The organism is Pseudomonas sp. MDT1-17 (assembly GCF_054898105.1).
Genome location: NZ_JBUBVM010000001.1, coordinates 403,160 through 518,502, shown reverse-complemented (window position 1 = coordinate 518,502; position 115,343 = coordinate 403,160). Strand labels below are relative to the sequence as shown.

96 protein-coding genes, 2 tRNA genes, 4 rRNA genes and 2 pseudogenes (2 of these 104 running past the window's edge) are annotated in these 115,343 nt (G+C 58.5%); 56 read left to right on the top strand and 48 right to left on the bottom strand.

What is annotated here, in order from left to right:
• A protein-coding gene (locus tag ACYZTX_RS02230; RefSeq protein WP_462032767.1) for a TolC family outer membrane protein crosses the window boundary here: on the bottom strand, nucleotides 1-364 show its 5' portion. Its footprint begins 989 nt before the window's first position; 364 of the gene's 1,353 nt are visible here — the first part of the coding sequence; its start codon is at nucleotides 362-364; its stop codon lies beyond the left edge, outside the window.
• Between the two features lie 359 nt (nucleotides 365-723).
• Between ACYZTX_RS02230 and ACYZTX_RS02225 the strand changes: the two genes are divergently transcribed.
• Nucleotides 724-13,659: a retention module-containing protein gene (locus ACYZTX_RS02225; RefSeq protein ID WP_462032766.1), complete on the top strand. Its 12,936-nt coding sequence runs from the start codon at nucleotides 724-726 to the stop codon at nucleotides 13,657-13,659.
• Nucleotides 13,660-13,807: 148 nt separating this feature from the next.
• Nucleotides 13,808-14,146 (top strand): tryptophan synthase subunit beta, encoded by a 339-nt coding sequence (locus tag ACYZTX_RS02220; protein WP_462032765.1) that lies wholly within the window; start codon nucleotides 13,808-13,810, stop codon nucleotides 14,144-14,146.
• Between the two features lie 131 nt (nucleotides 14,147-14,277).
• Here ACYZTX_RS02220 and lapD read toward each other — a convergent pair whose 3' ends face one another.
• Entirely contained in the window at nucleotides 14,278-16,224 is a 1,947-nt protein-coding gene (gene lapD / locus ACYZTX_RS02215; RefSeq protein WP_462032764.1) for a cyclic di-GMP receptor LapD, read from the bottom strand.
• A 14-nt stretch (nucleotides 16,225-16,238) separates the two neighbouring features.
• A complete protein-coding gene (lapG, locus tag ACYZTX_RS02210) occupies nucleotides 16,239-16,931 on the bottom strand; it encodes a cysteine protease LapG (RefSeq protein ID WP_462032763.1) in 693 nt (230 codons plus the stop codon).
• Between the two features lie 234 nt (nucleotides 16,932-17,165).
• Here lapG and ACYZTX_RS02205 point away from each other — a divergent pair, with 234 nt between their 5' ends.
• The 5 genes from ACYZTX_RS02205 to ACYZTX_RS02185 all read left to right on the top strand — a co-directional run bounded on the left by ACYZTX_RS02205 (nucleotide 17,166) and on the right by ACYZTX_RS02185 (nucleotide 24,188).
• Nucleotides 17,166-17,876: a GntR family transcriptional regulator gene (locus tag ACYZTX_RS02205; RefSeq protein WP_462032762.1), complete on the top strand. Its 711-nt coding sequence runs from the start codon at nucleotides 17,166-17,168 to the stop codon at nucleotides 17,874-17,876.
• Nucleotides 17,877-18,556: 680 nt separating this feature from the next.
• Nucleotides 18,557-19,333, top strand: coding sequence for a DUF3050 domain-containing protein (locus ACYZTX_RS02200; RefSeq protein WP_462032761.1), 777 nt, complete (start codon nucleotides 18,557-18,559; stop codon nucleotides 19,331-19,333).
• Nucleotides 19,330-20,259, top strand: a complete 930-nt coding sequence (locus tag ACYZTX_RS02195; RefSeq protein ID WP_462032760.1) for a diiron oxygenase — start codon at nucleotides 19,330-19,332, stop codon at nucleotides 20,257-20,259. The genes ACYZTX_RS02200 and ACYZTX_RS02195 overlap by 4 nt, the downstream gene beginning before the upstream one ends.
• A 13-nt stretch (nucleotides 20,260-20,272) precedes the next feature.
• Nucleotides 20,273-23,689, top strand: coding sequence for an amino acid adenylation domain-containing protein (locus ACYZTX_RS02190; RefSeq protein WP_462032759.1), 3,417 nt, complete (start codon nucleotides 20,273-20,275; stop codon nucleotides 23,687-23,689).
• Between the two features lie 31 nt (nucleotides 23,690-23,720).
• Nucleotides 23,721-24,188, top strand: a complete 468-nt coding sequence (locus tag ACYZTX_RS02185; protein ID WP_462032758.1) for an SRPBCC family protein — start codon at nucleotides 23,721-23,723, stop codon at nucleotides 24,186-24,188.
• Between the two features lie 56 nt (nucleotides 24,189-24,244).
• Here the strand turns inward: ACYZTX_RS02185 and ACYZTX_RS02180 are convergent, their stop codons facing one another.
• Entirely contained in the window at nucleotides 24,245-26,125 is a 1,881-nt protein-coding gene (locus tag ACYZTX_RS02180) for a methyl-accepting chemotaxis protein (protein WP_462032757.1), read from the bottom strand.
• 353 nt (nucleotides 26,126-26,478) lie between these two features.
• Here ACYZTX_RS02180 and ACYZTX_RS02175 point away from each other — a divergent pair.
• Nucleotides 26,479-26,772, top strand: a pseudogene (locus tag ACYZTX_RS02175) (hypothetical protein); the annotation flags it as partial.
• 437 nt (nucleotides 26,773-27,209) lie between these two features.
• On the opposite strand, the gene rrf (ACYZTX_RS02170) reads toward ACYZTX_RS02175, so the two are convergent.
• The 8 genes from rrf (ACYZTX_RS02170) to ACYZTX_RS02135 all read right to left on the bottom strand — a co-directional run bounded on the left by rrf (ACYZTX_RS02170) (nucleotide 27,210) and on the right by ACYZTX_RS02135 (nucleotide 35,708).
• A 5S ribosomal RNA gene (gene rrf, locus ACYZTX_RS02170) occupies nucleotides 27,210-27,325 on the bottom strand.
• Between the two features lie 107 nt (nucleotides 27,326-27,432).
• Nucleotides 27,433-27,548 (bottom strand): 5S ribosomal RNA (rrf, locus tag ACYZTX_RS02165).
• Nucleotides 27,549-27,703: 155 nt separating this feature from the next.
• Nucleotides 27,704-30,595: ribosomal RNA gene (locus ACYZTX_RS02160) — 23S ribosomal RNA — on the bottom strand.
• A gap of 251 nt (nucleotides 30,596-30,846) precedes the next feature.
• Nucleotides 30,847-30,922 (bottom strand) — tRNA-Ala (locus ACYZTX_RS02155).
• A 30-nt stretch (nucleotides 30,923-30,952) separates the two neighbouring features.
• Nucleotides 30,953-31,029 (bottom strand) — tRNA-Ile (locus ACYZTX_RS02150).
• 83 nt (nucleotides 31,030-31,112) lie between these two features.
• A 16S ribosomal RNA gene (locus tag ACYZTX_RS02145) occupies nucleotides 31,113-32,651 on the bottom strand.
• Together the 16S, 23S and 5S rRNA genes with 2 tRNA genes alongside form the textbook arrangement of a ribosomal RNA operon.
• 641 nt (nucleotides 32,652-33,292) lie before the next feature.
• A complete protein-coding gene (locus tag ACYZTX_RS02140) occupies nucleotides 33,293-34,513 on the bottom strand; it encodes a CaiB/BaiF CoA transferase family protein (RefSeq protein ID WP_462032756.1) in 1,221 nt (406 codons plus the stop codon).
• 13 nt (nucleotides 34,514-34,526) lie between these two features.
• On the bottom strand, nucleotides 34,527-35,708 hold the full coding sequence (locus ACYZTX_RS02135) for an acyl-CoA dehydrogenase (RefSeq protein WP_461975913.1): 1,182 nt from the start codon (nucleotides 35,706-35,708) through the stop codon (nucleotides 34,527-34,529).
• Between the two features lie 157 nt (nucleotides 35,709-35,865).
• Between ACYZTX_RS02135 and ACYZTX_RS02130 the strand changes: the two genes are divergently transcribed.
• The 11 genes from ACYZTX_RS02130 (at nucleotide 35,866) to ACYZTX_RS02080 (ending at nucleotide 45,968) form a co-directional block, all read left to right on the top strand.
• Entirely contained in the window at nucleotides 35,866-36,765 is a 900-nt protein-coding gene (locus ACYZTX_RS02130) for a LysR family transcriptional regulator (protein WP_461979919.1), read from the top strand.
• Nucleotides 36,766-37,200: 435 nt separating this feature from the next.
• Nucleotides 37,201-38,322, top strand: a complete 1,122-nt coding sequence (locus ACYZTX_RS02125) for a Re/Si-specific NAD(P)(+) transhydrogenase subunit alpha (protein ID WP_462032755.1) — start codon at nucleotides 37,201-37,203, stop codon at nucleotides 38,320-38,322.
• 15 nt (nucleotides 38,323-38,337) lie between these two features.
• Nucleotides 38,338-38,661 carry an NAD(P) transhydrogenase subunit alpha part 2 gene (locus ACYZTX_RS02120; protein WP_003187010.1) on the top strand — a complete coding sequence of 108 codons (324 nt, stop codon included), beginning with the start codon at nucleotides 38,338-38,340 and terminating at the stop codon, nucleotides 38,659-38,661.
• Nucleotides 38,662-40,098 carry an NAD(P)(+) transhydrogenase (Re/Si-specific) subunit beta gene (locus ACYZTX_RS02115; protein ID WP_462032754.1) on the top strand — a complete coding sequence of 479 codons (1,437 nt, stop codon included), beginning with the start codon at nucleotides 38,662-38,664 and terminating at the stop codon, nucleotides 40,096-40,098. It abuts the gene before it with no gap.
• A gap of 181 nt (nucleotides 40,099-40,279) precedes the next feature.
• Complete coding sequence (locus tag ACYZTX_RS02110) at nucleotides 40,280-41,773, top strand: acetyl-CoA hydrolase/transferase family protein (protein WP_462032753.1); 1,494 nt, start codon at nucleotides 40,280-40,282, stop codon at nucleotides 41,771-41,773.
• Between the two features lie 319 nt (nucleotides 41,774-42,092).
• Nucleotides 42,093-42,308 carry a DUF1127 domain-containing protein gene (locus ACYZTX_RS02105; protein ID WP_008154465.1) on the top strand — a complete coding sequence of 72 codons (216 nt, stop codon included), beginning with the start codon at nucleotides 42,093-42,095 and terminating at the stop codon, nucleotides 42,306-42,308.
• Between the two features lie 257 nt (nucleotides 42,309-42,565).
• On the top strand, nucleotides 42,566-42,775 hold the full coding sequence (locus ACYZTX_RS02100) for a DUF1127 domain-containing protein (RefSeq protein WP_462032752.1): 210 nt from the start codon (nucleotides 42,566-42,568) through the stop codon (nucleotides 42,773-42,775).
• 144 nt (nucleotides 42,776-42,919) lie between these two features.
• A complete protein-coding gene (locus ACYZTX_RS02095) occupies nucleotides 42,920-43,237 on the top strand; it encodes a DUF2388 domain-containing protein (RefSeq protein ID WP_461967622.1) in 318 nt (105 codons plus the stop codon).
• 107 nt (nucleotides 43,238-43,344) lie between these two features.
• Complete coding sequence (locus ACYZTX_RS02090) at nucleotides 43,345-43,662, top strand: DUF2388 domain-containing protein (protein ID WP_462032751.1); 318 nt, start codon at nucleotides 43,345-43,347, stop codon at nucleotides 43,660-43,662.
• Nucleotides 43,663-43,689: 27 nt separating this feature from the next.
• Complete coding sequence (locus tag ACYZTX_RS02085; protein WP_282383081.1) at nucleotides 43,690-44,010, top strand: DUF2388 domain-containing protein; 321 nt, start codon at nucleotides 43,690-43,692, stop codon at nucleotides 44,008-44,010.
• Nucleotides 44,007-45,968: a DUF7844 domain-containing protein gene (locus ACYZTX_RS02080; protein WP_462032750.1), complete on the top strand. Its 1,962-nt coding sequence runs from the start codon at nucleotides 44,007-44,009 to the stop codon at nucleotides 45,966-45,968. The genes ACYZTX_RS02085 and ACYZTX_RS02080 overlap by 4 nt, the downstream gene beginning before the upstream one ends.
• A gap of 152 nt (nucleotides 45,969-46,120) precedes the next feature.
• On the opposite strand, the gene trpA is transcribed toward ACYZTX_RS02080, so the two are convergent.
• Both trpA and trpB read right to left on the bottom strand, forming a co-directional pair.
• Nucleotides 46,121-46,933 (bottom strand): tryptophan synthase subunit alpha, encoded by an 813-nt coding sequence (gene trpA / locus ACYZTX_RS02075; RefSeq protein ID WP_462032749.1) that lies wholly within the window; start codon nucleotides 46,931-46,933, stop codon nucleotides 46,121-46,123.
• Nucleotides 46,933-48,168 (bottom strand): tryptophan synthase subunit beta, encoded by a 1,236-nt coding sequence (trpB, locus tag ACYZTX_RS02070; RefSeq protein ID WP_462032748.1) that lies wholly within the window; start codon nucleotides 48,166-48,168, stop codon nucleotides 46,933-46,935. Before trpB ends, trpA begins: the two co-directional genes overlap by 1 nt.
• 112 nt (nucleotides 48,169-48,280) lie before the next feature.
• On the opposite strand from trpB, the gene ACYZTX_RS02065 reads away from it, so the two are divergent.
• Nucleotides 48,281-49,174, top strand: a complete 894-nt coding sequence (locus tag ACYZTX_RS02065) for a LysR family transcriptional regulator (protein ID WP_462032747.1) — start codon at nucleotides 48,281-48,283, stop codon at nucleotides 49,172-49,174.
• On the opposite strand, the gene ACYZTX_RS02060 is transcribed toward ACYZTX_RS02065, so the two are convergent.
• Nucleotides 49,171-49,497 carry an ElaB/YgaM/YqjD family protein gene (locus tag ACYZTX_RS02060; protein ID WP_054047930.1) on the bottom strand — a complete coding sequence of 109 codons (327 nt, stop codon included), beginning with the start codon at nucleotides 49,495-49,497 and terminating at the stop codon, nucleotides 49,171-49,173. The genes ACYZTX_RS02065 and ACYZTX_RS02060 overlap by 4 nt on opposite strands.
• Nucleotides 49,498-49,652: 155 nt before the next feature.
• On the opposite strand from ACYZTX_RS02060, the gene ACYZTX_RS02055 reads away from it, so the two are divergent.
• Nucleotides 49,653-49,868, top strand: coding sequence for a dodecin (locus tag ACYZTX_RS02055; RefSeq protein ID WP_282383060.1), 216 nt, complete (start codon nucleotides 49,653-49,655; stop codon nucleotides 49,866-49,868).
• A 122-nt stretch (nucleotides 49,869-49,990) separates the two neighbouring features.
• Entirely contained in the window at nucleotides 49,991-50,215 is a 225-nt protein-coding gene (locus tag ACYZTX_RS02050) for a DUF1161 domain-containing protein (protein WP_449644381.1), read from the top strand.
• A 64-nt stretch (nucleotides 50,216-50,279) separates the two neighbouring features.
• Here the strand turns inward: ACYZTX_RS02050 and ACYZTX_RS02045 are convergent, their stop codons facing one another.
• Nucleotides 50,280-51,281: an LLM class flavin-dependent oxidoreductase gene (locus tag ACYZTX_RS02045; RefSeq protein ID WP_462032746.1), complete on the bottom strand. Its 1,002-nt coding sequence runs from the start codon at nucleotides 51,279-51,281 to the stop codon at nucleotides 50,280-50,282.
• 243 nt (nucleotides 51,282-51,524) lie between these two features.
• Between ACYZTX_RS02045 and ACYZTX_RS02040 the strand changes: the two genes are divergently transcribed.
• The gene (locus ACYZTX_RS02040) at nucleotides 51,525-51,956 is read left to right on the top strand and encodes an OsmC family protein (protein ID WP_462032745.1); all 432 of its coding nucleotides are present in this window, start codon (nucleotides 51,525-51,527) and stop codon (nucleotides 51,954-51,956) included.
• Between the two features lie 157 nt (nucleotides 51,957-52,113).
• Entirely contained in the window at nucleotides 52,114-52,347 is a 234-nt protein-coding gene (locus tag ACYZTX_RS02035) for a DUF1161 domain-containing protein (RefSeq protein ID WP_462032744.1), read from the top strand.
• Between the two features lie 6 nt (nucleotides 52,348-52,353).
• Here the strand turns inward: ACYZTX_RS02035 and ACYZTX_RS02030 are convergent, their stop codons facing one another.
• Together ACYZTX_RS02030 and ACYZTX_RS02025 are read right to left on the bottom strand one after the other, a co-directional pair.
• Complete coding sequence (locus ACYZTX_RS02030; protein WP_462032743.1) at nucleotides 52,354-52,776, bottom strand: PA0061/PA0062 family lipoprotein; 423 nt, start codon at nucleotides 52,774-52,776, stop codon at nucleotides 52,354-52,356.
• Between the two features lie 40 nt (nucleotides 52,777-52,816).
• The gene (locus tag ACYZTX_RS02025; protein WP_462032742.1) at nucleotides 52,817-53,239 is read right to left on the bottom strand and encodes a PA0061/PA0062 family lipoprotein; all 423 of its coding nucleotides are present in this window, start codon (nucleotides 53,237-53,239) and stop codon (nucleotides 52,817-52,819) included.
• Nucleotides 53,240-53,298: 59 nt separating this feature from the next.
• Between ACYZTX_RS02025 and ACYZTX_RS02020 the strand changes: the two genes are divergently transcribed.
• On the top strand, nucleotides 53,299-54,375 hold the full coding sequence (locus ACYZTX_RS02020) for an aminopeptidase (protein ID WP_462032741.1): 1,077 nt from the start codon (nucleotides 53,299-53,301) through the stop codon (nucleotides 54,373-54,375).
• Between the two features lie 139 nt (nucleotides 54,376-54,514).
• Here ACYZTX_RS02020 and ACYZTX_RS02015 read toward each other — a convergent pair whose 3' ends face one another.
• Nucleotides 54,515-55,165 (bottom strand): HAD family hydrolase, encoded by a 651-nt coding sequence (locus tag ACYZTX_RS02015; protein WP_462032740.1) that lies wholly within the window; start codon nucleotides 55,163-55,165, stop codon nucleotides 54,515-54,517.
• Nucleotides 55,166-55,191: 26 nt separating this feature from the next.
• Entirely contained in the window at nucleotides 55,192-55,737 is a 546-nt protein-coding gene (locus ACYZTX_RS02010) for a gamma carbonic anhydrase family protein (protein WP_462032739.1), read from the bottom strand.
• A gap of 76 nt (nucleotides 55,738-55,813) precedes the next feature.
• Here ACYZTX_RS02010 and prlC point away from each other — a divergent pair, with 76 nt between their 5' ends.
• The 4 genes from prlC (at nucleotide 55,814) to ACYZTX_RS01990 (ending at nucleotide 59,001) form a co-directional block, all read left to right on the top strand.
• Complete coding sequence (gene prlC / locus ACYZTX_RS02005) at nucleotides 55,814-57,889, top strand: oligopeptidase A (protein WP_462032738.1); 2,076 nt, start codon at nucleotides 55,814-55,816, stop codon at nucleotides 57,887-57,889.
• Complete coding sequence (locus tag ACYZTX_RS02000) at nucleotides 57,886-58,173, top strand: YheV family putative zinc ribbon protein (RefSeq protein WP_008152496.1); 288 nt, start codon at nucleotides 57,886-57,888, stop codon at nucleotides 58,171-58,173. Before prlC ends, ACYZTX_RS02000 begins: the two co-directional genes overlap by 4 nt.
• 114 nt (nucleotides 58,174-58,287) lie before the next feature.
• On the top strand, nucleotides 58,288-58,677 hold the full coding sequence (locus tag ACYZTX_RS01995) for a hypothetical protein (RefSeq protein WP_462032737.1): 390 nt from the start codon (nucleotides 58,288-58,290) through the stop codon (nucleotides 58,675-58,677).
• A gap of 84 nt (nucleotides 58,678-58,761) precedes the next feature.
• A complete protein-coding gene (locus tag ACYZTX_RS01990) occupies nucleotides 58,762-59,001 on the top strand; it encodes a M3 family metallopeptidase (protein WP_462032736.1) in 240 nt (79 codons plus the stop codon).
• 9 nt (nucleotides 59,002-59,010) lie between these two features.
• On the opposite strand, the gene ACYZTX_RS01985 is transcribed toward ACYZTX_RS01990, so the two are convergent.
• The gene (locus tag ACYZTX_RS01985) at nucleotides 59,011-59,658 is read right to left on the bottom strand and encodes a phosphatase domain-containing protein (protein ID WP_462032735.1); all 648 of its coding nucleotides are present in this window, start codon (nucleotides 59,656-59,658) and stop codon (nucleotides 59,011-59,013) included.
• 238 nt (nucleotides 59,659-59,896) lie between these two features.
• Nucleotides 59,897-60,202, bottom strand: a complete 306-nt coding sequence (locus ACYZTX_RS01980) for a hypothetical protein (protein ID WP_462032734.1) — start codon at nucleotides 60,200-60,202, stop codon at nucleotides 59,897-59,899.
• A 290-nt stretch (nucleotides 60,203-60,492) separates the two neighbouring features.
• On the opposite strand from ACYZTX_RS01980, the gene ACYZTX_RS01975 reads away from it, so the two are divergent.
• From ACYZTX_RS01975 to ACYZTX_RS01965, 3 genes are all read left to right on the top strand, one after another.
• Complete coding sequence (locus ACYZTX_RS01975) at nucleotides 60,493-61,551, top strand: PA0069 family radical SAM protein (protein ID WP_462032733.1); 1,059 nt, start codon at nucleotides 60,493-60,495, stop codon at nucleotides 61,549-61,551.
• A 243-nt stretch (nucleotides 61,552-61,794) separates the two neighbouring features.
• Nucleotides 61,795-62,526: a carbonic anhydrase gene (locus ACYZTX_RS01970; protein WP_462032732.1), complete on the top strand. Its 732-nt coding sequence runs from the start codon at nucleotides 61,795-61,797 to the stop codon at nucleotides 62,524-62,526.
• 82 nt (nucleotides 62,527-62,608) lie between these two features.
• The gene (locus tag ACYZTX_RS01965) at nucleotides 62,609-64,135 is read left to right on the top strand and encodes a SulP family inorganic anion transporter (protein WP_462032731.1); all 1,527 of its coding nucleotides are present in this window, start codon (nucleotides 62,609-62,611) and stop codon (nucleotides 64,133-64,135) included.
• Nucleotides 64,136-64,260: 125 nt separating this feature from the next.
• Here ACYZTX_RS01965 and ACYZTX_RS01960 read toward each other — a convergent pair whose 3' ends face one another.
• Nucleotides 64,261-64,911 carry a hypothetical protein gene (locus ACYZTX_RS01960; protein WP_462032730.1) on the bottom strand — a complete coding sequence of 217 codons (651 nt, stop codon included), beginning with the start codon at nucleotides 64,909-64,911 and terminating at the stop codon, nucleotides 64,261-64,263.
• A gap of 371 nt (nucleotides 64,912-65,282) precedes the next feature.
• Here ACYZTX_RS01960 and coxB point away from each other — a divergent pair, with 371 nt between their 5' ends.
• The 4 genes from coxB to ACYZTX_RS01940 all read left to right on the top strand — a co-directional run bounded on the left by coxB (nucleotide 65,283) and on the right by ACYZTX_RS01940 (nucleotide 69,571).
• Entirely contained in the window at nucleotides 65,283-66,410 is a 1,128-nt protein-coding gene (gene coxB, locus ACYZTX_RS01955) for a cytochrome c oxidase subunit II (RefSeq protein ID WP_462032729.1), read from the top strand.
• Nucleotides 66,411-66,492: 82 nt separating this feature from the next.
• Nucleotides 66,493-68,079, top strand: coding sequence for a cytochrome c oxidase subunit I (ctaD, locus tag ACYZTX_RS01950; protein WP_462032728.1), 1,587 nt, complete (start codon nucleotides 66,493-66,495; stop codon nucleotides 68,077-68,079).
• A gap of 27 nt (nucleotides 68,080-68,106) precedes the next feature.
• Nucleotides 68,107-68,658 carry a cytochrome c oxidase assembly protein gene (locus tag ACYZTX_RS01945; RefSeq protein WP_462032727.1) on the top strand — a complete coding sequence of 184 codons (552 nt, stop codon included), beginning with the start codon at nucleotides 68,107-68,109 and terminating at the stop codon, nucleotides 68,656-68,658.
• 25 nt (nucleotides 68,659-68,683) lie between these two features.
• On the top strand, nucleotides 68,684-69,571 hold the full coding sequence (locus ACYZTX_RS01940; RefSeq protein WP_462032726.1) for a cytochrome c oxidase subunit 3: 888 nt from the start codon (nucleotides 68,684-68,686) through the stop codon (nucleotides 69,569-69,571).
• Nucleotides 69,572-69,575: 4 nt separating this feature from the next.
• On the opposite strand, the gene ACYZTX_RS01935 is transcribed toward ACYZTX_RS01940, so the two are convergent.
• The gene (locus ACYZTX_RS01935; RefSeq protein ID WP_094469789.1) at nucleotides 69,576-69,779 is read right to left on the bottom strand and encodes a twin transmembrane helix small protein; all 204 of its coding nucleotides are present in this window, start codon (nucleotides 69,777-69,779) and stop codon (nucleotides 69,576-69,578) included.
• A 70-nt stretch (nucleotides 69,780-69,849) separates the two neighbouring features.
• Here ACYZTX_RS01935 and ACYZTX_RS01930 point away from each other — a divergent pair, with 70 nt between their 5' ends.
• From ACYZTX_RS01930 to ACYZTX_RS01910, 5 genes are read left to right on the top strand one after another with little or no spacing between them, the layout of a single operon-like run.
• Nucleotides 69,850-70,590, top strand: a complete 741-nt coding sequence (locus ACYZTX_RS01930; protein WP_462032725.1) for an SURF1 family protein — start codon at nucleotides 69,850-69,852, stop codon at nucleotides 70,588-70,590.
• Nucleotides 70,556-71,149 carry a hypothetical protein gene (locus tag ACYZTX_RS01925; protein ID WP_462032724.1) on the top strand — a complete coding sequence of 198 codons (594 nt, stop codon included), beginning with the start codon at nucleotides 70,556-70,558 and terminating at the stop codon, nucleotides 71,147-71,149. Before ACYZTX_RS01930 ends, ACYZTX_RS01925 begins: the two co-directional genes overlap by 35 nt.
• Nucleotides 71,150-71,159: 10 nt before the next feature.
• Nucleotides 71,160-72,239, top strand: a complete 1,080-nt coding sequence (locus tag ACYZTX_RS01920; RefSeq protein ID WP_462032723.1) for a COX15/CtaA family protein — start codon at nucleotides 71,160-71,162, stop codon at nucleotides 72,237-72,239.
• Nucleotides 72,227-73,126, top strand: a complete 900-nt coding sequence (gene cyoE, locus ACYZTX_RS01915; protein WP_109627098.1) for a heme o synthase — start codon at nucleotides 72,227-72,229, stop codon at nucleotides 73,124-73,126. The genes ACYZTX_RS01920 and cyoE overlap by 13 nt, the downstream gene beginning before the upstream one ends.
• Complete coding sequence (locus tag ACYZTX_RS01910) at nucleotides 73,123-73,758, top strand: SCO family protein (protein WP_462032722.1); 636 nt, start codon at nucleotides 73,123-73,125, stop codon at nucleotides 73,756-73,758. Before cyoE ends, ACYZTX_RS01910 begins: the two co-directional genes overlap by 4 nt.
• 176 nt (nucleotides 73,759-73,934) lie before the next feature.
• On the opposite strand, the gene ACYZTX_RS01905 is transcribed toward ACYZTX_RS01910, so the two are convergent.
• From ACYZTX_RS01905 to ACYZTX_RS01895, 3 genes are all read right to left on the bottom strand, one after another.
• Nucleotides 73,935-74,705: a MetQ/NlpA family ABC transporter substrate-binding protein gene (locus ACYZTX_RS01905; RefSeq protein WP_462032721.1), complete on the bottom strand. Its 771-nt coding sequence runs from the start codon at nucleotides 74,703-74,705 to the stop codon at nucleotides 73,935-73,937.
• 62 nt (nucleotides 74,706-74,767) lie between these two features.
• A complete protein-coding gene (locus ACYZTX_RS01900) occupies nucleotides 74,768-75,442 on the bottom strand; it encodes a methionine ABC transporter permease (protein ID WP_462032720.1) in 675 nt (224 codons plus the stop codon).
• Nucleotides 75,442-76,449 carry a methionine ABC transporter ATP-binding protein gene (locus ACYZTX_RS01895; protein WP_462032719.1) on the bottom strand — a complete coding sequence of 336 codons (1,008 nt, stop codon included), beginning with the start codon at nucleotides 76,447-76,449 and terminating at the stop codon, nucleotides 75,442-75,444. Before ACYZTX_RS01895 ends, ACYZTX_RS01900 begins: the two co-directional genes overlap by 1 nt.
• Before the next feature lie 214 nt (nucleotides 76,450-76,663).
• On the opposite strand from ACYZTX_RS01895, the gene katE reads away from it, so the two are divergent.
• On the top strand, nucleotides 76,664-78,853 hold the full coding sequence (katE, locus tag ACYZTX_RS01890; protein ID WP_462032718.1) for a catalase HPII: 2,190 nt from the start codon (nucleotides 76,664-76,666) through the stop codon (nucleotides 78,851-78,853).
• A gap of 133 nt (nucleotides 78,854-78,986) precedes the next feature.
• Here the strand turns inward: katE and ACYZTX_RS01885 are convergent, their stop codons facing one another.
• The 4 genes from ACYZTX_RS01885 to zur are packed head-to-tail and all read right to left on the bottom strand — an operon-like array spanning nucleotide 78,987 to nucleotide 81,789.
• Nucleotides 78,987-79,703: a PA5502 family lipoprotein gene (locus ACYZTX_RS01885; RefSeq protein WP_462032717.1), complete on the bottom strand. Its 717-nt coding sequence runs from the start codon at nucleotides 79,701-79,703 to the stop codon at nucleotides 78,987-78,989.
• Nucleotides 79,704-79,740: 37 nt separating this feature from the next.
• Nucleotides 79,741-80,529: a zinc ABC transporter permease subunit ZnuB gene (gene znuB, locus ACYZTX_RS01880; RefSeq protein ID WP_056738429.1), complete on the bottom strand. Its 789-nt coding sequence runs from the start codon at nucleotides 80,527-80,529 to the stop codon at nucleotides 79,741-79,743.
• A complete protein-coding gene (znuC, locus tag ACYZTX_RS01875; RefSeq protein ID WP_462032715.1) occupies nucleotides 80,522-81,307 on the bottom strand; it encodes a zinc ABC transporter ATP-binding protein ZnuC in 786 nt (261 codons plus the stop codon). Before znuC ends, znuB begins: the two co-directional genes overlap by 8 nt.
• Nucleotides 81,307-81,789: a zinc uptake transcriptional repressor Zur gene (gene zur / locus ACYZTX_RS01870; protein WP_462032714.1), complete on the bottom strand. Its 483-nt coding sequence runs from the start codon at nucleotides 81,787-81,789 to the stop codon at nucleotides 81,307-81,309. The genes znuC and zur overlap by 1 nt, the downstream gene beginning before the upstream one ends.
• Before the next feature lie 66 nt (nucleotides 81,790-81,855).
• On the opposite strand from zur, the gene ACYZTX_RS01865 reads away from it, so the two are divergent.
• Nucleotides 81,856-82,776, top strand: a complete 921-nt coding sequence (locus ACYZTX_RS01865) for a zinc ABC transporter substrate-binding protein (RefSeq protein ID WP_462032713.1) — start codon at nucleotides 81,856-81,858, stop codon at nucleotides 82,774-82,776.
• 90 nt (nucleotides 82,777-82,866) lie between these two features.
• Here the strand turns inward: ACYZTX_RS01865 and ACYZTX_RS01860 are convergent, their stop codons facing one another.
• The gene (locus tag ACYZTX_RS01860; protein ID WP_462032712.1) at nucleotides 82,867-83,817 is read right to left on the bottom strand and encodes a homoserine kinase; all 951 of its coding nucleotides are present in this window, start codon (nucleotides 83,815-83,817) and stop codon (nucleotides 82,867-82,869) included.
• A gap of 56 nt (nucleotides 83,818-83,873) precedes the next feature.
• The gene (locus ACYZTX_RS01855; protein ID WP_461961903.1) at nucleotides 83,874-84,164 is read right to left on the bottom strand and encodes a DUF2782 domain-containing protein; all 291 of its coding nucleotides are present in this window, start codon (nucleotides 84,162-84,164) and stop codon (nucleotides 83,874-83,876) included.
• A gap of 74 nt (nucleotides 84,165-84,238) precedes the next feature.
• On the opposite strand from ACYZTX_RS01855, the gene polA reads away from it, so the two are divergent.
• Nucleotides 84,239-87,010, top strand: a complete 2,772-nt coding sequence (gene polA / locus ACYZTX_RS01850; RefSeq protein ID WP_462032711.1) for a DNA polymerase I — start codon at nucleotides 84,239-84,241, stop codon at nucleotides 87,008-87,010.
• Between the two features lie 302 nt (nucleotides 87,011-87,312).
• Here the strand turns inward: polA and yihA are convergent, their stop codons facing one another.
• Nucleotides 87,313-87,954, bottom strand: a complete 642-nt coding sequence (yihA, locus tag ACYZTX_RS01845; protein ID WP_046044882.1) for a ribosome biogenesis GTP-binding protein YihA/YsxC — start codon at nucleotides 87,952-87,954, stop codon at nucleotides 87,313-87,315.
• A gap of 191 nt (nucleotides 87,955-88,145) precedes the next feature.
• Here yihA and ACYZTX_RS01840 point away from each other — a divergent pair, with 191 nt between their 5' ends.
• The 7 genes from ACYZTX_RS01840 to ACYZTX_RS01810 all read left to right on the top strand — a co-directional run bounded on the left by ACYZTX_RS01840 (nucleotide 88,146) and on the right by ACYZTX_RS01810 (nucleotide 95,477).
• Nucleotides 88,146-88,436 (top strand): c-type cytochrome, encoded by a 291-nt coding sequence (locus ACYZTX_RS01840; RefSeq protein WP_462032710.1) that lies wholly within the window; start codon nucleotides 88,146-88,148, stop codon nucleotides 88,434-88,436.
• Nucleotides 88,437-88,482: 46 nt separating this feature from the next.
• The gene (locus ACYZTX_RS01835; protein ID WP_462032709.1) at nucleotides 88,483-89,094 is read left to right on the top strand and encodes a c-type cytochrome; all 612 of its coding nucleotides are present in this window, start codon (nucleotides 88,483-88,485) and stop codon (nucleotides 89,092-89,094) included.
• A gap of 200 nt (nucleotides 89,095-89,294) precedes the next feature.
• Nucleotides 89,295-89,936, top strand: coding sequence for a thiol:disulfide interchange protein DsbA/DsbL (locus ACYZTX_RS01830; RefSeq protein WP_462032708.1), 642 nt, complete (start codon nucleotides 89,295-89,297; stop codon nucleotides 89,934-89,936).
• Between the two features lie 14 nt (nucleotides 89,937-89,950).
• The gene (locus ACYZTX_RS01825) at nucleotides 89,951-90,829 is read left to right on the top strand and encodes an endonuclease/exonuclease/phosphatase family protein (protein WP_462032707.1); all 879 of its coding nucleotides are present in this window, start codon (nucleotides 89,951-89,953) and stop codon (nucleotides 90,827-90,829) included.
• Complete coding sequence (locus ACYZTX_RS01820; protein ID WP_462032706.1) at nucleotides 90,826-92,910, top strand: diguanylate cyclase; 2,085 nt, start codon at nucleotides 90,826-90,828, stop codon at nucleotides 92,908-92,910. Before ACYZTX_RS01825 ends, ACYZTX_RS01820 begins: the two co-directional genes overlap by 4 nt.
• A gap of 102 nt (nucleotides 92,911-93,012) precedes the next feature.
• Nucleotides 93,013-93,792, top strand: a complete 780-nt coding sequence (locus tag ACYZTX_RS01815) for an N-acetylmuramoyl-L-alanine amidase (protein ID WP_462032705.1) — start codon at nucleotides 93,013-93,015, stop codon at nucleotides 93,790-93,792.
• A gap of 74 nt (nucleotides 93,793-93,866) precedes the next feature.
• The gene (locus ACYZTX_RS01810) at nucleotides 93,867-95,477 is read left to right on the top strand and encodes an EAL domain-containing protein (protein ID WP_462032704.1); all 1,611 of its coding nucleotides are present in this window, start codon (nucleotides 93,867-93,869) and stop codon (nucleotides 95,475-95,477) included.
• Nucleotides 95,478-95,489: 12 nt separating this feature from the next.
• Here ACYZTX_RS01810 and ACYZTX_RS01805 read toward each other — a convergent pair whose 3' ends face one another.
• Together ACYZTX_RS01805 and algB are read right to left on the bottom strand one after the other, a co-directional pair.
• Nucleotides 95,490-97,280: a KinB sensor domain-containing domain gene (locus tag ACYZTX_RS01805; protein WP_462032703.1), complete on the bottom strand. Its 1,791-nt coding sequence runs from the start codon at nucleotides 97,278-97,280 to the stop codon at nucleotides 95,490-95,492.
• Between the two features lie 10 nt (nucleotides 97,281-97,290).
• Nucleotides 97,291-98,637 carry a sigma-54-dependent response regulator transcription factor AlgB gene (gene algB, locus ACYZTX_RS01800; RefSeq protein ID WP_462032702.1) on the bottom strand — a complete coding sequence of 449 codons (1,347 nt, stop codon included), beginning with the start codon at nucleotides 98,635-98,637 and terminating at the stop codon, nucleotides 97,291-97,293.
• A gap of 432 nt (nucleotides 98,638-99,069) precedes the next feature.
• Here algB and ACYZTX_RS01795 point away from each other — a divergent pair, with 432 nt between their 5' ends.
• From ACYZTX_RS01795 to ACYZTX_RS01775, 5 genes and pseudogenes are all read left to right on the top strand, one after another.
• Nucleotides 99,070-99,354 carry a hypothetical protein gene (locus tag ACYZTX_RS01795; RefSeq protein WP_462032701.1) on the top strand — a complete coding sequence of 95 codons (285 nt, stop codon included), beginning with the start codon at nucleotides 99,070-99,072 and terminating at the stop codon, nucleotides 99,352-99,354.
• 81 nt (nucleotides 99,355-99,435) lie between these two features.
• Nucleotides 99,436-99,600, top strand: coding sequence for a DUF1328 domain-containing protein (locus ACYZTX_RS01790; RefSeq protein WP_003177151.1), 165 nt, complete (start codon nucleotides 99,436-99,438; stop codon nucleotides 99,598-99,600).
• An 85-nt stretch (nucleotides 99,601-99,685) separates the two neighbouring features.
• Nucleotides 99,686-99,834, top strand: a pseudogene (locus ACYZTX_RS01785) (Ivy family c-type lysozyme inhibitor); the annotation flags it as partial.
• A gap of 708 nt (nucleotides 99,835-100,542) precedes the next feature.
• Entirely contained in the window at nucleotides 100,543-101,874 is a 1,332-nt protein-coding gene (gltP, locus tag ACYZTX_RS01780; RefSeq protein WP_462032699.1) for a glutamate/aspartate:proton symporter GltP, read from the top strand.
• 102 nt (nucleotides 101,875-101,976) lie between these two features.
• Complete coding sequence (locus ACYZTX_RS01775; RefSeq protein WP_462032698.1) at nucleotides 101,977-103,206, top strand: nucleoside recognition domain-containing protein; 1,230 nt, start codon at nucleotides 101,977-101,979, stop codon at nucleotides 103,204-103,206.
• Nucleotides 103,207-103,324: 118 nt separating this feature from the next.
• Here ACYZTX_RS01775 and ACYZTX_RS01770 read toward each other — a convergent pair whose 3' ends face one another.
• The 12 genes from ACYZTX_RS01770 to ACYZTX_RS01715 form a co-directional block, all read right to left on the bottom strand.
• Nucleotides 103,325-103,951 (bottom strand): ABC-type transport auxiliary lipoprotein family protein, encoded by a 627-nt coding sequence (locus tag ACYZTX_RS01770; RefSeq protein WP_462032697.1) that lies wholly within the window; start codon nucleotides 103,949-103,951, stop codon nucleotides 103,325-103,327.
• Nucleotides 103,948-104,886 (bottom strand): MlaD family protein, encoded by a 939-nt coding sequence (locus tag ACYZTX_RS01765; protein ID WP_462032696.1) that lies wholly within the window; start codon nucleotides 104,884-104,886, stop codon nucleotides 103,948-103,950. The genes ACYZTX_RS01770 and ACYZTX_RS01765 overlap by 4 nt, the downstream gene beginning before the upstream one ends.
• A 1-nt stretch (nucleotide 104,887) precedes the next feature.
• Nucleotides 104,888-105,691 (bottom strand): ABC transporter ATP-binding protein, encoded by an 804-nt coding sequence (locus ACYZTX_RS01760; protein WP_462032695.1) that lies wholly within the window; start codon nucleotides 105,689-105,691, stop codon nucleotides 104,888-104,890.
• A complete protein-coding gene (locus tag ACYZTX_RS01755) occupies nucleotides 105,688-106,836 on the bottom strand; it encodes an ABC transporter permease (protein WP_462032694.1) in 1,149 nt (382 codons plus the stop codon). The genes ACYZTX_RS01760 and ACYZTX_RS01755 overlap by 4 nt, the downstream gene beginning before the upstream one ends.
• A 55-nt stretch (nucleotides 106,837-106,891) precedes the next feature.
• The gene (locus tag ACYZTX_RS01750; protein WP_462032693.1) at nucleotides 106,892-107,920 is read right to left on the bottom strand and encodes a DUF5924 family protein; all 1,029 of its coding nucleotides are present in this window, start codon (nucleotides 107,918-107,920) and stop codon (nucleotides 106,892-106,894) included.
• Nucleotides 107,921-108,142: 222 nt separating this feature from the next.
• Entirely contained in the window at nucleotides 108,143-109,531 is a 1,389-nt protein-coding gene (locus tag ACYZTX_RS01745) for a M16 family metallopeptidase (protein WP_462032692.1), read from the bottom strand.
• Between the two features lie 56 nt (nucleotides 109,532-109,587).
• Nucleotides 109,588-111,246, bottom strand: a complete 1,659-nt coding sequence (locus ACYZTX_RS01740) for a Na/Pi cotransporter family protein (RefSeq protein ID WP_462032691.1) — start codon at nucleotides 111,244-111,246, stop codon at nucleotides 109,588-109,590.
• 520 nt (nucleotides 111,247-111,766) lie between these two features.
• Entirely contained in the window at nucleotides 111,767-112,408 is a 642-nt protein-coding gene (locus ACYZTX_RS01735) for a hypothetical protein (protein WP_462032690.1), read from the bottom strand.
• An 8-nt stretch (nucleotides 112,409-112,416) separates the two neighbouring features.
• Nucleotides 112,417-113,577: a DUF2515 family protein gene (locus ACYZTX_RS01730; RefSeq protein ID WP_462032689.1), complete on the bottom strand. Its 1,161-nt coding sequence runs from the start codon at nucleotides 113,575-113,577 to the stop codon at nucleotides 112,417-112,419.
• Nucleotides 113,578-113,595: 18 nt separating this feature from the next.
• Nucleotides 113,596-114,093: a PAAR domain-containing protein gene (locus ACYZTX_RS01725; RefSeq protein ID WP_462032688.1), complete on the bottom strand. Its 498-nt coding sequence runs from the start codon at nucleotides 114,091-114,093 to the stop codon at nucleotides 113,596-113,598.
• Between the two features lie 240 nt (nucleotides 114,094-114,333).
• On the bottom strand, nucleotides 114,334-115,101 hold the full coding sequence (locus ACYZTX_RS01720) for a TerC family protein (RefSeq protein WP_283189530.1): 768 nt from the start codon (nucleotides 115,099-115,101) through the stop codon (nucleotides 114,334-114,336).
• Nucleotides 115,102-115,186: 85 nt separating this feature from the next.
• On the bottom strand, nucleotides 115,187-115,343 hold the end of the coding sequence (locus tag ACYZTX_RS01715) for a CitMHS family transporter (protein ID WP_462032687.1). 1,151 nt of this gene lie beyond the right edge of the window; 157 of the gene's 1,308 nt are visible here — the last part of the coding sequence; the start codon falls outside the window, past its right edge; it ends in the stop codon at nucleotides 115,187-115,189.

Sequence of the window (115,343 nt, the reverse complement as noted above, 5' to 3'; positions counted from 1 at the left end):
AGTTAACGGTGGCTTGTTGACGCCCCACTTCACTCGACGTCGCAAAACCGTCAAACACCATCTGCGACAACCGCACACTCGACTCGCTGCGATTCAGGTTTTCCCAGTGATTGTTGTTGCCGGCAGCACGTGTGGTGACGTTGTCAGTGCCTTCGCGACCATAACCACCCAGCAGATCGACCCGTGGGAGGTATCCACCTTTTGCAGCCTTCAACTGATAATCCGCGGCCAATCGACTGTTAACGCCTGCCTGGATTTCCGGATGGACATCCAGTGCCTGTTGCATGGCCTCCGGAAGGGTCTGCGCCTGAACAAAACTGGCGGCAAGGACGAAAGGTAAAGCCTTGAACAGGTGCAAACGCATTTTTCGAATTTCCCGGAATTGCTTGTCTTGAATCACTGCAGAACGTGCCGCTGCATCGGATGATGACAATCGGAATGACCGTGTGTCGGAAAGTTGAATTTTGGAACTGGTTCACACTCTGCGGAGCGGGTCGGCGCCGAAATATCAATGTGACATTACGGGGGCGAGTGTTTAGGATGGCAGGCACAAGGTCAATAGTTTGGCATAAAGTTTATAACGAAAAGATATAGCCAATTTGTTGACGAATAACCGCGTCAAAGTTGTGCCTCTAATATCTTGAAAGAACATCCAGACTGATCGCGATCAATCGCTTTCAGGTCCATGGACGTCTACTGAATGTGACACCCGGAGAGTCTTCAATGAGCAGTGTTGTGGCCATCGTCAAAAGCATTGTCGGTCAGGTTTTCGCTGTGTCCCCAGAGGGCGTGCGGCGCGTACTCGTTGAAGGCGATCGGTTGTTTGTCGGCGATCAGGTAGACACCGGTGCGGCTGGCGCCGTTACGCTCGAACTGGCTGACGGCCGGACCCTGGACCTGGGCCGCGACACTCAATGGAGCGGCAGCGACCCGGATTCCAGCACCGACCTTGCACAAGCCACTGCACAAGCCGCGCCATCGGTTGAAGAGCTCCAGCAAGCCATCGTCGCAGGTGCCGACCCGACCACCGATCTTGAAGCCACCGCGGCCGGCCCAACGGCTGCCGGCACGGGCGGCGCGGCAGGTGGCGGCCACAGCTTCGTGATGCTGGATGCAACCGCTGGCCGGGTTGATCCGACCATTGGTTTCCCGACTGCGGGCATCGGCACTGCCGCTTTGGCTGCACAGAACACCATCGGCGGCCAGACTGCGGATACCAGCGCCAACGTGCAGCGCGAGTCGACCCTGACCTTGAGCGCCACGCCGACCATCACCGAGGCCGGTGGCGTGCTGGTTTACACCGCGACGCTGAGCCAGGCCCCGCTGACGGACCTGATTATCACGTTATCCAACGGCTCGGTGATCGTGATTCAGGCTGGCCAATTGACCGGTACCGTCAACGTCCCACTCGCGCCGAACGACACTGCCTATAACGACCCGACCCAGATCGACGTGACCGTCACCGGCACCACGGGTGGCAGCGGCATCATCGTCACCCCGCCGACGACCCCGGCCGTGACCCAGGTCACTGACACCGTTGATACCACCACAGTCACCTTGACCGCCGGCGCCAACGTTACCGAAGGCGGCCAGATCACTTACACCGCGACCTTGACCAACCCGGCCCAGACCCCGGTCACCATCACGCTGTCCAACGGCTCGATTATCACCATTGACGCCGGTAACACGACCGGCAGCGTGAACGTGCCGACACCGGCCAACGATGTCTATAACAACGGCAGCACGGTCACCACCACCATTACCGGTGCCACCGGCGGCAACTTTGAAAACCTGGCGCCAAACCCGGCCTCGGCCGTAACCACCATTACCGACTCGCCGGACACCACCACCGTCACGCTGACGGCGGGTTCGACGGTCACCGAAGGCGGCCAGATCACTTACACCGCCACCCTGACCAACCCGGCTCAAACGCCGGTCACTGTCACCCTGTCCAACGGCTCGACCATCACCATCGAAGCCGGTAAAACCACCGGCACCGTGAACGTCGACACCCCGGCCAATGACGTTTATCAGAACGGCAGCACCGTTAGCACCACGATCACTGGCGCCACCGGCGGCAATTTCGAGAATCTGGTGCCGAGCACCACGCCGGCGGTCACCACCATTACCGACTCGGCCGACAACACCGATCTAAGCCTCACCGCCACTGGCACCGTCGTCGAAGGCGGCCAGATCACCTACACCGCGACACTGACTAACCCGGCCGGCACGCCGATGACTGTGACCTTGAGCAATGGCTCGGTCATCACCATCGAAGCGGGCAAGACCACCGGCAGTGTGACCGTCGACACCGCAGCCAATGACGTCTACAACAATGGCAGCACCGTCAGCACCACCATCACCGGAACCACCGGCGGCAATTTCGAACAGCTGACCCCGAGCACCGAGCCGGCGCTGACCACGATCACCGATTCGAAAGACAACACCGGCCTGAGCCTCACCGCCACTGGCACCGTCGTCGAAGGCGGCCAGATCACCTACACCGCGACACTGGCCAACCCGGCCGGCACGCCGATGACTGTGACCTTGAGCAATGGCTCGGTCATCACCATCGAAGCGGGCAAGACCACCGGCAGTGTGACCGTCGACACCGCAGCCAATGACGCCTACAACAATGGCAGCACCGTCAGCACCACCATCACCGGAACCACCGGCGGTAATTTCGAGCAGTTGACCCCGAGCACCGAACCGGCGCTGACCACCATTACCGACTCCAAGGATGAGACCGGCCTGAGCCTGTCGGCGTCCGCCGAAGTGGCCGAGGGCGGTCAGATTGTATACACCGCGACCCTGACCAACCCGGCCGGCACGCCAGTCACCGTGACACTTTCGAACGGTGCGGTCATCACCATTGCTGCCAACGCTACCAGCGGTTCCGTCACCGTCGCGGCGCCGAAAGACGACGTCTACAAAGACGCGGGCAAAGTCGAAGCGACCATCAAGGACGCCAGCGGCGGCAACTTCGAGAACCTGGTCACCAGCACTGCCCCGGCATTGACCGACGTGACTGACACCATCAATACGTCGACAGTCAGTCTGACGGCCAACGGCACTGTGGCCGAAGGCGGCACCGTGGTTTACACCGCGTCCGTCACCGCACCAGTGAGCGGTTCGCCGGTCGTCGTGACCTTGTCCAACGGCCAAACCATCTCCATTCCGGTCGGCGCCAGCAGCGCCAGTGTGAACTTCACCGCGCCGAACGATGCCCTCGCCGGCGGCGGCTCTCTGAGCGTCAAAATCGACGACGCCAAGGGCGGCAATTACGAGAAGCTGGAAGTCGACGGCAAGTCGGCGGATACCTCGGTTTCTGATAAGGCTGACACCACGACGATCAGCCTCAGCGCGACAGAGTCGGTCGCCGAAGGTGGTTCGATTGTTTACACCGCGAACCTGACCCACGCTGCCGGCACGCCAGTGACCGTAACATTGAGCAACGGCGCAGTGATTACCATCGCCGCCAACGCTACCAGCGGCTCCGTCTCCGTCGAGGCGCCGAAAGACGACGTCTATAAAGATGCCGGCAAAGTCGAAGTCACCATCAAGGACGCCACCGGCGGCAACTTTGAAAACCTGGTCAAAGACCCGGCTGCGGCCGTCACCACCGTCACCGACACCCTCGACACCTCGGCGGTCACCCTGACCGCCACCAGCAGCGTGGTCGAAGGCGGCACCTTGGTTTACACCGCCTCTGTCGCCGCACCGGTCACCGGTTCGCCTGTCATCGTGACGCTGGCCAACGGTCAGACCATCACCATTGGCATTGGCAAAAGCAGCGGCACGGTCAATGCCGTGGTCTCCAACGATGTTCTCAGCGGCCACGCGCCGTTGACCAACTCGATCGCCAAAGTCAGCGGCGGCAACTACGAAAACCTGGTCGCCGATAAAACCCCGGTCAGCACCAGCGTGACCGATACCGTCGACACCACCACCCTGTCGCTGAGCGCCACTGGCAACGTCAAAGAAGGTGGCCAGATCACCTACACCGCCACCCTGACCCATGCGGCCGGCACCCCAGTGACCGTGACGTTGAGCAACGGCGCGACCATCACCATCGATGCCGGTAAAACCACCGGCACCGTGAAAGTCGACGCGCCGAAAGACGACGTCTACAAGGACGCCGGCAAACTGGAAGTCACCATCAAGGACGCCGCTGGCGGCAACTTTGAAAACCTGGTCACCAGCCCGACCCCGGCCGTGACCAGCGTCGCCGACACAATCAACACGACGCACCTGACGCTCAGCGCTGAAAAGTCGGTACTCGAAGGCTCGCACATCACCTACACCGCGACCCTCACCAACGCCGCGCAAACGCCAGTGACCGTCAAGCTGAGCAACGGCGAGACCCTCACCATCGGAGCCGGCAAAACCAGCGGCTCGGTCACCATCGCGGCGCCAAGCGATGACGTCTATAAAGACGCCGGCAAGCTCACCGTGACGATGACTGATGCCAGCGGCGGCAACTTTGAAAAACTGAACGTCAGCACGACACCGGTCAGCACCACCGTCAAAGACACAGTCGACACCACGTCCCTGTCCCTGTCGGCCAGCCATACCGTCAGCGAAGGCGGCCAGATCACCTACACCGCCACCCTGAACAACCCGACAGACACGGCCATGACCGTGAAGTTGAGCAATGGCGCAGTGATCAACATCGCCGCCGGCGCCACCACCGGTTCGGTCAACTTCGCCGCACCGGCGAACAGCCCGTACATCGACGGTGGCAAAGTTCAGGCTACGATCGCCAGCCAGAGCGGCGGCAACTTCGAAAAAGTCGTCGTCGATCATGCGCCGGCGGTCACCCCAGTCACCGATTCTGCCGACACAACCGGCCTGAGCCTGAGCGCCACGGGCTCGGTCGCCGAGGGTGGTTCGATCGTCTACACCGCGACCCTGACCAATGCCGCCGGCACAGCGATGACCGTGACGTTGAACAACGGTGCGGTGATCCACATTGCCAAGGGCGCCACCACCGGTTCGGTGAACTTCGCCGCACCCAAGGATGACGTCTACAAAGACGCTGGCAAAGTTGAAGCCAGCATCACCAAGACCACCGGCGGTAACTTCGAAAACCTGGTCACCAACCCGGCAGCTGCGATCACGGAAGTGACTGACACCATCAACACCTCGACGGTGAGTCTGACGGCCAACGGCACGGTGGCCGAGGGCGGCACCGTGGTTTACACCGCTTCGGTCAATGCGCCAGTGACCGGCTCGCCGGTTGTGGTGACCTTGTCCAACGGCCAGACGGTCACCATTCCGGTCGGATCGAGCAGCGCCAGCGTGAACTTCACCGCGCCGAACGATGCACTGGCTGGCGGCGGTTCGCTGAGCGTAAAAATCGACTTCACCACCGGTGGCAACTACGAAAACCTGGTGGCGAATCAAACCCCGGCAGTCACATCGGTGACCGACGTTAAAGACACCACTACTGTTAGCTTGACCGCTACCGGTTCCGTGGCTGAAGGCGGTTCGATTGTCTACTCCGCGACGCTGACTCACGCTGCCGGCACACCGGTCACCGTGAACCTGTCGAACGGCGTAGTGATCACCATTGCGGCGGGCGCGACTGTCGGCTCCGTGACCGTCAAGGCACCTGCCGATGACGTCTACAAAGATGCCGGCAAAGTCGAAGCGACCATCAAGAGCGCCAGCGGCGGCAACTTTGAGAACCTGGTCACCAGCCCGGCAGCGGCGGTCACGGAGGTGACTGACACGATCAATACGTCGACAGTCAGTCTGACGGCCAACGGCACTGTGGCCGAAGGCGGCACCGTGGTTTACACCGCGTCCGTCACCGCCCCAGTGACCGGTTCGCCCGTCGTCGTGACCTTGTCCAACGGCCAGACCATCACCATTCCGATCGGCGCCAGCAGCGCCAGCGTGAACTTCATTGCGCCGAACGACGCCTTGGCTGGCGGCGGTTCCCTGAGCGTCAAAATCAACGACGCCAAGGGTGGCAATTACGAGAAGCTGGACGTCGATGGCAAGTCGGCGAACACCTCAATAACTGACACCGCAGACACCACCACCGTTAGCCTGACCGGCACAGGTTCCGTGGCGGAAGGCGGCCACATCACCTACACCGCGACACTGACCAACGCAGCCGGCACTCCGGTCACTGTGACGCTGAGCAATGGCGCCGTCATCACCATCGAAGCGGGCAAAACCTCTGGGTTTGTGACCGTCGACGCACCGAAAGACGACGTCTACAAAGACGCGGGCAAAGTCGAAGCCACCATCAAGGATGCCAGCGGCGGTAACTTCGAAAACCTGGTGACCAGCCCGGCAGCGGCAGTCACCGCAGTGACTGACACGATCAATACGTCGACGGTCAGCCTGACCGCAACGCCCGCCACTGCCGAAGGCGGCAACGTGGTGTACACCGCTTCTGTGACCTCGACGGTCACCGGCAAGGACGTGGTCGTCACCCTGGCCAACGGTGAAAAAATCACCATCCCGGTCGGTGAAAGCACGGCCTCGATCACCGTTAAAGCCCCGAATGACGCATTGGTTGGCCACGAACCGCTGACCAACGCCATCAAGGGTGTGACCGGCGGCAACTACGAAAACCTGGTCGCCGACAAGACCCCGACCTCCACCGCCATCAGCGACACCCTAGACACCACCAAAGTGACCATGACCGCCAGCGGTCAGGTGCTTGAAGGCGGCAACATCACCTACACCGCCAACCTGACGAATTCGGCCGGCACCGACATGACAGTCAAGTTGAGCAACGGCGAAAGCATCGTGATCAAGGCCGGCGACAAGTCGGGCTCCATTACCGTTCCTGCACCGGCCGATGACGTCTACAAGGACGGTAGCAAAATCACCGTCGGCATCGACAGCACCAGCGGCGGCAACTTCGAAAAGCTCGACGTCAGCAAAACCACTCACACCACCACCGTCAAAGACACCGTCGACACCACCACGCTGAAGCTCAGTGCAGACGTGAGCACCGTCGGCGAAGGTGGTCAGATTACCTACACCGCGACCCTGAACCACCCAGCCGACACGGCGATGACCGTAACCCTGAACAACGGCCTGGTGATCAACATCAAGGCTGGCGAGTCCAGCGGTTCGGCACCGTACACCGTGCCGAATAACGTCTATACCGGCGCAGCGGACGTCAGTACCGCGATCAAGGAAACCACCGGCGGCAACTTCGAAAAACTGGACACCGATCGCTCGGCCGTCGTCACCAAAGTCACCGATACCGCCGACACCACCAGCCTGACCTTGAGCGCTACCGGCTCGGTTCAGGAAGGTGGGCAGATCGTCTACACCGCGACGCTGTCCCATGCCGCCGGCAGCGACATGACCGTGAAGCTGAGCAACGGCGCGACCATCACCATCCTCAAGGATGCAGTGTCCGGCCATGTCAGCGTGGCCGCACCGAAAGACGACGTCTACAAAGACGCCGGCAAAGTCGAAGCGACCATCAAGGACGCCAGCGGCGGCAACTTCGAAAACCTGGTCCCGAGCACTGTCCCGGCAGTGACCGATGTGACTGACACGATCAATACGTCGACAGTCAGCCTGACGGCCAACGGCACTGTGGCCGAGGGCGGCACCGTGGTTTACACCGCATCCGTCACCGCGCCAGTGACCGGCTCGCCGGTCGTTGTGACCTTGTCCAACGGCCAGACCATCACCATTCCGGTTGGCGCGAGCTCCGGCAGCGTGAACTTTGTTGCGCCAAACGACGCCTTGGCTGGCGGTGGTTCACTGAGCGTCAAGATTAATGATGCGAAAGGTGGCAACTTCGAAAAACTGGAAGTCGACGGCAAGTCGGCGAATACCTCGGTTACGGACACGTCCGACACCACGACTGTTAGCCTCAGCGCGACTGAGTCAGTCGCTGAAGGCGGTTCGATTGTTTACACCGTGAACTTGACTCACGCTGCCGGCACGCCTGTGACCGTCACCTTGAGCAACGGCGCGGTAATTACCATCGACGCCGGCAAAACCACCGGCACCGCGACCGTCGATGCGCCGAAGGACGATGCCTACATCGACGCCGGCAAGGTCAGCGCCACGATCACTACGGCGACCGGTGGCAACTTCGAGAACCTGGTACCGAGTACGGCTCCGGCAGTGACCGAGGTCACTGACACCATCGACACGTCGACCGTGACCTTGAAAGCCACCGAGTCGGCCGTTGAAGGCGGCAACGTCACCTACACCGCGACCGTCGGCACGCCGGTAACCGGTTCGCCAGTGACTGTGTCTCTGGTCAACGGCCAAACGATCACCATCGAAGTCGGCAAAACCACGGGCACCGTAACGGCCATCGCACCTAACGACGCCTTGACCGGTCACACTCCGCTGACCAACTCGATCACCAACGTCAGTGGCGGCAACTACGAAAACCTGGTCGCCGACAAAACACCGGTCAGCACTACTGTGATTGACACCACCGACACCACGACTGTTAGCCTCAGCGCCACTGAGTCGGTTGCTGAAGGTGGTTCGATCGTTTACACAGCCACCCTGACCAACGCTGCCGGTACTCCGGTCACCGTGACGTTGAGCAACGGCGAGGTGATCACTATCGCCGCCAACGCTACCAGCGGTTCCGTCACCGTCAAGGCACCTGCCGATGACGTCTACAAAGACGCCGGCAAAGTCGAAGCGACCATCACGGACGCCAGCGGCGGCAACTTCGAAAGCCTGGTCACCAACCCAGCAGCGGCCGTCACGGAAGTGACTGACACGATCAATACCTCGACAGTCAGTCTGACCGCCGACGGCACTGTGGCCGAAGGCGGCACCGTGGTTTACACCGCGTCCGTCACCGCGCCAGTGACTGACTCACCGGTTGTGGTGACCTTGTCCAACGGCCAGACCATCACCATTCCGGTCGGCGCGAGCTCCGGCAGCGTGAACTTTGTTGCGCCGAACGATGCCTTGGCTGGGGGCGGTTCCTTGAGCGTCAAAATCAACGACGCCAAGGGCGGCAACTACGAGAAGCTGGAAGTCGACGGTAAGCCTGCGAATACTTCGGTTACGGACACGGCTGACACCACGACTATCAGCCTCAGTGCGACTGAATCGGTTGCTGAAGGTGGTTCGATTGTTTACACCGCGAACCTGACCCACGCTGCCGGCACGCCAGTGACCGTGACTCTTTCGAACGGCGAGGTGATCACCATCGCCGCCAACGCTACCAGCGGTTCCGTCACCGTCAAGGCACCTGCCGATGACGTCTACAAAGACGCCGGCACCGTGCAGGCGACGATCACCAAAGCCACCGGCGGTACCTTCGAGAACCTGGTCACCAGCAGCACGCCTGCGGTCACCAACGTCACTGACACCATCGACACTTCGACCGTCAAACTCACGGCCACCGGCACCGCAACTGAAGGTGGCACCGTCACCTACACCGCGACGGTCGGCCAGCCAGTGACTGGCTCGCCGGTCACCGTGACTTTGGCCAATGGTCAAAACATCACCATTGATATCGGTAAAACCACCGGCACCGTCACCACCATCGCACCGAACGATGTACTCAATGGTCACACTCCGCTGACCAACTCGATCACCAACGTCAGCGGCGGCAACTACGAAAACCTCGTAGCCGACAAAGCCCCGGTCAGCACTACCGTGACCGACACCGTCGACACTACCAATCTGTCGCTGAGTGCAACCAACTCGGTCGCCGAAGGTGGTTCGATCGTTTACACCGCCACCCTGACCAACGCTGCCGGCACTCCGGTGACCGTGACGTTGAGCAACGGCGAGGTGATCACCATCGCCGCCAACGCTACCAGCGGTTCCGTCACCGTCAAGGCACCTGCCGATAACGTCTACAAAGACGCAGGTAAAGTCGAAGCAACCATTTCCACTGCCACCGGCGGCAACTTTGAGAACCTGGTGCCAAGCACGGCTCCAGCGGTGACCAACGTCACCGACACCTTCGACAAGACCGAAGTCAGCATCACCGGCAGCACCTCGGTAACCGAAGGCCAGACCGCCAGTTACACCGTCAGCCTGACAAACCCGGCGCAGACCGAAGTCACCCTGAAAATCGTCTACAGCGGCACCGCCGCCGACGGTTCGGACTTCACCGGCGTGTACACCGTGAAAATTCCGGCGGGCGGTAGCACTGCGAACTTCAACGTCGCGACCCTGGACGACAGGATCACCGAAGGCACTGAAAACTTCGTGGTCAAGATCGACTCGGCCACCGGTGGCAACTTCGAGAACCTGGCGATCAGCGCTTCCAACGGCAGCGTCAGCACCTCGATCATCGACAACGACGCGCCGCCGGTGCTCGACCTGGATGCCAACAACTCCAGCGGTGCCGCCGGTGCCAACTACAACGTGACTTTCACCGAAGGCACCACCGGCCAAGGCGTATCGATCGGCGACACCGACCTGAAAATCACTGACCCGGACAGCACTCTGCTGACCGGCGCGACGATTGTGCTGACCAACCGTCAGGATGGCGATGCGCTAAACCTGGGCAACAGCGTCAACGGCATCACCATCAATGCCAACAGCACGAATGGCACGGTCACGCTGACCCTGTCCGGCAACGCGACACTTGCCGACTACATGCAGCAGATCAAGAACATCAGCTTCACCAACAGTAGTGAAAACCCGAGCAGCGTGCCGCGGATCATCACCGTGACGGTGACCGATGGCAGCAACTACTCCAACACCGCGACCACTACCGTCAACGTAGTTGGCGTGAACGATGCACCGACCGCCGCACCGGTTAACGTCACCGGGACCGAAGACACCCCGCTGATCCTTGGCTGGTCGACCTTCGGCGTCAGTGATGTCGACAGCGCCGCCGCCAACCTGGGGGTGAAAATCACTCAACTGCCGGGCGAAGGCAAATTGCAGTTCCTGGCCACTGACGGCAAGACCTGGACCGATGTAGCGAACAACCAGACGTTCACCAAGGCTGATATCGACGCTGGCAAGTTGCGCTTCCTGCCGGATGCCAACGAGTCCGGCAGCAACGGCTACAACGCCGGCCTGGGTAACAAACTGGCGGACTACGCACAGATCCAATTCCAGCCAACCGACGGCTCGCTGCTGGGCAACACCGGCACGATCAAAATCGACATCACGCCAGTGGCCGACGCGCCTTCCCTGAGCGTTGCGGACAACAGCGTCAAATCCACCGGGCTGATCAAAGAAGTCTGGACCGGCCTGTCGGGCCTCGGCACCGATGGCAGCGGCGCGTCTTCGGGCACGCTGAAAAGCGTCATCGACGGCGCGGGTAAACCGAACTCCAGTGGCACGGTGGCCAACGTGCAGTCCGACGGCAGCGTCGCGGCTGGCACGGCGTCGAAAACCTCCGGCCTGATCTACCTCGAAGCGGGCAAGACTTACACCTTCAGCGGCACCGGCGATGACAGCCTGTTGGTGACCATCGGCGGCAAGAACGTCGCGGCCATCACGTGGGGCGCGGGCGGCAAGCTGAACGGTTCGTTTATCCCGACCACCAGCGGCTACTACACGCTGGACATTTACCACCACAACCAGAACGGCCCAGGCAGCTATGACGTCAACCTGTCGGTCAACGGCAGTGCCGCGGTCGACCTGAGCAGCGCCGGCGTGCCGCTGTACACCGGCGTGGCGGACCTTGCCGCTTCCGGCGTGACGGTGTCCGATTTGCACGGCACCAGCGGCGAAGGCTACTACGAAGGCTACAAACTCAATGAAGCCGCGGAAGGCACCAGCGTTCACCTGTCTACCATCAAGACGGCCCTGACCGATATCGACGGCTCCGAAAGCCTGAGCGTGAAAATCAGCGGCATTCCGGCAGGTTCGGTGCTCACCGATGGTGCAGGGCACACTTTCACCGCCAGCGCGACGTCCGGCGAAGCCAACGTCACGGGCTGGAACCTCGGCTCCCTGACCGTCACTCCGCCGCCGTACTACAACGGCCAGTTCAACCTGACCGTAACATCGACCTCCACCGAATCGCTCGGCGGTTCGGCGCAAAGCACCGCGACAATCCCGGTCACGGTTTACCCGGCGGTCTACAACGCCGCCACCGCCACGGCGGCTGACGACACCATCAGCGGCACTGACGGCAACGACATCATGGTCGCCGACATCGGCGGGCTGACCGTGGTGCCGGGCACCAACTACAACATTGCGTTCATGGTCGACAGCTCGGGCAGTATGAGCCCGTCGTCGGTCAGCTCAGCCAAGGACTCGCTGACTTCGGTATTCAACACCCTCAAGCAGAGCATGGGCGGCAACTCGGGGACGGTGAACATCTTCTTGGCGGACTTCGATAACCAGGTCAATAAGTCGGTGTCGGTCAACCTGAACGATCCGAATGCCCTGATCCTGCTCAAAGCGGTACTGGATTCGATGGCTTCCGGTGGCGGTACCAACTACGAAGACGTGTTCAAAACCACGGCCAACTGGTTCCAGAGCGCCGATGCGGTCGCCAACAAGGGCGCGACGAACCTCACGTACTTCATCACCGACGGCAAACCGACCTACTACCAGAGCGCTGAGTCGACCAACCCGAATCTGTATGGCAGCGTCAAACTCGACAGCGTCATTACTACCAGCAATTACCAGTTGGGCAAGGCGATTAGCCTGTACCCGGACAACAACCACCAGATCGATATCACCGCTTCGGGCTACGTCACGGTCGGGACCAAGTCCGGTGGTAGCTGGTCGTATAAAGATTTCGGCACACTGCACGCCCAAGGCGATGGTACGTATGAGTTCTCGTCCCGCGATGGCAACGGCAGCACCACCAGCGGGGACGCCATCGACAACTCCACCGACAGCTTCGCGCTGCTGAGCAAGGTGTCGACGGTAGAAGCCATCGGCATAAACAAGGACGTCACCCTTGCCGATCTGAAGCCGTACGACTCGGATAAAACACCGCAAACCAACATCGACCCGAAAGACCTGGCCAACTCGATCATCGGTCACACCGAAGCGACGATGCCAGGCGCGGACACGGTCAATGGCGGCGATGGCAACGACATCCTGTTCGGCGACCTGATGAGCTTCAACGGCGTCGCCGGCGAGGGTTATCAGGCCATGCAGGCGTTTGTCGCCCAGCAAACCGGCGTAGATGTCAGCAAAGTCACCACCAGCAACGTGCATCAGTTCATCACCGAGCACTACTCCGTGTTCGATGTGTCCGGGGCGCATGACGGTAATGACTCGCTGCTGGGCGGTGCCGGCAATGACATTCTCTTCGGCCAGGGTGGCAACGACCTCCTCGACGCCGGCAAGGGCAATGACATCTTGCTCGGTGGCTCGGGTAAGGACTCGCTGATGGGCGGTCAGGGCAACGATATTCTGATCGGCGGTTCGGGCGCCGACACCTTCGTCTGGAAAGCTGGCGACACCGGCAGCGACGTGATCAAGGACTTCAAGGCCAGTGAAGGTGACCGTATCGACTTGCGCGATCTGCTGCAAGGCGAAACCGGCAGCACCATCGACAACTTCCTGAAGATCACCACCGTGGACGGCGTGTCGTCCCTGCAAGTCAGCTCCGCCGGCAAGTTTAACGGCGCCGACGCCGCAGCGGCAGCACCGGATGTGACGATCAAACTGGAAGGCAACAACTGGTCCACCGCCAACATTAACTCGTTGATTGCCGGCAGTGACCCAACCATCAAAATCGATCACAACAACAGCTGATCCCACGAAAAACGGCCGCCCTTATGGGGCGGCCGTCACGTTTGTGCCTTTCTCCACGGTGACGATTTCGTCGCCGCACCGCATACTCGCGCCCAGTTGACCTATGCTGCTGACAGCATGACGCTGGTCCATTTTCGAGGGATGCTCAATGTTCTACGTGCAACGCGATGCGCAAGGCCAGTTAGTGCGCGTGGAAGCCGCGGCCTACGCCGAGGCCACGGAAACGCTGGCGGCCGACCACCATGAAATCCAGTCCTGGTATGCCAACGAAGTGATGGAAACCAGCCTCAAACAGCTCAAGCAGAGCGACCTGGAAATGATCCGGGTACTCGACGACTTGATCCAGGTGTTGACCAGCAAAGGCGTGATCCGCGTCACCGACCTGCCGGCCGCCGCCCAGGCCAAGCTGATGGACCGGAACCAGGCCCGTGAGGCGTTGGGTGGGTTGAGCCAATTGATCGATGATGATGAGACGGGGTTGATCTAAGGCCCCAACCTTCGATGTTGTCGGTACTGACGCCTTCGCGGGCAAGCCCGCTCCCACAGGTTTACGCATTGCCCTTGTGGGAGCGGGCTTGCCCGCGAAGGCGGACTGACTGACGACTCAGCTATAAAGCCTTACTGCCAAGGCTTCGGCTCACCAAACAACTGCCCCTGAACCCCATAAAGCCCCATCTCACGAATCACCATCAACTCCCCTTCCGTCTCGACCCGCTCGGCAATCAACGGCAGATCAATGCTGTGCGCCGCCCGCTGAATCGCCTCGATGAACAATCGCTTGTCACTCTCCTGATCAATCGCCCGGATGTAACTGCCGTCGATCTTCAGGTACGCCAATCCAAGCCGCGCCAGGTTGCCGATCATGCTGAAGCGCCCGCCAAAGCGTTGCAGGCTCAGGGAGAACCCGAGTTCGTGCAGACGTCGCGTCAGTTCCTCCAGCATGGCTTGATCCGGCAGCTGCTCCTCGCCGATTTCCAGGGTCAATCGCTCCCCGAGATTCGAATGCTGACGCAGGATTTCGAAGACTTTGTTCAACGCCTGCGGATCGGCCAACGTCGCTGAGGACAGGTTCAGCGCCAGCGATTCTTCATGACCGGCCATCTGCTCAAGCACCAGCTCCAACATCAACCGGTCCAACCGCGCTGTCCAGCCAAAGCGCTCGAGCCACGGCAGGAAGCGCCCGGCAGGAATGGTCTGGCCCTCGTCGTCGATCAGACGCGACAGCACCTTGTAATGCAGCACCAGTTGCGTGTCCTGGGCGGCTACCACCGACTGGAAATACAGTTCGAAACGCTGCTGATCCAACGCCTGATCCAGCAAGTTGTGCCAGGCGTGATGGTCATCCCCGACGCTGGCCGAGGCGCTGTGATCGAGGCACGCCCAGCTCTGTTCGCCCTGCCCTTCAGCCTGAGCCAACGCCTGATCGCCCAACCCCAACACCGCTTGAGGTGAGTCGCCATGAACAAACGGTGCCAGCCCGATAGAGGCCACTGAGGCTACGTCAGTCGCGCCCGTCGCATGCAGACTCGCCAAGGCACTGTCGAGGTTCTGCGCCAGTTGCAGCGCTTCTTCGCGCACCAGCCCCGGCGCCAGCACGGCGAACTCGCCGCCGCGAATCCGCGTCACGAGGTTCAGGGTTTCCGGGTACTTGGCACACTCGCGGGACAGTTGCTCACCCACCGCAATCAACAACTGGTCGGTGCGTTGACCGCCCAACCGCTGGTTCAATCCGGCCAGGTCCTTGACCCGCAACAACAGCAGATAACCGGAACTCGCCTGCTCCGGATTGCTCACCCGGGCGTTCAACTGCATTTCGAAATAGCGACGGTTAGCCAGGCCTGTCAGGTTGTCCTGATAGGATTCGACGCGCAGTTTTTCACTCCGCATGGCCTGCTCCTGAAACAACGCCTTGAGCTTCTCGACCATCTGATTCATGGCCTGCACCACGCGGCGCAGTTCGGGTGTACGCGGCAGTTCCGGCAGGCTGAGGAATTCGCGGCGAGCGATGGCGTGGGATTGCTTGACCATGTAATCCAGCGGCTTCAGTTGCCGGCGCAACAACAGCGCGCCCAGCACCGCACTCACCGCACCGCAGATCAGCAACCATCCAAGACTGCCGAGCGCGCTCTGCCAGAGTTTGGCCAACGCGAACATCGGATGGCTGACCACCTCAACCCGCGCCGCCTGCTCCCAGCCACGACTGACAAGGGCATCACCACCGGCCGCTTCCAGCCCGATCATTTTGACGAACCAGTCCGGCACATTGTTCACCGCTGGAATGCCGCTGCGCTCGACGATGGTCTGATCCGTCTTGAGATCGACCACGCGGATGCTCGCGTAATAACCGCTATCGAAGATCGAACTGACCAGCAACTCGACCATCGCCGGGTCGTCGATGTTCGGTGTCAGGGACAGTGCCAATGCCGTCGCGGCGTCCTGGGCGTGGGAGCGCAACTGGTTGACGTACTGGGTGCGCGAGCTTTCCAGGCTGACCACGAAGCTTCCGGTGAAGGCGATCACCAGAAACAGACAGATAGCGATCAACAGCTGTTTGAACAAAGACATCTGAGCGTGTGCTCCTAGTTAGTCGTCTCGACCGGGAAACCTTCGGCCTGCATTTTTTTCAGCACATCCTGCCAACGAGACAGGCGTTTGGTGTCACCGACTTTCTTGTTGCCCTTGGCGCCCGGCAACCACAACCCTTCGGCATTAAAAGAGTAGACCGGCAGCAAATCGGTTCGTTGGCTGGCCGGTTTGATCGCGTCGATCAAGCTGTCGAGTACCAGCGGCATGGCTTCGGCGCTTGAGTAGTAGGTCAACACCATGTGCGCCCGATTCAGGCGCAACGCCTTGACGTACGTGATGCGCAGCTTGTCACTGGAAACGCCGAGATGGCGCAGGCTGAAATACTTGGCGATCGCGTAATCTTCGCAATCGCCGGCGCCCTTCCACAGGGCCTCGATGGGCGTTTCCCAATAATCGACCTCGTGCCACAGGTCGATGTCTTCCTCATAGCGCATCTGCTTGTTGAAGAATTGGTTGACCACTTTAAGCTGTTCGAGCTCGTTGACCTGCTTTTGCGTCGCCAATAAGTACTGCCAGGCATCAATACGTTGCTGCCCTTCGCCCAACGGCCCGTACAATGTCTGCGCGCGACGGCTGATCAGCGAAAAATCCCAATCGGCATGCAGCCCGCCCAGCATAACGCCGGCCAGCAGCAGCGCGCAGCACAGCCAGCGCAAAGTCCGAGGGATCGCGAAACGTACCGCCAATGCGAGGCATCCAGGTCAGGCAGGTGGGAAAGCGTTTGATGGTGCAGGTTAGCCCGGTAAAAGACAATGGCACGGTGAGATCACCGGTGGCGCGCTAAGCTTTGTATGGCAGGTGTCATTGAAAACATCGTGGCCACGCCAGGCTGCGACATTGTGTACGTTTGACAAGCTGTCAGGCAGTCACTAGTGTCCTCTTGGATCCAAATTTATTTCAGTCAAACAGGGTGCGTTGTTGTGACACAGAAGCCCAATCCTCTGAACAGCATCAAGGTCAACGGGCCGATACCGGCTCATCTGGCACGCTCGGTGATCGAAGAAACCCTGCGTTCGGCCATTCTCGACGGCCGCATTCCCTGCGGCACCGCCCTGCGTCAGCAAGATTTGGCCGATCTTTTCGGTGTCAGCCGCATGCCGGTGCGCGAAGCCTTGCGCCAGCTCGAAGCCCAGGCGCTGCTTAATGTAGTCGCCCATAAAGGAGCAGTGGTCGCACCGCTGATCCAGGGCGATGCCGTGGAAACCTATGCACTGCGGATCCTGCTGGAATCCGAAGCGCTGCGCCTGTCGATTCCGTTGCTTGAGAAGGAAGACCTCGAACAGGCTGCCCGTCATATCGACGACATGGAAACGGAACACAACTACACCGAGATCGGCCGTCTCAACCGGCTCTTCCACATGTCGCTGTACTGCAAGGCGCCGAACCGGCGGCTGTTGGGGCTGGTGGAAGACGGGTTGAACGAAGAGGAACGCTTCCTGCGCTTCAACCTGGAAGCCATGGGCCTGGGCAAACTGTCCCAGGAAGATCACCGGGCGCTTTTGCGAGCCGTCGAAGACCGGGACGTCGAACGCTCGGTGAAGTTGCTCGAACATCACCTCAACCGAGGCGTCGAGGTCATCACACGGTACCTCAACAGCCCCGAAGCGCTGAACAAAAAAACCTCCCGGTAAAAAACGAAGGCAAGCCTGAGCGAGCAGATCGAACTGCTCGTTTTCGCTTGTCGCGACTGCGCTGCGCCCCTCTCCAACGCCCTGCCCTCGATTTACCCCTCTGAAGATCAATATTTGCCCCGATCAGATGATACGTCGGTGATAGCGGCTGCCTTGAATTACGCTCACTCTTGGCAAGTCAACGAATAATGAACGGGCGACGCATCGCGCGAGCGGAGCAGTCCCCGCACCAAGAACCTACGGAAGGAGTCTTGCCACGGGAAAGGAAGAACCGGCGTTGATCCCAGTCAACTTCCGTCCCCTCAAATCACTTCAACGATTCAGTTAGAAAGTTGCTTCGAGTGAGGCATTCACTCTTCATTTTAATTCTGGGTTACATAAGCCGGAAGGAGCAACTACATCCAAATAAAACTCAAACTAAAAGTTTTATTGGAACGTGTCACGCGCAAGAAAGTTAAACTTTCAAATAGTTAAAAAATAACTTGCCCGGCACTTTATTACTGTATTAGTTTTTTCTCCGCCGCCTTGAATACAGGCGCCAGACCGTCACTTAACGACTTATCGCAATTTACTTATATCAATTCGCTTGAGGCCTCCGCTCGCCAACAGAAACTAAAAAACCAACTATCACTTATTTATCAACCCCCCATGGCATTTCCAGTTCACTTATAGGCTCGCCCATGAAACCGACTAAAGACCGTCTCAACCAGAAGAAAGCAGAACTTAGCGCTCATCCGATCTTTTCCGAAATCAACTCACTGTCGGTATTGCAACGTTTCATGGAAACCCATGTGTTTGCGGTATGGGATTTCATGTCGCTGACCAAACGCCTGCAGCAAGAACTGACCTGCGTTCAGTTGCCCTGGCTGCCACCGCGAGATCCACAGGCAGCGCGCTTGATAAACGAGATCGTGCTGGGTGAAGAGTCCGATGATCGTCCGGCTCACGGTCACTACAGCCATTTCGAGTTGTACCTGGATGCGATGCGCGAAGTCGGTGCCAGCACGGTTGCAGTCGAGCGCTTCGTGACGCTGCAAAAGGAAGGGGTGAGCTATGACGTGGCGCTGCAAAGCGTGGACATCGACCCGGCCGCTGCCCAGTTCGTGCGCCATACCTTGCACACCGCGCTGCATGCGCCTGGTCATAGTGTTGCGGCGGTGTTCCTGCATGGCCGGGAAAGTGTGATTCCGCAGATGTTCCAGCGGATCCTCGATGATTGGGGCATTGGCCTCGATCAAGCGCCGACCTTTCGTTACTACCTTGAGCGCCACATCGAAGTCGACTCCGAAGACCACGGCCCGGCGGCGGAAAGACTTCTCGCCCGTCTGGTCGATGGCGATCCGCAACGCGAAGAAGACGTCTACGCCAGCGCCATCGCTGCTGTGGAAAGCCGCATCGCCTTGTGGGACGGCCTGCGCCTGAGCATGAGCGAACCAGTGCCTGAGGTGATCGCATGAACGCCGCCGACTACCAATCCTTCGCCGATGCCTGGGAAAGCCGCGCGACCATCCGTACCCGCCCCCGGCGCGTGCTGGAGAACGACGACAAGCTTATCTACCCGTTGAGCCGTCAACCGTTGGTGCTGAGCGAAACCTTCCTGCGCGAATGCCCGGAGCAGCGCGACTTTGCACTGGTGCAGACACTCTACAAATTCATCAACGACGTGGTGATCTTCGAAACCGAAATCGTCGACAAGACTGCCCGCAGCATCGCCAAGAATCGCTTCGCTGTGGCCTTCCCGTTCGCCTGCCGCTACGACGCCATGACCGTGGTGGTGGACGAGGATTACCACGCACTCGTGGCAATGGATTTCATGCAACAGACCGTCGCCATGACCGGCATCACACCCATCGAACTGCCGGATGAAATCGAACTCAGCCGAGCCATTCCAGCGGCCGTGGCGCTCGCCCCGGATCACCTGCGCAGCGCCGTGGAATTGATCTGCGTGGCCATCGCCGAGAACACCGTGACCGGCGATGTCGCGGCGTTCGCCAAGGACGACACGGTCAAGCAGTCGATCAAGGGCCTGATGGCCGACCACTTGCTCGACGAAGGTCGCCACTCCGGGTTCTGGGCGCGGCTGGTGCGCATCTACTGGCACACCGCGAGCGAAGACGACCGCCAGAACATCGCGCAGATTTTGCCAGTGTTCATCGGCCATTACCTGACCAACGACATCCAGAAGTCGTTCGACTTTCGGTTGATCGAGTCCTTGACGATCAGCGATGCCGCGCGCCAGGCACTCAAGAGCGAAGTGTCTGGGCTTGCCTTCCCGATCAATCGCCATCACCCGCTGGTCGCCAACATCGTGCGGTTTTTTCGCAGCAGTTCGCTGCTCGATTCGCCGTGCGTGCAAGACGCCCTCAGCGATTACCTGGTTTAACGAGGAGCCCATCATGAGACGTCTCGACATTCTGCTCATTGGACAAAGCCAGGCCCTGACCGACCTGGCGCTGGAACTTGAACAACACGGTCATTCTTTGGTGCGCCTGACTGCCGTCGACAAGCAGCCGTTGGGTAACGCTGATTTGCTGATCGACGACGCCAGCCTGCCTGTTCAAGACGTCGGCGATGCGCCGCGACTGACGCTGCAACTGGGTATCGGTGAGCCTGGAGTTTCTGGCCTGCCGCCGCTGGACTTGCTGTGCACGTACGGTTCGACGCTGTTCACTCGCGTGCCGATCACCGACGAACTTTCGGGTAACGGCCAGGCATTGCGCCTGCGAGCAGTGGAGGAACTGGTCAATCACGTGGCGCTGCTGGTCAGCCGTTACTCTCGCGACGCCGACTATTTTCTGCTGGCCGACGCTGCGGCTCCCGCTCGTTTCGAGCACGTGGAAAACCTGCTTTATTTGGAGAGTCTCGCGTTTTTCCATCGGCTCAATATCACGGCGGCACCCGCGCTGCTGGAGCTCTGCCAAATCCCGCTGATTGAGCGCCTTGAGCAGCGCTTCATCCAGTGTGCCGAACGACCCGCGCTGAACATTGCCGGCACGTCCCTGAGCTATCGGCAATTGCACGCCCACAGCCGCGCGATCCAGCAGCGATTGCTGCCGTTACTCACTCGGCATCAAGGGCCATTGGTGGTCGGGATCTGCCTGCCAAAATGCAGCGCGTTGTATGCGGGGATTCTGGCGATTCTCGGCAGTGGTGCGGTGTATTTGCCGCTGGAGCCGAGCCATCCCCTGCAACGCCAGCAATACATCCTGGAAAACGCCGGGGCCGTGTTGCTACTGCATGACGGTGAGCATCCGCTCGCGGCCCAAATGCCGGGACTCGACATCAGCCGCATCGACATCGATGACGTGGATCTCGATCAACCCTTGATGCGTCAACGACCCGATCTGGACGCGCCATGCATGGCGCTCTACACCTCGGGCACCACCGGCCATCCCAAAGGTGTGTTGCTCAGCCAGGCCAACCTCGCCCATTTCACCGCGTGGTACGCCGACTACGTGCAGCTGACCGAGCAGAGTCGGGTGCTGCAATTTTCGTCATTGAGTTTCGACTCGTCGCTGATCGATATTTTCCCGACCCTGCTCCAGGGTGCCGAACTGATCGTGCCCGGCGACGATCAACGTCGCGACCCGTTGCAACTGGTTGAACTGATCCGCCATCAGCATCTGAGCCACGCCTTTTTGCCGCCGGCGTTGTTGAGCATCCTGCCGCTGGATCAATTGCAATGCCTCGATCACGTGATGACCGGCGGCGATGTCTGCGAACCCTATGTCATCGAGCAGCTCACCCGTCAGGGCAACCTCTACAACCTTTATGGCCCTACCGAAGCGACAGTATTGATTACCGCGCGGCAACTGCGCACCGGCGACAGCAACCGCACCCTCGGCGCGCCAATCGCTAACAGTCAGGTGCTGATTCTCGATGAGGATTTTCAACCGGTGGCCGAACAGACGGTCGGTGAGTTGTACATCGTCGGGCCGGGCGTGTGCCTGGGGTATTTGAACAATCCGCAGCAGACGGCCGAACGTTATCTGAACCTGAGCCTGCCGAATGGCCGAAGCCTGCGCGCCTACCGCACCGGCGACATGGCGAAGTGGACCAGCGACGGCATCGAGCTCTGCGGACGGCGTGACAATCAGGTGAAGATTCGTGGCTTTCGGGTCGAGCCGGAAGAGATCGAACGCTGCTTGCGCGACAGTCAGTTGTACCGCCAGGTCGCGGTGGTCATCGACAGCCATCGACGGATTCTGGCCTTCCTCGCACAGCCTCAGGAAGATCACCCCGGCACCGCTCGCGAAGCGCTGAAAGCCCACTCCATGCAGTTTCTGCCGGACTACATGCAGCCCACCGCCTGGACCGAACTGCCGAGCATGCCGTTCGCCAGCAACGGCAAAGTCGACCGCAAGGCGCTGCTGGCAATGCCCGTGAATGTGTCCGAAAACACCTTGCGGCGCTTGCCCGCCAGTGTCGATGAGGCGCTGTTGTTGGAGATCTGGGCTGAGCTGCTGGAGCTGCCAGCCAGCGATATTTCTACCGACGAAAGTTTCTTCAACCTGGGCGGCCACTCGATCCTGCTGTCGCGCATGCTTTTGCGTTTGCGCGAAGAGTTCGGTCGCAGCATCTCGATCAACCGCTTCATCGAATTGCCGACCATAGCCAAGTTGGCGACCTTGGTGCGCGGCTCCGGCACCGAAGAAGTGCTGAGCGAGCAGGCCATGGCCGATGCCTTCCGTGAGCTGGATATCCAGCCGTTGCCAGTCAACCGCATGGGCGATGTGCACAAGGTGATCGTTACCGGCGCCAATAGCTTTGTCGGCGTGCACATCGTCGAAGCATTGCTCGCCTGGGGCGCCAGCGAAGTCGCCTGCCTGGTGCGCGATGGCGGTGGGCAATCGGCGGCCGAGCGCTTCGCTCACGCGTTGCGGGAAAACCGCCTGGACCACCTGGACCTGAGCCGAGTGCGGGTTTACGCGGCGGACATTACTCGTCCGTTATTGGGACTCGAAGCGGATGTTTACGAGCGACTGGATCGGCAGTTCGGCGCGTTGGTGCACAACGCCGCCAACGTCAATCACGTACTCGATTACGAGTCGCTGGCGCGGGATAACGTCGAGCCGATTTTCGAGTGCCTTCGGTTGTGCGAAGGGCGAAGCAAGAAGATCTTCAATTTTGTCTCCACGCTCTCGGCCTCCAGCACGATTGCCGCCGATGGCCGGGTGCTGGAATTGCCTGCCGCGCAGACCCCACCGATCTACATCAAGAACGGCTACAACTTGTCCAAATGGGTCGGTGAACGGATCCTCGAACGCGCTCGCGAGCGTGGCGTACGGGTCAATCTTTATCGCCCCGGCAACATCAGTTTCAACAGCCTCACGGGTGTCTGCCAGCCTCACAAAAATCGCTTGATGCTGATGCTCAAAGGCTCGATCCAGCTCGGCCAGGTGCCGGAGTTCACGCTGAATTTCGACCTGATGCCGGTGGACTTTCTGGCCCGGTTCATCGCCTTCCATGCCAGCCGTTATTCACCCGAAAAAGCGGTGTTCAACCTGCACAACCCCGAGCCTCTGAGCTGGGACAACTACGTCGCGTCATTTCGTGAAGCCGGCCGGGAGTTTTCCATGGTCAGCGTCTCCGACTGGCAACAGCAATTGGGTCGGGTCGACAGCGACAATGCGTTGTTCGGCGTGCTCGGTTTCTACCTCAACGGTTTCGAGGAAGACATTGGCGACATCTCGATGATCGGCCACGACAACGCCCAGGCCGGCGTCCGGCAGATGGGCGCGCACTACCCGGAAAAATCCCCGGCGCTGCTGCGGCGCGGCTGCGATTACCTGAAAGAAATCAATTTCATCTGATTCAACCCAACCCCAAGAATGGAGCAAGACCATGAGCACTCAGCAACCCGACACCCTGATCAAAAATCCTCAAGGCTGCCACGTGGTGTCCTCGGTGGAAGTGCCGGCCGATGCCAAGAAAGTCTGGGCAGTGGTCGGCAACTTTGCCGGCTTCGATCAATTCATTCCGGCGCTGTCGCACATTGAAATGACCGGCGAAGGCGTGTCGTCCCTGCGCAAGAAGTTCTTTAAGGACGGCAACCTGGTAGTCGAGCAACTCAACTCACGGGATGACCAGGCACTGAATATGACGTGGACCACGATTTACAACACCTTGGGCGTGGCCAACTTGTGGGCGGCAATGAGTGTTGAACCGCTGGATGCGGGTAAGTCGCGGGCGACCTGGACCATCATCGCCGAACCCGCACAGGGCGGTGCCGAGGCGTTGCCGGGTTTCAAGGATTTCGTCCAGGGCTATGCCGATGACTCGATGAACAATGTGCTGAAGCTGTTTGCGTAAGGCATAAGAAAGCCCGCTGCGGATCACTCCACAGCGGGCTCTTTTACATCGTTTGATCAGATTTTGAAGCTGTCGACCAACTGCTTCAACCGGTTCGCCTGCAACGACAACGCATCGCAATCCTTCAACGTTTCATTGAGGTTGGCCACGCTCTGTTGGTTCAGCAGGTTGATCTGGTTAACGTCGACGTTGAGGGTTTCCACGACCGCCGTCTGCTCTTCAGTCGCCGCGGCCACCGACTGGTTCATACCGTCGATTTCGCCGATGCGCTGGGTCACGCTGACCAGACGCAAGCCAGCCTGATTCGCCACTTCAACGCTCTGCTCGCTGGAGGCCTGACTGGCGTTCATGGTGGTCACCGCTTCGCGAGAGCCGATCTGCAGCGAGGTGATCATCTTGTGGATCTCCTCCGCCGATTCCTGGGTACGGTGAGCGAGGTTACGCACCTCGTCCGCCACCACCGCAAAACCACGACCGGCTTCACCGGCACGGGCCGCTTCGATGGCCGCGTTGAGCGCGAGCAAGTTGGTCTGCTGGGAGATGCCTTTGATCACATCCAGAATGTGCCCGATGTTGTCGGTGCTGGCGTTCAGAGTTTCGATCTGAGTGCAGGACAGGCTGATTTTCTGCGACAACTCGGTCATCGCCAGAATGGTTTTCTCCACCACCTGCCGACCGTCATCGGCCTGCTCGCTCGCACCGCTGGCGTGCTGGGAAGCATCGGCGGCATTGCGGGCGATTTCCTGGGTGGCGGCGCCCAACTGGTTGATCGCCGCGGCCACACTGTTCGTGCGGGCGCTTTGCTCGTCCGAGCCGACGATCGAGGCGTTGGACGAGGCCATTACCCGTTGTGACAGGTCGTGAACCTGACGGGTGGCCGACGACACTTCGCAAATCGACGCGTGAATTCGCTCCACGAACTGGTTGAACGAACCTCCCAACTCGCCGAACTCGTCTTTACTTTCCACGGCCAAGCGACGGGTCAGGTCGCCTTCGCCCTGAGCGATGTCCTGCATCGCCCGGCCCATGGTGGTCAGCGGACGCATCAGCACGTTGATCAGCAAGCTCAGCAGCACCGCAATGGCCGTCACGGCGATAAACATTGCGATCAGCGCAGAAGTGCGGAACTGGCTGAGCGGCGCGTAGGCCTTGTCCTTGTCGATCGACAGACCGATGTACCACTCGGCATTCGGCAAACCGCTCACCGGGGTGAACGAGAGGATGCGGTCCTGCTTGTTCAGGGTGACGTCCTGATTGCCCTTCTCGATGCGAACGCCGGCGTTCGGGTAAATGTCCTTCAGGTTTTTCATCACTTGGTCTTTGTCCGGACTGACGATCACCTGACCGTCGGCGCTGACCAGGAACGCGTGGCCGATGCCACCGAAGTCCACCGAGTTGATGATCTTCACCAGTGTTTCCAGACTCAGGTCACCACCGACCACGCCGAGCAGCTCGCCGTTCTTTTTCACCGGCAGGGCGATGGTCACCACCAGGCCACCGACGGCAGCCATGTAAGGCGGAGTCAGCATGGTCTTGTCCCCAGCCACCGCTTGTTTGTACCAGGGACGCTGACGCGGATCGTAACCGTCAGGCATCTTCGCGTCCGGGCGCTGAGTGAACACGCCGTTGGCCTGGCCCACGTAGGTGAACTGGAAGTTCGAGGTGAGGGCCGGTTGATTGACCAGCCCCGGGAGGTCGGCATTGGCGCCTTGGTGTGCAACATTCTGCGCGAGGTTTTCCAACACCAGCACACGGCCGCTAATCCAGTTCTGCACGCTGCTGGCGGTCAGATCGCCAGCTTGCTGGACGCTCGATTCAAGGCTTTCACGGATGGTATTTCGCTGCAGATAGTCGTTGTACAAAGTGAACAACGCAAAAGCCAGCACCACGACGCCGGAGGCGGCCAGCAGGATTTTATGACTGAATTTGAGATTCATTTCATGCGACTTCTTATGCAAAAAGTGGGGATGCGTTACGGAGTGCAACATTCCATGTAACAGCGCAGCCAGTGCTCTGGGGCCGCTCTACGTTGGTGCACGCATGTCTCATCAGTCTGTCGGCACAAACCGCAGAAATCTTAGGCGCTTGTACGAAATGATCGGCATTGCTGTCAGATACCCGCCGAACGGCGTGCTAGAGCGCCTGATCAGCGTTTTTGTAAGGACACCGTTCGTACGGCAGTTGCAAACTCCATAACCCTTGATAACAATGCGACCAATTATCATTTGTGACGTTCGGGCTGTCGCACTCCAGTCCTCACCTGAGTTTGCAGTACAGGCGCTTTACAGTAGCCGGCGCGGTGGATCTGGATTACAACGCGCAGCTGCGGCTGATCAAATTGACTCGCGGCGAGATCATCGTGACGTGCGGCGGGATCGACGAAGGATCTTCGTTCGACCGACCGCTGCGGGTGCAAAGTCGCCACGGCTATCTGACGTGCTCAGCGGACATTGCCGACTTGCGGCTGTCCGGTGTTTTCCGCCTGGAGAATACCGACACGTTGCTGGCCATCCTGCCGCAAACCCTGCCGGTGCAACTGCGTTATCGCACGCGTTGGTGGGTGACACTGGAGCGACAGGCCTGAATTATTTTTGGCGGGTTTTACGGGCAAGTCCGGCTTTGTCAGTAAGCACTTCAATGCTGACTTCAGCGACTTCCTATGGAAACCTACAATGACTGTGTGCGCCACCAAGTAAGACCCTCTTCATTTCGCCGCCGATTCAGGCGCCGTGCGCTACGCCGTACGCGCTGTGCTGTTCTCCACGGCGCTGGGTGTCGAGGCATTGCCGACACTGGGCGTAGCGGCAGAGGGCGGCGAGGTCAGCAGCCATCGCTACACACGGTGAGCTACCAATTCTAAGTTCTCCTCAAAAAATGAAGCCAGCACCTGAATCCAGGGGCTGGCTTTGTCGTTTTTGCGGGATCATTCCACTGATTTAGCTATGGCGTCACTGAGCGTTTAGCGAGCCCATAACGACAAAACCCCTGTCTGCGTTAGCAGACAGGGGTTTCGGAATTCAATCTTGACGATGACCTACTCTCACATGGGGAAACCCCACACTACCATCGGCGATGCATCGTTTCACTGCTGAGTTCGGGATGGGATCAGGTGGTTCCAATGCTCTATGGTCGTCAAGAAATTCTGTGACCAGCCCGTTACTGCGGTAACGTGCCAGAAAAACTGGTGACTTCTACTAAAACAAAACCCCCACCTGCATACGCAGATAGGGGTTTCGGAATTTAATCTTGACGATGACCTACTCTCACATGGGGAAACCCCACACTACCATCGGCGATGCATCGTTTCACTGCTGAGTTCGGGATGGGATCAGGTGGTTCCAATGCTCTATGGTCGTCAAGAAATTCGGTAGCCAGGTCGTGGGCCTTTTCAGGTTCACGCTCCAGCGAATGGGTATGCGATAGATTTGTGTGTTGCCTTGCGAATTTTCGACTGGTGTCGTCTTCACACACCGCAATCTGGCCTCTTTCGAGTTCACAAATTGCTTGGGTGTTATATGGTCAAGCCTCACGGGCAATTAGTATTGGTTAGCTCAACGCCTCACAGCGCTTACACACCCAACCTATCAACGTCGTAGTCTTCGACGGCCCTTCAGGGGACTCAAGGTCCCAGTGAGATCTCATCTTGAGGCTAGTTTCCCGCTTAGATGCTTTCAGCGGTTATCTATTCCGAACATAGCTACCCGGCAATGCCACTGGCGTGACAACCGGAACACCAGAGGTTCGTCCACTCCGGTCCTCTCGTACTAGGAGCAGCCCCTCTCAAATCTCAAACGTCCACGGCAGATAGGGACCGAACTGTCTCACGACGTTCTAAACCCAGCTCGCGTACCACTTTAAATGGCGAACAGCCATACCCTTGGGACCGGCTTCAGCCCCAGGATGTGATGAGCCGACATCGAGGTGCCAAACACCGCCGTCGATATGAACTCTTGGGCGGTATCAGCCTGTTATCCCCGGAGTACCTTTTATCCGTTGAGCGATGGCCCTTCCATACAGAACCACCGGATCACTAAGACCTACTTTCGTACCTGCTCGACGTGTCTGTCTCGCAGTCAAGCGCGCTTTTGCCTTTATACTCTACGACCGATTTCCGACCGGTCTGAGCGCACCTTCGTACTCCTCCGTTACTCTTTAGGAGGAGACCGCCCCAGTCAAACTACCCACCATACACTGTCCTCGATCCGGATAACGGACCTGAGTTAGAACCTCAAAGTTGCCAGGGTGGTATTTCAAGGTTGGCTCCACGCGAACTGGCGTCCACGCTTCAAAGCCTCCCACCTATCCTACACAAGCAAATTCAAAGTCCAGTGCAAAGCTATAGTAAAGGTTCACGGGGTCTTTCCGTCTAGCCGCGGATACACTGCATCTTCACAGCGATTTCAATTTCACTGAGTCTCGGGTGGAGACAGCGCCGCCATCGTTACGCCATTCGTGCAGGTCGGAACTTACCCGACAAGGAATTTCGCTACCTTAGGACCGTTATAGTTACGGCCGCCGTTTACCGGGGCTTCGATCAAGAGCTTCGCGTTAGCTAACCCCATCAATTAACCTTCCGGCACCGGGCAGGCGTCACACCCTATACGTCCACTTTCGTGTTTGCAGAGTGCTGTGTTTTTAATAAACAGTCGCAGCGGCCTGGTATCTTCGACCGGCATGGGCTTACGCAGTAAATGCTTCACCCTCACCGGCGCACCTTCTCCCGAAGTTACGGTGCCATTTTGCCTAGTTCCTTCACCCGAGTTCTCTCAAGCGCCTTGGTATTCTCTACCCAACCACCTGTGTCGGTTTGGGGTACGGTTCCTGGTTACCTGAAGCTTAGAAGCTTTTCTTGGAAGCATGGCATCAACCACTTCGTCACCCAAAGGGTAACTCGTCATCAGCTCTCGGCCTTAGAATCCCGGATTTACCTAAGATTCCAGCCTACCACCTTAAACTTGGACAACCAACGCCAAGCTGGCCTAGCCTTCTCCGTCCCTCCATCGCAATAACCAGAAGTACAGGAATATTAACCTGTTTTCCATCGACTACGCTTTTCAGCCTCGCCTTAGGGACCGACTAACCCTGCGTCGATTAACGTTGCGCAGGAAACCTTGGTCTTTCGGCGTGGGTGTTTTTCACACCCATTGTCGTTACTCATGTCAGCATTCGCACTTCTGATACCTCCAGCAAGCTTCTCAACTCACCTTCACAGGCTTACAGAACGCTCCTCTACCGCATCACCTAAGTGATACCCGTAGCTTCGGTGTATGGTTTGAGCCCCGTTACATCTTCCGCGCAGGCCGACTCGACTAGTGAGCTATTACGCTTTCTTTAAAGGGTGGCTGCTTCTAAGCCAACCTCCTAGCTGTCTAAGCCTTCCCACATCGTTTCCCACTTAACCATAACTTTGGGACCTTAGCTGACGGTCTGGGTTGTTTCCCTTTTCACGACGGACGTTAGCACCCGCCGTGTGTCTCCCATGCTCGGCACTTGTAGGTATTCGGAGTTTGCATCGGTTTGGTAAGTCGGGATGACCCCCTAGCCGAAACAGTGCTCTACCCCCTACAGTGATACATGAGGCGCTACCTAAATAGCTTTCGAGGAGAACCAGCTATCTCCGAGCTTGATTAGCCTTTCACTCCGATCCACAGGTCATCCGCTAACTTTTCAACGGTAGTCGGTTCGGTCCTCCAGTTAGTGTTACCCAACCTTCAACCTGCCCATGGATAGATCGCCCGGTTTCGGGTCTATTCCCAGCGACTAGACGCCCTATTAAGACTCGCTTTCGCTACGCCTCCCCTATTCGGTTAAGCTCGCCACTGAAAATAAGTCGCTGACCCATTATACAAAAGGTACGCAGTCACCCAACAAAGTGGGCTCCCACTGCTTGTACGCATACGGTTTCAGGATCTATTTCACTCCCCTCTCCGGGGTTCTTTTCGCCTTTCCCTCACGGTACTAGTTCACTATCGGTCAGTCAGTAGTATTTAGCCTTGGAGGATGGTCCCCCCATATTCAGACAAAGTTTCTCGTGCTCCGTCCTACTCGATTTCATGACTAAGAGATTTTCGCGTACAGGGCTATCACCCACTATGGCCGTACTTTCCAGAACGTTCCGCTAATCTCAAAGCCACTTAAGGGCTAGTCCCCGTTCGCTCGCCACTACTAAGGGAATCTCGGTTGATTTCTTTTCCTCAGGGTACTTAGATGTTTCAGTTCCCCTGGTTCGCCTCTTAAGCCTATGTATTCAGCTTAAGATAACCATCTTATGATGGCTGGGTTCCCCCATTCAGACATCTCCGGATCAAAGTCTGTTTGCCGACTCCCCGAAGCTTTTCGCAGGCTACCACGTCTTTCATCGCCTCTGACTGCCAAGGCATCCACCGTATGCGCTTCTTCACTTGACCATATAACCCCAAGCAATCTGGTTATACTGTGAAGACGACATTCGCCGAAAATTCGCATTCTTACTCATTAAGAGCAACTCACAAATTTTACCTTAGCCTGATCCGTTACCAGTGAAAGTAACGTCCAGTCTATCTTTCTATCACATACCCAAATTTTTAAAGAACGATCTAGCCAAAGACTAGAAATCAACATTCACCATCATCACAATGGAATGCTCATTTCTAAGCTTTCAACAAACAGAAGCAGTTAGTGGTGGAGCCAAACGGGATCGAACCGTTGACCTCCTGCGTGCAAGGCAGGCGCTCTCCCAGCTGAGCTATGGCCCCGTATTTCTACAGGCGTTTCCCACACAAAATTGGTGGGTCTGGGCAGATTCGAACTGCCGACCTCACCCTTATCAGGGGTGCGCTCTAACCAACTGAGCTACAGACCCAATTTCGGGCTGCTTCTATATCGTCTTCTTCAATGAATCAAGCAATTCGTGTGGGAGCTTATGGAGCAGCTGATGTCGTCGATTAAGGAGGTGATCCAGCCGCAGGTTCCCCTACGGCTACCTTGTTACGACTTCACCCCAGTCATGAATCACACCGTGGTAACCGTCCTCCCGAAGGTTAGACTAGCTACTTCTGGTGCAACCCACTCCCATGGTGTGACGGGCGGTGTGTACAAGGCCCGGGAACGTATTCACCGCGACATTCTGATTCGCGATTACTAGCGATTCCGACTTCACGCAGTCGAGTTGCAGACTGCGATCCGGACTACGATCGGTTTTCTGGGATTAGCTCCACCTCGCGGCTTGGCAACCCTCTGTACCGACCATTGTAGCACGTGTGTAGCCCAGGCCGTAAGGGCCATGATGACTTGACGTCATCCCCACCTTCCTCCGGTTTGTCACCGGCAGTCTCCTTAGAGTGCCCACCATGACGTGCTGGTAACTAAGGACAAGGGTTGCGCTCGTTACGGGACTTAACCCAACATCTCACGACACGAGCTGACGACAGCCATGCAGCACCTGTCTCAATGTTCCCGAAGGCACCAATCCATCTCTGGAAAGTTCATTGGATGTCAAGGCCTGGTAAGGTTCTTCGCGTTGCTTCGAATTAAACCACATGCTCCACCGCTTGTGCGGGCCCCCGTCAATTCATTTGAGTTTTAACCTTGCGGCCGTACTCCCCAGGCGGTCAACTTAATGCGTTAGCTGCGCCACTAAGAGCTCAAGGCTCCCAACGGCTAGTTGACATCGTTTACGGCGTGGACTACCAGGGTATCTAATCCTGTTTGCTCCCCACGCTTTCGCACCTCAGTGTCAGTATCAGTCCAGGTGGTCGCCTTCGCCACTGGTGTTCCTTCCTATATCTACGCATTTCACCGCTACACAGGAAATTCCACCACCCTCTACCATACTCTAGCTCGACAGTTTTGAATGCAGTTCCCAGGTTGAGCCCGGGGATTTCACATCCAACTTAACGAACCACCTACGCGCGCTTTACGCCCAGTAATTCCGATTAACGCTTGCACCCTCTGTATTACCGCGGCTGCTGGCACAGAGTTAGCCGGTGCTTATTCTGTCGGTAACGTCAAAACAGCAAAGTATTAATTTACTGCCCTTCCTCCCAACTTAAAGTGCTTTACAATCCGAAGACCTTCTTCACACACGCGGCATGGCTGGATCAGGCTTTCGCCCATTGTCCAATATTCCCCACTGCTGCCTCCCGTAGGAGTCTGGACCGTGTCTCAGTTCCAGTGTGACTGATCATCCTCTCAGACCAGTTACGGATCGTCGCCTTGGTGAGCCATTACCTCACCAACTAGCTAATCCGACCTAGGCTCATCTGATAGCGCAAGGCCCGAAGGTCCCCTGCTTTCTCCCGTAGGACGTATGCGGTATTAGCGTCCGTTTCCGAGCGTTATCCCCCACTACCAGGCAGATTCCTAGGCATTACTCACCCGTCCGCCGCTCGCCACCAGGTACAAGTACCCGTGCTGCCGCTCGACTTGCATGTGTTAGGCCTGCCGCCAGCGTTCAATCTGAGCCATGATCAAACTCTTCAGTTCAAACATCTTTGGGTTTTTAAGAAACCCTAAACTTGGCTCAGCAATCGTTGGTTACATCTTTGATTTCTCGCGGAGTAACTTGTGATGCTGATAATCTTGTTGACTATCAGTCTGACCCCACAAGCACCCACACGAATTGCTTGATTCAGTTGTTAAAGAGCGGTTGGTTAAGATCTTTCGTCTCAGCCGAGGCGCGCATTCTACAGCAGCCTCTGTTACTGTCAAGCGGTTATTTTAAGAAGTTTTCAAAGTTTCCTCTGCAACTTCAACCACTTGCGCTTCCGATCTCTCGTTAGCGGGAGGCGAATTCTACAGCGTTACTCGCTGCTGTCAACACCTCTTTTACACCGCTTTCGACCGAGAAGATCGAACCGTTAAAAGAGCCACACAACCCTGCTCTCTCAACTCCTTCTGGGCTTCGATCACCTGAAGCAACTCGCTGTCGAAAACTGCGTAACTCATTGTTTACCAAGGAGTTTTCCGTTTCGACTGCGCCGGAAGTGGGGCGAATTATAGACTTCCAGAATCTGCCGTCAACCCTTAATTACACTTTTCTATCAATCACTTGTAGAAAGCTGGAAATCGGCCCATTCCCCTCTATATAGGAGAGCAAAACCACTTCCTCTATATAGAAGGGATTATCAGAGCACCCCAGCCTCTTTGAAAGCCGACACGGCCCCAGCATCCAGACCCAACACTCGCTGCAGAACGTCCAGTGTGTGCTCACCCAATAAAGGAGGCGCATTGCGGTACTCCACAGGCGTGTCGGACAGACGAATCGGACTCGCCACCTGCGGCACCATCCCTGCCAACACATGAGGCAACTCAATCGCCAACCCACGCGCCTTAACCTGAGGATCGGCAAACACCTGCGCCAGATCATTGATCGGGCCACACGGTACGCCTGCCTGCTCAAGCTGCAGCACCCACTCAGCAGTCGTCTTGAACACCGTCGCCTGGCGGATGAGCGGAATCAACACCGCACGATTAGCCACCCGCAGCTTGTTGGTCACAAAGCGTGGATCGTCCGCCCACTGTGGCTGACCAGCCACTTCAGCAAACTTGCGAAACTGCCCGTCATTGCCCACGGTGAGGATGAAGTCTCCATCCGCCGTAGGAAAGTCCTGATAAGGCACGATATTCGGATGAGCATTACCCAGGCGTTTCGGAGCATTACCTGTAGTCAGGTAATTCATTGCCTGGTTAGCCAGACAAGCCACCTGAACATCCAACAGCGCCATATCAATATGCTGACCGCCGCCGTCATGATCCCGATGAGCCAGCGCCGCCAGGATAGCCACCGTCGAGTAGAGACCGGTCAAGATGTCCGTCAGCGCCACGCCGACTTTTACCGGGCCAGCGCCTTCGTCGCCTTCGGGACGCCCAGTCAGGCTCATCAGACCGCCAAGCCCCTGGATCATGAAGTCATAACCCGCGCGCTTGGCGTAAGGGCCCGTCTGGCCAAACCCGGTAATCGAGCAATAGATCAGATCCGGATTGATCGCCTTTAGCGACTCATAGTCCAACCCATAAGCCGCCAGCCCACCCACCTTGAAGTTCTCGATGAGGATGTCCGACTTGGCCGCCAACTCACGCACCAGCCTTTGCCCCTCTGGGCGCGTGAAGTCGATGGTGACCGATTGCTTGTTACGATTGGCCGACAAGTAATAGGCGGCTTCGCTGGTGTTCTCGCCATAGGCGTCTTTAAGGAAGGGAGGCCCCCAGGCGCGCGTGTCATCGCCATTGCCCGGGCGCTCGACCTTGATCACCTCGGCGCCGAGGTCACCAAGAATCTGTCCGGCCCAGGGCCCGGCCAGCACCCGCGATAAATCCAGTACCCGTAGATGCGAAAGCGCGCCCATGGCTGTTCTCCTATTAATAGAACGCCTGGATGCCAGTCTGTGCACGACCGAGGATCAGCGCGTGGACGTCATGCGTACCTTCATAGGTATTCACTACTTCCAGGTTGACCAAATGGCGAGCAACACCAAACTCATCGGAAATACCGTTACCACCCAGCATGTCACGCGCCATGCGAGCAATGTCCAGGGACTTGCCGCAGGAGTTGCGCTTCATCATCGAAGTGATCTCGACAGCCGCAGTACCTTCGTCTTTCATACGACCCAGACGCAGGCAACCTTGCAGCGCCATGGTGATCTCGGTTTGCATGTCGGCCAGCTTCTTCTGGATCAGCTGAGTGGCGGCCAGTGGGCGTCCGAACTGCTGACGATCCAGGGTGTACTGGCGAGCGGTGTGCCAGCAGAACTCGGCAGCACCCAGCGCGCCCCAGGAAATGCCATAACGTGCCGAGTTGAGGCACGTAAAAGGACCTTTCAAACCACGGACATCCGGGAAGATGTTCTCTTCAGGGACAAACACGTTGTCCATGACGATCTCGCCGGTGATGGATGCACGCAGACCAACCTTGCCGTGAATCACAGGAGCACTCAGGCCTTTCCAACCCTTCTCCAGAACGAAGCCACGGATGTCGCCAGCGTCGTCCTTACCCCAGACCACGAACACGTCGGCAATCGGGCTGTTGGTGATCCACATCTTGTTGCCAGTCAGGCTGTAGCCGCCTTCCACTTTGCGTGCACGAGTAATCATCGCGCCCGGGTCGGAACCGTGGTTAGGTTCGGTCAGACCGAAGCAGCCAATCCATTCGCCTGAAGCCAGTTTCGGCAGATACTTCTGTTTCTGGGCTTCGGTACCAAATTCATTGATCGGCACCATGACCAGCGAAGACTGCACACTCATCATCGAGCGATAGCCGGAGTCGACACGCTCGACTTCACGGGCGATCAGGCCGTAGCTGACGTAGTTCAGGCCGCTGCCACCATACTGCTCGGGAATGGTCGCGCCCAGCAGGCCAACCTCACCCATCTCGCGGAAGATCGCCGGGTCGGTCTTTTCATGGCGGAAAGCTTCGAGAACACGCGGCGCGAGCTTCTGCTGGGCGAATTGCTCAGCGGTGTCGCGGATCATGCGTTCTTCTTCGGTGAGCTGTTGATCCAACAGCAGGGGATCGATCCAGTTGAAGCTAGCTTTGCCGCCCATGAGTGTGTCCTCTCGAATCGGGTCAAATAACGTGGACTGATCCTAGGCCGGGTTCGGCGTCACGGCAAACGAGGATTTTGCATACTGTTGTGCTAATTTCTCACTCCGTAACATCGCAAAGTAGCTTTTATGCGATGTATTAGTGAGGTTGACGTACATGCGCAGGAAAATCCCCAGCACAACTGCCCTGATCAGCTTTGAAGCGGCAGCTCGCCACGAAAGCTTTACCAAGGCCGCCCAGGAGCTTTCGCTCACTCAGGGCGCAATTTGCCGACAGATCGCCAGTCTTGAGGAGTTCCTCAGCGTAGAACTGTTCCGACGCTCGCGACGTGGGGTCAAGCTGACGGAGGCCGGCCTTTCCTACAGCCGACGGGTAGCCACTCAACTGGATGCGGTTGAGCGGGACACGTTGTCCGTGATGGGCCAGCAAGGCGCCAACGTGATCGAGCTAGCGGTGGTTCCGACCTTCGGCACTCAATGGCTGCTGCCACGGCTCAAGGACTTCCAGCAAAAGCACCCGGAAGTGACGGTCAACCTTACTAACCGAACACGCCCTTTCCTGTTTGCCGACACCGACTTCGATGCAGCGATCTATTTTGGCGACGCGGACTGGTCGGGTACCGAATCCCACAGGCTGATGGGTGAAAATCCGATGCCCGTGTGCAGCCCTGACTTACTGGGAAAGAAGACTAATCTGACCCCCAGTGAAATCGCCGAATTGCCCCTGCTGCAGCAGACCACCCGCCCTTATGCCTGGCGTCAGTGGTTCAACTCTCAGAACCTAAATATCCCGCGAGACATGACAGGTCCGCGCTACGAGCTATTCTCCATGCTCGCCCAAGCGGCCATGCACGATATGGGAATAGCACTGATTCCACCGTTCCTGATTCAACGCGAACTGGCCGAGAAGCGCTTGGTCATTGCCAACGCCCAGGCGCTTTCAAGCATCAAGGCGTATTACCTGATGATTCCTGAGCGAAAGGTGGAATCGGCCTCTTTAAGGGCATTTCGCGATTGGCTGGTCAATCAGGCACAGAGCTACAGCCTAGAAGGATAAAGGCTCAGCCCAATTAGCTGACCCCGTAGTCAGCAAAATAAAAGCCCTACAGATATAAGTATTTGTCGCATATTCGAAGACTGTACCGGCAGCAGTACAAACGTCCTAAAAGCGCCTGAGTACGTGGCCTTGAGCCTCTATTGGGAAGCGATAGCGACTCATTCATCTGACCGATGCGCAAATTCTTCAATTTTTTACAAAAACCCTTACAAGGCACGTCCTGCAAGGGATTGGACCGGTTAGTTGCGACATTCGGTCACAGGGTGACTTGTAGTTAATTTTCCGTCACCCGTCATAATCCCTTGAAGGGCACTAAGTTCGCCTGCAAAATGCCGCGCCCCGCCCTGATTTGGCGGGATCGTGCTGATCGGCCGCCCCAACTGCACCATCCGAAGTGCTTGGGTTTACTCAATAAGATCACGCAGGAGATTTGACGTGCACATTGGTGTTCCTCTCGAAACCCAGACGGGTGAAACACGGGTTGCTGCAACCCCGGAAACCATCAAGAAGTTGATCGGCCAGGGTCATAAGGTCACTGTGCAAAGCGGCGCCGGCATTAACGCCAGCGTTGTCGACAGTGCTTATGAAGCGGCAGGCGCAATGATTGGCAGCGCCAACGATGTGTTTGGTGCCGAGCTGATTCTCAAGGTGGTCGCCCCCAGCGACAGCGAACTGACGCTGATAAAAAGCGGCACCGTTGTGGTGGGCATGCTCAACCCGTTCAGCAATGAAACCATTGCCAAGCTGGCCGAGTGCGGCATTACCGCGTTTGCGCTGGAAGCCGCGCCGCGCACTTCCCGCGCTCAGAGCCTGGATGTGTTGTCCTCCCAGGCCAACATCGCCGGCTATAAAGCCGTGTTGTTGGCTGCCCACCACTATCCTCGCTTCATGCCGATGTTGATGACCGCTGCGGGTACCGTGAAAGCGGCGCGCGTGCTGATTCTTGGCGCAGGTGTGGCTGGTTTGCAGGCGATCGCTACGGCGAAACGTCTGGGTGCAGTGATCGAAGCGTCTGACGTGCGTCCTGCGGTAAAAGAGCAGATCGAGTCCCTCGGCGCCAAGTTCGTCGACGTACCGTACGAAACCGATGAAGAGCGCGAATGCGCCGTCGGTGTCGGCGGTTACGCTCGACCGATGCCCGCCAGCTGGATGCAACGTCAGGCCCTGGCCGTGCACGAACGCGCCAAGCAGGCTGACATTGTCATCACTACCGCACTGATCCCGGGCCGTAAGGCGCCGACGCTGTTGAGCGCGGAGACCGTGGCGCAGATGAAGCCGGGCTCGGTGGTCATCGACCTCGCGGCAGCCCAGGGTGGTAACTGCCCGCTGACCGTGGCTGACCAGGTCGTCGTCGAGAATGGCGTGACCATTTGCGGCCCGACCAACCTGGCCGGCGCCGTCGCGGCAGACGCTTCGGCACTGTACGCGCGCAACCTGCTGGACTTCCTGAAGCTGGTCTTCAACAAAGAAGGCCAGTTCGAGATCAACCTCGAAGACGACATCGTCGCCGCGTGCCTGATATGCCGCGACGGCCAAGTCATCCGCAAAAACGCCTAAGCAGGGATTCAGACGATGGAAGAGCTTATCTCCCCCGGTATCTACAACCTGATCATCTTCGTGCTGGCGATTTATGTCGGTTATCACGTGGTCTGGAACGTTACACCTGCACTGCACACGCCTTTGATGGCGGTAACCAACGCGATCTCGGCCATCGTAATCGTCGGCGCCATGCTGGCAGCGGCATTGACCGTGACGCCACTGGGCAAAACCATGGGCACCCTGGCGGTGGCCCTGGCGGCAGTGAACGTATTTGGTGGCTTCCTGGTTACCCGCAGGATGCTTGAGATGTTCAAGAAAAAAGCCCCGAAAGCGGTAAAAGAAGAGGCGCCTAAGTAAATGAGCATGAATCTTGTAACGACGCTCTACTTGATCGCGTCGATCTGCTTCATCCAGGCCCTGAAAGGCCTGTCGCACCCGACCACGTCGCGGCGCGGCAATGTGTACGGCATGCTCGGCATGGCGTTGGCGATCCTCACCACCGTCGGTCTCATCTATAAGCTCGGCGCTGAGCTCGCAACTGCCGGCATCGGTTACGTCATCGTCGGTCTGTTGGTCGGCGGCACCGCCGGCTCGATTATGGCCAAGCGTGTTGAAATGACCAAGATGCCGGAACTGGTCGCCTTCATGCACAGCATGATCGGTATGGCCGCGGTGTTCATTGCGATCGCTGCTGTCGTGGAGCCGCAATCGCTGGGCATCGTCAAGCAACTGGGTGATGCGATTCCTGCCGGTAACCGCCTTGAGCTGTTCCTCGGTGCCGCTATCGGTGCAATCACGTTCTCCGGTTCAGTGATCGCGTTCGGTAAGCTGTCGGGCAAGTACAAGTTCCGTCTGTTCCAGGGCGCACCGGTACAGTTCGGTGGCCAGCACAAGCTGAACCTGGCGCTGGGTCTGGCAACTCTGGCGCTCGGTATCACCTTCATGCTGACCGGCAACCTCAGTGCTTTCGCGCTGATGCTGGCTCTGGCTTTCGTGCTGGGTGTGCTGATCATCATCCCGATCGGCGGCGCGGACATGCCGGTGGTTGTCTCGATGCTCAACAGCTACTCCGGCTGGGCAGCGGCGGGTATCGGCTTCTCGCTGAACAACTCGATGCTGATCATTGCCGGTTCGCTGGTGGGCTCGTCCGGTGCGATCCTCTCGTACATCATGTGCAAGGCGATGAACCGCTCCTTCTTTAATGTGCTGCTCGGTGGTTTCGGTAACACCGCGGACGCGGCCGGTCCTGCTGGCTCGACAGAAGCCCGCCCGGTGAAATCCGGTTCGGCTGACGATGCGACCTTCCTGCTGACCAACGCCGACACCGTGATCATCGTTCCGGGTTATGGCCTGGCGGTGGCACGCGCCCAACACTCACTGATGGAACTGGCGGAGAAGCTGACTCACCGGGGAGTCACCGTGAAGTTTGCGATCCACCCGGTCGCCGGTCGGATGCCAGGGCACATGAACGTCCTGCTGGCCGAAGCTGAAGTGCCTTACGAGCAAGTGTTCGAGATGGATGACATCAACTCCGAGTTCGGCCAGGCCGACGTGGTGCTTGTGCTCGGCGCCAACGACGTGGTCAACCCGGCGGCGAAGAACGATCCGAAATCGCCGATTGCCGGCATGCCGATCCTCGAGGCTTATAAAGCCAAGACCGTGATCGTCAACAAGCGCTCGATGGCCAGCGGCTATGCCGGTCTGGACAACGAACTGTTCTACCTGGACAAAACCATGATGGTCTTCGGCGACGCCAAGAAAGTTATCGAAGACATGGTCAAAGCCATCGACTAAAACCTGCGGAAGCAGTAATACCCAAAACCCTGGCCTTTAGTAGGCTGGGGTTTTTTATTGCCTGCCAAAACCCGATCAAAGGCTCTAAATCAAGGGTCCGCATTCGACCATGGTAGCGGGACGGATTTTTTTCAAATCACTAGACTGCACACCTTGCTTCCGTTACCCGAGATAACAATCCATGTACCGTGACCGTATTCGCTTACCTTCGTTGTTGGATAAGGTGATGAGCGCCGCCGACGCCGCCGCTCTGATTGAGGACGGCATGACCGTCGGCATGAGTGGTTTCACCCGCGCCGGGGAAGCCAAAGCCGTGCCCCACGCACTGGCCGAACGCGCCAAAATCACCCCGCTGAAAATCACGTTGATGACCGGCGCCAGCCTGGGCAACGACCTCGATAAACAGCTCACCGAAGCCGGCGTATTGTCACGACGCATGCCCTTCCAGGTCGACAGCACTCTGCGCAAGGCCATTAACGCCGGCGAAGTGATGTTCATTGACCAGCACCTCTCGGAAACCGTCGAGCAGTTGCGCAATCAGCAGCTCAAACTGCCGGACATCGCGGTGATTGAGGCCGTTGCGATTACCGAGCAGGGCCATATCGTACCGACCACTTCGGTGGGTAACTCGGCCAGCTTCGCGATTTTCGCCAAACAGGTGATCGTCGAGATCAACCTGGCGCACAACCCGAATCTCGAAGGTCTGCACGACATCTATATCCCGACCTATCGGCCGACCCGTACACCGATTCCGCTGGTCAAAGTTGATGATCACATTGGCAGCACGGCCATCCCGATCCCGCCGGAAAAGATCGTCGCGATCGTGATCACCAATCAGGCTGACTCGCCGTCCACTGTAACGCCACCAGACGTCGACACTCAGTCCATTGCCGACCACCTGATCGACTTCTTCAAACAGGAAGTGGCTGCCGGGCGCATGACCAACAAGCTCGGCCCGCTGCAAGCCGGGATTGGCAACATCGCCAACTCAGTGATGTGTGGCCTGATCGACTCGCCCTTCGAAGACCTGACGATGTACTCCGAAGTGCTTCAGGACTCGACGTTCGATTTGATTGACGCCGGCAAGCTGAGTTTTGCTTCGGGCAGCTCGATCACCTTGTCGAGCCGTCGCAATACCGATGTTTTCGGCAACCTTGAACACTACAAGGACAAACTGGTCTTGCGCCCGCAAGAAATTTCCAACCACCCGGAAGTGGTCCGCCGGCTCGGAATCATCGGCATCAACACAGCGCTTGAATTCGACCTGTATGGCAACGTCAACTCCACCCACATCTGCGGCACGCGGATGATGAACGGCATTGGCGGTTCGGGCGACTTTGCGCGCAACGCGCATTTGGCGATCTTCGTGACCAAGTCGATCGCCAAGGGCGGCGCGATTTCCAGCGTGGTGCCGATGGTCAGCCACGTCGATCACACCGAGCATGACGTCGACATCCTTGTCACGGAGATCGGTCTGGCGGACTTGCGTGGCCTGGCGCCGCGAGAGCGCGCTCGAGTCATCATCGATAACTGCGTGCACCCGGACTATCGCCAAGCCCTGGATGACTACTTCACAGCGGCTTGTGCACTCGGCGGACACACGCCGCATATTCTGCGTGATGCCTTGAGCTGGCACATAAAGCTTGAAGAAACCGGGCGAATGCTGTCGGTGTAATTGATACAGATGGCCGCTGACGCAAACACAGTTTCGTCAGCCTGCTGTTGCCAAGCTGAAATGCGTTTAAAACTGTACTGCTGTACCGGTCTTTTCCTACGGTACTTACCGACCTTTTTCAGTAAAACCATCAATAATGCACCACATCGGTGCAGACAAGTACAGTTGCCTCAATTTAGACCAGTACACCACCTATTAACAGTTAACTGGTCCCTCACAATACAGGTGAACTGTATCTACAGAGACTGGCCAAACGAGAGGATCATTGGCATCAGTTAAACCACTACCTAATCCCGCCACAAGCGGAAGGATGTCAACCATGGAACGTACACTCAGTTCCGAGCTGTTTTTCGAAGACAACGCTGTAAAAACCCAGGCTTCCACGCCTCTTCGCGTTCTCGCCAACCTGATGTTGTGGCAGCGCCGCATCTCCAGCCGCCATCAACTGGCTCGTCTGGATTCGCGTCTGCTGGCTGATGCCGGGATTAGCGAAGCACAACGCTACGAAGAGCTGAGCAAGCCGTTCTGGCGCTAAGTTAGCGTCGCTGGCTCTGACCCACCGGGTCCACCGCCAGCATCCAAATTGAAAAAATAAAGCCCGTCGTGGGAAACCACGACGGGCTTTGTCGTTTGCGAGCATCAGTACGGGTCATACAGTGGAGACAACTCTTAACAGGTACAGTTTTATTATTTTACAAACTGCGCCAGTACAATTTAAGCGTGGTGTGTCTGTTGCGGTAGGCAGGAAGGGATCACCCTGAAATCCCGATTTGCCAGCAAAAGGACCGCGCGATGAATCACTTACTGGATGTTTCCGTTTCCACGCCTCAATCAACACCTCGCCCCCATTGGTTTCGTAGATTACTGAGGAGCTTCGCCAACAGCCTGGAAAGGGCCCGAACCCGGCGTTTACTGGGCCAACTCGATGACCGGCAGCTCTCAGACCTGTGCATCAGCCACGCGGATCGACTCAATGAATTGGATAAACCATTCTGGCGCTAGCTCCCTGCTTGAGCAGACGGGACTGTTCGAACCGATACTCACAGGCCTAATATCAAGATAGAACGTGGCGAACGCTGCATGACTGGCGTCTGACTCAACAGACACTGCGCCACCTCTCAATCGGTTTTCCAAAGGAGTATCACCATGTCCCGACTTCGTCTGCTCAGCGCTGCAGCCCTGCTTGCCGTGGCTGCCAATTCCCACGCCACCAGCTTTATCGTGACCACCGATTCCGTCGTCGGCGCGCTCAAGGCCACGTCCGATGCGACCTCCGATGTCACTTCTTCCTTTCGCGATGACAAAATCGTGCGCGCCGCCCGTGACGACGCCGCCAGCTTCGTTGCCAGCGAAGGCGCCATTCGTGGTGTGAAACTGGAAAGCGCTCTCGACCATATTCGCCACCAGGCACCTCAGATGAACGCGACGGATGCACAACTGGCGCAAGCGATACTGACTATCTAAGCGGCATCACTGACGTGGGACACGCCCGCCGTGTCCCAATGTTTCGGCGCTGGCTCTAGACCGGGCATTGCGCTAGCCTTGCGACTCGCCTTCAGCTATCGAGTCTCATGCGTTTTCTTTCACATCTATTGATCATTCCGGTTTTTGTGGCAGCCTTTTGGATGGGCTCGGTCCATGCCTTTGACGCCTTTAACCTGTCTACACAAGGCATTGTGGCTACCGGCTACGCCACAAGCATGGTGACCTCCGCCCCCTTCGACCGTAAGCTCCTCCTCGCGGCACACGATGACGCTGCGGCGTTCATCGCCAGCGACGGCCGACTGCGAGGAGCACAACTGGAGTCCGCCCTGATTTATCTGCACCGGACCCAGCCAAAACTTCATGCCAGCGACCTTGAACTGGCGCAGGCAATTCTCGTCCAATAGTTATCCTTGTTCTTACGGAGTCGTTCCATGCGTAACCCTCTGATTGCTGCCGCCCTTGGCCTGCTGTTATCGACCGGTGTGGCCCAGGCACACACCCTGGTCGCCACCAGTAACATCATCATCAACGCCACCCAACGCACGCTTGATTTCACTTCCGATACCACGACGTCCATCCGTGACTCGAAGATCGTTCGTGAAGCCCACGACGATGCAGCCAGTTTCGTCGCCAGCGATGGCGACATTCGTGGCGCGCACCTGGAGGCGGCCTTCAACACGCTGCGCACCCGCGTGCCGGAAGCGCGAGACGCCAGTGACCAGGTTCTCGCCGAAGCCATCCTCGCACTGTGAGGTCGCCAGGCGCCTGGCAGTTGGCCGGGGTCATGTTGCTGCTCGTCAACACGGCCCAAGCTGACTTGCAATTAAGGCTCAAGACCGACGGGCTCAGCCCCGCTCAACAGCAGGCCAGTCAGGCGTTGCTCGATGAAGCTATGCAGGCCCTGCCGCCGCGGTTCATCGAGCAGCTCGACCGACGCATCGACGTCGGCTGGACCGATGACATGCCGAGCAACGCTTTCGGCCAGGCGTCGCTGGTGTCCGAGCTGGATCTGAACCGCAACCTGCTTGCCAGCCTCACTGACGGTAGCGCCGCGACCAAGAAGACCTATCGCCCCCATGGCACCGTGCGCCGCGAAATGCTTGCCACCGTGTTGCACGAACTCACCCACATCTATGACCGCTCGCGCCTGTGGCCAGACGCAGAGCGCACGCTGATTCAGCGCTGCACCCGGCGCAACAGCAGCTCGGGACTGGTGGGTATGCCGGATCAATGCCGCGGCCAATCAGCACGCCGTTTTACCCTCAGCGACGACCCGCGCCTGCTCGACCTCGCCGGCTGGCCGCAGTACGTTGGCCGTCGCGGCGAGCGCGAACAACATAACCGGCAAATTGCCCGCAGCCCGGACATTTACGAAACGAGCAGCCCCAAGGAATTTGTCGCGGTCAACATAGAGTATTTCCTCCTGGACCCGAGCTACGCCTGCCGTCGCCCTGCGCTTTACCGCTACTACAAAGACCATTTCGGCTGGGCGCCCGCCGCTAAAGACGCGTGTGGCAAAACCTTCTCCTTCCTCAATGCCGGCAATGATTTTGCCAAAACGCCCCTGGGCCAGGTCGATCCGGAACGGGTTTACGCCGTCGACTATCTGCTGGCTGAAGCCAACCAGAACTGGGCCAGCCGCTGGGGCCACAGCATGTTGCGGTTGGTGATCTGTGCACCCGGCCGGCCACGTGGTCCGGATTGCCGGCTCGATCTGGATCAGCATCTGGTGTTGTCCTACCGCGCCTTCGTCGGTGATGTACAGCTATCGAGTTGGGACGGACTGGTGGGCAAATACCCGTCGCGCCTGTTTGTCCTGCCGCTGGCCCAAGTGATCGACGAATACACCAAGACTGAATTGCGCAGCCTGGCCTCGGTGCCGCTGAACCTGTCGCGCAACGAGATCGAAGACGTGGTGGAACACGCCGCCGAGATGCACTGGAGTTACGACGGCAACTACTTCTTCCTGTCCAATAACTGCGCGGTAGAGGGCCTGAAGTTACTGCGTAGCAGTACTAACAATACAAAACTGGTCGGGTTGGACAGCATCATGCCCAACGGTTTGCTGGAAGTACTCAAGGGCCGCGGGCTGGCGGACACCAGCGTGCTGGACGATCCCCGTGAAGCGCTGCGTCTGGGCTATCGTTTCGACTCCTTCCGTGATCGTTATCAAGCGATGTTCGAAGTGCTGAAGAAACACTTGCCGATCAAGCAGGAAAAGGTCGAAGACTGGCTCTCATTGAAAGCTGAAGAGCGTCGACAATGGATCGACCAAGCCGATTTGCGCACCAGCGCAGCATTACTGTTGTTGGAGCAGGCCGCCTTCCGCCAACAATTGGTGCTGGCCCAGGACGAAGTTAAGCAGCGCTATCTGGGCGCTCGGGAATTGAAAAACGGCGGCATGGACAAAGCCAACGCGACCTTGCAGCAAATTCTTGCCAACAGCGGGTTCCTCAGCCGTCCGGCGGAGCTGCTTGGCACCGGGGGTTATGGATTGCCGCAGCCGAGTGAGTGGCAGCGTCTGGAGTCGGAAAGCAGCCTGCGGCAGAAGCAGCTTCAGGCGCTGACAGGCGATCTGGACAAAGAGGTGAGAGCGCTGCTCGAACCGAGCCGTGCGGCCGAGATGGCCGCCAATGAAGCCAACCTGAAGCAGGTCGGCGAGCATTTGAGGAAGTTGCACAAGGCGTCGGGCGGGTTGGAGTTGCCGTAAACAACAGGCTTCGCGGCTGATCCGCGAAGCCTTCAGCGCCTACAGGCTATTCAACAGCAAAAAGGGCTTCAGAACGTAGTCCTGAAGCCCTCGGTCTTGCTGTTTAGTCTGTGCCGCGAGGCTCTAATTCCTCTGTATCAGGAACCTTACCTTCAGCTGACGCGGGCTTTACGCACGCCATCGGCCAGCGCCGCGCAAAGACTCAACACGCCATCGACAGCCTGGTCCGGCGTCGAGGCATTGGCGATGTGATCGATCAACGCCGAACCCACCACCACACCGTCCGCGAGGCGAGCGATGGACGCCGCTTGCTCCGGTGTGCGAATGCCGAAACCGATGCTGATCGGCAGATCGGTGTGGCGACGCAGACGGGCAACCGCTTCTTCAACATGCTCCAGCGTTGCCGCGCCCGCACCGGTCACACCCGCCACCGACACGTAGTAGACGAAGCCGGAACTGCCGTTCAAAACGGTCGGCAGGCGTACATCATCGGTCGTCGGAGTGGTCAGACGGATGAAATCCAGACCTGCTGCCTGGGCCGGATCGCATAGCTCGCCGTTATGCTCGGGCGGCAGGTCGACCACGATCAGGCCGTCAACACCAGCCTCTTTGGCGTCGGCAATGAAACGCGGCACGCCGTACATGTGGATCGGGTTGAAGTAACCCATCAGCACCAGCGGCGTCTCGCTATTGCCTTCACGGAACTCGCGAACCATTTGCAGGGTTTTCGCCAGGTTCTGTTTGGCGCCAAGGGCGCGGATGTTGGCCAACTGGATTGCCGGGCCGTCGGCCATTGGATCGGTGAAGGGCATACCCAATTCGATCACGTCGGCACCGGCGCCAGGCAACCCTTTGAGGATCGCCAGAGAGGTGTCATAGCTCGGGTCGCCAGCGGTAACGAAGGTCACCAGGGCGGCACGATTCTGTTCCTTGAGTTGGGCAAAACGCGTTTGCAGGCGGCTCATCAGTGTTTCTCCTGCTTGGACTGCTCTTGTTGAGAGTTTTCCATGTGGTGCATCACGGTTTGCATGTCTTTGTCGCCACGGCCGGACAGGTTGACCACCATCAGGTGATCTTTCGGTAAGTTCGGTGCGCGTTTGAACACTTCGGCCAGGGCATGGGCGCTTTCCAGTGCAGGAATAATCCCTTCCAGGCGGCAGCATTTGTGGAACGCGTCGAGGGCTTCGTCGTCGGTTACCGAGGTGTACTGAACGCGGCCGATGTCGTGCAACCAGGCGTGTTCCGGTCCGATACCCGGGTAGTCGAGGCCGGCGGAGATTGAATGAGCGTCGATGATCTGGCCATCGTCGTCCTGCAGCAAGAAGGTCCGGTTACCGTGCAGCACGCCCGGTACGCCGCCGTTCAGGCTGGCCGCGTGCTTACCGGTTTCGATGCCATAACCGGCGGCTTCGACGCCAATGATCTCGACGCTCTGGTCATCAAGAAACGGGTGAAACAGGCCCATGGCGTTGGAACCACCACCGATGCACGCCACCAGGCTGTCCGGCAGACGACCTTCCTGGGCTTGCAGTTGAGTACGGGTTTCCTTGCCGATCACGGCCTGGAAGTCGCGAACCATCGCCGGGTAAGGATGCGGACCGGCCACAGTGCCAATCAGGTAGAAGGTGCTGTCGACGTTGGTCACCCAGTCACGCAGGGCTTCGTTCATCGCATCTTTCAGGGTGCCGGTACCGGCCACCACCGGGATCACTTCGGCGCCCAGCAGCTTCATGCGAAATACGTTGGCTTGCTGACGTTCGATGTCCGTGGTGCCCATGTAGATCACGCAATCAAGACCAAAACGTGCAGCCACGGTGGCAGTCGCCACGCCATGCATGCCAGCGCCGGTCTCGGCGATGATGCGCTTCTTGCCCATGCGCCGCGCCAGCAGGATCTGGCCGATGCAGTTGTTGATCTTGTGCGCGCCGGTGTGATTCAGCTCTTCGCGCTTGAGGTAAATCTTTGCTCCGCCGCAGAACTCTGTCAGACGTTCGGCAAAGTACAGTGGGCTTGGACGACCCACATAGTCGCGCTGGAAGTAGGCCAATTCCTCTTTGAATGCGGGATCTTCCTTGGCCGCTTCATATTCGCGGGCCAAGTCGAGGATCAACGGCATCAGGGTTTCAGCGACGTAACGGCCGCCGAACGCGCCAAACAGGCCGTTGGCGTCGGGGCCGTTGCGCAGATTAGTCTGGGTCATGGGTCGCTCCAGTTGAATGCGTGAGATGACAATGGGTTTAACTCTACCCCTGATGTTTTGAGCTGAAAACCGATAAGATCGCCGCAACCTGTCAGGAAAACTCACAAATAAAATGAGCCATGACCTTCCTCCGCTGAACGCCCTTCGAGCCTTCGAAGCGACTGCCCGCCTGAACAGCGTCAGCAAGGCCGCCGAACAGCTGCACGTCACCCATGGCGCGGTCAGCCGTCAGCTCAAGGTGCTGGAAGAACACCTCGGCGTGAGCCTGTTCATCAAGGACGGGCGCGGCCTGAAACTCACAGATGCCGGAATTCGTTTGCGCGATGCCAGCGCTGAGGCGTTCGAGCGCTTGCGGACTGTGTGTGCTGAGCTGACCCATAGCACCGCCGATGCACCGTTCGTACTGGGTTGCTCAGGCAGCTTGCTGGCACGCTGGTTTATTCCCAGGTTGGGACGGTTGAATACCGACCTGCCGGACTTGCGCCTGCACCTGTCGGCTGGCGAGGGTGATCTCGATCCACGCCGTCCTGGACTGGACGCCTTGCTGGTGTTTGCCGAGCCGCCATGGCCAGCGGACATGCAGGTGTATGAGTTGGCGAGCGAACGCATCGGCCCGGTCATGAGCCCTAGGTTCGCGGGCTATGAACGCCTGCAAGACGCACCCCCCACAGCGCTGCTGGACGAGCCATTACTGCACACCACCTCTCGCCCACAGGCCTGGCCGAGTTGGGCACAACAAAGCGGCCTCGACGCCAAGGCGTTGAAGTATGGTCAGGGTTTCGAGCACTTGTATTATTTGCTGGAGGCCGCAGTGGCCGGGCTGGGTGTGGCGATTGCCCCTGAACCGCTGGTGACCGAGGACTTGAAGGCCGGTCGCCTGGTGGCGCCATGGGGCTTCAGTGAAACCCCGGCACAACTGGCGTTGTGGCTACCCAAGCGCGCCGCGGACGGGCGCGCTCGGCAACTGGCGCTGTGGCTCAAAAACGAGCTGCACCAGACGGATTAGTCACCGCGTTTGCACAACAGATAAGCCGCGAGCAGACCCAATGCACCGACGGCGACACCCGCTGTAGTCCAAGGGTGTTCCTGGGCGTAGTCCCGCGTGGCAATCCCGGTTTCACGGGTTTTGACTTTGACTTCTTCGTACGCATCGCTGAGCAGATGGCGCGAATGCTTCAGCGCGTTCTCGGCGTTGCTTTTCAGCGCTTTAAGGGTTTTACGCGACTCGTCCGAGGCGTCGTCTTTCAAATTTTCCAAAGATTTCAGCAGACTCTCGATCTCGGCTTCCATGCTTTGCAATGAGGCTTTACGTAAAGAGGTGTTGGCCATGGTGGCTCTCCTGCATTGATTGAGTTGCGTGTGTTGGTTGGGACTTCAGGGGTTCGAGAAAGTGCAGTAAATCTGAACTTCTGCGCCGGACCGGCCGACAGAAGTAATACGAAAAATCACTGCTAGGCTGTATTTCACACCCTGAGGAGAACGCCATGACTGATCATCACACCTACAAGAAAGTCGAACTGGTTGGCTCGTCCACCAGCAGCATTGAAGACGCCATCAACAATGCGCTGGCCGAAGCCAATAAAAGCATCAAGCACCTGGAGTGGTTTGAAGTGACCGAAACCCGCGGGCACATCAAGGACGGCAAGGCTGCACACTTCCAGGTGACGCTCAAAGTCGGGTTCCGGATTGCCACTAGCTGAGTTTGAGCTAATCTTCGGAAATTGCGCGCTGGCCGAGCGCCATAGGGAATGGCAAAGCGCTACATATGTACATCCGGCTGATCGCTGGGTGCCCCTATTGATCCGACCAGGGAATGCGATCGATGAAGTATTTTATTTTGGCGGTAGGTTTGTTGAGTCTTGCAGGAACAGCCTTTGCTCACGGCAAGCCATGCGAAGAGCTGAAAGCCGATATCGCCGCGAAGCTGGATGCCAAAGGTATTTCCAATTATTCACTGGAAATCGTAGATAAAGGCACTGCTGCTGACGGGAAAGTCGTCGGCACCTGTGAAAAAGGCACCAAGCAAATCGTCTACAAGCAGGGCTGACCTCCCTCGAAAATGAAAAAGCCGACGCAATGACGTCGGCTTTTTTGCGCTCGTTTTTTGAATGTCAGCCCTTCATGACCTGCGCCAGCAGCTCATAGGAGTGCACACGATCGGCATGTTCGTACAGGTCGCAGGTGAAAATCAGCTCGTCTGCCTGGGTCTGCTCGATCAGCACTTCCAGTTTGGCGCGGATTTTCTGCGGGCTGCCAACCATCGCCAAGCCAAGAAAATCACCGACGGCTTCTTTTTCATGAGGCAGCCACAGGCCGTCCATGGTTTTTACCGGCGGACGTTGCACTAGGCTCTGACCACGCATCAAGGCGAGAATCCGCTGGTAGACCGAAGTCGCCAGATAATCTGCCTGCTCGTCGGTGTCAGCAGCCACCAACGGAACACCGAGCATCACGTAGGGCTTATCCAGCACCGCTGAAGGCTTGAAGTGATTGCGGTAGACGCGAATGGCCTCATGCATGAAGCGCGGTGCGAAATGTGAGGCAAAGGCGTAGGGCAAACCGCGCTCGCCAGCCAGTTGTGCACTGAACAGGCTGGAGCCCAGCAGCCAGACCGGGACATGGGTGCCGGTACCCGGCATTGCGATGATCCGCTGGTCCGGGGTGCGCGGACCGAGATAGCGCATCAGTTCGGCCACGTCTTCGGGGAACTCGTCGGCGCTGCCGGAGCGTTCACGGCGCAGCGCGCGAGCGGTCATCTGATCAGAACCGGGTGCGCGCCCCAGCCCCAGATCTATCCGCCCCGGATAAAGGCTTTCGAGGGTGCCGAACTGCTCGGCGATCACCAGTGGCGCGTGGTTGGGCAGCATCACGCCACCGGAACCGACACGAATAGTCGAAGTGCCGCCGGCCAGGTAGCCCAGCAGTACCGAGGTTGCGGAACTGGCAATGCCGTCCATGTTGTGGTGTTCGGCAACCCAGAATCGGTTGTAGCCGAGCTTCTCGACGTGCTGCGCCAGGTCCAGGGAATTGCGCAGCGACTGGGCCGCGCTGCCGTTTTCGCGCACGGGTACCAGATCGAGGGTCGAGAACTTGATATCGGACAGTTGTTTCATAAGCCTGCTTCTCCAATTGAGGACGCAGGTTTTTTCTTACAAACGAAAACCTGCCGAATCTATAAGCGTGTTTCATGCAATGAGGGCATATACCCGAGTTTCAATAGCCAAGGCAAAATTTCCTACGAAAACGGTAGGACTTATGAGATCAGGTGAACTTTGCACCACCGTCTATCCTCAGAACCCTAGCAACCGAAAACCACGAAGGCGTGACGCTTCACGCCGGATCTTGAGGAGGCAGACATGGCTATCACAAAGAAAGCATCGGCTCATTGGGAAGGTGACCTGAAAACCGGCATCGGCTCGATTTCCACGGAAACCGGTGTACTCAGAGAAGCACCCTACGGCTTCAAGGCGCGTTTCGAAGGCGGCAAGGGCACCAATCCGGAAGAACTGATCGGCGCGGCGCACGCGGGCTGCTTCTCCATGGCGTTTTCGATGATTCTCGGTGATGCCGGCCTAAAGGCTGACAGCATCGACACCAATGCCGAAGTCACCCTGGATCAAGTAGACAATGGTTTTGCGATCACTGCGGTGAAATTGATCCTCAAGGCGAAAATCCCCGGGGCGACTCAGGCGCAGTTTGAAGAACTGAGCAATAAAGCCAAAGAGGGCTGCCCGGTTTCCAAAGTGCTGAATGCGAAAATCAGTCTGGATGCAACGCTGGTCAGCTGATTAACGGGTTGTCGCACTCCCCGATAAAGATCGCAGCCTCGGCGGGCTGCGTTCTTTTTTTGCCCTGAAACAAAACCTGGCTGGCGAGATTGTGGTCGAATAAATGACAGCAGCTAAAGCGCATTACCGTGCGCGCTGCCTCAAAGGAGCTTCAACCATGAAACGTTTTGCCCTGGCGGTTATCTGCTGCACGCTGGCCACATCGGCCCTCGCAGCACCGAAACCCTGCGAAGAACTCAAGGCCGAGATCGAGGCCAAGATCCAGGCTCAAGGGGTTACGTCTTACACCCTGGAAATTGTCACCAATGACGAAGTACACGATCAGAACATGGTCGTTGGTTCGTGCGAAAGCGGCACCAAGAAAATCATCTACCAGAAAAACGACCGCTGATTCACCTCACATGAGGCAATAGGACTCTCGGTCTTCAGCGACGATTTCACGCTTGGCGTTGTACAACCGGGCGCCGGGGGTGAACGCTATCGAACGGCCTTCCAGCACATAACGCTGGCCGGCTTCGAAATGGTCGTAGTTGATGGTCAGGTAGCACAAACGTTCCGAGGGGGCACTCATCATGCCCATGCCCCCACCACCGGGTACTTCAAAATCGAATCGAACAATCAGCTCATGGCTACCGGGGGTGACCTGGAAAAAACGCCCGTCGCGCAATCGCTGCTTGTCCAGGCGTTCGGCCATCAGCAATTTATCGTTGGGGAATGGCGTAGAGAATTCGACCCAGGCCATCTGCGGATTAACCGCTGGCAACGGGCTCTGACAGCCAGCAACGATGCTTGCAGCAAGTAACAGCATTAACCTGCGCATGATGATTTTCTCAAGGACTAGTCCTTTAGAATAACGCCGATCAGGTACGTTGGCAGCCTGCCGGTACACCCTGGCCAATTACTTTTCGATGCTGATCATAGAGCTTTGCCCACGACCGAAAACCGATATTCCCCGCCTGCAGTTGATACCGCTCGCCAGCGTTGAAGTCCTTGAATTTCACGTTCAACTGGCAGTCACGCCATAGCGGCTCGGCGTCGGGTCCAATGTTGGTTGGCGCGACCGGGAATTGGTAACGAACCGTCAGCTCATGGCTACCCGGCTGAACCTCGAAATAGCGCTTGTCGGGGGAGGCCTTGTCATCGACTTCCAGCGCTTGCAGCGCTGTGTCTTCCTGCTTCGAATCCAGGTCGATCCACGCTTGAGCCGGATCATGGGGGGGTAATCCGAATCCAGCACAACCTGCCAGCATCAGCAGGCTTCCTGTCAGCATCAACGTGCGCATAGCGGAGCTCCAGTCAGGCGGGATAGTCTTGCGGGCAGACTCTCCAAGGATGATTCATTTTGATCAGGCCGCTTCCAAGCCTTGGGTTACTTGATCGCGTTTTACGCATTTTGTTTCCGGGTGTGTTGTTTTTATTGCTCAATGGTTGCTCCAGCCTCAGCTATTACGGCCAATTGGCCAGTGGTCAGCTGCAATTGCTGCGGGCACGTGAGCCGGTTTCCACAGTGATTGCCGATCCCGGTCGCGATCAGCTATTACGTGCGCATCTGACTCAGTCGCAAAAGGCCCGCTCGTTCGCCAGCCAACAGCTGCATCTGCCGGATAACCAGAGTTACCGTTTGTACGCCGACATTGGCCGGCCGTTCGTAGTCTGGAATGTCTTCGCCACGCCGGAATTTTCTCTGACGCCGCAGAACCATTGCTTCCCGATCGCCGGTTGCGTGGCGTATCGCGGTTATTACAGTCAGAGCGCGGCCCGCGGCGAAGCAGCATTGCAACGACTGCAAGGTATGGACGTGTCGATCGGTGGCGTCGAGGCTTATTCGACGCTCGGCTGGTTCAACGATCCGATCATCAGTTCGATGATGGGCTGGGGCGACGAACGATTGGCCACGCTGATCTTCCATGAACTGGCACACCAGCGCTTTTATGTGAAAGACGACACTGAATTCAACGAGTCTTTCGCCACCTTCGTCGAACAGGAAGGCACCCGCCAATGGCGCGCCTTCCGCGGCCTGGCGCCAGACAGCGGCGCGCAGGTGCAGCAACGGGACCAGTTCATTCAATTGGTTCTGGATACCCGCACGCGACTTGAACGGCTGTACACCTTGCCCCTGGCCGCCGACCAGATGCGCCAGCGCAAAGCCGCCGAGTTCGAGCGTTTGCGGGGTGAATACCGGCAGTTACGCGATAGCCAGTGGGCCGGGGACAAACGCTATGACGCGTGGATCAATGCACCGATGAACAATGCCCGGCTGTTGCCGTTTGGGCTGTACGACCAATGGGTGCCGGCGTTTGCGGCGTTGTTCAGGCAGGTTGGAGGGGATTGGGTGAAGTTTTATGCGGCAGTCGAGCAGCTTGGTGCGTTGTCGGTGGGTGAGCGCAAGGTGGCGTTGAAGGCTTTGGCGGGATCGTAAAATTTCAGTGGCTGAACGGGCCCCTTCGCGGGCAAGCCCGCTCCCACAGGATCCGTGTCGTATACGAAAAATGTGTACGACACGGATCCTGTGGGAGCGTGCGATGCGGCGTTCCGACTTGTCCGCGAAGGCATATTGATTAACGCTGCAAAAACGCCTGATGCATCTCTTCCAGCGTCTCGAAGTGCCAGGCCGGTGCTTCAGCGCTCAACTCTTCCCGACTGCCAAAACCGTAACCCACCGCCGCACCATCCAGCCCGTTGCTGCGCGCACCGATCAAATCGTGCTTACGGTCGCCGATCATCAGGGTGTTGGCCGGGTCCAGACCTTCTTCGGCCATCAAGTGGGCGATCAACTCGACTTTGTTGGTACGGGTCCCGTCCAGTTCGCTGCCGTAGATCACTTTGAAGTGCTTGGCGAAGTCGAAGTGCCGGGCGATTTCGCGGGCGAAAACCCATGGCTTGGACGTGGCGATATACAGCTGTCGCCCTTGCCCCCTGAGTGTTTCCAGCAGCGGGGTGACGCCATCAAATACACGATTCTCGTACAGGCCGGTGACTTTGAAGCGTTCGCGATAGAAGTTCACCGCCTCCCAGGCCTTGGGTTCGTCGAAGTCATAGAACTGCATGAACGCCTGCAGCAATGGCGGGCCGATGAAGTGTTCGAGCTTGGTCAGGTCGGGCTCATCAATGCCCAGTTTGCTCAGGGCGAACTGGATCGAACGGGTGATGCCCTCGCGCGGGTCGGTCAAGGTGCCATCGAGGTCAAACAATACGGTTTGGTGATGCATGTTGAATCCTGAATAAGGGCGCAGGGTCAGAGCTGGTCGTAGCCTTCGGCCAGATGCAAATTCTTGAGCTTCACGTAATTCGCCGCGCTGTAGGTGAAAAAGGCTTTTTCCTTGTCAGTCAGCGGCCGAACCTGCTTCACCGGGCTGCCCACATAAAGGAAGCCGCTGTCCAGGCGTTTGCCCGGCGGCACCAGGCTGCCAGCGCCAATGATCACATCGTCGTCGACCACCGCACCGTCCATGACGATGCTGCCCATGCCGATCAGAATCCGATTGCCCACGGTGCAGCCGTGGAGCATGACCTTATGAGCAATGGTCACATCGTCGCCAATCAGCAACGCAAAGCCATCGGGATTGAACGGCCCGGCATGGGTGATGTGCAGCACACAACCGTCCTGCACGCTGGTGCGCGCGCCAATACGGATGCGGTGCATGTCGCCACGAATCACCGTCAACGGCCAGACCGAGCTGTCTTCGCCGATTTCAACGTCGCCGATCACCACCGCCGAACCGTCGACAAAGGCGCCTTTGCCGAGCAGCGGCGTGTGGTTCTGATACTTGCGAAGGGTCACGATAGGCTCTCTCTCTTTTGCTGATAGCTGCGGTTGCCGTCGATTGTAATTATGATGGGGCTATGTTTCTTCATGCATGTTTCTTCCAGCCAAGGTGCCAACCGTGAGCGTGAACAACCCTCTTTTGCAGTCCTACGACCTGCCGCCGTTCTCGGCTATCCGTGCCGAACACGTGCAACCGGCCATCGAACAGATCCTGGCTGACAACCGCGCCGCCATTATCGAGATCCTCAAAACCCAGGGCAAACAACCGACCTGGGCCGGCCTGGTGCTGGCGATGGACGAGTTGAATGATCGACTGGGCGCAGCCTGGAGCCCGGTCAGCCACCTGAATGCCGTGTGCAACAGCGCCGAACTGCGCGAAGCCTACGAATCCTGCCTGCCAGCCTTGAGCGCCTATTCCACCGAACTGGGGCAGAACCGCGAACTGTTTGAAGCATTCGAAGCACTGGCCAACAGTCCCGAAGCTGCCGGTTTCGACGTAGCGCAGAAAACTATCCTGGAACACTCACTGCGCGACTTCCGTCTGTCGGGTATCGACCTGCCGGCGCCTGAGCAAAAGCGTTACGCCGAAGTGCAGAGCAAACTCTCAGAGCTGGGCAGCCGCTTCTCCAACCAGTTGCTAGACGCCACTCAGGCCTGGACCAAGCACGTCACCGATGAAGCCACCCTCGCCGGCCTGACCGATTCGGCCAAGGCGCAAATGGCCGCCGCCCAAGCCAAAGACCTCGATGGCTGGCTGATCACCCTGGAATTCCCGAGCTACTACGCGGTGATGACCTACGCCCACGACCGTGGCCTGCGCGAAGAAGTCTACGCCGCCTACTGCACCCGTGCGTCGGATCAAGGCCCGAATGCCGGTCAGAACGATAACGGCCCGGTCATGGAAGAAATCCTCGACCTGCGTCAGGAGCTGGCCAAACTGCTGAGTTTCGCCAGCTTCTCGGAGTTGAGCCTGGCCACCAAAATGGCCGAATCCAGCGATCAGGTACTGAGTTTCCTGCGCGATCTGGCCAAGCGCAGCAAGCCGTTCGCCGCCCAGGACCTGGAACAGCTCAAGGCTTACGCCGCTGAACAAGGCTGCCCGGATCTGCAAAGCTGGGACAGCGGTTTCTACGGTGAAAAACTTCGCGAGCAACGCTACAGCGTCGCCCAGGAAGCCCTTCGCGCCTACTTCCCGATCGACAAAGTGCTGGGTGGCTTGTTCGCTATCGTCCAGCGTTTGTACGGCATCGAAATCGCCGAGCAGAAAGGCTTCGACACTTGGCACCCCGAGGTTCGCCTGTTCGAAATCAAGGAAAACGGCCAGCACGTTGGTCGCTTCTTCTTCGACCTCTACGCCCGCGCCAACAAGCGCGGCGGTGCCTGGATGGACGGCGCCCGCGACCATCGCCGCACGGCTGAAGGCGTACTGCAGAGCCCGGTGGCGAACCTTGTGTGCAACTTCACCCCGGCCGACAGCGGTAAGCCAGCCCTGCTGACCCACGACGAAGTCACCACCCTGTTCCACGAGTTCGGTCATGGCCTGCATCACCTGTTGACCCGCGTTGAACACGCCGGCGTATCCGGCATCAACGGCGTGGCCTGGGATGCGGTCGAGCTGCCAAGCCAGTTCATGGAGAACTGGTGCTGGGAACCGGAAGGTCTGGCGCTGATCTCCGGTCACTACGAAACCGGCGAACCGCTGCCTCAGGACCTGCTGGAGAAAATGCTCGCGGCGAAGAACTTCCAGTCCGGCCTGATGATGGTTCGTCAGCTGGAGTTCTCGCTGTTCGACTTCGAATTGCATGCCACCCACGGCGATGGTCGCAGCGTGCTGCAAGTACTCGAAGGCGTGCGCGACGAAGTCTCGGTCATGCGTCCACCGGCCTACAACCGTTTCCCTAACAGCTTCGCCCACATCTTCGCCGGCGGTTACGCGGCGGGTTACTACAGCTACAAATGGGCTGAAGTGCTGTCGGCCGATGCCTTCTCGAAGTTCGAAGAAGACGGCGTCCTCAACGCCGACACGGGGCGCGCATTCCGTGAAGCGATCCTGGCGCGCGGTGGTTCCCAGGAGCCGATGGTGCTGTTCGTCGACTTCCGCGGACGCCCGCCGTCGATTGACGCACTCTTGCGCCACAGCGGCCTGAGTGAGGTCGCGGCAGCATGAGTGAGGGGCCTGTGATCACGAAAAAACGCTTTATCGCCGGGGCGGTCTGCCCGGCCTGCAGCGAGCCGGACAAGTTGATGATGTGGAACGAAGACGAAGTCCCGCACCGCGAGTGCGTGGCCTGCGGTTATTCCGACACGCTGAATGAACAAGGCCTGTCTGTGCCCAAGGAATTGGGCACACGGGTCAACACCTCGGCGCTGAAGGTGCCGGATGCCAAGGTTCAGGCCGTGCAGTTCTTCCCGAACCCGAAGCTGAAGAAAAAGCCTGACGAGCAACACTGAGTCAACACCACCTTCCACTTCTGAACGGATTGGAAGGTGGTATCTATCTACCACCTTTGCCCTGCGCTTCCTTTATAGGCTGACCGAACTCAGCCTCTACTCAAGGAAAACGCCATGCCCGACACCAATCCGCTTTTGCAGGCCTGGGATCTGCCACCCTGGTCGACCGTCCGTGCCGAGCATCTTGTGCCGGGAACCCACTTGCCCTCAACGCAACAGCAGCAACTTGCTCGCTTGAATCTGCAAATCAGCCTGCTCGAGGACCTGTTTCTAAGCCATTTGGAAAACGCCACGGCGGCCTGGAGCAAACGCATTGATGACGTCACGCAACTCAACGGTTTATCCCAGGCAACAAAGGATCGCCTGGCACTCAACGCGCAACAGGCAGGGCATGAGGGCTGGCTGATCCGTCTGGGGCAGGACACCTACAACCGGGTCATGACGTATGCCGAAAATCGAGATTCTGACGCGTTCGCCTCATTACACCCTTTCCGGCATTTCTGAACTGGGACGTGATACAGCAGAGTTCACCGGGCAGTTGTTCGGCAATGGCCGTCCTACTGCCGGTTTGCAAACAGCTTTGACTACATGGTGACCGGTTACGCAGCCTCCGTTTACGCCTACACGTGGTCAGGCGTACTGGCCACCGAAGCCTTCAAGCGATTTCGTAAGGACTGGGTCTTCAACGCGCAAACAGGGCGGGCCTTTCGCGAGGCGTTTTTTTCTCCGGGAGATTCGCGCTCCTTGCTGACCGCCCTGGAAGCGTTTCTTGAACGGCCGATCGCCGAAGATCTTTTCGCGCTTTCGTCAGAGGCCGTTGCCGGCTGACGTAACGCGTTACTCGACGTGGGCCGATTTGAACCAGCTCTTCATAGAGCAGCTGGCGAACGGACTTGTGCTGCAATCGCCGTTGGCCAGCGCAGTGCGGAGCTTGTCGACATCGGCCTGCATCATGTAACGGACGCCGTCCTTGAAATGGGTGCTGTCACCAAAGCCGCCCTGGGTCATTTCGTTCATGGCGTCTTCCTTGCTCCAGCCCTGCACCACGACCCGGTACATGGCCGCCATCAGGCCGGTGCGGTCCGAACCATGTTTGCAGTGCATCAGCACTGGCCCCATGGCTTCGGCAGTCTGGATCGTACGAAGGGCCTTGAGTACATCCGCGTCATCCACATGGTTGGTGCGATAGGGCAACTGTACCAGTGCGATATTTGGCGTCGACAACCAGCTTGAATCGGACTCGGGCAGGAAGGTGATCACCGTCCCGACCTTGAGTTTTTCCAGTAACGGCACCGCACCTCGGTCCGGCAATGCACTGCGATACAGCGTCGGGGACATTTGGAAAAGGTTGTATTGCACCTCGACCGATTGAGCCCACTCCGTAGGTCGGGGCAACGCACTGTCGTCGGCGAAGGCCAGCGTTTGATTCAAAAGTGCGGCCAGCGACAACAGGAACGTCGCAGGTAAAAATCGCAGTAAGGACATGCTCAGACGACCGTGTGTTAAGGAGTGGATGATGACGCACAGCATCAGCCCTGAACGGTCAAAGACCTGTGAGACGGCCGTCAAAGAATCGTGAATCGAACGACGCGTGACTGCTTTCGTCGCGATAACCCCCCGAAACGCAAAACAAACGGCACAGAAACTTCCGTGCCGTTTTATGAACACGCCGTTAAAACTTACTCTTGTGCAAGAATCACCTATTGCATGCGTTCAATCGCAATCAAGGATTAACAATCTTCGAATAAGCGTTCGCCAGCGCCAGAAGAACTGTCTTGTCTTGAGCGTCAATGTCACCATCGCCGTCCACATCGGTGCGTGCAGCACCCATGGTGAAGGTCATGCCGCCATCAGTGGATACGACCTCACGGGTAGAGGAGTCAACCAGCGAGTAAGTGATCGCTTGGTTTGGTGCGTCGTAACCCTCTTCCTTTAGTGCAAATTGCATGGAAACCCGAACTTCTTTAGGACTGACGATAGAAGGGGCGGCCAGTTGCAGAAAAATACCACGCTGATTATAAGACGACATTATTAAATCCTTTTAATATTTGATACACGACAACTTCGTGCGAACCAGATAGTACTAATCAAGTTAATAATTACGCCACCTACGATCTGTTTCTCAAGATTGCAATCACTTCGGAAAATTTAATGCTGAACAGTAGCCCGTGGAATCTTTCAATTCAAAAAGCTATCTACTGTCATGACTGACAGGTGTGTAGGCACCCGCTACGTTGCCATGGGTAAATAAGCCGAACGGTGCTAGGCAAATCCTGCTGCCTCCAATACTGTGTATTTATACAGCCAGCAGGTCCTCATATGACAATTTCACTTCCCCCTCGCGGTCGCGGCACCGCCACCAACCCGCACAACCGCTTCGCGCCGAATCGCTCGGTGGTCGAGGATGACGGCTGGTATCAGGAAGCGCCGATCACCCAAGGCACCGAGGTGCGCATCGAAACGGCGAAAACCATCATCACTCGCAACAACTCGCCGGACTTGCCTTTCGATCGTTCGATCAATCCCTATCGCGGCTGCGAGCACGGCTGCATCTATTGCTACGCGCGGCCCAGCCACGCTTATTGGGACATGTCGCCCGGGCTGGATTTCGAAACCAAACTGATCGCCAAGACCAACGCCGCCGATGTGCTGGAAGAACAGCTGTGCAAGCGTGGCTATCAATGCGCGCCGATCAATCTGGGCTCCAACACGGACCCTTATCAGCCGATCGAACGCGAACACAAAATCACCCGCAAAACCCTCGAAGTGCTGCTGCGCTATCGCCATCCCGTGACCATCATTACCAAGGGCTCGCTGATTCTTCGGGATCTGGACCTGCTGGCCGAACTCGCCGAGCAAAGGCTGGTGGCGGTGATGATCAGCCTCACCACCCTGGACGATGAGCTCAAACGCATCCTCGAACCGCGCGCCGCTGCACCCAAGGCCCGGTTACGGGCGATCCGCGTGATGCGTGAAGCGGGAATTCCGGTGGGAGTCCTGTGCTCGCCGATGATTCCGATGATCAACGACAGTGAACTCGAAAGCCTGCTCGCCGAGGCTCATGCCGCGGGTGCGCAAAGTGCGGCCTACATGATGCTGCGCCTGCCGCTGGAAGTTGCGCCGCTGTTCGAGGAATGGCTGGCTGCCCACTACCCTCAGCGTGCCGCTCATGTGTTGAGCCTGATTCGTCAAAGCCGTGGCGGTGAGCTCTACGACAGTCGGTTTGGCGCCCGGATGCGCGGTGAAGGGCCGTTTGCTGACCTGTTGGCGCAACGATTTGCCAAAACCATCAAACGCCTGGGGCTCAATCGTCGCGAAGGTTTCAATCTGGACTGCGATGCCTTCTGTCCGCCGGGTCGCCAAATGTCGTTGATTTGAGGACAATTGGCCTATCGTTGAGGAGTGGGAGAAGCGCCTGGTCTTTAGGCTGGTCACGTTTTTTGTGACCTGGAACACACGTCCTAGAGCCTTTTATTCAGTTTGAGTTAAGTTTCAACGGCTACCTTGTTCATCGAGTGACTGACGGGTCGATATTTTCGACCTGGATGTTTTTTAAACAGCCACTGGCTTCACACCGGAAAAAACGGGAAAATTCCCTGACTCCGCCAAAGAGGATGAATCATGAGTGACAAGGATAAACAGCCGTTGGCTGCGTCGGCTTCAGCCCAACCAGAGGCGGAAACCGCCGATGCAGCGCTGCAGCATATCGTTGACGGCTTTTTGCATTTTCATCACGAGGTTTTTCCACAGCAGGAAGAACTCTTCAAAAAACTCGCCACGGCCCAGAGCCCCAGAGCGATGTTCATCGCCTGCGCCGATTCGCGCATCGTTCCTGAGCTGATCACCCAAAGCGCCCCCGGCGACCTGTTCGTGACCCGTAACGTCGGCAACGTTGTACCGCCTTATGGGCAAATGAACGGCGGTGTTTCCACGGCAATCGAATACGCAGTATTGGCCCTCGGCGTGCAGCACATCATCATCTGCGGGCACTCCGACTGTGGCGCGATGCGCGCAGTGCTCAACCCGCAAAGCCTGGAAAAAATGCCGACGGTCAAAGCCTGGTTGCGTCATGCCGAAGTGGCAAAAACCATGGTCCAGGAAAACTGCCATTGCGCTGACGAAAACGAAAGCATGCACGTCCTCACCGAGGAGAATGTGATCGCCCAGCTGCAGCATTTGCGCACGCACCCGTCAGTAGCGTCGCGCATGGCCAACGGTCAGCTGTTTATTCATGGTTGGATCTACAACATCGAAACCAGCGAAATCCAAGCTTACGACGCGGACAAGGGTCGTTTCCTGCCGCTCGATGGCAGCCATCCGATTCCGGTGGCGACGCCCAAAGCGCGCTTCTAAAAATCCCTGTGTGGTAAAGCCGAGGCTGCTGATTTAGCAGCCCGGCTTCGCCATGCCTGAAGAAAACTTCGGGAGAGTCACCATGCGTGCTGCTCAACTCAAAGCTGTTCTGCCACGGGAGCTGCTGGCGTCCGTGGTTGTGTTTCTCGTTGCCCTGCCCTTGTGCATGGGCATCGCCATCGCCTCGGGGCTGCCGCCTTCCAAAGGTTTGATCACCGGGATTATCGGTGGCTTGGTGGTGGGCTGGATTGCCGGTTCGCCACTGCAAGTCAGCGGCCCGGCGGCCGGTTTGGCTGTCCTGGTGTTCGAACTGGTGCGCCAGCATGGTATCGCCATGCTCGGGCCCATCCTGCTGCTGGCCGGTTTTCTGCAATTGGTGGCCGGACGCTTGAAACTGGGCTGCTGGTTTCGGGTCACGGCGCCTGCGGTTGTGTACGGAATGCTCGCCGGGATTGGCGTGTTGATCGTGTTGTCACAGGTGCATGTGATGCTCGACTCCGTGCCCAAGCCCTCAGGGCTGGATAATCTGGCAGCCTTCCCGGCTGCCGTCGTCCAGGCCTTGCCCTCCTTTGGCTGGCAAGCCGGTTTGCTCGGGCTGTCGACGATTGCGGTGATGTGGCTGTGGGAGAAACTCCGTCCCCATTCCCTGCGCTTCATTCCCGGTGCTCTCCTTGGCGTAGGCCTGGCGACAGTCGCCAGCCTGATACTCGCCCTGCAGGTTAAACGAGTGGAGGTCCCGGCCAACCTGGCGGAAGCCATCGACTGGCTGAAACCCGCCGACTTGCTCAATCTGGCTGACCCGACCTTGCTGATTGCGGCATTTGCCGTGGCGTTTATCGCCAGCGCCGAAACCTTGCTCTCGGCCGCTGCGGTGGATCGCATGCATAGCGGCCAGCGTTCGGACTTCGACCGGGAATTGTCGGCCCAAGGCGTCGGCAACATGCTCTGCGGCTTGCTCGGCGCGCTGCCGATGACCGGCGTGATCGTGCGCAGTTCGGCCAATGTCCAGGCGGGTGCCACCACGCGACTGTCGGCGATCTTCCACGGCCTGTGGCTACTGGCTTTCGTGTTGCTGCTGTCCAGCGTGCTGCAAAGCATTCCGGTGGCGAGCCTGGCCGGTGTGCTGGTTTACACCGGTTTCAAACTGGTCGACCTCAAAGCCTTTCGCGGCCTCGGCCGTTATGGCCGGATGCCGATGTTTACTTATGCGGCGACCGCTCTGGCAATCATCTTCACCGACCTGCTGACCGGCGTTCTGATTGGCTTCGGTCTGACCCTGGCCAAACTGGCCTGGAAGGCTTCGCGGCTGAAAATCAGCCTGATCGACCTGCCCAAGGACGGCGAAATGGAACTGCGATTGATTGGTGCAGCGACTTTCCTCAAAGTCCCGGCGCTGACCCAAGTGCTGGGCACCATTCCAGCGGGCGCGACGGTGCATGTGCCGCTCAATAACTTGAGCTACATCGATCACTCGTGTCTGGAGTTGCTGGAGGAATGGGGTCGGGCCAATGCGGCCAAGGGTTCGAAGCTGTTGATTGAAGCGCGGGGGTTGAAGCGCAGGTTGGAAGGGCGATTGCGGACCACATCCGGAGTGGGTTCTACGGCATAAAGATCAACCCTGTGGGAGCGGGCTTGCTCGCGAAAGCGGTGTGTCAGTCGACATCAATGTTGAATGATCGACCGCATTCGCGAGCAAGCCCGCTCCCACAGGGGGGATTGTATCGAGGCTAAAGATCAAGCCGCCGGCTGATCCAGCTCCAGGCCTACGCCCAGCTGGCGCGACAGGCACGGCCAGCGCTTCCACGCAGCGCCGGTGTCCGGGCTGTTGAGTTTCTCGCGGTAGGCTTCTACTGATTCCAGCGCGAAGCTCTCTTCATTGAGCATCTCGTCCACGGCGTGATGCACCGCCTCATCCAGTTGGTTGGCGAACTCCTCGCCGATCAGTTGGTGAGCAATCAGGTTGGCAACAGTCGTGTCCAAGGGGATCAGTGGCTGGCCAAAATGCTTGATGTACAGGTCATTGACCTCTTCGACCAGGCGGTGCGCCAGATAGGCTTCGTCCAGCAGGCTGTCCAGGCCGACATGACCGGCCATGATCGCCGGCGGCTGGAGAAAGAACTGCTCGGCGATTTTCAGCACCGGTTTGATCTGTGATTCGATACCCGCTTCCCTGGCGACTTCATTGGCTGCGTCCAGCAGGTCTGGCACTTGCTCTATATACGCGGCCACAAAACGCGTCATCACGCCGTTGGCGTCGACCTCCGGCAATTGGATGGCGGAGTGAAGGTGTGGCAGTTGAGTTTCCAGTTGACGAGTCAGCAGGCCAGTCTCGGCCTCGTGTTGTTGGGCTTTTTGGATCTGCTCGCGCAATGCGGCGGTGTTCATGAAAACTCCAGGAAACAAAGGCAATGAAATAAGGAAGACATAACTTAGCTGGCATACGAAAAATGCTAAGACGCATTTGTCATAATTATTTCATCCTTGAGACATCAAAGTTATATCGGTTTACCACCACTCGTCTGCATCCTTCTCCATTCGTGACCCAGAACGCAAGTCCCAGCTGTTTCAGATCATTTACGCCATCGCATTGCGAGGTGGCAGTCGCTGTCTATACTCGGGTGGGAATGGAGTTAGCTGATGACGCCCGACTGCACACGTAGCAAGGCCCGGCGATTCAAGTTCGTAGTCTGAAAAAGCCGCTCCCTTGCCGCAGGTGAAAGCCGGCGGGATAACAAGAACGATAAGGGGAACCCGCAATGATGCGACATCCACACGTCTGGATGGGCCTCCTGTTGTGGTCGATTTTCAGTCCGGCACACGCCGAATGGGCTGTGAATATGGCGCCGGGAGCGACTGAAATCAGTCACGCAGTATTTGACCTGCACATGACCATTTTCTGGATCTGTGTAGTGATCGGCATCATCGTCTTCGGCGCCATGTTCTGGTCGATGATTCTGCACCGCCGCTCGACCGGGCAGGTGGCCGCAAAATTTCATGAAAGCACCACCGTCGAAATTCTCTGGACCATCGTGCCCTTCCTGATCCTGGTGGCCATGGCGGTTCCCGCAACCGCAACCCTGATCAAGATGTACGACGCCAGTGAGCCGGATATTGATATCCAGGTCACCGGCTATCAGTGGAAGTGGCACTACAAATATTTGGGCCAGGACGTTGAGTTCTTCAGCAACCTGACCACGCCCGCCGATCAGATCCACAACAAGGAAGCCAAGGGCGAGCACTACTTGCTTGAGGTCGATAAGCCTTTGGTGCTGCCGATCGGCGCCAAGGTGCGCTTCCTCGTGACTTCCGCCGACGTCATCCACTCCTGGTGGGTGCCGGCCTTTGCGGTCAAGCGTGATGCGATTCCGGGGTTCGTCAACGAAGCCTGGACCCGCGTCGACAAACCCGGCATCTACCGCGGGCAATGCGCCGAATTGTGCGGCAAGGATCACGGCTTCATGCCAATCGTGGTCGAGGTCAAGGAAAAGGCCGATTACGAAAAATGGCTGGGCGAGCGCAAGGCCGAAGCCCTGCAACTTAAAGAGCTGACCAGCAAGGAATGGACCCTCGACGAGCTCAAAGAGCGCGGCGACAAGGTCTATCACACCAGCTGTGTCGCCTGTCACCAGGCCGAAGGTCAGGGCCTGCCGCCGATGTTCCCGGCACTCAAAGGTTCGAAAATCGCCACTGGCCCGATCAAGGATCACCTGAGCATTGTCTTCCACGGCAAGCCCGGCACCTCAATGGCGGCGTTCGGCAAGCAGCTCTCGGAAGTCGATATCGCAGCGGTCGTGACCTACGAACGTAACGCCTGGGGCAACAACAAGGGCGACATGGTCACGCCTAAAGAAGTGCTGGAGCTGAAACAGGCGGAAAGCAAATGACCCGGTCTATTGCGCACGTAAGGAACCGGTCGGGGCATCGCGCCCCGGCCTGCCCAGCCCATCTGTTTGCAGGAGACACGCCATGAGCGCCGTCATTGATGACCATGGTCATGCCGACCACGCCCACGGTCCCGCCAAAGGCCTGATGCGCTGGGTGCTGACCACTAACCACAAGGACATCGGCACGCTGTACCTGTGGTTCGCGTTCTCCATGTTCTTGCTCGGCGGCTCGTTCGCGATGGTGATTCGCGCCGAACTGTTCCAGCCGGGGTTGCAGATCGTCCAGCCGGAATTCTTCAACCAGATGACCACCATGCACGGCCTGGTGATGGTCTTCGGTGCAGTGATGCCGGCCTTCGTCGGCCTCGCCAACTGGATGATCCCGTTGATGATCGGCGCGCCGGACATGGCCCTGCCACGGATGAACAACTTCAGCTTCTGGCTGTTGCCGGCGGCGTTCATTCTGCTGGTGTCGACCCTGTTCACCCCCGGCGGCGGACCGAACTTCGGCTGGACGTTCTACGCCCCGCTGTCGACGACCTATGCGCCGGAAAGCGTGACGTTCTTCATCTTCGCCATCCACTTGATGGGGATCAGTTCGATCATGGGCGCGATCAACGTGATCGCCACCATTCTCAACCTGCGCGCCCCCGGCATGACGTTGATGAAAATGCCGCTGTTCGTCTGGACCTGGCTGATCACCGCATTCCTGCTGATCGCGGTAATGCCAGTCCTGGCCGGGTGCGTGACGATGATGCTGATGGACATCCACTTCGGCACCAGCTTCTTCAGTGCCGCCGGTGGCGGTGACCCGGTGTTGTTCCAGCACGTGTTCTGGTTCTTCGGTCACCCCGAGGTGTACATCATGATCCTGCCGGCCTTCGGTGCCGTCAGCGCGATCATTCCGACCTTCTCGCGCAAGCCGCTGTTCGGCTACACCTCCATGGTCTACGCCACGGCGAGCATCGCGTTCCTGTCGTTCATCGTCTGGGCGCACCACATGTTTGTGGTCGGCATTCCGCTGGTGGGCGAGTTGTTCTTCATGTACGCCACGTTGCTGATCGCGGTACCCACCGGGGTCAAGGTGTTCAACTGGGCCAGCACCATGTGGCAAGGCTCGCTGACCTTCGAGACACCGATGCTGTTCGCGGTGGCGTTCGTGATCCTGTTCTCCATCGGCGGTTTCTCCGGGTTGATGCTGGCCATCGCCCCGGCGGACTTCCAATACCAGGATACGTATTTTGTGGTCGCGCACTTCCACTACGTACTGGTGCCGGGGGCGATCTTCGGGATTTTCGCTTCGGCTTACTACTGGCTGCCGAAATGGACCGGCCACATGTACGACGAAACCCTTGGCAAGCTGCACTTCTGGCTCTCGTTCATCGGCATGAACATGGCGTTCTTCCCGATGCACTTCGTGGGGCTGGCGGGCATGCCGCGGCGAATTCCGGACTACAACCTGCAATTCGCCGACTTCAACATGGTGTCTTCGATCGGCGCATTCATGTTCGGCGCCACGCAGATTTTCTTCCTGTTCATCGTGATCAAAACCATTCGCGGCGGCGCGCCAGCACCGGCCAAACCGTGGGATGGGGCCGAAGGCCTGGAATGGAGCATTCCGTCACCGGCGCCGTATCACACCTTCACCACGCCGCCGGAAGTGAAATGAACGCTGTAGCCCTTGAGGCCCACCACCATGGCTGATTCGATTTCGATGAAGAAGCTGGTTACGCGCCTGCTGATGGTGGTGGTGGCGATGTTTGTCTTCGGGTTTGCCCTGGTGCCGATCTACGACGTGATGTGCAAGGCGTTCGGCATCAATGGCAAGACCGGCGGGCAGTACGAGGGCGAACAAACGGTCGACACTTCACGGCAGGTTCGCGTGCAGTTTCTGACGACCAACGCCGCCGACATGTCCTGGGGTTTCTATCCCAAAGGGGACGAGCTGACGGCCAACCCGGGTGCGGTGAACGAGATGATTTTCATCGCGCATAACCCGACCGATCGGCCGATGAGCGCCCAGGCTGTACCGAGCATCGCCCCCAGCAATGCGGCGGCGTACTTCCATAAGACCGAATGTTTCTGCTTTACCCAGCAAGTGCTGCAGCCCGGTCAACGGATCGAGATGCCGGTACGTTTCATCGTTGACCGTGACATGCCCAAGGATGTGAAGCACCTGACGCTGTCCTACACGCTGTTCGATATCACCGCCCGACATCCACCGGTGGCTGTAAATACTGGCGGCTGAGCGTGCCCGATAAGGAGAACAATAAATGGCAACTCATGAACACTATTACGTACCGGCCCAAAGCAAATGGCCGATCATCGCCACCGTAGGTATGTTCGTCACGGTGTTGGGCCTGGCCACCTGGTTCAACGACCTGAAGGCTGCGCGGCCGGAATCCCACGGCCCGCTGATCTTTTTCGTCGGCAGCCTGCTGCTGGCGTACATGCTGTTCGGCTGGTTCGGTACGGTGATCAAGGAAAGTCGCCAGGGGTTGTACAGCGCGCAGATGGATCGCTCGTTTCGCTGGGGCATGAGCTGGTTCATCTTCTCGGAGGTGATGTTTTTCATCGCGTTCTTCGGCGCCCTGTTTTATGTGCGTCACGTTTCCGGCCCGGCTCTCGGCGGTGAAGGCGCCAAAGGCCTCGCCCACATGTTGTGGCCGACGTTCGAATTCACCTGGCCACTACTGAATAACCCGGACCCGAAACTCTTTCCGGCGCCCAAGGACGTTATCAGCCCGTGGGGCCTGCCGCTGCTCAATACCGTGCTGCTGGTCAGTTCCAGCGTCACCGTGACCATCGCCCACCACGCTTTGAAAAAGGGCCATCGCGGCGCGCTGAAAATATGGCTGGCGCTGACCGTATTGCTCGGTTGCGCATTTCTTGGTTTCCAGGCCGAAGAGTACATCCACGCCTACAAGGAACTGGGCCTGACCTTGGGTTCGGGCATCTACGGCGCAACGTTCTTCATGCTCACCGGTTTCCACGGCGCCCACGTGACCATCGGCACCATCATCCTGTTCGTGATGCTGATGCGGGTCTTGCGCGGGCACTTCGACAACGAGCACCAGTTCGGTTTCGAGGCGGCGAGTTGGTACTGGCACTTCGTGGACGTGGTGTGGATCGGTCTGTTCGTTTTCGTCTACGTGCTCTGAGGCTTTACCAAGGCGCAGTAGAGACCAACTGGCCGCTGAAAAAACCCCAGGCGATCAAGCCGACGGTAATGGCGGCCAGCGCAACACGAACACTCAAGGCAATGACGAGGCGGTTCGAGCTGCTGTCGTCCTTGACCAGAAAAAACAGGCCGCTGAACAGGCTGACAACCGTGGCAATCAGCATCAGGACGATGGCTGCTTTGAGCATGGTGAGACTCCGGGGGAAAGGCGATGCACTTGAGTATAGCTATCGCGACTAGCGACTTTCTGGCGATGCCATGAAGCGCTTTCGGCCGGGCATCGTGCCGACCTTGGTGGTCGCGTTGTTGCTGCCCATGCTGGTGTCACTCGGGTTCTGGCAACTGAGCCGGGGCGCGGAGAAAAGCGCGCTGCTGCAAAGCTACACCGAGCGCCGGGCGGCGGAACCGATGGCCAGCACCGAGCTACAACACACCGCGGATCCGGCTTTTCGCCGGGTTCGTCTGCACGGCCAGTTCGATGCTGCGCACAGCCTGTTGCTGGATAACCGCCAGCGTGACGGCAAGGTCGGCGTCGAGCTGCTGCAACCGTTTCAGGACCAGGCGACCGGGCTCTGGCTGCTGGTCAATCGCGGCTGGCTGCCGTGGCCGGATCGGCGCACCCCACCGCAATTCACTACACCCAAAGAGACATTGAGTCTCGATGCCTGGGTCTACATTTCCCCCGGCGCCACCTTCCAATTGCACGCCGACCCGAGCACCACGACCTGGCCACAACTGATCACCGCGGTCGAGCCGGCCAAGCTCTGGACAGCGCTCGATCGTGAAGGCTTTCCCTACGAATTACGCGAAGAAACCGGCCCCGCGTCCTACCGGGCCGATTGGCCAGTAGTCGCCATGGGGCCGGAAAAGCACCTGGCTTATGCCGTGCAGTGGTTCGCCATGTCGATCGCCCTGTTCGGCCTCTATCTCTATCTCGGCTGGCACAACGCAAAGGAGAAACACCATGGGAGCGGCCATGAATCCACCCAGCATGTCTGAAGCGAAGACGCCGGCAAGTCGGCGAAAAGGTCGTTTGCAGCTGCTGCTGATTGTGCTTGGGGTGATCGGTCCGATGATCCTCGCCACCGGCATGTACAAATTGCAGTTCTGGGTGCCGGAGGGTCGCAGCTATCACGGCGAGCTGATCGGCAATGGCCAGACCCGTGCGGACCTTGGTGTGCAAGCGCAGGAGGATCGCTGGCAGTTGCTGGTCACTGCCCCCAAGGAGTGTTCGGTCGATTGCCAGCAGCTGGTGTATCTGGCGCGGCAAGTCCAGATCGGCCTTGGCCGTGATGCCGGGCGCGCCAGTCACGCCCTGGCCGCGGCGCAACCGCTAAGCAGTGATTACGACGCCAAGCTGACGCGCGAGTATCCACAGCTGCAACGTTACCCCATGGACTTGACCACCTTCAGCAAGACGACTGGGGACAAAGCAGTGCCGCATCTGTGGATCATCGACCCTCACGGCAATCTGGTGCTGCGCTACGACCCGACGGTCAAAGGCAAGGACCTGCTCAACGACCTGCGTCATCTGCTGAAACTGTCGAACATCGGATAAGGGCATCGTCATGGCCAAACCTGGATTTCGCCTCGCGCTGTTTGCCACCTTGCTGGCACTGATTGTGATATTGCTCGGCGCCTACACCCGCCTGACCCACGCCGGGCTCGGTTGCCCGGACTGGCCGGGTTGCTATGGCTTTATCAGCGTGCCGAAAAGCGAAGCCCAACTGGCCCATGCCGAACTGCATTTTCCTGACGCACCGGTAGAAGCCCACAAGGGTTGGAACGAGATGGTCCATCGCTACTTCGCCGGCGCGCTGGGGCTGTTGATCTCGGTATTGGCCGGTCGCGCATGGGTTCATCGTCGTCATCCGGGGCAACCGGTGAAGCTGCCGTTGTTTCTGCTGGCGGTGGTGATTGCCCAAGCAGCGTTCGGCATGTGGACGGTGACGCTCAAGCTCTGGCCGCAGGTGGTCACCGGGCATTTGCTCGGGGGCTTTGCGACCTTGAGTTTGTTGTTTCTGCTGACCTTGCGCCTGTCCGGGGTATTGCCGGCGCTGACCGTACCAAAACGTTTGCAGTACTGGGCGACGGCCGGGTTGCTGCTGGTAATCCTTCAAATTGCCCTCGGCGGTTGGGTCAGTTCCAACTACGCGGCGGTGGCGTGCATCGACTTCCCGACCTGCCACGGGCAATGGCTGCCGCCGGCTGACTTCGCCAATGGCTTTCACCTGACCCAACACATCGGCCCCAATTACCTCGGCGGGCAACTGGACAGTGATGCTCGCACGGCGATTCATCTGACTCACCGCATCGGCGCTTTGCTGGTGACCCTGGTTTTGCTGGGGCTGGCCTGGCAACTGAAGGTGGTCGGCATGACTCGTCTGGCCGGGCTGGTGCTGATCGCACTCGCCGCGCAAATCACCCTCGGCATCAGCAATGTGCTGTTTCACCTGCCGCTGCCAGTGGCCGTGGCACACAACGCTGGCGGCGCGGCACTGTTGCTGACGATGGTGCTGGTCAATTATCACGCGCGAACCAGTCTGGTTCGGGTCAAGCAGCAAACCCCTGCGCGCTGGCGGTTCAGCCCGCGCAAACACTCAGCCGGGCCCATAACAATAAAAGGAGAGATGCCATGGCGACTCTGATCGGCGAACGTCACAGTCAGGCGATCTGGCGTGACTACCTGGAGCTGACCAAGCCGAAAGTGGTGGTGCTGATGCTCATCACCTCGCTGGTCGGGATGTTCCTCGCGACCCGCGCCGGGGTGCCGTGGACGGTGCTGGTGTTCGGCAATCTGGGGATCGCCTTGTGTGCTGGCGGTGCGGCGGCGGTCAACCATGTCGTTGACCGGCGGATCGATGCGGTCATGGCCCGCACGCACAAACGCCCCTTGGCAGAGGGTCGAGTGTCACCGGCGGCCGCGCTGACGTTTGCCTTGGTTTTGGCGGTGCTTGGGCAAGCCATACTGCTGGCCTTCACCAATCCGCTGACGGCGTGGCTGACCCTGGCCTCGCTGCTCGGCTATGCGGTGGTCTACACCGGTTTCCTGAAGCGCGCGACACCGCAAAATATCGTCATCGGTGGCCTGGCTGGCGCTGCGCCGCCGCTGCTCGGCTGGACCGCCGCCACCGGCCACGTCAGCGCCGAACCCTTGCTGTTGGTGCTGATCATCTTCGCCTGGACCCCGCCGCACTTCTGGGCCCTGGCCATTCACCGCAAAGAGGAATACGCCAAGGCCGACATTCCGATGCTGCCGGTGACCCATGGCGAGCACTACACCAAGGTTCACATCCTGCTGTATACCTTCGCGTTACTGGCCGTGAGCCTGATGCCGTACGTGATCCACATGAGCGGCATGCTCTACCTGATTTGCGCACTGGGACTTGGCGCGAGATTTCTGCAATGGGCCGTGGTGCTGTACCGTGGCACTCGGCCGCACGCGGCGATCAACACGTTCAAGTACTCTATTTATTACTTGTTCCTGCTGTTTATCGCGCTGCTCGTAGACCACTACTTACTGTTGAACCTATGACTCGAACCCAGAAAACTGTCTTCATCCTCGTCGCCCTGATCGCGCTGGTCCTGGGCCTGACCATCAATAAAGTACTGACCGGGAAAAACCAGGGCGACCCGACGGCACTGATCGATGCGGGGATCATCCTGTTGCCCCAAAGCCGTAACCTGCCGGACGTGAAGATGACCGATCAGGACGGTAAGCCAGTGGCGGTCAACGAGCTGAAAGGCAAATGGAGTGTGTTGTTCTTCGGCTACACCTTCTGCCCGGACATCTGCCCGACCACCCTCGCCCAGCTGCGGCAGATCAAGAGCGAACTGCCGGCGGATGCTGTGGACAAGTTGCAGATCGTTTTGGTCAGCGTCGACCCGAACCGCGACACGCCCAAGCAACTCAAGCAGTACCTGGGCTACTTCGATCCACAGTTCATCGGGCTGACTGCGTCCTCGGTCGAAGACCTTCAGAAACTCGCCAATGCGGTGAGCATTCCGTTTATTCCGGCGGACACCAGCAAGCCTAATTACACCGTCGATCACAGCGGCAACCTGGCGGTGATCGGGCCGGACGGGACGCAGCGTGGGTTCATTCGCGCACCGTTGAACAACGTGAAATTGGTGGCGCAGTTGCCGGTGATGCTTAACCGCAAATAAATAAACACCGCATAACCCCTGTGGGAGCGAGCCTGCTCGCGAAGAGGCCATCACATTCAACATCATTGTTGACTGACAGACCGCTTTCGCGAGCAGGCTCGCTCCCACAGGAACGGTGTTTCAGGCGTAAAAAAGGGGCGCATTCAATGCGCCCCTTTTTTCGTTGCTTCAGCAGATCAGAACGCCGGCACGACCGCGCCTTTGTACTTCTCGAGGATGAAGGCTTTCACTTCCGGGCTGTGCAGCGCAGCAACCAGCTTCTTCATCGCTTCGCTGTCCTTATCGTCTGGACGGGCAACGAGGATGTTCACGTAGGGCGAGTCGCTGCCTTCAATGACCAACGCATCCTTGGCCGGATCAAGCTTGGCTTCCAGTGCATAGTTGGTGTTGATCAGCGCCAGGTCGACCTGGGTCAGCACGCGCGGGATGGTCGCGGCTTCCAGTTCACGGAATTTCAGGTCCTTGGAATTCTCGGTGATGTCCTTGACGCTCGAGAGGATGTTGTTCGAGTCCTTCAACTTGATCAGGCCAGCCTTCGCCAGCAGCAACAGCGCACGGCCGCCGTTGGTGGCGTCGTTCGGGATCACTACGTTGGCGCCACCTGGCAGCTCGGTCAGTGCTTTGTACTTGCTGGAGTAAGCGCCCAACGGTTCCAGGTGCACGCCGGTAACGGCAACCAGATTGGTACTCTTGGCCTTGTTGAACTCATCGAGGTACGGCTGGTGCTGGAAGAAGTTGGCGTCCAGACGTTTTTCGGCAACCTGCACATTCGGCTGGATGTAGTCGGTGAAGACTTTGACCTTCAGGTCCACGCCTTCTTTGGCCAGGGCCGGTTTAACGAACTCGAGGATTTCTGCGTGCGGAACCGGGGTGGCTGCGACGGTCAGGGTATCCGCGTGTGCGGAAAACGTTGCAACGGCAGCGAACGCGACGAGTAGTTTTTTCATTCAGCTAACTCCATGTGAGGCGCCTGTCTTCGGCGCCTGCCAGCGAATGGCCGGCTCATTTGTCATTTACGAGAGAAGTGGACAACCAACTTGTCGCCAACGGTTTGCAGCACTTGGACCAGCACCAGCAGCAACACCACGGTGACCACCATCACGTCGGTCTGGAAACGCTGGTAACCAAAACGGATCGCCAGGTCGCCCAGACCACCAGCGCCAACCACACCGGCCATCGCCGTGTAGGACACCAGTGTAATAGCTGTCACCGTAATCGCCGCGAAGATGCCCGGACGGGCTTCCGGCAGCAAGGCATTGGTGATGATCTGCCGCGTCGTCGCGCCCATCGCCTGGGTTGCCTCGATGATGCCGCGATCCACTTCACGCAGGGCGGTTTCCACCAGTCGCGCGAAGAATGGCGTTGCGCCCACCACCAGCGGCGGGATCGCACCGGCGACACCGAGGGACGTACCAGTGATCAGCACGGTGAACGGAATCATCACGATCAGCAAAATGATGAACGGCAGCGAACGCAGGATGTTCACCATCAGCGACAGCATTGCGTAGACGCCTTTGGCTTCCAGCAACTGACGCGGGCTGCAGAGGAACAACAGCACGCCCAAGGGCAGGCCGAGCAAAACGGTAAACAACAGCGAACCGAAGAGCATCAGCAGGGTATCGCCGGTGGCCAACCAGATTTCGAACCAGTCGATATTGGAGAAGAACATTGTCAAAGCGTCCATCAGCGCAGCACCTCCATGTGGACGTCAGCCGCGGTGAAGCGGGCAAACGCCGCTTCCATGTCGCCACCGGTAACGGCCAGGGTCAACTGCCCGTAAGGCACGTCTTTTATGCGGTCGATACGACCAGCCAGGATGCTGTAGTCCACACCCGTTTCCCGAGCGACAGTACCCAGCAGCGGTGCGTAGGTCGCTTCGCCCTGGAAGGTCAGACGCACGATGCGACCCGGCACGTGAGCGAAGTCATCGCGCTGTTCGCCTTCGTCAATCTGCTCGTCTTCCTGCACGAAGCGCTTGGTGGTCGGGTGCTTCGGATGCAGGAACACCTCGGCTACCGAACCTTGCTCGACGATCACGCCAGCGTCCATCACCGCCACCTGGTCGCAGACCCGGCGGATCACGTCCATCTCGTGGGTGATCAAAACGATGGTCAGCTTCAGTTCACGATTGATCTCGGCCAGCAATTGCAAGACCGACGCAGTGGTCTGCGGGTCCAGCGCGCTGGTGGCTTCGTCGCACAGCAGGATTTTCGGCTTGGTTGCCAGGGCGCGGGCGATGCCGACACGCTGCTTCTGGCCACCAGACAATTGCGCCGGGTACTTTTTGGCGTGGTCGGACAAGCCAACCCGCGCCAGCAGCTCGGCGACACGCTGGTCGATCTCGCTGCGCGACAGTTCGCCGGCGAGGGTCAGGGGCAGCGCGACGTTGTCCGCCACGGTCTTGGACGCCAGCAAGTTGAAGTGCTGGAAAATCATCCCGACTTGCTGACGGAAGCGCCGCAGGCTGTTGGCGTCAAGCGCGGTGACTTCTTCGCCGTCGACAAATATCTTGCCGCCACTGGACTCTTCCAGGCGATTGATCAGACGCAGCAGGGTACTTTTTCCCGCGCCGGAATGGCCGATCAGACCGAAGACCTGACCGTTCTCAATCGTCAGACTGGTCGGATGCAGCGCGGGAATATCCTTACCGGCAACGCGGTAGGTTTTGTGGACGTTTTGAAACTCGATCACGTAGCGAACCTTGTGGGGCGCGTTGGAAAAGATCAGCGGTTAGCCGGGCGCGCATTTTAGCCTGTCCGTATAGAGGTTATTAGCATTTATTCCGCATTCAACCTTCGATTTGGCAATAACGCGATCAAAGGTTAGAAAAAAGGAACGGCCCAAAACGTAATCAGTCACTAATTAAGCAACTCGAAAACGCCCCCCGGTGCCGTGCCGGGGGGAATTGCTCAAGAGTCCTGGCTACGGCAGGAATCGCAACGAGGAGTTTTGCCTGATGAGTACTAAAAAGCCTGCCGCAACCAAAAGCGCACTGGCCGGGACCGATACCCTGGACCGCGGCAACACCAATGCCAAGCTCGACAGCCTGGAACAATTTCGCTCCGACGCCACTGAACAGGCCCTGCGTACCAACCAGGGCGTGAAAGTCTCGGATAACCAGAACACGCTGAAGGTCGGCGCGCGCGGTCCATCGTTGCTGGAAGATTTCATCATGCGTGAAAAGATCACGCACTTTGACCATGAACGCATTCCCGAGCGCATCGTCCACGCCCGCGGCACGGGTGCTCACGGATATTTCCAGACCTATGAAACCCATTCCGTGCTGACCAAGGCTGGGTTCCTACAAGACCCAAGCCAAAAAACCCCGGTTTTCGTCCGTTTCTCCACGGTGCAGGGCCCTCGTGGGTCGGGCGATACCGTGCGGGACGTGCGAGGTTTCGCGGTGAAGTTTTTCACCGACGAAGGCAACTTCGACCTGGTAGGCAACAACATGCCGGTGTTCTTCATACAGGATGCGATCAAGTTTCCCGACTTCGTGCATGCGGTAAAACCCGAGCCGCACAACGAGATTCCTACCGGCGGTTCGGCTCACGATACCTTTTGGGATTTTGTCTCTCTGGTACCGGAGTCGGCGCACATGGTGATCTGGACCATGTCCGACCGGGCCATCCCGAAAAGCCTGCGCAGCATGCAAGGCTTCGGCGTGCACACCTTCCGCCTGATCAATGCCGAAGGTAAATCGCGCTTCGTCAAATTCCACTGGCGCCCCACGGCCGGGACCTGTTCGCTGGTGTGGGATGAAGCGCAGAAACTCGCCGGTAAAGACACTGATTACCACCGCCGCGATCTCTGGGAGTCGATCGAGATGGGCGACTACCCGGAATGGGAACTTGGCGTACAGGTCATCGAGGAAGAAAACGAACATAAATTCGACTTCGATATCCTCGACCCGACCAAGCTGATCCCGGAAGAACTGGTGCCGATCACCCCGCTGGGCAAAATGACCCTCAACCGCAACCCCGACAACTTCTTCGCCGAAACCGAACAGGTTGCCTTCTGTCCTGGGCATATCGTGCCGGGGATCGACTTTTCCAACGACCCGTTGCTGCAAGGTCGCCTGTTTTCCTACACCGATACGCAAATCAGCCGACTCGGCGGGCCGAACTTTCACGAGATCCCGATCAATCGCCCGGTGGCACCGTTCCACAATGGTCAGCGGGATGCACTGCATCGCAGCACCATCGACAAGGGCCGTGCGTCCTACGAGCCGAACTCCATTGATAGCGGTTGGCCGAAGGAAACCCCGCCGGCAGCACAGGACGGCGGCTTTGAAAGTTATCCAGAGCGCATCGACGCCAACAAGATCCGTCAGCGTAGCGAATCGTTCAGCGACCACTTCTCCCAGGCGCGGCTGTTCTTCCACAGCATGAGCAAGCACGAGCAGGAACACATCATCTCGGCTTACAGCTTCGAACTCGGCAAGGTGGAACGGGAGTTTATTCGTGCACGAGAAGTGAATGAGATTCTGGCCAACATCGATCTGGAGCTGGCCAAGCGTGTCGCGCAGAACCTGGGGTTGCCGGTGCCTAAGGCAGGGACAGTCGAGGTGCGGAAAACTTCAATCGACCGCTCGCCAGCCCTGAGTCAGGCCAACTTGCTGCCGGCGGATATCAAAACCCGCAAAGTGGCAATCCTGGCAGCCAATGGGGTCGATGGTGCAGCGATTGATGCCATGAAGAAAGCGCTGATGGCCGAAGGTGCGCACGCCAAACTGCTCGGCCCGACTTCTGCGCCTGTGACGACCGCGGATGGCAAGGCGTTGCCAGTCGATGCATCGATGGAAGGCTTGCCTTCGGTGGCGTTCGATGCGGTGTTTGTGCCCGGTGGCGCGGCGTCGATCAAGGCTTTAAGCACTGACGGCGTGGCGCTGCATTACCTGCTGGAGGCGTACAAGCACTTGAAGGCGATTGCACTGCATGGCGAGGCCAAGCAGTTGCTGGATGTGTTGAAGCTGGAGGCTGATGCGGGGTTGATCGTGGGTACGGATGCGAAGCTGTTCAAGGCGTTTTTTGCCGCGATCGGACAGCATCGGGTTTGGGATAGGGAGCCGAAAGCCAAGGGGATTCCGGCTTAGGTTTTGTATCGATAGGGAGGACGCCTTCGCGAGCAGGCTCGCTCCCACAGGATTTGGGGTTGACCACAGATTTGTGATCACCCCGGGACAATGTGGGAGCGAGCCGGCTCCGGGCGGCGATCCGACGAAGCTTTTAGGGCTTACGCGGACTCAAGACCATCTGCGCCGGAACGTTTCGCAAAATCTGTTTTTCCAGGTTCAGATCAAAATCCGCATCGAGCTTCTTCACCCGCTTGGTCAGCAACGTCGCCAACCAAGGGTAGTCCTGGGTGCGTGGCGCCTGGATACTCACGTCACACTGGTAATTCACCACATCGGCGGCGATCGCATCCAGTTGGCGACGAAGCTTGGTCATATCCGTCAGGTTCAACGCAATCGTGGTGCTTTCAGCCGTAGGATCAATGACTTTGGCCTGTGGTTTGGCTTCGGCAGCCATGAGCGCAGCTTCGGCTCTATCCAGCTCAGCTTTGCGGGCATCAACGATGGCGTTGTTGACCCCACCGGTCAGCGCCGGAGCCTTGGGCATCAGCGCCCGGGCGCGGCTCAGCGCCGTGGCAGCCGCATTCACATCGCCTTTCTGCAGCACGATTTGACTGCGGCGCAGATAGGCTTCGGCCAGTTGCCGCTGGTATTGCTCAAGGGATTGATCATTGGGCGACTCGGCCTGCAAGGCAGCCAGTTGAGCTTCGGCGGTAGCCAGTTCGCTGCTGGCGAGGTTTTTTTCCAGCTGTGCGATGGCCGTGGCCCGTGCACCGGTAGCCTCGGTGGCCGCCGGTGGCGTGCTTTGGCAAGCGCCCAGTAGCAGCGAAAATGCGACAAGGAGCAGATAACGGGAGGCGAACGACTTCATTCCTGCGACTCTCTATTTGCGCAAAAAACGAGCAAGTCTACACCCCTCGACGGGGCAGGACAAAACTCAGCAGAAACAGTGCGGCGGCCGTCACAACAATCGATGGGCCTGCCGGGGTGTCTTTGAACCATGACAGCGACAGTCCGCCACAGACCGCGAGCATACCCAGCAGGCTCGCGCCCAGTGCCATCTGCTCCGGTGACCGGGCGTGACGTTGTGCCGCAGCCGCCGGGATAATCAGTAGTGAAGTAATCAGTAACACGCCGACGATTTTCATCGCCACCGCGATCACCACGGCAATCAACAACATCAGGGTCAGGCGCAACGCCGCCACCGGCAGACCTTCAACCCTGGCCAATTCTTCGTGCACGGTGATCGCCAGCAATGGCCGCCACAACGTCACCAGCAAGGCCAGAACGGCCGCGCTGCCGCCAAGTATCCAGGCCAGATCGGTCGGACTGATCGCCAGCAGGTCGCCGAACAGATAAGCCATCAGGTCGATCCGCACTTCGTGCATGAAGCTTAGTACGACCAAGCCCAGAGAGAGCGTGCTCGGTGCGAGAATTCCCAAAAGCGTGTCGGACGCCAGCGGTTGGCGCTGTTGCAAGGTCACCAGCAGCACAGCTAACAGCAAACAGCCTACGGTGACCGCAACGGTCGGGCTGACATCCAGCAGAAAGCCCAGTGCCACGCCGAGCAGCGCAGCATGGGAAAGGGTGTCGCCGAAATAGGCCATGCGCCGCCAGACCACGAACGAACCCAACGGGCCCGCGACCAACGCCAAGGCCAGACCTGCAAGCAGGGCGTAGAGCAGAAAATCAGCCATGCTTGCAGCCATCTCCGTGAACGTGGGTAGGGGCCGACGGGGCCGCGCTGACCACAGAACCATGCAAGTCATGGGCGTGGTCGTGATGGTGGTGATAAATCGCCAGGCTCTGTGCGTTCTTTCCGAACAGCTCGACGAAAGCCGGATCGCCGCTGACCTGCTCGGGGTGCCCGGAGCAGCAGACGTGACGGTTGAGGCAGACCACCTGATCGGTGGTGCTCATCACCAGGTGCAGATCGTGGGACACCATCAACACGCCGCAGCCGTGACGGTCACGCAATCGGGTGATCAGGCTGTAGAGCTCAGCCTGACCGGCCACGTCGACGCCTTGCACAGGTTCGTCGAGCACCAGCAGTTCCGGCTCGCGCAACAATGCCCGGGCCAGCAGCACCCGCTGCATTTCGCCACCGGAAACACTTTGCACCGGGCTGTCGATCACCTGTTCGGCGCCGACTTCCTTGAGTGCCGCCAAGGCAGTGGCACGGTCCACGCCCGGCACCAGACGCAAGAAGCGCAGCACCGACAGCGGCAGCGTCGGATCGACGTGAAGTTTTTGCGGCATGTAACCGACCCGCAGTTTCGGCTTGCGCCACACGCTACCGCTGTCCGGTTTCAACAATCCAAGAACGGCGCGCACCAGGGTCGTCTTGCCGGCACCATTGGGGCCGATCAGGGTGACGATCTGCCCGGGCTCGACGCTCAGATCAATGTTATCCAGCACGCTTTGCCCGGCAAAAGTGACGGCAACCTGCTCGAGGCGAATCAGCACGTTGCTCATCAAACCCCCTGGCAACCCGAGCAGAGGCCGACCACTTCAACGGTTTGGCCTTCCACGATAAATCCGACATCCTTGGCGCTGCCGATAATCGCGTCGCTGATGGATTTTTGTTCAAGTTCAATTGCAGCGTGGCATTCACGGCAGATCAGGAACTGGCCCTGGTGGGCGTGTCCCGGATGATTGCAGCCGACGAAGGCGTTTAGCGAGGAGATGCGGTGTACGAGGCCGTTTTCCAGCAGGAAATCCAGCGCACGGTACACGGTCGGCGGCGCCGCGCGGCGGCCGTCCTGCTCGCTGAGCACCGCGAGAATGTCGTAGGCACCCAACGGTTTGTGGCTTTGCCATACCAGTTCTAGCACCCGCCGGCGCAAGGCGGTCAGGCGCAGGCCTTGACGTGCGCACAGAGTATCGGCCTCAGACAATGCGCTATGGACGCAATGAGAGTGGTCGTGGGGACGGCTGGCAATCGGTGTTTTAGGCATGAGCGGCGACGAGTTTTGTGAGAGACGTTATTATGTTACCCGTTCTCACCTCTTCGAGTGGTCATCGTGTCCCGACTTTTTTCTATCTTTGTCGCATTTGTCGCAAGTTTTCTGCTGATGGGTTCAGCTCACGCCGAAGTCAAAGTTCTCACCAGTATCAAGCCTCTACAGCTGATCGCCGCTGCGGTGCTGGACGGTGTGGCGATTCCGGAAGTCTTGCTGCCGCCCGGCGCCTCGCCTCATAACTATGCCTTGCGCCCATCCGACGTACGGAAGGTGCAGTCGGTGGATCTGGTTTACTGGATCGGCCCGGCCATGGAAGGTTTCCTGCCTCGCGTGCTGAACGGTCGTACGCTGCCCAGCGTCGCCGTGCAGGACCTGCCGGGCCTGAAACTGCGACGTTTCGCCGAAGATAGCCACTCCCATGCTGAAGAAGCCGACGAACATGACCACGACCACCGCCCCGGCAGTCTGGACGCGCATTTGTGGCTTTCGCCGGTCAACGCTCGTGTAATCGCCACAAAAATGGCTGCTGACCTGAGTGCAGCCGATCCTTCCAATGCAGTGCGTTATCAGAGCAACCTCAAGGCGTTCGATGTGCGTCTGGATGCGATGGATCTTCGCTTGAAGGCGCGTCTGGCCGGCATCGCTGGCAAACCGTATTTCGTATTCCATGAGGCCTTCGACTACTTTGAAGACGCCTACGGCCTCAAGCATGCCGGCGTATTCAGCGTCGCGGCCGAGGTCCAACCCGGCGCCCAGCACGTCGCGGCGATGCGCACTCGACTGCAGGAAATCGGTAAAACCTGCGTGTTCAGCGAACCGCCGCTGCGTCCGCGCCTGGCAGAAACCCTGGTGGCAGGTCTGCCGGTGAAACTCGCGGAACTGGACGCACTGGGCGGGTACACGCCGGCGACCGCTCAGGGGTATGAGCAAGTGCTGGAGAAGTTGGGGAATGATTTGGCGGGTTGTCTGGAGTCGCTGTAACCCGGACATTGGTGTCGCCCCATTCGCGAGCAGGCTCGCTCTCACATAGACCGCATAAATCTTGTGGGAGCGAGCCTGCTCGCGAAGCTTTCAGAGGGCGAAAGGCAGCGGTGTGCTGACCTTCTGACGCTGCGCTAATCGCTGCTGAAACTCCATCGGATCGTGAATCAACACGTCCTGCCCGGCGAAAGACTCCGCCGCAATCAACCGCGACAACCAGAACCGTACACACGCCACCCGCAACATAGTCGGCCACAACTCGGCTTCGGCTGCGGTAAATGGTCGCAACGCTGCATAAGCGCCCAGCAATGCCCGCGCTCGTGGTCCGTCGATCACCCCGTGCACGTCTGAACACCAGTCGTTCAACGCAATCGCCACGTCGTAGAGCATCGGCCCCGAACAGGCGTTGTAGAAGTCGATCAACCCGGTCAGGTGAGTGCCTTCGAACATCGCGTTATCGCGGAACAGGTCGGCGTGGATGTTGGCTCGCGGCAGCGCCAGAATTTTCGTCTTCTTCTGTGTGATTTCGTCCAGAGCCCGTTGCAGCAGATCGCTCTGCTCGGCACTCAGGTGCGACAGCAACTGCGTGCCCTCCTCCAGCATCCAGTCCAGGCCGCGATCAGTCTTGCGCTTGATCATGTTGGCCTGGGTTGCCAGATGCAGATGACCAAGCAACTCGCCGACCTGAGCGCAATGTTGCGCGTTGGCTTCCTTGATGTGCTTGCCGGCCAGGCGTGGCTGCAACAGCGCGGGCTTGCCGGCCAGTTCGCGCAAGGCGACGCCGTCGGTGGTGCGCAATGCATAAGGCACAGGCAGGTCGGCATCGTGCAGCACGTCGAGCAGTTCAATGAAGAATGGCATCTCCTGAACCGGACCACGCTCCACCAGGGTCAGGACAAATTCGCCCTGCTCCAGGCTGATAAAGAAATTGGTGTTTTCGCTACCAGCGGCAATCCCCTGGAAATCAAGCAGGCGGCCGAGCCCGTAAGGGGCGAGAAAGGTTTCCAGCTCGGGCCGAGCCAGCGGGGTGAACACAGACATGTTTAAACTGCCAGTACGGGCGCCGCTACTTGAGCCAGCGCCGATTGATTAAGAAACTACTTCCATTCAAAAATCTTCCACGACGGAATCAGCATATCCGGCTGATCCGAGCGGATGAAGTTTGCATCCGTTCCGTCCGCACGCACCAAAAAGTAAGGCGGTGCGCCTTTCGGGGTAACCTTGATCGCGTACAGGAAACCGTTTTGGCGGTATTCCTGGATGGTTTTATCGCCTTCCGTGCGAATGGTGACGTCTGGGTCCGACGACGGTGCATCGTCCGCCGCCATGACGGCTATTGGAGCGATTGCAAACAAGCCAGCCAGCAGCAAGCGATTTAGTGTGCGCATGATAACCTTGTCCCTTTGTCGTCAACGGTCCCGCTATTCTAGCGCCGGACCCGCCGAAAAGGTTGATCCTGCTCATGAGCCAAGCCCCCCTCGTCCTGGTGGACGGTTCTTCTTACCTGTACCGCGCCTTTCACGCCCTCCCACCACTGACCACGTCCAAAGGCCTGCCGACCGGTGCGGTCAAAGGCGTGTTGAACATGCTCAAGAGCCTGCGCAAGCAGTACCCGGACAGTCCGTTCGCCGTGGTGTTCGACGCCAAGGGTGGGACCTTTCGCGATGACATGTACGCCGAATACAAGGCCAACCGTCCGAGCATGCCCGACGACATGCGCGTGCAAATCGAGCCGCTGCACCAAAGCGTGATCGCCCTGGGCTTCCCGCTGCTGTGCGTCGAAGGCGTCGAGGCCGATGACGTGATCGGCACCCTGGCCCGCAGCAGCGCGGCGGCCGACCGCCCGGTGGTGATCTCCACCGGCGACAAGGACATGGCGCAGCTGGTCGACGGCCACATTACCTTGGTCAATACCATGACCGGTAGCGCGTTGGACGTGGAGGGCGTGAAGGAGAAATTCGGCGTCGCTCCCGAGCAGATCATCGATTACCTGGCACTGATGGGCGATTCTTCCGACAACATTCCGGGCGTTCCGGGCATTGGTCCGAAGACGGCTTCCGGCCTGTTGGTGGGTGTAAATGGTGGTCTGACTGAGCTCTATGCGCAGCTCGATATCGTCCCGACCCTGCCGATTCGCGGGGCCAAGACCCTGCCGGCCAAGCTCGAAGAGCACAAGGAGATGGCATTCCTCTCCTACCAATTGGCAACCATCAAGATCGACGTGCCGCTGGATATCGGCCTCGACGACCTGCAAATGGGCAAGCCGGATCACGACAAACTTGCCGAGCTCTATACCCTGCTGGAGTTCAAGAGCTGGTTCGAAGATAACCAGCGCGACGCCAAGCGGTCCGGCCAGGAAGTGACGGCTCCGGTGGCTGAAGAAGCCATCGCCGAGACTGAGCTCAAGTACACAACGATCCTCACCCAGGCGGACTTCGACCTATGGCTGAAGAAGCTCAACGACGCCAAGCTGATTGCCTTCGACACCGAAACCACTGGCATCGATGCGCAGCAGGCGCAATTGGTCGGTTTGTCTTTCGCTGTACAAGCCAACGAAGCGGCCTACATCCCGCTCACCCATTCCTACATGGGCGTGCCCGATCAGCTCGATCGCGATACCGTGTTGCGGGCACTGAAACCGATCCTGGAAGACCCGAACAAGCTTAAAGTCGGCCAACACGCCAAATTCGACATGAACATCCTGGCCAACTGCGCCATTGGTGGCGATCAGAGCTGCGGCATCACCGTGCAAGGCGTCGCTTTCGACACGATGCTTGAGTCCTATGTACTGGACTCCACCGCGACCCGTCACGACATGGACAGCCTCGCGCTCAAATACCTGAATCACACCACCACCAGTTTTCAGGACATCGCCGGCAAGGGCGTCAAGCAGCTGACGTTTGACCAGATATCCCTGGAGCTGGCCGGGCCTTACGCCGCCGAAGACGCCGACGTGACGCTGCGCCTGCATCAAACCCTGCAGGAAAAGCTCAATGCCATCCCGAGCCTGAGCAAGGTTCTGAGCGAAATCGAAATGCCGTTGGTGCCGGTGCTGGCACGAATCGAACGCCAGGGCGCATTGGTCGATGCCAACCTGCTGGGCATTCAGAGCGTGGAACTGGGCGAGAAACTGGTCGCCCTTGAACGTGAGGCGTTTGCCATCGCCGGGGAAGAATTCAACCTCGGCTCGCCAAAGCAATTGGGCGTGATCCTGTATGAAAAACTCGGCCTGCCGATCCTCAGCAAAACCGCCAAGGGCCAGGCGTCCACCGCCGAAGCCGTGCTCGCGGAACTGGCCGAACAGGATTTTCCGCTGCCCAAGGTGCTGATGCAGTACCGCTCGATGAGCAAGCTGAAAAGCACCTACACCGATCGCCTGCCAGAGCAGATCAACCCGCGCACCGGACGGATTCACACCTCTTACCACCAAGCCGTAGCGGCGACCGGGCGCTTGTCGTCCAGCGATCCGAACCTGCAGAACATTCCAATCCGCACCGCCGAAGGTCGCCGGATTCGTCAGGCGTTCGTCGCGCCCAAAGGCTACAAGCTGCTGGCCGCCGACTATTCACAAATCGAACTGCGGATCATGGCTCACCTGGCCAAGGACGAAGGTTTGCTGCACGCCTTCCGCAACGATCTGGACGTGCACAAAGCCACTGCAGCGGAAGTCTTCGGGGTTGAACTGGCGGACGTCACCACCGACCAACGGCGCAGCGCCAAGGCGATCAACTTCGGCTTGATCTACGGCATGAGCGCGTTTGGCCTGGCCAAGCAGATTGGCGTTGATCGCAAGCAATCCCAAGCCTACATCGACCGTTACTTCGCCCGTTACCCGGGCGTGCTGGAATACATGGAGCGCACCCGCGCCCAAGCCGCCGAACAAGGTTTCGTCGAAACCATCTTCGGTCGTCGCTTGTACCTGCCGGAAATCAACGCGAAAAACCCGGCCCTGCGCAAAGGTGCCGAACGCACGGCGATCAACGCCCCGATGCAAGGCACCGCGGCGGACATTATCAAGAAAGCCATGATTGCCGTGGACAGCTGGCTGACGGCGTCAGGCCTAGACGCCAAAGTCATCCTGCAGGTGCACGATGAATTGGTTCTGGAAGTGCGTGAAGATTTGGTCGACCAGGTCCGTGATGAAATCCGCGTGCACATGAGCGGCGCAGCGAAGCTTGATGTGCCGCTCTTGGTGGAGGTTGGTGTAGGAAATAACTGGGATGAGGCTCACTGAGCCGTCTGAAAAGGTGCTTTCTGCTGCGGCATAGTGCCGCGGCAGAAGGGACGAAGGGCGCTTAGTTCGGAAAATTCGATGGCCTATTCCAAAGGCTTTTTAAAAAATTCTGAACTAATCTCCTGAATCGCCACTCAGAGTTACTGAATGGGTGGTGAAGCCCTTCGATGCTCCTAATGTTGTGTTAAGTGTTGGCAGATATCTGGACCCCGCCCTAGCGGTTCGGAACTTGAACCCCGGAACTTCCCCCTCCCCATAAGAAGTCCGGGGTTTTTTTTGCCTGCTGCTTTTGTTTGGACAGCTTACTCGGCAAGCTCCGCGCCCTTGTCGGCCAGTTCCATCCAGCCTGCCAGTACAGTGTAGGCGTCTTCCAGGCCCATGCGTTTTGGCGCCGAAAACAATTGGATGCTGATCGCATCGCCCCAACCCTTGCGGATGTCTGCCTGAACCTTGAGCAGGACGTTTTTCGCCGCGCCGTAGGTCAGCTTGTCGGCTTTGGTCAGCAAAATGTGCATCGGCATGCCGCTGGCGACGGCCCAGTCGAGCATCAGCAGGTCGAAGTCGGTCATTGGATGACGGATGTCCATCATCAAAATCAGACCTTTCAAACTCTCGCGACCACCCAGATACGCTTCCAGGTGACGCTGCCAGTGCAGCTTCAACGGGATAGGCACTTTCGCGTAACCATAACCTGGCAGGTCGACCAGACGGCGATCATCGTCTAGCTTGAAGAAGTTCAAGAGCTGAGTGCGCCCCGGAGTTTTCGAGGTTCGCGCCAGGCTGGCGTGCGTCAGAGTGTTCAGAGCACTGGACTTGCCGGCGTTGGAACGCCCGGCGAAGGCCACTTCAAAGCCTTCGTCGTCGGGACATTGGTCGACTTTGGCGGCGCTGAGCATGAAGGTGGACTGTTGGCACAGACCGAGGATGGGATTCTTGAGTTGCATGGGATTTCCGATGTGGGCGGCGCCGGGAATGGACGCGGCGAGCAGTGTCGTTTCCGTTTCAGTGACGCCAGTATATAATGCCGCAGATTTTGTGTGCGCTTTGTCCCAGCGTAGGATGAAGTTCACGAGAGCGATTGACCTTGATTGCACACTAGAACGCAGCACGCTCTCAACCCTGAAAAGGTCGTTTTATGACGAAATGGCTGCTAGCTGCCGGTGTCTTGATGCCGCTTTACAGCGCTCAGGCTACACAGGATCCGGAAGCTGTGTACAACCGTGTTTGTGGTGCCTGTCATTCCGGCCAACTACCCATGGCGCCTCAAAAGGGCGATCAGGAAGCTTGGACGCCGAGGTTGGCGAAAGGTTTGGAGACGCTGGTGCAACACGTGACCCAGGGTTTCAAGGCGATGCCGCCGCGTGGTTTGTGCATGGACTGCAGTGCCGAGGATTACCGAGCAATCATCCAGTGGATGAGCGAGTGATCCCGGCCCATAACTCTTTAACCCTTAGCCGTAGTTGGATTAGCTGATGAACAAATTGATCGTGAGTCTGCTGTTGACCGTGGGGATCTCCGGCATTGCCCATGCTGCAGGTGATGCAACTGCTGGTCAGGCGAAAGCCGCAGTATGTGGCGCCTGTCATGGCCCGGATGGCAACAGTATGGCGCCTAACTTTCCGAAACTGGCAGGCCAGGGCGAACGTTATCTGAACAAGCAGCTGGTCGACATCAAGTCCGGCAAACGCACGGTGCTGGAAATGACCGGCCTGCTGACCAACCTGAGCGATCAGGACCTGGCCGATATCTCTGCTTACTTCGCCAGCCAGAAAGGCAGCGTTGGCGCCGCCGACCCGAAAGTCGTGGCTCGCGGTGAAGCACTGTTCCGCGGCGGTGATCTGGCCAAGGGCCTGCCGGCCTGCACCGGCTGCCACGCTCCAGACGGCAAGGGCAACGCGGCTGCCGGTTTCCCGCACCTGGGCGGCCAGCACGCTCAATACATCGCCAAGCAACTGACCGACTTCCGCAAGGAAGAAGCCGGCCGCACCAACGATGGCGACACCAAGCCGATGCAGAGCATCGCCAAACGGCTGAGTGACGAAGACATCGCAGCGGTGTCCAGCTACATTCAGGGTCTGCACTAAGGCCGGCGGCTCGAGCGTTGCGTGAGGTGTACATCTCCTGCAATGTTAACGCTCTATTAATCCGTCGCAGCAAGTATAAAAAGGGTGGCTTAGGCCGCCCTTTTTTGTGGCCGCTGCCGTTACACTACAGAACTCAAGCCCGCCAGGACCTGTCTGAAAACAGGTCGCGCGAGGCGACCCAAATTGTCCAGGAGTAAAGCATGCGTAATCTGATCATCAGCGCCGCACTTGTCGCTGCCAGCCTGTTCGGCATGACTGCCCAAGCCGCCGAAGCACCCGCCGCCCCTTATGTCGAACTGACCAATCCGGTTCCGGTCGCCGTGCCTGGCAAGATCGAAGTCGTGGAGCTGTTCTGGTACGGCTGCCCGCACTGCTACGCTTTTGAACCGGTGATCAATCCTTGGGTTGAGAAACTGCCTTCCGATGTGAATTTCGTACGTATCCCTGCCATGTTCGGCGGCCCATGGGATGCTCACGGTCAATTGTTCCTGACCCTGGAAGCGATGGGTGTCGACAACAAGGTCCACGCTGCTGTGTTCAACGCGATTCAGAAAGAACACAAGAAGCTGGTCGACAAGAATGAAATGGCCGACTTCCTGGCGACTCAAGGCGTAGACAAGGACAAGTTCCTGGCGACCTTCGATTCCTTCGCCATCAAAGGCAAGATCGTTCAGGCCCGTGAACTGGCCAAAAAGTATGAAATTACCGGCGTTCCAACCATGATCGTCAACGGCAAGTATCGCTTCGACGTGGGCTCTGCCGGCGGCGCCGAGCAAGCACTGCAATTGGCCGACAAACTGGTCGACAAAGAGCGAGCGGCTAACAAGGCTGCTGCCAACTAAGCGCGGGGCCTTCCATGCGCCGCTGGGGTACTGAACGCATCGTTGGCCTGCATGATCCGCGGGTCAACGAGCATCATCTGGAATCGACGGGTTTGCCCGCAGACAGCCGTCTGCGCTTGCTCAGTTTCAATATCCAGGTCGGCATCAGTACCGAGCGCTATCGGCACTACCTGACCCGGGGCTGGCAGCATCTGTTGCCGCACACTGGGCGTGCCGACAATCTGCAAAAGATCGGCAATCTGTTGGGCGACTTCGATCTGGTCGCCTTGCAGGAGGCCGATGGCGGCAGTCTGCGATCAGGCTACGTCAACCAGGTCGAACACCTGGCCCAGCTCGGTGCATTCCCTTACTGGTATCAACAACTCAATCGCAACCTCGGTCGCCTCGGCCAGCACAGCAATGGCGTGCTCAGCCGCCTGCGCCCGTGGGCAATTGAAGATCATCCGCTACCCGGGCCCAAGGGTCGCGGTGCGATCCTGGTGCGCTTCGGCGAAGGTCCTGAGGCGCTGGTGGTGGTCATGATGCACCTGGCACTGGGCGCTCGCGCCCGCAGCATGCAACTGTCTTACATCCGCGAGTTGATCGGCGGCTATAAACACCAGGTGCTGATGGGCGACATGAATACCCATGCCAGTGACTTGCTGCAAAACTCCCCGTTGCGTGACCTGGGTCTGCTCGCGCCGCAACTGGAAGCGACCTTCCCTAGCTGGCGCCCGCAGCGCTGCCTGGATCATATTCTGCTGAGCCCGACCCTGACCCTTGAAAAGGTCGAGGTGCTGGCACACCCCATTTCCGATCACCTGCCGGTCGCGGTAGAGATTCGTCTGCCGGGTTCGCTCACGGCTGATGCATTACCCGCGTTGAGTCCTGCCCCTCGCGGATCCCATGAATGAGCGACGAAGCACAGCGCTGGAAAGAGAAATACCTCAAAAACATCGAACAACAGGAAAAGCTCGAGCGTCGATGGGACGCCCGGCTCGACCTGCTGCGTCGCGGGCTGGTGCGCAGCACCCTGGCCGCAGAAGGTACCGATCGCGCGGTTGACCAGTGCATGAAGGAAATGCGCGAAATCGTGCGCTCCGATGACATGGACGCCGGCCTGGCCGCCCTGCTTCCTCGGCTGGAAAAAGCCGTGCTCGACTCCGAACAGCGCCGGGAAACCCGGGTCAATCAGACCAGCGCCGCACTGACCGCGCTGGTCTCCCAGCTGCAAACATTGCCGCTGCCCCGGGAAGTAAGCCGGCCGCTGAAAAATTTCGCCAAGCATCTGGATACAAGGGTCGGGCAGGCGCGCGAAATTCCGCTGCTGCTGAGCGAACTGAGTGGCCTGCAAGGCAAAGCCTTGGGTCAACTTGAAAACCCGGCGGAACCCGGTCGCCCAGGTTTGCTGCAGCGACTGTTTGGTAGCCGTGAAACAGATGAAATGTCATCACAGGTCACCCCCGCCGCTGTCCCGATGCTTGCCCCGAAGCAGGCCGAATCGATTGCTGTGCCTCAGGCCGAGAAACCACAGGTAAACGTCGATCTCGCACCAGACATCAATAAGCCACAAGTGGCGGTCGCACACATCGCCGCTACCGCTACCGCTGCTGCACCCGAGCCACTGACGATCGAGACACTGCCTGCAGCAACGCCTTCTCCTGCCGTTGTAGCGTTTGCCCCGCCAGTGCTTAAGGCGGAGCAAGCACCCAACCAGCCTCCGGAGACGCAACCGCAACCGAGCCTTGAACATCCAGAAGAATTGGCGCCATCGATCATCGAGCCAGCAACTCAGGCTCAACCGGTACTCAATCCCGACGAACTGACCCCGGTGGTCTTCCTCGACAGCCTGCCGCTACCCCTAGCCATGGCCCAGGTGTTGGCCGCCGCAAGTCCCGAACAACCCGAGCCGGATATTCTCTACGCCCTGCCGGACTCACCCGAACCATCCTATAGCTCGGTGGCCAAGCACATTGAAGACACCCTTCTGAGCTTACTAGACGACCTGACGCTCCCGGAGCGACATCGTCCGCAAGCCGAAGCGATGCGTGATCGACTGAAAAATGGCCTGAATTGGTACGAATTGCTGCCCATCCTCGACGATCTGGCAACCTTGATGCTGGCAATCACCGACAGCGGCCAGCACGAATTTGAAGCCTATTTGCAGCAGCTCAATGAACGCCTCGAGTCGTTCCAAAGCAACTTGCAAGCCACCAGCGAGGGCCATGCCGACAACCGTTCTGCCGCACGCGAGATGGACACCCAGATCCGCGAGCAGGTCGACGGCTTGCAGAACAGCATGCAGGACGCGGCCGACCTGGACGATCTCAAGCACGTCCTGGAAAACCATCTGGAAGGCCTGCTTGGCACCATGGACCAGCACCAGAGGCAGCGTGACGAGCGCGAACAGGAGGTTGCGGCCCGCCTTCATGGTCTGGCGGAACGCGTGGCGCACATGGAGCAGGAAGCCTTGGGCTACCGCGAGCACCTCGAAGAGCAGCGCCAGAAAGCCTTGATCGACCCGCTGACTGGCCTGCCTAACCGGGCAGCCTGGAGCGAACAGCTGGATCACGAAATCAGCCAATGGCAGCATCACGGCAACTCCCTATTGCTGGCAATGCTCGACCTCGACCATTTCAAACGTATCAACGATAACTATGGTCACCTGGCGGGCGACAAAGTGCTGAAGATCATCGCCAACGTGCTCCGCAAGCGCCTGCGCGGGACGGATTTCATTGCCCGGTTTGGCGGTGAGGAGTTTGTCCTGTTGATGCCGGCGACAGCACCGGCTGTCGGTGCGAAACTGCTGGAAAACCTGCGCGCTTCGATCGAAGCCTGCCCTTTCCACTTCAAGGGTGAGCGGGTGACCATTACTATTTCTATGGGGCTGACTGCATTCAAGCCCGGCGAACATAGCGATCTGGTGCTTAAAAGAGCCGATCAGGCGCTATATCGGGCGAAACATGCCGGCCGCAATCGGGTCGAATTGGGCTGACGATCAATTGTGCCATTTTGTTTAAAACATCGTATTGGCGGTCTGAGCGCAAGGCAGTACGTTACACTGTTGCATTACTGACTTGCGTGTACTCCCTCTGCCATGAAATACCTAGCCCTCATCGTGTCGCTGATTCTGTTGGCCGGTTGTGCCAGCGGCCCCCGTTACGACACCCGTCACCCTTCAGCCAATCACGACAGCCGCATTCAGTTCGTGGTGGTGCATTACACCTCCGCGTCACTGGAGCGTTCGCTGCAACTGCTGACCCATGGCGACGTCAGCAGCCACTATCTGATTGGCGACGACAAGGGCGCTACCATCTACAAGCTGATGGATGAAAACCTCCGCGCCTGGCACGCCGGGGAAAGCGAATGGCAAGGCCGGACCTGGTTGAACTCCAGCTCCATTGGCATTGAAATCGTCAATCCCGGTTTTAAGGACACCCCTACCGGGCGCCTTTGGTACCCCTATAGCGAAGACCAGGTCCAGTCCCTGATCGTCCTGCTCAAGGACATCAGTAAACGTTACGCCATCAATCCCCGCAGCATCATTGGTCATAGTGACATCGCCCCACTGCGCAAGCTCGATCCGGGGCCGCTGTTCCCTTGGAAGCGCCTGGCTGCCGAAGGCCTTGGAATCTGGCCGAACGAGCAGGCCGTAGCGCTTCAACAAGCACAGTTTGAAGTACAGCCGCCAACCATCAGTTGGTTTCAGGCACAGCTGGCCCGTCTGGGTTATCCCACGCCGCAAACCGGCGAACTGGATGTTGCGACGCGCCACGTGATTGCCGCCTTTCAGATGCATTTCCGACCGTCTCGTTTCGATGGCACACCGGATGCTCAAACCGCGGCGCTTCTACAGGTCTTGAATCAGACAAAATAATGACGCCCGCCCGACGGTCAGGGCTTTTTTCCAACCAGCAGCTATAACTCATTGGTAATTCTTCGGATATTCCTATGCCTGCTGCTCGAGAGACACTACGTAGTTGGTTTTATCGCCCTTGGTTTTTGGCGATACTGGCTGCTGCCTTGAGCGCGACACTCCTGATGGCCGGCAGCCTGTTCGTGGCCATGCATTCAGTCGAGCAGAATGAAAGCGAAGAGATGAATGCCCAGGGCGAGCGCTTCCTTGCTCGCCTGGAGCAACTTTTCGGGCAGTTGCGTGAAAGCCTCGATGACCTGGAAGCCCAGCCGCTACGAGGCTGCGATGACGAAATGATCGCGACCTTGCAGCAAGTCAGCTTCAATTACCGTTTCGTTTACGAAGCCGCCTATATGGACGCCTCGCGGATCTGCTCCAACCGCCCCCGTCAGGGTCTGTCGATGATAAGACCGCCGGACATCAAGGGCCCGACCTACAGTTACTGGCTGAACACCACCACCGAACCCGATGAAAACCGTGCCGCGCTGATGCTCGGACGCGGCAATTTTCGCGTCGCGACGTCTCGCGGGCATTTGACCGACATGGTCGACTTGCCACCGGGAAGCAGCCTGCTGGTGGTACTCGACCGCGGCACGCGCGCGATTCCGGTACTGGGTGTCGCACAGATCTGGCCACCGACCGAACCCTGGCCCCCGAAAAGCATCGACGAGCTACAGATCACGCAGTCCCGCTTGATTTACCGCATGCCAACCAATAATCCGGAATACCAATTGGTGCTGATCAGCCCGCGTACCGGCATGCATGTGCCTGCGGTTTGGTGGTGGTTGCTACCCGCCAGCCTGGGGCTGGCTGTATGTGTGGGCTTTCTGGTGCTTCTGTTGGTGCGCCAGCGACAATCGCTGGACGCCGAACTGAGTGGCGCCATACGGCGAGGCGAGTTGCAGGTGTTGTACCAACCCATCTTCGACCTCGACAGTCGCAACTGTGTCGGAGCAGAGGCCTTGTTGCGCTGGCGAAGGCCGGACGGCACCCTGACCAGTCCTGACCTGTTTATTCCGATGGCGGAAAACACCGGCCAGATCCGCCAAATGACCGACTTCGTCCTGCAGCGCCTGCTTGAGCAGCTTGGTCAATTGTTGCGGGCCAATCCACAACTGTACATTTCGGTCAACCTGGCGGCCTGCGACGTCATGGTGCCGCGTATTGGCCAGGTGATGGCGCGCCTGCTGACCTTGCACCGCGTCGCAGCAAAGCAAATTGCTTTTGAGGTCACCGAGCGGGGATTGATCGATGTCGTCGTCGCTCGGGAAAACCTGCAAGCCTTGCGGGATGTGGGGCATCAGGTGCTGATTGATGACTTTGGCACCGGTTATTGCAGCCTCGCCTACCTGCAAACCCTGCCAGTCGACTGCCTGAAAATCGATAAGGCGTTTATCGATGCGCTGGGTCATGACGTTGCGAGTAGCGGTGTCGCACCTCACATCATTCACATGGCCCAGGCCCTGCAACTGCAAGTCATTGCCGAAGGCATCGAACATGAGTCCCAGGCAGCGTTTCTGAGCAGTGAAGGCGTGAAGTTCGGTCAGGGCTGGCTCTTCGCCCATGCGTTAAGTGCGGTGCAGTTTATCGAGCTGATTACCCGTGGCCGCCGATTGGCCGCGCGACGTCTCGATGACGAAGCCTGAAGTTGCTACGGCTTATACCGACAGCGCCATATAGAACTGGGTACCCTGCCCTGGCCGCGAATAAACGCCCATTCGTCCGCCATGCAGTTGCACGATTTCCTTGCACAGTGCCAGACCGAGCCCGGCACCACCCTTCTTGCGACCCACCTGTACAAAGGGTTCAAAAATCCGCCCTTGCTGGCCATAGGCAATGCCTTCGCCGTTATCCTCGACGCTGATAATGACTCGCTCGCCATGGCGTCGAGCCTGCAAACGTATTTGCCCGCCGGGGGCGGTGTGGCGCAACGCATTGTCGATCAAGTTATCGAGCACTCGGTCCAGTTGCGGCTGATCGGCCTGCAATCGCGGTAATGGCCCTTGCACCTCCACCGACAGGTCGATGCGCTGCTCTTCTGCAGGGCCGGCAAAACGTTCCCGGGCCTGTTCCAGCAACTCCTCGATGGCGCACGGCGCCAGTGTGAGTTTCTGAAGTCCGTTTTGATAGCGGGAGAAGTTCAGCAGGTCGTTGATCAACTGCATCAAGCGCTGCATCTCTTCGTTCACAGTGTCCAGCAGATCAGCTTCACGCGAATCCTCGGCAAAGTGCGCACGCTCGCGGAACAGGCCGAACGCCATGTGCATCCCGGTGACCGGCGTTCGCAACTCATGGGAGGCGCGCAGTACGAACTCGCTGCGCACCCGTTCAAATGCACGCTGTTCGGTGACGTCATGCAGCACCATCACGGCGCCGAGAATATGGCCCTGGGTATGGCTGACCGGTGTCAGGCTAAAAGTCAGCAACCGCGACTCACCGTCGACCTCGATACTCAGGTCTTCCGGCGCCCGCTCCAGGGTGCCGCCGCGTAGCACCAATTGCAGCTGATCATCAAGTTCGGGACGCTCAAGCGCCGTGCCCAGCCCCTGGCCGAGACGATCGGTGTCCCACCCCAACTGACGCTGCGCCACGGGGTTAAGGTGTTCCAATCGACCAGCGCGGTCGATCATCAGCAACCCATCGTCGATGCTGTCGAGCACGGCCTGCAAACGTTGCTGGCCTGCGAGCAGCTCATCGACATTGGTGGCCTGATGCTCGCGCAAGGCTTCGGCCATGATCCCGAAGCGCTTGGTCAGCTGGTTCATTTCCACTGCCGAGGAAATCGGCAGCGTCACTTCGAAATTGCCTTGGCCGATGTTGTCTGCCGCTTGGACCAGGGCCTCGATGGGTGCACCAAAACGTCGAGCGATAGCGTGGGCGGTGATGAAGCCGATGATCAACACCGCCAGCCCCACCAACCCGAGCAGGCCGGCAACCAGCAGCGCCCTCTCCCGCGCCTGTCGTTCGGTGGCGTTAATGTTATCCAGCGCACGCTTGTGCTCGGCGATCAAACCATTGCGCAACGCATTGAATTTTTCTGTGAGTAATGCATTGCCACTCAACACGTGCGTCGAGTCACGTGAAGCGTCGTACGCTTGCAGAAAGCTCTGGTAGTCAGCCTTGGCCTGCTCGAAGCTGTACTGGAGCTCATCACCCTTTGGGGTATGGGCAATGCCGTCATCAAGCAACTGAAAGTAATGCTGCCGGGACGCCTCGAGCGCCGCAGGATCGGGCTTTTCGCTGACCATGATGATCAGTTGATCGCCCAGGGATTGACGCAATTTCAGCCCCAGGTCGAGCGTGACGAAATTATTGCGAATCAGCGCTTCCTGGGTACCCGCCATCTGCATGACGCTGACCAGCCCGAGCAACAGCCCAAGCAGCGCCACGGTGATCAGTGCGGAAATACTCAGAAACAGCCGCGTGCGCAACTTCATCGCCAGTTTCATCGCAGACAGCTCACAAGTTGTACTGCTTGCGTTTGCGGTACAACGTCGAGGCATCGATACCCAGGGTCTTGGCGGCCTGGTCCAGTGTGTCTGCGGTGGCGAGGACCGCGCCGATGTGGGCTTTTTCCAACTCGTCCAGACTCAACGCAGCGCCGATCCGTGGTGCATTGTTGACCGGGGTTTCGGCCATGCCCAGGTGGCTGATCTCGACCCGCTCCTGTGGACAGATGATGCTTGCCCGCTCCACGACGTTGCGCAACTCGCGGATGTTCCCCGGCCAGCGGTAGCCGAGCAGCGCTTCGCGGGCTTCGTCACTGAAGCCACGAGCCGGACGCGCGTACTCCTTGACGAAACGGGCCAGAAAGCGATCGGCCAGAGTCAGAATATCTTCCCTGCGCTCGCGCAGAGGCGGCAGGTGCAAGGTGATGACGTTCAGGCGGTAGAGCAAATCTTCACGGAAACGGCCGTCGCGGACCATGTCTTCGAGGTTCTGGTTAGTAGCCGCTAGGATGCGCACATCAGCGCGGCGGGTGACCGGGTCGCCCACCCGTTCATATTCTTTATCCTGGATGAAACGCAGCAGTTTAGGTTGCAAAACCAACGGAAAATCGCCGATCTCGTCAAGAAACAGCGTCCCGCCATCAGCCTGATTGACTCGTCCCAAAGTACTTTCGCTGGCCCCGGTGAACGCGCCACGGCTGTGGCCGAAGAGCTCGCTTTCCATGAGTTCGGCGGTCAGGGATGGGCAGTTGATCGTGATGCAGGATTTCTTCGCGCGCTTGCTCCAGCCGTGAATGGCTTGGGACAGCTCACCTTTACCGGTGCCGGACTCACCGAGAATCAAAATATTGGCATCGGTGCTGGCCACCTGGCGGGCGGTTTCGAGCACTACCTTCATCGCCGGACTGTGAGAGTCCAGGCCATCCTTGGGTTTGCGCACTTCGCCTTCAAGGGCTTCCAGACGTGCCGACAATTGCCGCACTTCCAGCTGCTTGGCGGTGGCCAGGCGCAATTGGTCGGGGCTGCAAGGCTTGACCAGATAGTCGGCGGCACCGGCCTGAATGGCATCCACAGCGGTGTCCACAGCCGAATGAGCGGTGACGATCACCACTCTCATCCAGGGTGCCTGAATGCGCATATGGGCCAGCACATCGAGACCATTGTCCTCACCCAGACGCAGGTCGAGGAAGCACAAGTCGAAGACTTGGCGCTGAAGCAGTGCATCAGCCTGGGCAGCGCTGTTGGCGGTAGCGACGCTGTAGCCTTCATCTTCGAGGCAATAGCGGAAAGTACGCAGGATGGCAGACTCATCGTCCACCAGCAGAATGCGGCCTTGATGCTCAGTGGCAGATTCCATTTTCCTACGCTCCTTAATGAATGATCTTGGTTAGTCCCGGAAAAATCGGGCAAGTTGCATGGTTTATTCTGGTCGATTCCAGCTATAGCAGCGTAGCTCTCTCCGCACCCTACGGCTAATCGCCTGATTTTGTTGTTTTTTTATCAGATAGCCGGTTCAAAGCAGTTGCCGGTGTCCCCTTGTGACATCCATGCCCTCCTCGCAATTCAAAAATATTGAAAGTTCCTACGAATCTATCGTGCATTACGCACGACTTCAAAAGGGCCATCGTGCAGGATGCGTCCGATCCGAATTCCCGTAATTCATAACTAATTGATTTTATTGATTTTTATCATCATGAAAAGCTGGCATGCAGGCTGCAATAGTCTTGATTAACCAGGGCATTTAAACGTCGCCCCAACAAATTCACCACAGTGTGGGAGGAGCTTCAGGATGAGTCGCCAACGTGCCGCCCAATTGCGTATCTCGCCACTGCATATCCAGCAAGGCCTGTTTGCTGTTTTGGCGCTATTGATCACCTTGATCGGCGGCCAGCAGTTTCAGCGTTGGGAGCAGAGCCAGCAGCAAGAAGCGCCACGCCTGTCGATTCAGCATCCGACCCAAACCCAATTCAGTGCAGCCAATAACCAGGCTGACAGCCCCCCGATGCGAATGATGGACGTCGACCAGGCTCAGCCTGTAGATGAGATGCCTCGCCAGCAACGTTGGGTGTTCTAAACACACGAACTTGGCGCGTTCGATGCGCCGGGAAAAGCACCACAAGTCACATCTCTAAATAGAAGCGTAAGGAGAATCACCATGTTGAGCTGGGCAATCACATTCTTGATCATTGCCATCATCGCTGCGGTATTGGGCTTCGGTGGTATCGCGGGCACCGCCACGGGTATCGCCAAGATTCTCTTTGTCGTGTTCCTGGTGATGTTTATTGCTTCCTTCTTCTTTGGCCGTCGCGGTCGAGGCTGAATATGAGCGTTTCGTTAAAGACACTGGCAACCGCCCTGCTTCTGGGCGGTTGTGCCATGGCGATGGCGGCCAATGACGGCAAGCGACATGCCTCAACAAGCGCTTGATTGTTGCCGTCAGCTTCGACAAAAAGGACGCCTACGCCATGCCGACGACCGCTTTCTCGGCAAGCCGAACCAGGGCATGCAGGACCTGTTGATGGAACAACTCAAGAAAGATCCACACTGGTACTGAATTCGTAACATGAAAGAAGCAGCATGGCTTCTTTCCAACTGCGTTACCCGAAGAAGGTAGACGCATGACCAAGGGGTCGGGACGTTCTGCCTGTTTCAGGGGCGGAGTGACCTACGGGCACATGGGGTGCCTGCGCAAGGGCCGGGTCAGGCAAAAGCTGCGACGCAAGTTCGCCGGTCACTCATGACCTGACGGACTTGCGAAGAGCTTCTACAGCGTAAAGCATTGTCCTAGAGCGTTCTGCTCGCCTCCTCCGCTCCACCTCCGTTAGTCCCTCGCAAAACCGTTTCGTGGTGTTTTTTTGTGACCGTATATCGAGAAAGCTGCGACTGAAAGTCAGAGAATTTTCGCGTTCAAACGTATGCTTTTTCCGAGTTTTAACCCGGATTTCTCCGCTAAAAAAACAACCAATCTCCTCTAAGATGGCCGGTTCACGGCACTTATGCCTGCCGAAATGTCGTATTCGAACCGATTGGGACGCGAGTTTCAGTTGAAAAAACTCATGCCGATTCGGCATAGGGTAGGCGTTTACGGCATTAGACGTCGCTTCCTCGCATCTGAATAGTTGCGCCTTTTTTCGCCTGCCAGAGAGCCGATAACAAGCGCTCCGGGGCACCTTATACGGGGGTAGACGCACAAGACTTTTTCGCCACAAGCGTTCCAGTTTTTGTGCATCTGCCTGAGTCAAACGCAAGTAAGGGTAAAGATATGAAGAAGGCAAAGCTTAGCCTCGCCTGGCAGATCCTCATCGGTCTGGTATTGGGGATTGCAATCGGTGCGCTGCTCAACCATTTCAGTGCCGAAAAAGCCTGGTGGATCAGCAACGTCCTGCAACCGGCAGGCGATATCTTTATCCGTCTGATCAAGATGATTGTGATCCCGATCGTGATCTCGTCCTTGATCGTCGGTATCGCGGGTGTCGGCGACGCGAAGAAGCTCGGCAGCATCGGCCTGAAGACCATCATCTACTTCGAGATCGTCACCACGATCGCCATCGTCGTCGGTCTGGTGTTGGCCAACCTGTTCCATCCGGGTGCCGGCATCGACATGAGCACGCTGGGTACCGTGGATATTTCCAAGTACCAGGCGACGGCCGCCGAGGTTCAGCATGAACATGCGTTCATCGAAACCATCCTCAACCTGATCCCGTCCAACATCTTCGCGGCTGTCGCCCGTGGCGAGATGCTGCCGATCATTTTCTTCTCGGTGCTGTTCGGCCTCGGTCTGTCGAGCCTGAAGCCCGACCTGCGCGACCCGCTGGTGAAAATGTTCCAGGGCGTCTCGGAAAGCATGTTCAAAGTCACTCACATGATCATGAACTACGCCCCGATCGGCGTTTTCGCATTGATCGCGGTGACCGTGGCCAACTTCGGTTTCGCCTCCCTGCTGCCGCTGGCCAAACTGGTGATCCTGGTTTACGTCGCCATCGCCTTCTTCGCTTTCGTGGTGCTGGGTCTGATCGCTCGCCTGTTCGGCTTCTCGGTGATCAAGCTGATGCGTATCTTCAAGGATGAGCTGGTGTTGGCCTACTCCACCGCCAGTTCCGAAACCGTGCTGCCGCGCGTTATCGAGAAGATGGAAGCCTACGGCGCGCCGAAAGCCATTTGCAGCTTCGTGGTGCCGACCGGCTACTCGTTCAACCTCGACGGTTCGACCCTGTACCAGAGCATCGCGGCGATCTTCATTGCCCAGCTCTACGGCATCGACCTGTCCATCAGCCAGCAATTGCTGCTGGTGCTGACCTTGATGGTCACCTCCAAAGGCATCGCCGGCGTGCCGGGTGTGTCCTTCGTGGTGTTGCTTGCCACGCTCGGCAGCGTGGGTATTCCACTCGAAGGCCTGGCGTTCATCGCGGGTGTCGACCGCATCATGGACATGGCGCGAACCGCGCTGAACGTGATCGGCAATGCCTTGGCCGTATTGGTCATCTCCCGTTGGGAAGGCATGTACGACGATGCCAAGGGCCAACGCTACTGGAACTCCCTGCCGCACTGGCGCAGCAAGGAAAAGTTGCCGGTCGGTGAAGTCACCAGCAACTGAGTCATCCTGCATTAGAGCCAAAACAAACCCCGGAGAAATCCGGGGTTTGTCGTTTCTGCACACCCCGCTATCATTCGCCGCATTCTTCGGGGGATTTAACTGATGCTCAATGGCCTGTGGCTAAGCTTCTTCATCGTGGCCGCCATCTCGGCGCTGGCGCAATGGCTCATCGGCGGTAACGCCGGGATCTTCGCGGCGATGGTGGAAAGCATTTTCGCCATGGCCAAATTGTCGGTCGAGGTGATGGTCCTGCTGTTCGGCACCCTCACCCTGTGGCTGGGCTTTCTGCGGATTGCCGAGAAGGCCGGGATCGTCGAGTGGCTGGCCAAGGCGCTCGGCCCATTGTTTCTGCGCCTGATGCCCGAAGTCCCGGCGGGTCACCCGGCCATCGGCCTGATCACGCTCAACTTTGCCGCCAATGGCCTGGGCCTGGACAACGCCGCCACGCCGATCGGCCTTAAAGCCATGAAGGCGCTGCAAGAACTCAACCCCAGCGACACCATCGCCAGCAACGCACAGATCCTGTTCCTGGTGCTCAACGCCTCCTCCCTGACCCTGCTGCCGGTGACGATCTTCATGTACCGCGCCCAGCAAGGTGCGCCCGATCCGACCTTGGTGTTCCTGCCCATCCTGCTCGCCACCAGTTGCTCGACATTGGTCGGCCTGCTGTCGGTGGCGTTCATGCAGCGTTTGCGCCTGTGGGACCCGGTGGTGCTCGCGTACCTGATTCCCGGTGCATTGGCCCTCGGTGGTTTCATGGCGTTGCTCGCGACGCTCTCGGCGACCGCTCTGGCCGGCCTGTCATCGATCCTCGGCAACCTGACGCTGTTCGGGCTGATCATGTTGTTTCTGGTGATTGGCGCGTTACGTAAGGTGAAGGTCTACGAAGCATTCGTCGAAGGCGCGAAAGAAGGCTTCGACGTCGCCAAGAACCTGCTGCCGTATCTGGTCGCGATGCTGTGTGCCGTCGGCGTGCTGCGGGCGTCCGGAGCGCTGGACTTCGGTCTGGACGGGATCCGGCATCTGGTGGAATGGGCCGGTTGGGACACACGTTTCGTCGATGCGCTGCCGACGGCGATGGTCAAGCCGTTCTCCGGCAGCGCCGCCCGGGCGATGCTGATCGAAACCATGAAAACCTCTGGCGTGGACAGCTTCCCGGCGCTGGTGGCGGCGACGGTTCAGGGCAGTACTGAAACGACCTTCTATGTATTGGCGGTGTACTTCGGCGCAGTGGGAATCCAGCGGGCGCGGCATGCGGTGGGGTGTGCGTTGCTGGCCGAATTGGCCGGCGTGTTGGGCGCAATCGGGGTGTGTTACTGGTTCTTTGGTTAACGAAGAACCCATGTGGGAGCGGGCTTGCTCGCGAAAGCGGAGTGTCAGTCGACATCATTGTTGAATGACACTCCGCTTTCGCGAGCAAGCCCGCTCCCACATTAGGTTTGCGTTGGCCTCAGGGCCTTACTGGCGGCGCAACTTTCTGTCCTTGCTCCACCGCCCAAGCCACCACCTGCGTCGTCAGTTGATCACTGGCCTGGCCAAACCCGGCCACCACCGCCGGCACCTGCACATCGCTTAATGGCTGATGCACTTCAAAGCGTCGGCTGGCGAGGATTCGCTGGTCATAACCGCGCACCAGCAACGCATCCAGACGCACGACGACGCTCGCGTTTGTCCCTTGGTATTCAGTCTGGAATGCCTGCAGGCTTCCGCCGAGTTCCAGATCGGCCTGGAAGTTGCTGTCGTCGGTGCTCAACAATGAAACCCGACCATCACGCTGGAAACCGTCCAACAGACGATTGCGCAGCAACACCGGTGCCGGGTCGCTCCAGCGCGAGGCCTTGTAGCTGCTGATCAGATCACCCTGAGGGATCACGGCGATCTTCGGGCTGTTCAAGGCCTCGCTGGCTTGCGGCTTGGCCAGGCGCAGCGACCAGCGTTGCGACGACCCGTGGCTGGCCGATGCGCTGCTCTGGGCCGAAGGCAACCGATAGACATCGGACGGCTCGGACTTGGGCAGGATCGAGCAGGCGCTGACCCCAATGAAGCTGACGAGGAGGGCGAGGTGAGTCAGCTTCATGGCGTGAACTCCTTGTTTTTGTCATTGCCCAGCAAGTAACCGCTGGGGTTGGCTTCCAGACGCTGAGAAATAGCCCGCAACGAGGTCAGGGTATCGCGCAGCTCACGCACCGCCGGGGCCAGGCCATTGAGTCCTTGCATGCCGCTATTGAGCGAATCCTGATTGTTCGTGAGCAGCTTGTTGATGGTCGCGCTGCTTTGTTCCAGCGACTTCATCGCCTGCTCGGCGCTGCCGAACATCTGCTTGCCTTGATCGTTGAGCATGCCGTTGGCGTTGCGCATCAGTGCCGATGTCTGTTCCAGCATCGCGCCGGCTTGCTTGCCGACCGACGCCAGTTGCTGCATCGCCTGACGGATATCGCCGCGCTGGTCGGCGATGGTTCCAGTGGTTTGCTCCAGATGCTCAAGGGTTTTGCTGATGCGCTCGACGTTCTCCGTGGAAAACATCTGGTTGGCGTTGTGCATAAGCGTGTTCACGCCGGCCACCAGGTCGCCGCTGTCATTCAGCAAGCGAGCGATGGGCGAGGGCGAAGCGATAATCACCGGCAGATAACCGTCCTTGCCCTTGAGCTCCGGACTCTGCGGAGTACCGCCACTGAGCTGGATGATCGAGGTGCCGGTGATTCCGGTCAGCGCCAAGATGGCCCGGGTGTCTTCCTTGATCGGCGTATCGCCGCCCAGGCGAATTCGCGCTAACACCCGGCGCGGATCTTTCGGGTCCAGGCGCAACGTCACCACGTCGCCGACCTTGATCCCGCTGTATTGCACGGCACTGCCCTTCGACAAGCCGCTGACCGCCTCATTGAACACGACTTCGTAATCCTTGAACTCGGTGTCGACGCTGGACTTGGCCAGCCACAGACCGAAGAGCAGGGCGCCTGCCACCACAATCACGGTGAACAGGCCGATCAATACATGATGGGCTCGGGTTTCCATGTCAGACCTCCTTAAGCTGTTGAGCGGCCGTCAGCGCCGCGCGGCCACGAGGGCCATGGAAGTATTCGTGAATCCACGCGTCGTCGGTTTCCGAGACCTTGTCGATGGCGTCCGCCACCAGCACTTTCTTCTGCGCCAGCACCGCCACCCGGTCGGTGATGGTGTAGAGCGTGTCGAGGTCGTGGGTGACCAGAAACACACTCAGGCCCAGCGCATCGCGCAGGGTCAGAATTAATTGATCGAACGCGGCCGCGCCAATCGGATCGAGGCCGGCGGTGGGTTCGTCGAGAAACAGGATGTCCGGGTCCAGCGCCAGCGCCCGGGCCAGTGCCGCACGCTTGATCATGCCGCCGGACAGCGAAGCGGGGTACTTGTCGGCCGCCGACAGCGGCAGCCCGGCCAAGGCCAGTTTCACCGCCGCCAGGTGTTCGGCGTCCTCCCGGCTCAAACCGGCATGCTCGATCAGGGGCAGGGCGACGTTCTCGGTGACTGTCAGCGAAGAGAACAGGGCGCCTTTCTGGAACAACACGCCGAAGCGCCGTTCAACCATCGAACGTTCGTGTTCGGACAGCGTCGGCAGGTTTTTACCGAAGACCTTCACCACCCCTTCGCTGGGTTGGCGCAACCCGACGATGCTGCGCAACAGCACCGATTTACCGCTGCCGGAACCGCCGACCACGGCGAGGATTTCGCCCTTGTACAAATCCAGATCGAGGTTCTCATGCACGCTCTGACGGCCGAAACGATTGCACAGCCCGCGGACTTCGATCACCGCCTCGCAAGGCGCTCGGGGTAGACGACTCACCAGCCCATCTCCATGAAAAACAGCGCGGCCACGGCGTCGAGCACAATCACCACGAAAATCGACTGAACCACGCTCGACGTGGTGTGCGCGCCGACGGACTCGGCGCTGCCGCTGACTTTGAAGCCTTCAAGACAGCCGATGGCGGCGATCAAAAACGCGAAAATCGGCGCTTTGACGATCCCGACCAGGAAGTGCTGAACGCCGATGTCCGATTGCAGCAGCGACAGAAACATCGCGGGCGAAATATCCAACGATACCGCGCAAACCACACCGCCGCCGACAATCCCCGAAAGCATCGCCAGAAAGGTCAGCATCGGCAGCGCGACCAGCAGGGCCAACACGCGCGGCACCACCAGCAACTCCATCGGGTCGAGGCCCAAGGTGCGAATAGCGTCGATTTCTTCGTTGGCTTTCATCGAGCCGATCTGCGCGGTGAACGCGCTGGCGGTGCGGCCGGCCATCAGAATCGCGGTCAGCAACACACCGAATTCGCGCAGGAAGGAGAACGCCACCAGGTCCACGGTGAAAATACTCGCGCCGAAACTCGCCAGCACCGTCGCGCCGAGAAACGCCACCACGGCGCCCACCAAAAAGGTCAACAGGGCGACGATGGGCGCGGCGTCGAGGCCGGTCTGTTCGATGTGCGCCACCATCGGCGTGATGCGCCAGCGCTTGGGGCGAAACAGACTGCGGGCGATGGTTTCCAGAATCAAGCCGACGAAACCCAGCAGTTGCAGGGTGTCCTGCCAGACCGTGTCCACCGCCCGGCCGATGCGGGTCAGCAGTTGAATGCCGACGCTGATTTCCGGTTCCTTGATCGGCACGCAGAAGTCGGTCAGCGAGCAATAGACGGTCTGCAACAAGGCACGGTCGGCAGAGGACAGTGTGCAATCGGGATGTTCGGCGGATCGGCCCAAACGCTCGGGCCCGAGCAACTCCACCAGCAGCGACGCGCCAGCGGTGTCGAGCGCGCCGAGGCCGTTGAGGTCGATGTGAGTGCTGTCGTCGTATTGGCCGTGGAGCTTTTCGCTCAGATGCTTGAGATCGGCGTAATGGGCAAGCGTCCAGTCGCCCGTGACCCGCAACTGAGCAGGGGAGTGAGAGGTGTCCAGTTGGGCACTGCCGGGCATTGTGCTGCTGGTCATAAGCTCCGTGCTTGTTCGGCTGTTACGCAAAAACTACGTAATAACACGAACTGCATTACTTTTCTTTGGTCGGTGTGCTGTCCGTTATTTTGAAACGCAATACACCGATCAACTGGCCGTCCTCGGTCAGCACCCGAACCTGCCAACTACCCGCCGGGTTGCCGGGGAAGTTCTGCTTATGCGTCCAGGCCCGATAACCTTCCTTGCGCCCGCCGTGGATGTCCAGCGCAATGCGGTCCACTTCTTTGCCGTTGAATTGCCAGACGTGGTAAATCCGCTCGCCGAGACCGCGCGGGGCGTTGATCGCCGTGTAGGCGTACAGGCCGTTTCCACGGATCTGATCGGCGCTGACTTCTTCCAGGCTTTTGCCTGGCGTGCGGTCCTGCATCTGGGTGCTGATCGCCACATCAGTCATCCACAGCGTCGCCGGCGGAACCCACGAACGCAGCACCCAGCCAACGCCGCCAATGCCTACGGTGATGCTCAGAATCGCCAGCGCGTTGCGCACGGTACGAATCGGGAAGATCGACGCCAGGCTCGGGAACGACAGCACGACGGCGGTGCCCAGGGCCAGTTTGAAACTCTGGGAGGTGGTCAGGTGCAGGATGACGGGCAGGGCGGTCAGCAGGGCAGCGAACAACGTCAGCGTGTGCAGCGCCAGGAACGCCCAGCGCCGGGGGGCCAGCCATTTGTAGTAGAGCGGGTCGATGATGGAAATCAGCGCGGCGATGGCCAGCAGCCCGGTGAAAAACAACTGGCCGCTGTTCCAGGTCGTGGTGATGAAAAAGAACGGCAGGACGAAGAACAGGCTTTCCTGGTGGATCATCTGCGTGGCGTAACGCAGCAAAGGCCGGGGTATTTCGCGCTTGAAGATCCTGGCGAACAGCTTGGTGAGGCTGTTTTCCAGCATCAGCCAGATCCAGCTGACCAGCATGATGGTGGTGATCCAGGTCGCCAGACCTTGCTGACGGTCCACCAGAACGAAGCTGCCGACCCCGGAAATGAAACCACCGAGCGCAATGACCCCCGGATAGCGCTTCATCAATTCCAGGATGCGCTGTACGAATAGGGTCAGAGTCGGCATTCGGCGGTTCGCAATAGTCGTGGGAAAGATCCTCGACAGGGTAACCGCCGAGAGGGCGGCGTGGCGAGGGGCTGCGCTACGATCACAAAACCCGTGTAGCAGCTGCCGAAGGCTGCGTTCGGCTGCGCAGCAGTCGTAAAACCATTCAACGCGGTCCATCAGGTATATCTGACGTAACGGATTTGCGACTGCTGCGCAGCCGAACGCAGCCTTCGGCAGCTGCTACACGGTTCGCGGTGTCCTTCGATGCAAGCGCCAACCCACCAGCATCAATACGATGAGCCCCAGTACACCGGCAATCGCCCACATCAATTGATCATCACTGATCAACGGCTGTTCGATCCGCAGGTAGCCCGGCTGCATGAGCACTTCACGCATGGCCTTGTTCGCTTCCGCCAGCGTCACCCCTTGCAGTTCCTTGGCCGGTTCGGCGAAACGGCCGTCCTCGTAGTCCCCAAGGGCACTCCAGTAATAATCGGCCAACGCGCTATTGCCTTGCACGGCCCAGGCCTGTCGGGCGATGGCGGCCTGCTTGAGGCGGTTGAAGGTGTCGGCATTGAGACCGTCCCTTAGCAACCCGGCCTTCAGATCATCCAGCACTTGTTCGGCTTCGGACACGTCTTCGCGTTCAACGTCGGCGTTCAGGCTCATGAAACCCACGCCGCCAAACACCTCACGCTCGGCCGATGGCCCGTAGGACAAGCTATGGGCCAGGCGCAATTGGCGATAGAGCGCCCAGTCCAGATAGTCCTTGAGCAAGTCGAAGGTTTCGTCGTGCTGATTTTCCAGCACTGGCTCCGGCACCAGCCAATGCAACTTGGCACTGCCGCCGACAAAACCGTGACTCAGGGTGCGCTCGTGGGCGGCACTTGCCTGAATTTCCGGCAGGGGCGGGTGATCGGTAGGATCGACCGCTTCAAGCGCACCATAAGACCGTTCCAGATAGGCCGGCAGCAACCGATCGAGGTCGCCGACCACGATCAGGGTCATGTTGTTCGGCGCGTACCAGGCCTTGCGTACCTTTTCCAGCTGCTCGCGGGTCAGGTGATCGACCTCAGGCCGCTCGGGGCATTTGAGGCCCAGTTCCACCGCCAGCTGATTACTCGCCGTGTGGCCAATATCCTGGCGATCCAGCCAGCGTTGCAGGTGCGAGTAATGGCCACCGTCTTCGCGCTCGACCACTTGTTTGGCGGCGTTGATCGCGTTGTCGTCGATTCGGGTTTGGGTCAGCAGTGTCAGCAGCAGGTCGAGGACCTTGCGCTGGTTTTTCGCCGGGGCTTCGATGACGAACGTCGTGTCGGCGTTGCTGGTGTAGGCGTTCCACTCGCCGCCCAGGGCCTGCATGCGTTCTTCCAGCCCGCCTTCGCCAGTGGCATCGATGCCGCTGAACAGCAAGTGCTCAAGCAGGTGCGGCAGCTCTTTGTCGGCACAACTGAAATCATCGATGCCGACGCCAACCACCAGACGAATCGCCACATGCCCGCGTTCGGTGCCGGGTTTGAGCAATAATTGCAGGCCGTTGGGCAGCGGATAGCCCTCGACCTGAAAGCGATCCAGGGCAAACGCAGGGAATGAGCCAAGCAACAGACAGGCGAACAACAGACAACGCATAACGAGCTTCCATACGGCTAGCGTAAGTTCAACAGACTTCAGGCAACTGTGGACGTTCAGGGTGAATGCGTGATGTCAGCCAAATCATCGGCAATCAGTGCGCCGGTGTCGGATGTTTCCAGCACCACATAGGCGCTGCTGCAAAACAGCGAATTCAGACGCTTCATGTCGGCAATCAATTCCAGGTGCAACGAGCTGGTCTCGATGCTTTGCACGATCTTACGTTGCAATCGGCTGACGTGAGCATGGGCCAGGCGGCGTTCCTGTGCGCGAAAGCGACGTTTCTCACGCAGTAACTGGCGGGCACTTTCCTTGTCGGCACTGAGGAACACCGACAAGCCGAGACGCAGGTTGGATATCAACTGACTGTGCAGCCCCGCCAACTCTTCCAGGCCGACCTCGGAAAAAGACCGGCGCTGCGAGGTTTTCTGCTGCTGAACCTTGCGCAGCATGCGTTCGATGACGTCGCTGGCGAGTTTAAGGTTGATCGCCAACTCGATGATTTCCGCCCAGCGCCGGCTGTCCTGCTCGCTGAGGTCCTCGCGGGGCATTTGCGCCAGATAGAGCTTGATCGCACTGTAGAGCGATTCCACATCATCGGTCAGGCGCCGCATTTCCTGGGTCACGGCAGTTTGGTTGCCGCGCAGTACGTCGAGCATGGCCTCGAGCATGTTGTCGATCAGGTCGCCGATGCGCAGGGTTTCCCGGGCGGCATTGGCCAGCGCCAGGCTGGGCGTGACCAACGCCGTTGGATCAAGATGCCGCGATTTGGCGGTGCCGTTGATTTCCGGCCGCTCCGGCAGCAGCCACGCACAAAGCCTGGCCATCAGCCCGACACTGGGCAGCAAGATCAGGCAGCGCGCGGTGTTGTAGAGCAGATGAAAGCCGATGACCATTTCCTGGGGGCTGAAGTCCAGACTGTCGATCCAGTGCACCAACGGGTCGAGCACCGGAATGATCAGCAGCAGGCCGATCAGTTTGTAGAGCAGGCTGCCCAACGCCACCTGGCGGCCGGCGGCGTTCTGCATGCTGGTGCTGAGGAAAGCAAGAATGCCGCTGCCGATATTGGCGCCGATCACCAGGCCGATGGCAACTGGCAAGCTGATCACCGCGGCACCGGCCAGGGTCGCCGTCAGCAGGACGGCGGCCAGGCTGGAGTAGGAAACCATCGCAAACAGCGCGCCGACCAAGGCATCCAGCAGGATGTCGCCGGTCAGCGAGGCGAAAATTACTTTCACACCTTGTGCCTGCGTAATCGGCGCGGCGGATTCGATGATCAGTTGCAGCGCCAGGATGATCAGCCCCAGGCCGATGCCGACCCGCCCCATCTGTCCGACCCGGGTCTGTTTGCGCGACAGGAAGAAAATCACCCCAAGAAAGATCAGCAGCGGCGACAGCCATGACAGATTGAGGGTCAGCACTCGCGCCATCAGCGCGGTACCGACATCGGCCCCGAGCATGGTCGCCAGGGCCGGGGTCAGCGCCATCAGGCCCTGACCGACAAAGGAGGTGACGAGCATGGCGGTGGCGTTGCTGCTCTGGACCATCGCCGTCACGACGATCCCCGAGATGAATGCCAGCCAGCGCTTGGACATGTTCCGGCCGATCACGTGACGCAAGTTGGAGCCGTAGACCCGCAGAATGCCGGTTCGGACGATGTGCGTGCCCCAAATCAACAAGGCCACGGCAGATAACAAATTGAGCAGGGTGAGCATGCAGGCCCCCTGTGGTGGTAGCGCCCCAAAGGGGCAAGTTGACGGTGCCGCGCGTTCTTCTACGTTCTGTACTTAAGCTGTAGTTGGCTAACGGTCTGTGCGCCAGCATCGCACAGCTAAAGAAGCGATTGAAACAGAACTGTCATGAAAAACGGGTTTATGCAGAGGTGAAAAAGGGGCCCGAAGGTCTCAGCCACTCAGTTAAAAAGGTGTACGAGCACAAACCCTGTGGAGAGGGAGCTTGCTCCCGCTGGGCTGCGCAGCAGTCCTAAAATCGGGGGAGAGTTCAATCGCTGAAGTGATCCCTGCTCAGCCCGATGTCGATCAGATACTTGGCTGTTTCGGCGTCTCGTTCATCACAGCGGGCGTAGCATTTGATGTGCAGTAACAGACTGTATTTGTTGGGAATCAGAAGAACTACTCCGTCCGCCTGATCAAATAGCCTGGCTTGTAAGGCACATGAAAAGCATAAAAAACGTTGCTTTGTGCAGATAATCGCCATGCCTCGAGAAGTGACTTCTCATTTCTCGGTGCGATCCCGCCCAACGCTGATATCGATCAGGTACTTTGCTGTCGTCGAATCACGCTTATCGCAGCGTGCATAGCACTTAATCAAAAGCAGCAGGTTGTACTTTCCAGGCACATACAAATCGATGCCCACGGCCTGATCGAAGAGCTTGGCCTGTAATTGATCACGCTCTGCATCAGACTCAATTCCGAACCAATCATTATTCTCTACAGGCGCAAGCTTCCATCCTTGGGATTTGAGGGTGTTTTGTACCTCCACCAATCGATTCACTGCATCTCCAAATGGCATCGTTTCCAACATGGGCGACGTAGTCAGTGTCGTGACTTTCTGGTCTCCATAGGTAATTGCACCAAATACCGTCGGGGAGAGTTTGAATCCGTAAGCTGGATCATCGAACTCAACGACGGTCGGGCTGCTGATCCACGTGGAGCCAGGCCGCGGAGGGTCTTCTGCGTCGGTAGGGTCGCCGGGATAAATCGCCGTGTTGTCCTTGACAGGGAATGTTGAATCTTGGACGACTTTCTCGTAGGGTTTTCCGACATGGACGGATAACGTCTTGGTGCCCGAGCGGGAATACACCAGGCTACCCGCCACCAGAAGAATGAAAAAAATCAAAATCAACCAGCGTTGCATTGGTCTGGTCACTGGCGCACTCCATTTCCATTTGCGATATCTGTAATGGAGCTTTGTAGCTGACTTTTAGTGGTTGGATTCTTAAGCAGGCTGTTAAATTGTGCTGCGGCACGAAGCACAAATTCCATCCTTTGGTTTTTATCCGCAAGATTTGCTAGCGGATTGTTGCTGAAAGAGACGCTTCGGTTGTCTGGTGCTTTGCACTGACTGGCCAAGGTGAGTTGTATCCCCTCTGGAACACCGGAAAGCAGTCCCGTCACGACAGAAACAATATCTGAAGCATGTGTGCCTCGGATGAGCGAGGCGAAGTGCACATCCTCGTACATCGCGGGTTGCAGGATATTAATCTGCTCATGAGCGGCCATAGAGTTGACGCTGTCGGCAATTTTTCCCGCATCGATTGCCTCAAACGTTTCAAAGATCTCTTTATGAGCCACGCCGAACGCAACGCTGTCTCCTATGGGCCACATGACATCCTTGGCTATTTCCCCGCGACTTCGCAGACATATCTCCATCTCCTTGTAGCCACGCACCATAAAAAAACGGTGTAGAGGATAAACATCCAAAAATAGAGAGGTGTTTCCCAACGCCAACATCTCGTACACATAGTCGAGTTGTTGTTGAACTAACGAACGGGAATTGTCGCCGAGAGTGATATCCGTAGTAGGAACCGGATTCTGTGACCTGGCTCTGTCTACTTCCTCTTGAACTTTAGGATCGGTTCGGCTGAATTTGAAACCAAATCCCTCGAACAAGGTTTCCGACGGTGCTTTGCGCAATTTGCGGTGCGCTTCTTTTTCTGCAGCGATACCTTTTTGTAACTTTGTGGCATGAATCAACCCACACCCCACCTGCTTCGAAGCAAACGCCGCCAACCCCGCCCACTGAAACCGGTTATCCGCCAGCCACAACTGCGCATAGGCCGCGTTGATTTTGCGGTTGCGCGCTTGCGGATCGGCAATCAGTACGCCGCCCGGTGCGACCCACTCTTCGGCTTCTTTCTGAAACCTGCGCCACAGGCAGTTACAGGTCAGCAACGGCACTTCGACGCGGGTTTTCGGGTTCGGGCCGCCCTTGATGGCTTCGCGTTTGCAGGTGGGCAGGTCGCAGGTACTGTCCCAGAGTTTTTTCATGTCCAGGTCGTCTGGGGCCATGCATTGTCCAGTCATTTCATTCTTCCTTGAGGGTCAGACGATCCAGCGGACGACGGCGAGGTCGGGCTGTAGGGTGACGACGCTCTGAGTCATGCCCTGAGCGTTGGTCTGGCCTTTGACGATGCGTCCTTCGGCGGTTTCGATTTCGTAATCTTGCTGGGCAATCGGTTCGCCATCGCCGGCGCTGACGGCTTTGAATTCGACCAAGGGCTGGCCAATGATCGGCAAGGGCGGAATGAATGGCGCGGGGGTGTGAGTGCTGCCGATGATGACGTTGCCGGAGCCGCCGATCACCACGCCGCCATGGCTGGCGGTGCTATCGAGGGTCATGGCGTTCAGGCCGTTGATGAACACCGTTGAAGAGAATCCGCCGCTCAGGGCCTGACCACAGGTGCATTTGTCGCTGACTCTCGCCGCGGCGAGGCCATTGAAAAAGACATCGGGTGAGCCGCTGGCGATCGGGTTGGTGCCATGCCCGGGAAGTGGGCAGGTGGTGGGATCCGTGAGACGTGCAGCCGGTTTTCCAGACATATGCATTCCTTGTCATTGTCGTTTGTTGCGAGCCGGGGACGCTAACCAGCTAAACCCTTTGCGTCAACCTTTGGTACAAATGCCTATGGGTCGAGCAAAAAAATGTGGGAGCGAGCTTGCTCGCGATGAGGCCATCACATTCAACATTGCTGTTGACTGACAGGCCACTATCGCGAGCAAGCTCGCTCCCACAGGTTTTGCGCACTCACTGACTGACGTAGTCAGCGCAGCGCATTCAGGTTATTGACCCGGAACATCCTTGCGCAGTTTCACTGGGTCCTGCTGCTTCTTCTTTTTCATCATTGCGGTGCGCATCTTGATGTTGATCGCTTCCACTGCCAGCGAGAACGCCATGGCGAAGTACACGTAGCCTTTTGGCAAATGCACTTCGAAGGACTCGGCAATCAACACGGTACCGACCAGCAACAGGAACGACAGCGCCAGCATTTTCAGCGACGGGTGCTTGTCGATGAATTCGCTGATGGTGCCAGCCGCCAGCATCATCACCAGTACGGCGACGATGATCGCAGCGACCATGACCGGCACATGGGAAACCATACCCACGGCGGTAATCACCGAGTCCAGGGAGAACACGATGTCGATAATCGCAATCTGGATGATGGTGTACAGGAAGCTGCCACCTTTGGCGGTCGGTTCCTCGTGGGTCTCATCCTCGCCTTCCAGCGCGTGGTACATCTCTTGCGAGCTCTTCCACAACAGGAACAGACCACCGAAGAACAGGATCAGGTCTCGCCCGGAAATACCCTGGCCGAACATTTCGAACAGGTCGGCGGTGAGGCGCATGACCCAGGTGATCGACAGCAACAACAGGATCCGCGTGACCATGGCCAGCGCCAGGCCGAAAATCCGGGTGCGCTGCTGCATGTGCTTGGGCATGCGGCTGACCAGGATCGAAATCATGATGATGTTATCGATACCCAGGACGATTTCCAGGGCGGTCAGGGTGAAGAAGGCAACCCAGATTTCAGGGTTGGTCAGCCATTCCATGTGTATTCCTTTGAGCGATTGTTAAACCACGAAGGGCCCGGGCTTCAAACAGCAAAGCCTGGACCCGTCATGGTGAGTCTTGGGCTTATAGAGTGCTGAACAGCGGAAAAATCCCCATCAGCAACGCGGCAACCAGTATGCACATGCACACCAGCACTGCCCATTTCAGGGTGAAGCGCTGATGGTCACCGAAGTCGATACCGGCCAGGGCCACCAACAAGTAGGTCGATGGTACCAGCGGG

Excerpts from the sequence above, each read along its gene's own strand:
- ACYZTX_RS02225 (WP_462032766.1), top strand. The coding sequence starts at position 724 with ATGAGCAGTGTTGTGGCCATCGTCAAAAGCATTGTCGGTCAGGTTTTC.
- ACYZTX_RS02220 (WP_462032765.1), top strand. The coding sequence starts at position 13,808 with ATGTTCTACGTGCAACGCGATGCGCAAGGCCAGTTAGTGCGCGTGGAA.
- lapD (WP_462032764.1), bottom strand. The coding sequence starts at position 16,224 with ATGTCTTTGTTCAAACAGCTGTTGATCGCTATCTGTCTGTTTCTGGTG.
- ACYZTX_RS02200 (WP_462032761.1), top strand. The coding sequence starts at position 18,557 with ATGAAACCGACTAAAGACCGTCTCAACCAGAAGAAAGCAGAACTTAGC.
- ACYZTX_RS02195 (WP_462032760.1), top strand. The coding sequence starts at position 19,330 with ATGAACGCCGCCGACTACCAATCCTTCGCCGATGCCTGGGAAAGCCGC.
- ACYZTX_RS02190 (WP_462032759.1), top strand. The coding sequence starts at position 20,273 with ATGAGACGTCTCGACATTCTGCTCATTGGACAAAGCCAGGCCCTGACC.
- ACYZTX_RS02185 (WP_462032758.1), top strand. The coding sequence starts at position 23,721 with ATGAGCACTCAGCAACCCGACACCCTGATCAAAAATCCTCAAGGCTGC.
- ACYZTX_RS02180 (WP_462032757.1), bottom strand. The coding sequence starts at position 26,125 with ATGAATCTCAAATTCAGTCATAAAATCCTGCTGGCCGCCTCCGGCGTC.
- ACYZTX_RS02140 (WP_462032756.1), bottom strand. The coding sequence starts at position 34,513 with ATGGGCGCGCTTTCGCATCTACGGGTACTGGATTTATCGCGGGTGCTG.
- ACYZTX_RS02135 (WP_461975913.1), bottom strand. The coding sequence starts at position 35,708 with ATGGGCGGCAAAGCTAGCTTCAACTGGATCGATCCCCTGCTGTTGGAT.
- ACYZTX_RS02130 (WP_461979919.1), top strand. The coding sequence starts at position 35,866 with ATGCGCAGGAAAATCCCCAGCACAACTGCCCTGATCAGCTTTGAAGCG.
- ACYZTX_RS02120 (WP_003187010.1), top strand. The coding sequence starts at position 38,338 with ATGGAAGAGCTTATCTCCCCCGGTATCTACAACCTGATCATCTTCGTG.
- ACYZTX_RS02115 (WP_462032754.1), top strand. The coding sequence starts at position 38,662 with ATGAGCATGAATCTTGTAACGACGCTCTACTTGATCGCGTCGATCTGC.
- ACYZTX_RS02110 (WP_462032753.1), top strand. The coding sequence starts at position 40,280 with ATGTACCGTGACCGTATTCGCTTACCTTCGTTGTTGGATAAGGTGATG.
- ACYZTX_RS02105 (WP_008154465.1), top strand. The coding sequence starts at position 42,093 with ATGGAACGTACACTCAGTTCCGAGCTGTTTTTCGAAGACAACGCTGTA.
- ACYZTX_RS02100 (WP_462032752.1), top strand. The coding sequence starts at position 42,566 with ATGAATCACTTACTGGATGTTTCCGTTTCCACGCCTCAATCAACACCT.
- ACYZTX_RS02095 (WP_461967622.1), top strand. The coding sequence starts at position 42,920 with ATGTCCCGACTTCGTCTGCTCAGCGCTGCAGCCCTGCTTGCCGTGGCT.
- ACYZTX_RS02090 (WP_462032751.1), top strand. The coding sequence starts at position 43,345 with ATGCGTTTTCTTTCACATCTATTGATCATTCCGGTTTTTGTGGCAGCC.
- ACYZTX_RS02085 (WP_282383081.1), top strand. The coding sequence starts at position 43,690 with ATGCGTAACCCTCTGATTGCTGCCGCCCTTGGCCTGCTGTTATCGACC.
- trpA (WP_462032749.1), bottom strand. The coding sequence starts at position 46,933 with ATGAGCCGCCTGCAAACGCGTTTTGCCCAACTCAAGGAACAGAATCGT.
- trpB (WP_462032748.1), bottom strand. The coding sequence starts at position 48,168 with ATGACCCAGACTAATCTGCGCAACGGCCCCGACGCCAACGGCCTGTTT.
- ACYZTX_RS02065 (WP_462032747.1), top strand. The coding sequence starts at position 48,281 with ATGAGCCATGACCTTCCTCCGCTGAACGCCCTTCGAGCCTTCGAAGCG.
- ACYZTX_RS02060 (WP_054047930.1), bottom strand. The coding sequence starts at position 49,497 with ATGGCCAACACCTCTTTACGTAAAGCCTCATTGCAAAGCATGGAAGCC.
- ACYZTX_RS02055 (WP_282383060.1), top strand. The coding sequence starts at position 49,653 with ATGACTGATCATCACACCTACAAGAAAGTCGAACTGGTTGGCTCGTCC.
- ACYZTX_RS02050 (WP_449644381.1), top strand. The coding sequence starts at position 49,991 with ATGAAGTATTTTATTTTGGCGGTAGGTTTGTTGAGTCTTGCAGGAACA.
- ACYZTX_RS02045 (WP_462032746.1), bottom strand. The coding sequence starts at position 51,281 with ATGAAACAACTGTCCGATATCAAGTTCTCGACCCTCGATCTGGTACCC.
- ACYZTX_RS02040 (WP_462032745.1), top strand. The coding sequence starts at position 51,525 with ATGGCTATCACAAAGAAAGCATCGGCTCATTGGGAAGGTGACCTGAAA.
- ACYZTX_RS02035 (WP_462032744.1), top strand. The coding sequence starts at position 52,114 with ATGAAACGTTTTGCCCTGGCGGTTATCTGCTGCACGCTGGCCACATCG.
- ACYZTX_RS02030 (WP_462032743.1), bottom strand. The coding sequence starts at position 52,776 with ATGCGCAGGTTAATGCTGTTACTTGCTGCAAGCATCGTTGCTGGCTGT.
- ACYZTX_RS02025 (WP_462032742.1), bottom strand. The coding sequence starts at position 53,239 with ATGCGCACGTTGATGCTGACAGGAAGCCTGCTGATGCTGGCAGGTTGT.
- ACYZTX_RS02015 (WP_462032740.1), bottom strand. The coding sequence starts at position 55,165 with ATGCATCACCAAACCGTATTGTTTGACCTCGATGGCACCTTGACCGAC.
- prlC (WP_462032738.1), top strand. The coding sequence starts at position 55,814 with ATGTTTCTTCCAGCCAAGGTGCCAACCGTGAGCGTGAACAACCCTCTT.
- ACYZTX_RS02000 (WP_008152496.1), top strand. The coding sequence starts at position 57,886 with ATGAGTGAGGGGCCTGTGATCACGAAAAAACGCTTTATCGCCGGGGCG.
- ACYZTX_RS01995 (WP_462032737.1), top strand. The coding sequence starts at position 58,288 with ATGCCCGACACCAATCCGCTTTTGCAGGCCTGGGATCTGCCACCCTGG.
- ACYZTX_RS01990 (WP_462032736.1), top strand. The coding sequence starts at position 58,762 with ATGGTGACCGGTTACGCAGCCTCCGTTTACGCCTACACGTGGTCAGGC.
- ACYZTX_RS01985 (WP_462032735.1), bottom strand. The coding sequence starts at position 59,658 with ATGTCCTTACTGCGATTTTTACCTGCGACGTTCCTGTTGTCGCTGGCC.
- ACYZTX_RS01980 (WP_462032734.1), bottom strand. The coding sequence starts at position 60,202 with ATGTCGTCTTATAATCAGCGTGGTATTTTTCTGCAACTGGCCGCCCCT.
- ACYZTX_RS01975 (WP_462032733.1), top strand. The coding sequence starts at position 60,493 with ATGACAATTTCACTTCCCCCTCGCGGTCGCGGCACCGCCACCAACCCG.
- ACYZTX_RS01970 (WP_462032732.1), top strand. The coding sequence starts at position 61,795 with ATGAGTGACAAGGATAAACAGCCGTTGGCTGCGTCGGCTTCAGCCCAA.
- ACYZTX_RS01965 (WP_462032731.1), top strand. The coding sequence starts at position 62,609 with ATGCGTGCTGCTCAACTCAAAGCTGTTCTGCCACGGGAGCTGCTGGCG.
- ACYZTX_RS01960 (WP_462032730.1), bottom strand. The coding sequence starts at position 64,911 with ATGAACACCGCCGCATTGCGCGAGCAGATCCAAAAAGCCCAACAACAC.
- coxB (WP_462032729.1), top strand. The coding sequence starts at position 65,283 with ATGATGCGACATCCACACGTCTGGATGGGCCTCCTGTTGTGGTCGATT.
- ctaD (WP_462032728.1), top strand. The coding sequence starts at position 66,493 with ATGAGCGCCGTCATTGATGACCATGGTCATGCCGACCACGCCCACGGT.
- ACYZTX_RS01945 (WP_462032727.1), top strand. The coding sequence starts at position 68,107 with ATGGCTGATTCGATTTCGATGAAGAAGCTGGTTACGCGCCTGCTGATG.
- ACYZTX_RS01940 (WP_462032726.1), top strand. The coding sequence starts at position 68,684 with ATGGCAACTCATGAACACTATTACGTACCGGCCCAAAGCAAATGGCCG.
- ACYZTX_RS01935 (WP_094469789.1), bottom strand. The coding sequence starts at position 69,779 with ATGCTCAAAGCAGCCATCGTCCTGATGCTGATTGCCACGGTTGTCAGC.
- ACYZTX_RS01930 (WP_462032725.1), top strand. The coding sequence starts at position 69,850 with ATGAAGCGCTTTCGGCCGGGCATCGTGCCGACCTTGGTGGTCGCGTTG.
- ACYZTX_RS01925 (WP_462032724.1), top strand. The coding sequence starts at position 70,556 with ATGGGAGCGGCCATGAATCCACCCAGCATGTCTGAAGCGAAGACGCCG.
- ACYZTX_RS01920 (WP_462032723.1), top strand. The coding sequence starts at position 71,160 with ATGGCCAAACCTGGATTTCGCCTCGCGCTGTTTGCCACCTTGCTGGCA.
- cyoE (WP_109627098.1), top strand. The coding sequence starts at position 72,227 with ATGGCGACTCTGATCGGCGAACGTCACAGTCAGGCGATCTGGCGTGAC.
- ACYZTX_RS01910 (WP_462032722.1), top strand. The coding sequence starts at position 73,123 with ATGACTCGAACCCAGAAAACTGTCTTCATCCTCGTCGCCCTGATCGCG.
- ACYZTX_RS01905 (WP_462032721.1), bottom strand. The coding sequence starts at position 74,705 with ATGAAAAAACTACTCGTCGCGTTCGCTGCCGTTGCAACGTTTTCCGCA.
- ACYZTX_RS01900 (WP_462032720.1), bottom strand. The coding sequence starts at position 75,442 with ATGGACGCTTTGACAATGTTCTTCTCCAATATCGACTGGTTCGAAATC.
- ACYZTX_RS01885 (WP_462032717.1), bottom strand. The coding sequence starts at position 79,703 with ATGAAGTCGTTCGCCTCCCGTTATCTGCTCCTTGTCGCATTTTCGCTG.
- znuB (WP_056738429.1), bottom strand. The coding sequence starts at position 80,529 with ATGGCTGATTTTCTGCTCTACGCCCTGCTTGCAGGTCTGGCCTTGGCG.
- znuC (WP_462032715.1), bottom strand. The coding sequence starts at position 81,307 with ATGAGCAACGTGCTGATTCGCCTCGAGCAGGTTGCCGTCACTTTTGCC.
- zur (WP_462032714.1), bottom strand. The coding sequence starts at position 81,789 with ATGCCTAAAACACCGATTGCCAGCCGTCCCCACGACCACTCTCATTGC.
- ACYZTX_RS01860 (WP_462032712.1), bottom strand. The coding sequence starts at position 83,817 with ATGTCTGTGTTCACCCCGCTGGCTCGGCCCGAGCTGGAAACCTTTCTC.
- ACYZTX_RS01855 (WP_461961903.1), bottom strand. The coding sequence starts at position 84,164 with ATGCGCACACTAAATCGCTTGCTGCTGGCTGGCTTGTTTGCAATCGCT.
- polA (WP_462032711.1), top strand. The coding sequence starts at position 84,239 with ATGAGCCAAGCCCCCCTCGTCCTGGTGGACGGTTCTTCTTACCTGTAC.
- yihA (WP_046044882.1), bottom strand. The coding sequence starts at position 87,954 with ATGCAACTCAAGAATCCCATCCTCGGTCTGTGCCAACAGTCCACCTTC.
- ACYZTX_RS01840 (WP_462032710.1), top strand. The coding sequence starts at position 88,146 with ATGACGAAATGGCTGCTAGCTGCCGGTGTCTTGATGCCGCTTTACAGC.
- ACYZTX_RS01835 (WP_462032709.1), top strand. The coding sequence starts at position 88,483 with ATGAACAAATTGATCGTGAGTCTGCTGTTGACCGTGGGGATCTCCGGC.
- ACYZTX_RS01830 (WP_462032708.1), top strand. The coding sequence starts at position 89,295 with ATGCGTAATCTGATCATCAGCGCCGCACTTGTCGCTGCCAGCCTGTTC.
- ACYZTX_RS01825 (WP_462032707.1), top strand. The coding sequence starts at position 89,951 with ATGCGCCGCTGGGGTACTGAACGCATCGTTGGCCTGCATGATCCGCGG.
- ACYZTX_RS01820 (WP_462032706.1), top strand. The coding sequence starts at position 90,826 with ATGAGCGACGAAGCACAGCGCTGGAAAGAGAAATACCTCAAAAACATC.
- ACYZTX_RS01815 (WP_462032705.1), top strand. The coding sequence starts at position 93,013 with ATGAAATACCTAGCCCTCATCGTGTCGCTGATTCTGTTGGCCGGTTGT.
- ACYZTX_RS01810 (WP_462032704.1), top strand. The coding sequence starts at position 93,867 with ATGCCTGCTGCTCGAGAGACACTACGTAGTTGGTTTTATCGCCCTTGG.
- ACYZTX_RS01805 (WP_462032703.1), bottom strand. The coding sequence starts at position 97,280 with ATGAAACTGGCGATGAAGTTGCGCACGCGGCTGTTTCTGAGTATTTCC.
- algB (WP_462032702.1), bottom strand. The coding sequence starts at position 98,637 with ATGGAATCTGCCACTGAGCATCAAGGCCGCATTCTGCTGGTGGACGAT.
- ACYZTX_RS01795 (WP_462032701.1), top strand. The coding sequence starts at position 99,070 with ATGAGTCGCCAACGTGCCGCCCAATTGCGTATCTCGCCACTGCATATC.
- ACYZTX_RS01790 (WP_003177151.1), top strand. The coding sequence starts at position 99,436 with ATGTTGAGCTGGGCAATCACATTCTTGATCATTGCCATCATCGCTGCG.
- gltP (WP_462032699.1), top strand. The coding sequence starts at position 100,543 with ATGAAGAAGGCAAAGCTTAGCCTCGCCTGGCAGATCCTCATCGGTCTG.
- ACYZTX_RS01775 (WP_462032698.1), top strand. The coding sequence starts at position 101,977 with ATGCTCAATGGCCTGTGGCTAAGCTTCTTCATCGTGGCCGCCATCTCG.
- ACYZTX_RS01770 (WP_462032697.1), bottom strand. The coding sequence starts at position 103,951 with ATGAAGCTGACTCACCTCGCCCTCCTCGTCAGCTTCATTGGGGTCAGC.
- ACYZTX_RS01765 (WP_462032696.1), bottom strand. The coding sequence starts at position 104,886 with ATGGAAACCCGAGCCCATCATGTATTGATCGGCCTGTTCACCGTGATT.
- ACYZTX_RS01755 (WP_462032694.1), bottom strand. The coding sequence starts at position 106,836 with ATGACCAGCAGCACAATGCCCGGCAGTGCCCAACTGGACACCTCTCAC.
- ACYZTX_RS01750 (WP_462032693.1), bottom strand. The coding sequence starts at position 107,920 with ATGCCGACTCTGACCCTATTCGTACAGCGCATCCTGGAATTGATGAAG.
- ACYZTX_RS01745 (WP_462032692.1), bottom strand. The coding sequence starts at position 109,531 with ATGCGTTGTCTGTTGTTCGCCTGTCTGTTGCTTGGCTCATTCCCTGCG.
- ACYZTX_RS01740 (WP_462032691.1), bottom strand. The coding sequence starts at position 111,246 with ATGCTCACCCTGCTCAATTTGTTATCTGCCGTGGCCTTGTTGATTTGG.
- ACYZTX_RS01735 (WP_462032690.1), bottom strand. The coding sequence starts at position 112,408 with ATGCAACGCTGGTTGATTTTGATTTTTTTCATTCTTCTGGTGGCGGGT.
- ACYZTX_RS01730 (WP_462032689.1), bottom strand. The coding sequence starts at position 113,577 with ATGACTGGACAATGCATGGCCCCAGACGACCTGGACATGAAAAAACTC.
- ACYZTX_RS01725 (WP_462032688.1), bottom strand. The coding sequence starts at position 114,093 with ATGTCTGGAAAACCGGCTGCACGTCTCACGGATCCCACCACCTGCCCA.
- ACYZTX_RS01720 (WP_283189530.1), bottom strand. The coding sequence starts at position 115,101 with ATGGAATGGCTGACCAACCCTGAAATCTGGGTTGCCTTCTTCACCCTG.